This window comes from Mycobacterium sp. 852013-50091_SCH5140682, from assembly GCF_001665685.1.
Classification (GTDB): Bacteria; Actinomycetota; Actinomycetes; order Mycobacteriales; family Mycobacteriaceae; genus Mycobacterium.
This window is the reverse complement of the sequence record NZ_LZTB01000117.1, coordinates 1-89,408: the sequence shown is the minus strand read 5'-3', so window position 1 is coordinate 89,408 and position 89,408 is coordinate 1. Positions and strand designations below refer to the sequence as shown.

At 66.6% G+C, this 89,408-nt stretch carries 74 protein-coding genes and 1 pseudogene; 29 read left to right on the top strand and 46 right to left on the bottom strand.

Annotated elements, in window-relative coordinates:
- Positions 1-138 precede the first annotated feature (138 nt).
- From A5784_RS39720 to A5784_RS37895, 3 genes are all read left to right on the top strand, one after another.
- Positions 139-339, top strand: a complete 201-nt coding sequence (locus A5784_RS39720; protein WP_197514915.1) for a hypothetical protein — start codon at positions 139-141, stop codon at positions 337-339.
- Positions 336-674, top strand: coding sequence for a YbaB/EbfC family nucleoid-associated protein (locus tag A5784_RS29605; RefSeq protein ID WP_064948427.1), 339 nt, complete (start codon positions 336-338; stop codon positions 672-674). Before A5784_RS39720 ends, A5784_RS29605 begins: the two co-directional genes overlap by 4 nt.
- A 73-nt stretch (positions 675-747) precedes the next feature.
- Positions 748-1,737, top strand: a complete 990-nt coding sequence (locus tag A5784_RS37895) for a sensor domain-containing protein (RefSeq protein WP_082945150.1) — start codon at positions 748-750, stop codon at positions 1,735-1,737.
- An 89-nt stretch (positions 1,738-1,826) separates the two neighbouring features.
- Here A5784_RS37895 and A5784_RS29595 read toward each other — a convergent pair whose 3' ends face one another.
- The 16 genes from A5784_RS29595 to A5784_RS29520 all read right to left on the bottom strand — a co-directional run bounded on the left by A5784_RS29595 (position 1,827) and on the right by A5784_RS29520 (position 20,116).
- A complete protein-coding gene (locus A5784_RS29595) occupies positions 1,827-2,462 on the bottom strand; it encodes an LppA family lipoprotein (RefSeq protein ID WP_064948425.1) in 636 nt (211 codons plus the stop codon).
- Positions 2,456-3,982 (bottom strand): alpha/beta hydrolase, encoded by a 1,527-nt coding sequence (locus A5784_RS29590; protein WP_064948435.1) that lies wholly within the window; start codon positions 3,980-3,982, stop codon positions 2,456-2,458. The genes A5784_RS29595 and A5784_RS29590 overlap by 7 nt, the downstream gene beginning before the upstream one ends.
- Before the next feature lie 161 nt (positions 3,983-4,143).
- Positions 4,144-5,676 carry a type VII secretion integral membrane protein EccD gene (eccD, locus tag A5784_RS29585; protein WP_064948424.1) on the bottom strand — a complete coding sequence of 511 codons (1,533 nt, stop codon included), beginning with the start codon at positions 5,674-5,676 and terminating at the stop codon, positions 4,144-4,146.
- The gene (locus A5784_RS29580) at positions 5,673-7,097 is read right to left on the bottom strand and encodes a MinD/ParA family ATP-binding protein (protein ID WP_064948423.1); all 1,425 of its coding nucleotides are present in this window, start codon (positions 7,095-7,097) and stop codon (positions 5,673-5,675) included. Before A5784_RS29580 ends, eccD begins: the two co-directional genes overlap by 4 nt.
- 124 nt (positions 7,098-7,221) lie before the next feature.
- Positions 7,222-7,509: a WXG100 family type VII secretion target gene (locus A5784_RS29575; protein WP_029368901.1), complete on the bottom strand. Its 288-nt coding sequence runs from the start codon at positions 7,507-7,509 to the stop codon at positions 7,222-7,224.
- Between the two features lie 32 nt (positions 7,510-7,541).
- Entirely contained in the window at positions 7,542-7,841 is a 300-nt protein-coding gene (locus A5784_RS29570) for a WXG100 family type VII secretion target (protein ID WP_029368902.1), read from the bottom strand.
- 89 nt (positions 7,842-7,930) lie between these two features.
- Positions 7,931-9,220, bottom strand: coding sequence for a PPE family protein (locus A5784_RS29565; protein WP_064948422.1), 1,290 nt, complete (start codon positions 9,218-9,220; stop codon positions 7,931-7,933).
- 82 nt (positions 9,221-9,302) lie between these two features.
- Positions 9,303-9,596 (bottom strand): PE domain-containing protein, encoded by a 294-nt coding sequence (locus A5784_RS29560; RefSeq protein WP_064948421.1) that lies wholly within the window; start codon positions 9,594-9,596, stop codon positions 9,303-9,305.
- A gap of 147 nt (positions 9,597-9,743) precedes the next feature.
- Positions 9,744-11,525, bottom strand: a complete 1,782-nt coding sequence (eccCb, locus tag A5784_RS29555; RefSeq protein ID WP_064948420.1) for a type VII secretion protein EccCb — start codon at positions 11,523-11,525, stop codon at positions 9,744-9,746.
- Positions 11,526-11,592: 67 nt separating this feature from the next.
- The gene (gene eccCa, locus A5784_RS29550) at positions 11,593-13,833 is read right to left on the bottom strand and encodes a type VII secretion protein EccCa (protein ID WP_064948419.1); all 2,241 of its coding nucleotides are present in this window, start codon (positions 13,831-13,833) and stop codon (positions 11,593-11,595) included.
- A complete protein-coding gene (gene eccB / locus A5784_RS29545; protein WP_064948418.1) occupies positions 13,830-15,272 on the bottom strand; it encodes a type VII secretion protein EccB in 1,443 nt (480 codons plus the stop codon). The genes eccCa and eccB overlap by 4 nt, the downstream gene beginning before the upstream one ends.
- Before the next feature lie 13 nt (positions 15,273-15,285).
- Positions 15,286-17,010 (bottom strand): type VII secretion AAA-ATPase EccA, encoded by a 1,725-nt coding sequence (gene eccA / locus A5784_RS29540; protein ID WP_064948417.1) that lies wholly within the window; start codon positions 17,008-17,010, stop codon positions 15,286-15,288.
- Complete coding sequence (locus A5784_RS29535; protein WP_064948416.1) at positions 17,003-17,539, bottom strand: hypothetical protein; 537 nt, start codon at positions 17,537-17,539, stop codon at positions 17,003-17,005. The genes eccA and A5784_RS29535 overlap by 8 nt, the downstream gene beginning before the upstream one ends.
- Positions 17,540-17,553: 14 nt before the next feature.
- Positions 17,554-18,402 (bottom strand): ESX secretion-associated protein EspG, encoded by an 849-nt coding sequence (locus tag A5784_RS29530; RefSeq protein ID WP_064948415.1) that lies wholly within the window; start codon positions 18,400-18,402, stop codon positions 17,554-17,556.
- Positions 18,399-18,740 (bottom strand): ESX-1 secretion-associated protein, encoded by a 342-nt coding sequence (locus A5784_RS29525; protein WP_064948414.1) that lies wholly within the window; start codon positions 18,738-18,740, stop codon positions 18,399-18,401. Before A5784_RS29525 ends, A5784_RS29530 begins: the two co-directional genes overlap by 4 nt.
- A 29-nt stretch (positions 18,741-18,769) precedes the next feature.
- A complete protein-coding gene (locus A5784_RS29520; protein ID WP_064948413.1) occupies positions 18,770-20,116 on the bottom strand; it encodes an EspA/EspE family type VII secretion system effector in 1,347 nt (448 codons plus the stop codon).
- A 253-nt stretch (positions 20,117-20,369) separates the two neighbouring features.
- Between A5784_RS29520 and A5784_RS29515 the strand changes: the two genes are divergently transcribed.
- Positions 20,370-21,899 (top strand): MinD/ParA family ATP-binding protein, encoded by a 1,530-nt coding sequence (locus tag A5784_RS29515; RefSeq protein ID WP_064948412.1) that lies wholly within the window; start codon positions 20,370-20,372, stop codon positions 21,897-21,899.
- A 9-nt stretch (positions 21,900-21,908) separates the two neighbouring features.
- On the opposite strand, the gene A5784_RS29510 is transcribed toward A5784_RS29515, so the two are convergent.
- Entirely contained in the window at positions 21,909-22,694 is a 786-nt protein-coding gene (locus tag A5784_RS29510) for a helix-turn-helix domain-containing protein (protein ID WP_064948411.1), read from the bottom strand.
- Between the two features lie 384 nt (positions 22,695-23,078).
- Between A5784_RS29510 and A5784_RS29505 the strand changes: the two genes are divergently transcribed.
- A complete protein-coding gene (locus A5784_RS29505) occupies positions 23,079-23,372 on the top strand; it encodes a WhiB family transcriptional regulator (protein ID WP_029368917.1) in 294 nt (97 codons plus the stop codon).
- 201 nt (positions 23,373-23,573) lie between these two features.
- Here the strand turns inward: A5784_RS29505 and A5784_RS29500 are convergent, their stop codons facing one another.
- On the bottom strand, positions 23,574-23,831 hold the full coding sequence (locus A5784_RS29500; protein WP_502687548.1) for a DivIVA domain-containing protein: 258 nt from the start codon (positions 23,829-23,831) through the stop codon (positions 23,574-23,576).
- Between the two features lie 53 nt (positions 23,832-23,884).
- Here A5784_RS29500 and A5784_RS29495 point away from each other — a divergent pair, with 53 nt between their 5' ends.
- Positions 23,885-24,850 (top strand): pirin family protein, encoded by a 966-nt coding sequence (locus A5784_RS29495; RefSeq protein ID WP_064948434.1) that lies wholly within the window; start codon positions 23,885-23,887, stop codon positions 24,848-24,850.
- Here the strand turns inward: A5784_RS29495 and A5784_RS29490 are convergent.
- From A5784_RS29490 to A5784_RS29425, 13 genes are all read right to left on the bottom strand, one after another.
- On the bottom strand, positions 24,847-25,362 hold the full coding sequence (locus A5784_RS29490) for a pyridoxamine 5'-phosphate oxidase family protein (RefSeq protein ID WP_064948409.1): 516 nt from the start codon (positions 25,360-25,362) through the stop codon (positions 24,847-24,849). The genes A5784_RS29495 and A5784_RS29490 overlap by 4 nt on opposite strands.
- Before the next feature lie 76 nt (positions 25,363-25,438).
- A complete protein-coding gene (locus A5784_RS29485; RefSeq protein ID WP_064948408.1) occupies positions 25,439-26,329 on the bottom strand; it encodes a sensor domain-containing protein in 891 nt (296 codons plus the stop codon).
- Position 26,330: 1 nt separating this feature from the next.
- A complete protein-coding gene (locus A5784_RS29480; RefSeq protein ID WP_064948407.1) occupies positions 26,331-27,347 on the bottom strand; it encodes a sensor domain-containing protein in 1,017 nt (338 codons plus the stop codon).
- Positions 27,344-28,231, bottom strand: a complete 888-nt coding sequence (locus A5784_RS37890) for a sensor domain-containing protein (protein WP_082945149.1) — start codon at positions 28,229-28,231, stop codon at positions 27,344-27,346. Before A5784_RS37890 ends, A5784_RS29480 begins: the two co-directional genes overlap by 4 nt.
- 2 nt (positions 28,232-28,233) lie before the next feature.
- On the bottom strand, positions 28,234-29,391 hold the full coding sequence (locus A5784_RS29465; protein ID WP_064948404.1) for a hypothetical protein: 1,158 nt from the start codon (positions 29,389-29,391) through the stop codon (positions 28,234-28,236).
- Positions 29,388-30,317, bottom strand: coding sequence for a hypothetical protein (locus A5784_RS29460; RefSeq protein ID WP_064948403.1), 930 nt, complete (start codon positions 30,315-30,317; stop codon positions 29,388-29,390). Before A5784_RS29460 ends, A5784_RS29465 begins: the two co-directional genes overlap by 4 nt.
- Positions 30,317-32,803: a GAP1-N2 domain-containing protein gene (locus tag A5784_RS29455; RefSeq protein ID WP_064948402.1), complete on the bottom strand. Its 2,487-nt coding sequence runs from the start codon at positions 32,801-32,803 to the stop codon at positions 30,317-30,319. The genes A5784_RS29460 and A5784_RS29455 overlap by 1 nt, the downstream gene beginning before the upstream one ends.
- The gene (locus A5784_RS29450; protein WP_064948401.1) at positions 32,800-34,950 is read right to left on the bottom strand and encodes a SaeA-related protein; all 2,151 of its coding nucleotides are present in this window, start codon (positions 34,948-34,950) and stop codon (positions 32,800-32,802) included. The genes A5784_RS29455 and A5784_RS29450 overlap by 4 nt, the downstream gene beginning before the upstream one ends.
- A 1-nt stretch (position 34,951) precedes the next feature.
- On the bottom strand, positions 34,952-37,591 hold the full coding sequence (locus A5784_RS29445; protein WP_064948400.1) for an ABC transporter permease: 2,640 nt from the start codon (positions 37,589-37,591) through the stop codon (positions 34,952-34,954).
- A gap of 2 nt (positions 37,592-37,593) precedes the next feature.
- Positions 37,594-41,145: a tubulin-like doman-containing protein gene (locus A5784_RS29440; protein ID WP_064948399.1), complete on the bottom strand. Its 3,552-nt coding sequence runs from the start codon at positions 41,143-41,145 to the stop codon at positions 37,594-37,596.
- Positions 41,145-44,177, bottom strand: coding sequence for a vWA domain-containing protein (locus A5784_RS29435; protein ID WP_197514914.1), 3,033 nt, complete (start codon positions 44,175-44,177; stop codon positions 41,145-41,147). Before A5784_RS29435 ends, A5784_RS29440 begins: the two co-directional genes overlap by 1 nt.
- 63 nt (positions 44,178-44,240) lie before the next feature.
- Positions 44,241-44,807 (bottom strand): COX15/CtaA family protein, encoded by a 567-nt coding sequence (locus A5784_RS29430; protein WP_064948398.1) that lies wholly within the window; start codon positions 44,805-44,807, stop codon positions 44,241-44,243.
- A gap of 207 nt (positions 44,808-45,014) precedes the next feature.
- Complete coding sequence (locus A5784_RS29425) at positions 45,015-45,785, bottom strand: DUF4190 domain-containing protein (RefSeq protein WP_156750847.1); 771 nt, start codon at positions 45,783-45,785, stop codon at positions 45,015-45,017.
- A gap of 310 nt (positions 45,786-46,095) precedes the next feature.
- Here A5784_RS29425 and ygiD point away from each other — a divergent pair, with 310 nt between their 5' ends.
- From ygiD to A5784_RS29410, 3 genes are read left to right on the top strand one after another with little or no spacing between them, the layout of a single operon-like run.
- Entirely contained in the window at positions 46,096-46,860 is a 765-nt protein-coding gene (gene ygiD / locus A5784_RS29420) for a 4,5-DOPA-extradiol-dioxygenase (RefSeq protein ID WP_064948397.1), read from the top strand.
- Between the two features lie 36 nt (positions 46,861-46,896).
- Complete coding sequence (locus A5784_RS29415; RefSeq protein ID WP_064948396.1) at positions 46,897-47,313, top strand: EVE domain-containing protein; 417 nt, start codon at positions 46,897-46,899, stop codon at positions 47,311-47,313.
- A gap of 22 nt (positions 47,314-47,335) precedes the next feature.
- Positions 47,336-47,977 carry a class I SAM-dependent methyltransferase gene (locus A5784_RS29410; protein ID WP_064948395.1) on the top strand — a complete coding sequence of 214 codons (642 nt, stop codon included), beginning with the start codon at positions 47,336-47,338 and terminating at the stop codon, positions 47,975-47,977.
- A 307-nt stretch (positions 47,978-48,284) separates the two neighbouring features.
- On the opposite strand, the gene A5784_RS29405 is transcribed toward A5784_RS29410, so the two are convergent.
- The 6 genes from A5784_RS29405 to A5784_RS29380 form a co-directional block, all read right to left on the bottom strand.
- Entirely contained in the window at positions 48,285-49,583 is a 1,299-nt protein-coding gene (locus A5784_RS29405; RefSeq protein WP_064948394.1) for an HNH endonuclease signature motif containing protein, read from the bottom strand.
- Positions 49,584-49,718: 135 nt separating this feature from the next.
- Positions 49,719-53,099 (bottom strand): ATP-binding protein, encoded by a 3,381-nt coding sequence (locus A5784_RS29400; protein WP_064948432.1) that lies wholly within the window; start codon positions 53,097-53,099, stop codon positions 49,719-49,721.
- Positions 53,083-53,754 (bottom strand): DUF4194 domain-containing protein, encoded by a 672-nt coding sequence (locus tag A5784_RS29395; RefSeq protein ID WP_064948393.1) that lies wholly within the window; start codon positions 53,752-53,754, stop codon positions 53,083-53,085. The genes A5784_RS29400 and A5784_RS29395 overlap by 17 nt, the downstream gene beginning before the upstream one ends.
- 48 nt (positions 53,755-53,802) lie before the next feature.
- Positions 53,803-55,260: a DUF3375 domain-containing protein gene (locus A5784_RS29390; protein WP_064948392.1), complete on the bottom strand. Its 1,458-nt coding sequence runs from the start codon at positions 55,258-55,260 to the stop codon at positions 53,803-53,805.
- Positions 55,261-55,369: 109 nt separating this feature from the next.
- Positions 55,370-57,607, bottom strand: coding sequence for an NADP-dependent isocitrate dehydrogenase (locus tag A5784_RS29385; protein ID WP_064948391.1), 2,238 nt, complete (start codon positions 57,605-57,607; stop codon positions 55,370-55,372).
- 150 nt (positions 57,608-57,757) lie between these two features.
- Complete coding sequence (locus tag A5784_RS29380) at positions 57,758-58,213, bottom strand: MarR family winged helix-turn-helix transcriptional regulator (RefSeq protein WP_064948390.1); 456 nt, start codon at positions 58,211-58,213, stop codon at positions 57,758-57,760.
- Positions 58,214-58,305: 92 nt separating this feature from the next.
- Here A5784_RS29380 and A5784_RS29375 point away from each other — a divergent pair, with 92 nt between their 5' ends.
- Together A5784_RS29375 and A5784_RS29370 are read left to right on the top strand one after the other, a co-directional pair.
- Positions 58,306-59,532, top strand: a complete 1,227-nt coding sequence (locus tag A5784_RS29375; RefSeq protein WP_064948389.1) for an FAD-dependent oxidoreductase — start codon at positions 58,306-58,308, stop codon at positions 59,530-59,532.
- On the top strand, positions 59,529-60,275 hold the full coding sequence (locus tag A5784_RS29370) for an alpha/beta fold hydrolase (RefSeq protein ID WP_064948388.1): 747 nt from the start codon (positions 59,529-59,531) through the stop codon (positions 60,273-60,275). Before A5784_RS29375 ends, A5784_RS29370 begins: the two co-directional genes overlap by 4 nt.
- Here the strand turns inward: A5784_RS29370 and A5784_RS38885 are convergent.
- From A5784_RS38885 to A5784_RS29355, 3 genes are all read right to left on the bottom strand, one after another.
- On the bottom strand, positions 60,272-60,661 hold the full coding sequence (locus tag A5784_RS38885) for a hypothetical protein (protein ID WP_064948387.1): 390 nt from the start codon (positions 60,659-60,661) through the stop codon (positions 60,272-60,274). The two genes, A5784_RS29370 and A5784_RS38885, sit on opposite strands and share 4 nt — an antisense overlap.
- A 110-nt stretch (positions 60,662-60,771) precedes the next feature.
- Positions 60,772-62,169, bottom strand: coding sequence for a purine-cytosine permease family protein (locus A5784_RS29360; protein ID WP_064948386.1), 1,398 nt, complete (start codon positions 62,167-62,169; stop codon positions 60,772-60,774).
- A gap of 1 nt (position 62,170) precedes the next feature.
- Positions 62,171-63,337, bottom strand: coding sequence for a serine hydrolase domain-containing protein (locus tag A5784_RS29355; RefSeq protein ID WP_064948385.1), 1,167 nt, complete (start codon positions 63,335-63,337; stop codon positions 62,171-62,173).
- Between the two features lie 85 nt (positions 63,338-63,422).
- On the opposite strand from A5784_RS29355, the gene A5784_RS29350 reads away from it, so the two are divergent.
- The 4 genes from A5784_RS29350 to A5784_RS29335 are packed head-to-tail and all read left to right on the top strand — an operon-like array spanning position 63,423 to position 66,711.
- Positions 63,423-64,331 carry a LysR family transcriptional regulator gene (locus tag A5784_RS29350; protein ID WP_064948384.1) on the top strand — a complete coding sequence of 303 codons (909 nt, stop codon included), beginning with the start codon at positions 63,423-63,425 and terminating at the stop codon, positions 64,329-64,331.
- A 33-nt stretch (positions 64,332-64,364) separates the two neighbouring features.
- Positions 64,365-64,706, top strand: coding sequence for an ArsR/SmtB family transcription factor (locus tag A5784_RS29345; RefSeq protein ID WP_064948431.1), 342 nt, complete (start codon positions 64,365-64,367; stop codon positions 64,704-64,706).
- A gap of 3 nt (positions 64,707-64,709) precedes the next feature.
- Positions 64,710-65,195, top strand: coding sequence for an SRPBCC family protein (locus A5784_RS29340; RefSeq protein ID WP_064948383.1), 486 nt, complete (start codon positions 64,710-64,712; stop codon positions 65,193-65,195).
- A 46-nt stretch (positions 65,196-65,241) separates the two neighbouring features.
- Positions 65,242-66,711, top strand: coding sequence for an amidase (locus tag A5784_RS29335; RefSeq protein WP_064948382.1), 1,470 nt, complete (start codon positions 65,242-65,244; stop codon positions 66,709-66,711).
- A gap of 2 nt (positions 66,712-66,713) precedes the next feature.
- Here the strand turns inward: A5784_RS29335 and A5784_RS29330 are convergent, their stop codons facing one another.
- From A5784_RS29330 to A5784_RS29315, 4 genes are all read right to left on the bottom strand, one after another.
- Positions 66,714-68,078 (bottom strand): aldehyde dehydrogenase family protein, encoded by a 1,365-nt coding sequence (locus A5784_RS29330; protein ID WP_064948430.1) that lies wholly within the window; start codon positions 68,076-68,078, stop codon positions 66,714-66,716.
- Between the two features lie 38 nt (positions 68,079-68,116).
- A complete protein-coding gene (locus A5784_RS29325; protein ID WP_064948381.1) occupies positions 68,117-69,208 on the bottom strand; it encodes a phenazine antibiotic biosynthesis protein in 1,092 nt (363 codons plus the stop codon).
- A gap of 62 nt (positions 69,209-69,270) precedes the next feature.
- Positions 69,271-70,323, bottom strand: a complete 1,053-nt coding sequence (locus A5784_RS29320) for a polyprenyl synthetase family protein (protein ID WP_064948380.1) — start codon at positions 70,321-70,323, stop codon at positions 69,271-69,273.
- Positions 70,320-71,006, bottom strand: coding sequence for a hypothetical protein (locus tag A5784_RS29315; RefSeq protein WP_064948379.1), 687 nt, complete (start codon positions 71,004-71,006; stop codon positions 70,320-70,322). Before A5784_RS29315 ends, A5784_RS29320 begins: the two co-directional genes overlap by 4 nt.
- Positions 71,007-71,085: 79 nt before the next feature.
- On the opposite strand from A5784_RS29315, the gene A5784_RS29310 reads away from it, so the two are divergent.
- Genes A5784_RS29310 through A5784_RS29290 form a run of 5 tightly spaced genes read left to right on the top strand, consistent with a single transcriptional unit; the run spans position 71,086 to position 78,449 of the window.
- A complete protein-coding gene (locus tag A5784_RS29310) occupies positions 71,086-72,225 on the top strand; it encodes a hypothetical protein (protein ID WP_064948378.1) in 1,140 nt (379 codons plus the stop codon).
- 8 nt (positions 72,226-72,233) lie between these two features.
- Positions 72,234-72,491: a hypothetical protein gene (locus A5784_RS29305; RefSeq protein WP_064948377.1), complete on the top strand. Its 258-nt coding sequence runs from the start codon at positions 72,234-72,236 to the stop codon at positions 72,489-72,491.
- Entirely contained in the window at positions 72,491-73,225 is a 735-nt protein-coding gene (locus tag A5784_RS38570; protein WP_064948376.1) for a hypothetical protein, read from the top strand. The genes A5784_RS29305 and A5784_RS38570 overlap by 1 nt, the downstream gene beginning before the upstream one ends.
- The gene (locus A5784_RS29295) at positions 73,222-76,425 is read left to right on the top strand and encodes an ATP-binding protein (RefSeq protein ID WP_064948375.1); all 3,204 of its coding nucleotides are present in this window, start codon (positions 73,222-73,224) and stop codon (positions 76,423-76,425) included. Before A5784_RS38570 ends, A5784_RS29295 begins: the two co-directional genes overlap by 4 nt.
- The gene (locus A5784_RS29290) at positions 76,422-78,449 is read left to right on the top strand and encodes an FAD-dependent oxidoreductase (RefSeq protein ID WP_064948429.1); all 2,028 of its coding nucleotides are present in this window, start codon (positions 76,422-76,424) and stop codon (positions 78,447-78,449) included. Before A5784_RS29295 ends, A5784_RS29290 begins: the two co-directional genes overlap by 4 nt.
- A gap of 161 nt (positions 78,450-78,610) precedes the next feature.
- Here A5784_RS29290 and A5784_RS29285 read toward each other — a convergent pair whose 3' ends face one another.
- The gene (locus tag A5784_RS29285) at positions 78,611-80,161 is read right to left on the bottom strand and encodes an acyl-CoA carboxylase subunit beta (RefSeq protein ID WP_064948374.1); all 1,551 of its coding nucleotides are present in this window, start codon (positions 80,159-80,161) and stop codon (positions 78,611-78,613) included.
- Positions 80,162-80,270: 109 nt separating this feature from the next.
- Between A5784_RS29285 and A5784_RS29280 the strand changes: the two genes are divergently transcribed.
- The 3 genes from A5784_RS29280 (at position 80,271) to A5784_RS29270 (ending at position 83,010) form a co-directional block, all read left to right on the top strand.
- Positions 80,271-80,939: a MerR family transcriptional regulator gene (locus tag A5784_RS29280; protein WP_064948373.1), complete on the top strand. Its 669-nt coding sequence runs from the start codon at positions 80,271-80,273 to the stop codon at positions 80,937-80,939.
- Between the two features lie 338 nt (positions 80,940-81,277).
- Positions 81,278-82,402 (top strand): hypothetical protein, encoded by a 1,125-nt coding sequence (locus A5784_RS29275; protein ID WP_064948372.1) that lies wholly within the window; start codon positions 81,278-81,280, stop codon positions 82,400-82,402.
- Complete coding sequence (locus A5784_RS29270; RefSeq protein WP_064948371.1) at positions 82,399-83,010, top strand: hypothetical protein; 612 nt, start codon at positions 82,399-82,401, stop codon at positions 83,008-83,010. The genes A5784_RS29275 and A5784_RS29270 overlap by 4 nt, the downstream gene beginning before the upstream one ends.
- Positions 83,011-83,193: 183 nt before the next feature.
- Here A5784_RS29270 and A5784_RS29265 read toward each other — a convergent pair whose 3' ends face one another.
- Positions 83,194-84,099: a hypothetical protein gene (locus A5784_RS29265; RefSeq protein ID WP_156750846.1), complete on the bottom strand. Its 906-nt coding sequence runs from the start codon at positions 84,097-84,099 to the stop codon at positions 83,194-83,196.
- Between the two features lie 267 nt (positions 84,100-84,366).
- On the opposite strand from A5784_RS29265, the gene A5784_RS39715 reads away from it, so the two are divergent.
- From A5784_RS39715 to A5784_RS38560, 6 genes and pseudogenes are all read left to right on the top strand, one after another.
- Positions 84,367-85,284: a sensor domain-containing protein gene (locus tag A5784_RS39715; protein WP_082945145.1), complete on the top strand. Its 918-nt coding sequence runs from the start codon at positions 84,367-84,369 to the stop codon at positions 85,282-85,284.
- 262 nt (positions 85,285-85,546) lie between these two features.
- A complete protein-coding gene (locus A5784_RS29255; protein WP_156750845.1) occupies positions 85,547-85,873 on the top strand; it encodes a type VII secretion target in 327 nt (108 codons plus the stop codon).
- Positions 85,873-87,057, top strand: a complete 1,185-nt coding sequence (locus A5784_RS29250; RefSeq protein WP_064948367.1) for a hypothetical protein — start codon at positions 85,873-85,875, stop codon at positions 87,055-87,057. The genes A5784_RS29255 and A5784_RS29250 overlap by 1 nt, the downstream gene beginning before the upstream one ends.
- Positions 87,058-87,186: 129 nt before the next feature.
- The gene (locus A5784_RS29245; RefSeq protein WP_064948366.1) at positions 87,187-88,371 is read left to right on the top strand and encodes a hypothetical protein; all 1,185 of its coding nucleotides are present in this window, start codon (positions 87,187-87,189) and stop codon (positions 88,369-88,371) included.
- A 284-nt stretch (positions 88,372-88,655) separates the two neighbouring features.
- Positions 88,656-88,814: pseudogene (locus tag A5784_RS39890) on the top strand (helix-turn-helix domain-containing protein); the annotation flags it as partial.
- A 28-nt stretch (positions 88,815-88,842) separates the two neighbouring features.
- A partial coding sequence (locus A5784_RS38560) for an integrase core domain-containing protein (RefSeq protein WP_232006287.1) occupies positions 88,843-89,408 on the top strand: 566 nt, incomplete at its 3' end.

The window sequence follows — 89,408 nt, the reverse complement described above, 5'->3', positions numbered from 1 at the left end:
GGAGGGGCGGGTGGCGGAGGCGGGGGCATGCCCAAAGTTCCTCTCGGACCCTCCATGGGAGCAGATTCGTTAGGGCAGACTCCCACCGGCGCGCGGGGAGCGAATGCTGCTGTACCTGTCGGCATGGCGGGAGGCGGCATGGGCGGTGGAATGGGCGGCGGCGGCATGGGCGGCGGCATGGGCCACGGCGCCGGCCAGCAGGGCAAGGAAAAGCGTCGTGATCCGAAGTTGTCTCCAGATGAGGACCTATACAAGGAAGATCGCGCGTGGACGGAACCGGTGATCGGCCGTCAGATTCCGCAACGACGCCGCAAGGAAAACGTGAAGGAGCCGTCATGACCGATGGAATGCACCCCCAGGTTGCCGCAGTCCTGCAGAAGGCCCAACAACTGCAGGCACTGATGGACGATCAACTACACAAGATGAATACCGAAACCTTCACGGCAGCTGACGAAACCAACACTGTCGAGGTGACGCTGAACGGTCACCATCATCTGAAGTCGGTGTTCATCGAGGACGGCTTGCTTCGGCTGGGTGCCCAAACAGTCGAACAGCGGCTCAATGAGGCGCTGCAGAAGGCGACCGCCAAAGCGTCGGCATCGATCACTGCCGACCGGGAGCGACTCGACGAGATGGTGGCGGGCCTGACCGAAGAGGGCCCGCCCCAGCAGTGACCATCCGCATGGCCGACTATCCGTAGGCATTGGGCCACAACCGGACTACATCAGGCGTGCCAGAAGGAGATGCATGACTCTCGGCGGCGGCCACTCGCCGAATCCGTTCGATGTACATCCGTTCGGCGCGGGGCCGCCACCACCGCCCCCTCCCCCGGAGCGACGCGGCAACACCCTGGCCACCCTGTCAGTTATCTTCGCGGTCGTCTTCGCCCCGGTGGGAGCTCTGCTGGGTCACCTGGCGCTGTCTGAGATCCGGCGCCGGCCGCAGCAGGGCCGTGACCGGGCGGTTGTCGGCGTGACGTTGTCGTACTGCGCTATTGCAATCATGGTTGTCGCCGTCGTGGTGTGGTCGCTACTCCCCAGCGGTACGGACACATCGCTGCACACGACGCCATACGCAATGCAGAGCCGAGCCTCGACGACGGTTTCGACTCAGGTACCCCACTCGTCGAGCACCACTCCGACAACACTGCCGACGCCTTTACCAGGAACCTGGCTACTCGACGGTCCAGAACTCACTGGCGTACTGCATGTCCCGTTCTACCCCAACGTCCAATCTCAAACGCAGGGTCCGCTATCGAAAATGCTCGACCGCGCATCGATTGTGGATGCACCGGAGTGCCTCGCCGCCAACACCATCGCGGCCCTAAACATCTACGCACCCAGCGGGGGCACCGAATTCGCCCAACAGGCATGGGCTCCTCCCGTCAGCGCTACCGGTTGGCTGGTCGAAGAAGCCGTGATCGTCTACCCCTCCGAAGAGCTGGCAAAGGCCCAGTTGGCCGCCATGACACAGCAGTGGAAAGACTGCGTGGGACGAACCATGACCTTCCCCTCCAACGGGGAGAACTACACCCTCAAAGACATGCAGGCGACCGACTCCACCCTCGAGGGGCTTGTCGCAGGGCCGTCTCCGTCCACTCCCAATCGCCACACGGTTTCCGTCAGAGACAGATACATCGTCGATGTACGAGTTGTCCGGTACGCAAGCAACAACGACGATCCCGGAAGCGGTGCTTCTGATGTGGCCGACGCGATTTTCATGAAGATCGGCGTATGACAGCAGCCGTCGCCGAATTCCACGAAAATGCCGTTAACGCAAGAGAATCACTGCGTTTTCGTTGAACTCGCAGCGGCAGGGCACACCACTCACGGCGTGGGGACGATCGGCGGTTCGGGGGGCAACTGACCGGCGGGCAGATCCACCACCCGCTGCATCAGGAAGCAGTCCCCGGTGATTTCGAGTGTGGCGTACTTGATCTGGCCCAGCTTGAACTCGTACCCGTTGCCCGTCACCGCGTAGTCGCGCTTGGTCTGCTCGTTGAAAAGAGATGATTGGTCGGTCGCGCCGTAGGTGGCGGCTTCTTGCCGGACGATGTCGTGGGCCGTCACGAATTCCTCTGTGCTGAAGGTTCTTCCGAACACCACGGGATCGGCCATCGGGCGGCGGGCGATGTCGCCGGTGAGCTTCTCGCACGGCAACCCCTGCCGCTTGGCATCGAGCCCGTGCGGATCGTCCTCGAACTTCCAGGTCTGCCCGGGAACGGCCGCGACGATGCGTGCGGCGATCACCGCCGCCGTGTCAGTGATGCGTTGGCGGGCCGTTTCGAAGGAGCCCTTGGGCCGGAGACTGTCGATGAGCTGGATCGCGTCGTCACCTTTCACGGTCTTCGACTCGTAGGGATTCTCGGTCACCTGGCAACCACCCATCAGCGTTGAGGCACAAAGCAATACGAACACCGCCGAGAGACGGCGCCAGGACGCAACTTGCCGTGAATTCACCATGACAGGGGCGTCTCCTTCACTGCGAGGTCCGGGCGGTTGAGCAGAATCGCAGCGAGGTTGTAGCCGGTCATCCGTTGTTCGGCGTCGCGCCCATAATCAGAATGCCCCGAGGCGCCGGTCTTCGATTCGTAGCCGGGGATCGGCGTGTCACCGGCTGAGGTTTCCAAGTGCTGGAACCGGAACCGCAGGTGGCCATCCTCGTTGATGATGTCGTTGGGATCCGACCCCCACCCGTGGAATGGCGCCAATGCTCCGATCGGATTGATCGGATCGTCGGGCGCGGCCATGACGAAGAAGTTGTTGTCGTTCATGCCGAGTTGTGCGGGTGTCGTGGCTTCGAAGCCCGGTGAGCCGTACAGCACCGCGTTGTCGACATAGGCGCTGGCACCCTCCTTGAGCGCGATACCCGACGTGAGCGAGCCGTACGAGTGCCCGAACAGCGCCGTGGTGTGGCCGGGGTTCTTCGAGGCCACATCGATGTCGTGCAGGAAGGACGTGAGCTTCGGTGCCCCCGCCTGAGCCAGGTCATCGCTGAGCATGCCGGAGTCACCGAGATTCGGCGGCGGTTGATATCCGTCCCACGCCACGGTGGCGATGTTCTGACTGTCGCCGACCTGCCGCGCGATATCGATGGCCTCGTTGCGCAATTGGGCTGCCTCACCGGTCATCCCGGCGATGGTGCCGCGGGTCGTCCCGGACACCCCGGGAACCGTCACCGACACGTGGTCGGCGGTGAACGGATCGCCGACAGAAGTGGCCGCGGGAATCATCTGCGACGGGTCGGCCGGCTTCTCCACATACACCAGGTGCGATCCGGGAACCTTCAGGGCGTCTTGGATCGCCGCGATGTCGGCCAGCCGATCGCGCTTGACCTGCCCGTCGGGAAGGCGCTGATACTCGTCGAGCATCTCCTGCAGCAGCTTGCGATTCGCCTGGTCGATCTGGTTGATGTCACCGGACGACATGTCCGTCTTGGTCGGCTGCCCGTCCTTGCCATCGTTCTTGAATTCGTGGATGTCACGATCTTTTTCGGCGCCGGGCCCAAACTTCTGGCGGGTCAGCGCCTCATATTCGCCCTTGAGTCCCTGGATCCGCCTGCCGATTTCGGTCATGTCGGCGGTGGATTTCTGGATGATCTCGCTGATATCGCCGGTGCCCTTGCTGACGATGGTCATCAACGCCTGCCGGCCTGCTTCGTTGTTGGGCACCGATGATGCGGCGCTGGCCACCCAGTCCCGACTCACATCGAGATTCTGCCGACCCGCGGTGACGACGGCCGCGGCGTTCCTCACCTCGGTGGCCATCCGCTTGTCCAGATCTGCGAGCTTGCCGTAAACCGCGGCATGCTCCTTGTTCGCGGCGGCATAGGCGTCCGCAGCAGTGCCCTGCCAACGGGAATCCGGTGCTGCTGCTTCGACGTTGGCCTTCATCTGCCGTAACCGGGAACTGCCGTCGAACCGTGAGCCGTCATCGGGCGTGCCCTGGCCGAACGTCTCCCGCGCCTGCGACCAGGTCTCCATGTAGGTATCGAGCAGCCCCACGGACCACCTCCAGGAACTCAACAGTTGACTGTCAGTATCCCAGCGGCGTAGCCACCCCTGACGCACGAATTCTCAAAGGGCCGACAACTAGGTGATCCTGGGCGGCGCACTGCTGCCCCGCCCAGGATCGGTGACAAGTCTTAGTGCAGACGCAGATTTCGCAGCAGGTCGTACACGCCGGCGATCCATAGCAGCAGCGGAATCACTGCGGCGATCGCGGCACCGTCGGTCAATTCGAGAATGCGCTTGGTAACCGGGGAAACCCTGCGCACACCGTCGGTGGCACCGACAGTGATCAGCGCGACGACACCCACGACGGTGTAGATCGCCAGCACCATCCAGGCGCTGTCGGGGAACCACAGGCACAGCCGGACCATCACGCCCGTCGGGACGATCACTGCGGCAGCCAGAAGCGCCCAGGAGCACCATCTTTCGGCGTAGAGCCGGGACCGGAAGCCACAGACCACCGAGACCAGGCCGGCCACGATCAGGCTGTGGATGAAGAAATGGCCCTGCACCACAACCGCGATGGCGCCGACGGACAGCACCAGGGCACCCGCGGACAGAAAACCGATCAGCAGCTGGCGGGTCAGCAGGCTGCGTTCCTGCAGCCGCGCAGCCGATTCCGGCACAGAAGCGATGATTGCCTGCCAGGTCGAGGTCTCCTCCTCAGCCGCGTCAGGACCCGCGACCGGGTCGAGCAACTCGTCGTTGGAGACCACCTCGCCGGGAGCGGGGATGGGCGGCAGGGCAATCCGGGCTACGGCGACGGTCAGTTTCGCCGAGTTGGTGACGACGATGAGGCCGAACGCAATGGCTCCGGCGGGCACCCAGGCGTGCGACCCGTAGCCGTAGGCGACGGCAGCGCCGATGATGGCGACCGCCAACACCGCCATGAACGACGCGACCTCGGCCCGACCTCGCGGGCCGCCGCGGGTCGCCAACGTCAGCAGCAACACGACAACCCCGGCGCCGGCGATCTGGGGAGCTCCCAACCCGTTGACACCGTTGGGTAGCGGCACTGCCAACGCGGCGGCCCCTGCCAGGGCAGGTGCCGCACCGAGCAACAGACTTTCGGCAAGGTCGATGTTGTCGTAGTTGGTCTGTGCGAACACACTTCCGCCCAGTAGCCCCAGGCCGAAGATGGCCAGCGCCACGGGCCACCACCAACCGTGGCTGGTCTCGCTCCACGTCACAAGGGACATCACGGTGATGGCCAGCGCGACCACCGGGATCGCAATCCCGATGAAGCGGTGCAACGACTCCCGGGTGAACACCGGCGACTCGTCGAGAACGGCGATCGCATCGATCACGTCCTCGACCAACGGCCGGTACCGCTCGGTTCGGCTGACCGACACCAGTGTTAGTAGCGATCCGTCGACCACACCGGAATCGTCAAGGGATTCTTCGGCTTTCAGCGGGGGCGCTCCCGGGCGTGCGAACGCCCACGAGCCCTGTGCGGTGAAATCGAATCCGGCCAGCACATCCTTGGGGGTGTCCTCGAGCAGATCGGCCAGGACACTGACGGTTTCGTCGATGTAGGTCTCGATCGGCGCCGCCGCGGGCAGCACCAGATCGGTCAGTCGCTTACCGGTGAGGACGGTGACCCGTGTGGTCGCCGGGCGGCCCGGCGTCACACTGGACGTGTCTGAGGCGGCGGCGGTGGCGGTCAACGGCGTTCGAGCCTGTCGAAGTCATCGGAGAGAGCTGCGGCCAGCTCGGTGATCCGCCGTTGGTAGGTATCGCCGAGCAGGTCCAGTTGAATTTCGGTGCCCTGGGCGATGTGCTTGTCCCACGGCAGCACGATCACTCGGCCCGGCGGCACGTGCCGCTCGAATTGCTGGACCAGGTCCTCGACGTCGACGTTCGGCTTGCCCGGGGTGACATGGTTGATCACCACGCAGGAGCGGCCGAGCAGGTCTTGATAACCGTTCTGGCGCAACCAGTCCATGGTGATGGCAGCCTGCCGGGCGCCGTCGATGGAGGCACTGGCGACGATCACCATGCCCGACACCGTGGAAAGCACGCCCCGCGACGACTTCTGGAACAGGCCGGCACCGCAGTCCGCGAGAACCAGGTTGTAGTAGCGCGACACGATCGACGTCGCACCCTTCCAGTCCTCATCGTTGAACTCGCGGGTGGCACCGCTGTACTCCTCCGAGGACAGCACCTCCAGGTTGGACGAGTTCATGCTGGTGTAGGCGCGAATGTCGTTGTAGCGCGACAACTCTTGATCGGAAAGCAGGTCGGACACAGTAGCTGCGGACTGCCTGCCGGCCCGGTCGGCGAGGTTGCCACCATCGGGGTCGGCGTCGATGGCCAGAATGCGGTCTCCGCGGATCTTCGCCATCGCGGACCCGAGCGCAACCGTCACGGCGGTCTTGCCGACGCCGCCCTTGAGGCCGAAAATGCCGATCTGGTAGGAATCACGCGCATTGCGGCGGATCCGGGTGTGCAGATCCAGCTCATACACCTCGTCGGGCGACAGCCCGAGATTGATGCGGGTCATGAGGTAGAGCCAGTGCCGCCAGCCCCGCTGCGACGGCATCTTCACCCCGGTCTTCACACCGACATGCGACAACGCGTCGATGGCGCGGTGATTGCCCATGGTCGCCGCGGAAGTCTGGACCGGTTGGGCCGGAACCGGAATCGCTTGTCCGGCACGCCATGCGCCACTGATCTCGGGATCGAATTCGGGGAACTGTGAGGGCGCCGGACCGGGTGCGACGCGGGCAGGCGGGCCGGGCAGCGTGCGCGGCTGCTCATGCCTGGCTCCCATGGGCATCTGCTGCTGCGGGGCGCGCAACATCGAGTTCTGCGGCCACTGCGGTGCGGCCGGAGGGGGCGGCATCTGCGGCATGGGCGGCGGCGGCTCAACGTGCCGCTGCGGCGGGGCCGACTGCGCCTGGGTCTGCGGTGGCGTCACCGGCATGGGCGTCGACGGCGCATCGCCTGATCCGGTGTCCCCAGTCGGCATCGGCGGCGGTGTCGCCGTGGCCTTCAGAATGGCATCTCGGTCCACGGTGATCGTGGCATCGTCAACCGGTTTGCCCGGATCTGACGAGTGAAAGAGCCGGTCATAGTCGGCCGACATGGGGTCCCCTCAGAATAGTGAAAATAAAGATATTCAGGTGTCTACACCCAGGCGCACGCAGTGGGCGGGTGAGGCTTGGCCTAGTCGGCTAGCCTACCCGCCCACAAGCGTGCATATGGTCGTGCTAGGCGAACATGCCAGTGACGCCGGCCTCGGTCTGCGCCATGGTCGAGCTGGCCTCGCTGATGGTGTGCGCGAGGTTCTGCAGCGCGGTGTTCAGCTCGTTGGAGGTGTTGTCCCAACGGGTCTGAACGGCCTGGTAGGCCTCCGAACCCGAGCCGCCCCACACCGAGGCGAGCGCGGCGAGCGAGCCCTTGCCCTCGTCGAGCAGACCGTGGGTGGTGCTGACAGCGCCCTGGATCTCGCCGACTCCGCCTTCGATACCGGCGAAATTCCAAACCTGTTCCGTCATGTCTGATTCTCCGTTTCTCTGTTGTCTCTAGGTCAGATGTTCATCGCCGAGGACAGCGAGGAGGCCTGGTCGTCGTCGGTCGAGCTGTACTGGGTGCCCGACTGGTGGATGTTCTGCGAGATGTCGTTCAGCTCCTGGACCTGCTTGGCAGCGGCCTCGTGGAACCGGGCGAGAGCAGCCTGGGCTGCGGTGCCGGCCTGACCGACCATCTGGCTGGCCAGCGTGCTTCCGGTGGACTCGACCTGCGCGATGACGCTCTGCAGCTCACCGGAGATACGCTCGAAATTGCCGGCCTCCTTGGCGAGGACGGCAACGTCTGTATTCATTGCCATGTTGGATACCCCTTATTTTCCTTTTGTCCTCACCATGGGTATGGCGAGTCTTCCGACCCCGTGGCCGGGAAGTCTTGTGGTGCAACCACTTACCAGTCGTCGTCGTCGTCTTCCGACTGGTCGTAGGTCAGCGGCGTCGCAGCGGTCAGGCCCTGCTTGGTCGACTCGCCTTCCTTTTTCTCCTTGGCCGCACCGGTCATGGGACCGGCACCGCCCCCTCCTACCGGAGCCAGGCCGCCCGTCGCGTTCGACGAGGCACCTGACGCGGCCGGGATCTTGACGTCCTCGGTCGTACCGAGCAGACCGGACAACAGCGACGTGCGCGGCGTGGTCCCGCCCAGGCCCGGCAGCGATGCCGCCCGGACCAGCCCAGCCCCCGAACTGGGGCCCGATCCCCCTGCCAACGGATGGTTCGAGAACGGCATGGCGTTCATCAGCCCCATCTGAATGCCCTTGTCCTGCCCACCACCCATACTGCTGAACTGGCTGACCATCTGGGTCACCTGTTGCAGCGGCTGGGTCAAGGTCTGCATCGGACTCTGGATCATCTGCGCGAACTGCTGCGGGATCTGGGCGGCCTGCGATCCCATCTGCATGGCCATCTGCATCCCTTGCTGAAGGCCCTGCTGCGCCGGTTGCTGACTCTGCTGAGTCTGCTGACCCGAATTCTGTGCATTCTGCGCGGCGCCCACCGCGCGTTGCTCCCCCTGATTGATTTGTGCTGCCGTGCGGCCGGTGATCAATCCGACCGACTCAATCATCGCAGTTGCGCCGGCCTGTTCGATCACCAAATTTCGGAGGGCGCCCTCGGCGGCCCGGGGGGCCGTCGACGCCAACGCCGCGGCCGCGGTCGTCTCACCCACGCCGGGCATGACGATGGGCGTCATGGGCGTGATCGGCTCGAACAGCAGGTTCACGGCCGTCTCGGCCTGGTAGGCATCCATGGCACCGGCCGCCTGATTCCACATCCGGACGACGTAGTCCGTCTCGTTGGCGGCGATGGCTCCGGTATTGACCCCGAAGAAGTTCGTCGCATTGAGAACCGCATTGGTGATGTGGTTTTCCTCGATCTCCGGAATAGGCGGAGTCGTGGCCAGCGCCACCGAATATGCACTGGCCTGAGCCGAGGCTTGCAAAGCCCGCTTCTGCGCTTGCAGCGCGGTGGTGCGCAACCACATCACCATGGGCATGGTTGCCGCGACCGCACGTTCGCTGGCCGCCCCGCTCCATACCGAGGTGAGGTTAGCCAGCGCCGCTGCCAATTCGTCAGCTTGGGTCTCCAGCAGCACGGCCATGGCTTCCCAGCCGGCCGCGGCCTGAAGCATCGGCGCCGGGCCGGCACCGACCATCAAACGGCCCGTGTTCACCTCGGGAGGCATGCCGTGCCACGTCGGTGGCGCAGGCGGTACCAGGACCATTGCTGGCTGAACCTATCTGTTGGAGAAGAATGCTGACCGAGAGTTAGAGCGTGCTCGCCTGCGCAGAGTCGACCGCGTTGTAGATGCCCGAGGCCTCCGTGTACGCAGCGCCGGCCCGAGTCAGCTCTTCCTGGGCGAAAGTGTTCTGCGTCAGAGCTTCGACGCCCTCGCTCGCGAAAGACATCGCGGCCAGGGCGGACACCTCGTCAGCGCCGGCAGGCACCAGCGCGGTCACTGCGGCGGTGGCGGTGGTGCCACCGGCGAGACCACGTGCGGCATTTGCGATAACCTGCGCAGCAATGGCTTCCGCGCCCGGGTTGTGCATCATCGGTTGCATTTGCTGTTCTCCTTTATTCGAGACGAATAGTAAGGACGTGCACCCACGAACAGCCCGGCTGCAATTTGCCAGTCCGCTAAGGAACCTGTCCCCCGATCCCTTTGCTGGCGGGCTGCCGCCAGCGTTGCTGAGTGCGTTGAATAAATACTAACCGCCCTGTAGGGGTGGTGCGAACACTTCTTCTTCGGGGGGATCGATGTAGGCCGCCTGAATGACTTCCTTGGCATCCGGAGACACCATAAACGCCTGGCCAGGGGGCCTTTTCTTGACCGTGATCTCCCGCGACGGGAAGTCGTTCTTCTCACCCGAGAGGAACAACGTCGGCGAACCCGCGCCGTACGCGGCACCGACGAACTTGTCCATCGTGGCCTTGTGCGCCTGGCTCATCTGGCACGTCACCACGAGGTGCAGGCCGATGTCGGCGGCCGCAGGCAGCAGCGGCGACAACGGCATCATCGGCGACATCATGCCCGAGGCCGCGACGATCATGTGCCAGTCGTCGACCAGCAATACGATGTCCGGACCGCTCCACCACGACCGCGCCCGCAGCTGTGCCGTCGTCAGATCCGGCGGCGGCAGGCGCTTCTGCAGGTTCGTTGCCAGCGCCTTGATGGACTCCTCCAGTGACGCGTTGTTGCGGTTGATGGCGCCAGCGGCGAGCAGATGACTCTGCGGCACCGCGTCGAGCAGCCCGGAGCGGTAGTCGGCCAGCATGAACCGCACCTGCTGCGGGCTGTTGCGGGCGCAGATCGCCCGTGAAACCGCCTGCGCGATGGTCGTCTTGCCCGACTTGGGCGCGCCGAAGATCAACAGGTGCGGTGTCACGTTCATCTGGTTGTAGGCGACCGTGAGGTCCGATTCCCGCACGCCGACCGGCACTGTCCAACGGGTCCGGTAATCCGAATCCGGGCCGGGCGGGTTCGGATCGAGCTGATGCAGGTAGATCCGCTCGGGCAGCACACGTACCTGCGGTGCCTGCTCGGTGTAGAGCTCGGACACGTGCTGCACGGCCGCCGAGATCGCCGCGACTATGCCGTCGGCGCTGTGCACACCGTCGAGCCGCGGCACCCCGATCATCAGATGGTGTTTCTCCACCGAGACCGCCCGGCCCGGCCGGTTGGCCGGGATCTCCCGGGTGATCCGGTCGATCTGCGTCTCGTTCACGTCACCGAGGCGGAACTCGATCTTGGTGCCGAGGTAGTCGCGGACCCGGGATTTCAGTTCGGTCCACCGCGGCGTCGAGATGATGACGTGTACCCCGAACGCCAGGCCCTGGCCGGCGAGATCCTGGACCACCGGCTCCAGATCGGGGAACTCGGCGACGAATGCCGGCCACCCGTCGATGACCAGGAACACGTCGCCGAACGGGTCCTGATACGCCGCATGCTCGGGGTCTTGCCGCATCTCGCGGTATGCCGCGATCGAGCCGACGCGGTACTGCTTGAACATCTGCTCGCGGGCTCGCAGCACGGCCTTGACCTCGGCGACGACGCGATTGACCCGGTCCGGTTCGGCGCGGGTGGCCACACCACCCACGTGCGGCAGGTCTTCGAGATACATCAGACCGCCACCGCCGAGGTCGATGCAGTAGAACTGCACCTGCCGCGGCGAATGAGTGGCACCGGCCGAGAGCATCAGGGTCTGCAGGAATGTCGACTTGCCGGTCTGCGGCGCACCTCCGATCGCGATGTTGCCGCCCGCCGCCGAGACGTCGACGCCCCACACCTCCTGCCGGTGCCTGCGCGGCTCGTCCATGATGCCCAGCGCGAAGCGCAGCGGCTGGCGCTGGTAGTCGCGCTCGATCAACTCGTTGACCGGGGTCGGGTCGGACAGGGGCGGCAGCCACATCTTGTAGGCGCGCGCCTCACCGGTCGCCAGCTGCCCGAGGACCACCTCGCGCAGCGCCTTGGGTTCGGCCTCTGTGCTCATCCGCGATCCACCCCCGTCTTGTCGCTGGGACTCATGCGCGATCCGCCTCCGGCTAATCGCTGCGCGCTCATCGCGTGGCTCCCGCCGCATCCAGGATCGGTGCCGTCGTGAACTGACGGATCCGAATCTCGGTCTGCCGCTTGGCACGCGGCTTGTCCTCGCCGTCGCCGCCGTTCTTGCTGGCCGGCACATAGTTGGCGCCGGTGTAGAGGCTGCGGAACTTCACCGGATCCTCCATACCGACCCGCAGGAAGCCGACACCGCTCTCCTTGTTGGTGATGAACTGCGCCTCTGGGGTACCGATCACCGCCTTGGATTCCGCAGAGCTGGTGGTACGCAACGCAATTCGATACGTCAGGTTGGGTTCGAGCTTGTCGATGCGGACACCGCCGGTGTTCAGCGACTGCGTCGCCAGCAGCAGATGCACGCGCAACGACCGGCCGACGCGGCAGATCCGGTCGAACAGCGCGATGAAGTCGGGGTGGTTCTGCAGCAGCTCGGCGAACTCGTCGACCACCACGAACAGCGTCGGCAACGGCGCCAGGTCCGCGCCGCGCTCGCGGTGCTTCTCGTACTCGGCGACACCGGACAGCGCACCGGCCGCACCCACCTGGATACCGGCCTGCCGCAGGATCGACTGGCGCCGGTCGAGCTCGCCGGTGAGCACCTCACCCATCCGGCTGACCAGCTCGGCTTCCTCTTCCATGTTGGTGACCACCGCCGCGGTGTGCGGCAGCTTCTCCATGCCGAGGAAGGTGGAACCACCCTTGAAGTCGGTGAGCAGCAAGTTGATCTGATCCGGATGGTGGGTGGCCACCAACGACAGGATCAGCGTGCGCAGGAACTCCGACTTACCCGAGCCGGTCGTGCCGATCAGCATGCCGTGCGGGCCCGCCCCGAACTCGGCGCCTTCCTTTATGTCCAGGCTCATGATCTCGCCGGACTTCAACTCGTGGCCGAACGGGATCTTGAGCCGGTCTCGATCGGTGTCGGCGAACATCCGCCAGCGGGCCGGGGTGACCTCCTCCACCGACTGCGCACCCACCAGGTGGTGCCACTCGTTGGAGACCTTCTTCTGCACCCGGACGTTCTTGTCGATGATCGTTCCGGTGATCGACCAGCCGGCCAGCTTGCGGGCAATCCGGTTGGCCTGCCTCGGGGTCATCCGATCGGTGACCCTGACCACCTCGCGGTAGATCTGATTGGGCAGCTTGTCCTCGGTCATGCCGTCCGGCGCCACCCGCAGCCGGTACGCCGAACCACGGTGATTGCCCAGGGTGAGCACGGTGACGCCGGCCCGCCCGTCGACCGGGAACCCGGCCTTGCCACCCGTGAGGTCGACGACGATGACATACGGCCCGCCCGGCGCCGCGTCAGGCGTGTGCGGCCCACGCGCCGTCAGATCGGCCAGCCCGTCGGGCCGGGTGAACACCATCCGGGTGGAACCCGCGGCGTCGGTGTCGGTCTGGTGCTGCACATGCGGCAACCACTTGAGCCAGGACCACTTGGGATCCTCGGGATCGTCGGTGAGCACGCGGATCTGCAGCAGGTCCGGTGGATGGAACACCGCGAGGTGGCAGATCATCGCGGTCAGCAGCTCGGCCGCCCCGGCCTCGTCGCCGCCGACAGCGATGGTCGGAAATGCGCGCAGCTGAACGAGTTTGGGGCAATCATGGACGAGGCCGTGGGTGCGCAGGAATTTGGTCACCCACATGTGGCTGACGGGTTCCAGATGCGGCGCGGGAGCGGCCTGCCCGCCGGCCATCTCCCCGCTGGTGTTCGGCTTGAGCAACCGGTCGACCGCGACCTCCGCACCGATGCCCACGCGGACGGCGGTGAAGAAGTCGGGGTTGCCGTTGGTCTGCCGGGACCACTGCCTGCTGGTGCCGATGATCGACAACAGATCTTCCGGATGCGGGGCGTGGTAGCTGAAGAACGCCACCTGAGCCGACGCCGACGATGTCACGCGGGTCCGCAGGCCTGCCAGATACCGCAGATACTCCTTGCGGTCGGCGTTGACCTCGGGGACCTTCTTGCCGCCCGACCCGCCGCCGGCCATCATGCCGAACGCACCCATGATCATCATCAGCGGCATCATCAGCATGTACGGCGACAGCTGCCGGAAGCCGGTGAAGGCCATGATCGCGATCATGCCGATCATGCAGCCGCCCATCACCCACGGCATCGCCTTCTGGAAACCCGAAGGCGGGATCTCGATGCCGAGATCGTCAGGGGGAGCGACGTTGATCTCGCCCGGTGTCAGACGCGGACCACGCTTGATGGTCGGGGTGAATTTCCGTGTCGTCATGAGCCTGTCTTGTCCTCCACCTTGCGGGGCTTGGGATCGGAGGGCAGCGTGTCGTGCTCCAACAGTGCCGCGTCCTTCGACAGCACCGGCCCCTCCACCAGCAGGCTCACCACCGGCCAGGGCGCGTTGCCCGGCGCCCCCAGACCGAGGTTCTTGGCGGCGTCGGCGTTGGCCACCCCGTACCGAACCCCTTGCGGATCGATGTAGAAGAGACCCTCGCCGACCTTCGGGTCGGGGGATTGCAGCCGGACGAACTGCCCGCCTTCGATATAGACCGTGGCGTCGCCTTCGATCTGCTTGACGCCCGTGCCCCTCACCGCCGACGAGATGGGCAGATGCCGCCCTGCGATCACCGTGGTCTTGGCGGACTGATCACCCGGTTCGCGCTGCCAGGCCCAGCACAGCACCGGGTCGTCCTGACGTAGCAGGATGGTCATGGGCTTGGCCGGCAGCGGCGAAACATACACCTGCTCAGGGATTTTCGCGACGACGCTGGACTCGACCGTCGGCGGCGTGATCAGACCGTAGGAGTTGGTCGCGCGCAACGCCGCGGCGGTCGTCTCGTTGACGCGCGCGACTCCGTCGGTGAGCACGACATACTGCTGGTTGCCGGATTCCGTCGCGGTCTGGAACACCGAACCGATCACCAGATTCTCCGGCAGCCCAACGGTATTCGGCGCACCGGCGGCCACGATTTGCGGCAGCTGCCACGGCCCCATGTTGGGCAGTGCGTTGAACAGGCCTTCGGAGATCGGCGTGGCCTTGGCGGTGACCGGGATACCGACCGCGGAGGTCACCGCCCGGTCGGACAGATCGATGGCGTGCCTGCCGACATCGTTGACCAGCCAGTTGGCGCCCTTGAACGTCACGAGCATGCCCTGGCTGGGGCCGAGTGGCCCGACAGACATGTCGGTCACCAACGACCGGATGAGGACCGACGTTTCCACTTCCGGCGCAGCGCTGTCCGGCTTGGTCACGGTGTCGCACAGCGACCACGTGGAAGCCGGAACACCCGTGGGAGTGGCGTACGGCGCGCCCGGAATGCCGATCGGCTGCCCCTTCGGCATCCGGTTCAGCTCTTCCGACTTGACCACCGTGGGCTCGTCGCCGTGTCCCAGTGCCAGCCGCGCTGAGGTGAGGTTGTACACCGGACGCAGCAGATCCGAGCCGGGCAGCATCACATAGAGCTGGTTGGTGGTGCGGTCCACCACCAAGGTGTCACTGCCGCGCTTGCCGAGCGGCTTGAAGTACGCCAGTGCGACTGCGCCCAGGCAGACCATCACGGCGATGACGATGCCCGTCGACACCGCGCGGCTGTAGAACTGCAGCGGGTCGTCGAACATCCGGGTATCCCGGCGCACGATCGCGTGCTCGACCCGGCGCAGCAGAAAGCGCCAGCCGCTGACCTGGATCTTTGTTGTGAGTCGGAACCCTGCCATCGCCTGTTCTCGCCTACTCGCCGACGTTCAGTCGGCTGTGCACCGACGCGATCGCCGATGCCATGTCTTCGCCGTTGATCTCGCTGAGCTGATCCACGCCCAGGCTGTCGAGGTCCAGCGTGCGGGCCAGCCGCATGTCGCGGTTCTGTTCGCCCGCCTCCACCAGCTGGCGTGCGTAGCGCCCGTTGCCCGCGATGTCCAAGGCAGGCTTACCGTTGAGCCTGCGCTGGCTCAACAGCGAGGCCGCCTCGTACACCCGCTTGGCCGCGGTGTCGTCGAGCTGTGAATCATTGGCTTTGGCAATGACTTTCGAGATCTCGACGATGTCTTCAGGTGCGTAGGAGTCGAATTCGATGCGGGTCGCGAAACGCGAGCGCAGACCGTCGTTGGCCTCCAAGAGCCGGTCGATGTCATTGCTGTAGCCCGCGATGATGACCACCAGCCGGTCGCGGTCGTTCTCCATGCGGGCCAGCAGCGTGTCCAACGCCTCGGTGCCGAACGGATCGGCACGCCCGTCACGCTCCTGCACCAGCGTGTACGCCTCGTCGATGAACAGCACGCCGCCGAGCGCCCGGTCGATGGTCTTGGCCGTCTTGACCGCCGACTGCCCCTCGTACTCGGCGACGAAATCCTTACGGGACGTCTCGATCAGCTTCGGCTCGGCGATCACGCCCAGGCCGGCGAGGATATTCGCCACCACGCGCGCGATGGTCGTCTTGCCGGTACCCGGGGGGCCGGCGAAGATCATGTGCTTGGAGGCCTGGGCGACCTTCATGCCCCGCGCCGCGCGGATCCTGGCCATCTGGGTGGCGGCCCGGTAAGCCTCGATCTGTTCCTTGACCCGGCTCAACCCGATCTGCCGGTCGAGTTCGGCTTGCGCCTCCGCGAGCAGCTTCTCGCGGCCGGAGGTATCGGCCACAACGCTGTTCGGATCCCAGGGATCCTTGCGCGACGCAATGGCCTCAGCGGTGGTGGTCTTCAGCCGGTAGGTCGGATCATTAAGCGCAGCAGTGACTTTCGGTTCCGGGAAGTTGGCCTGCAGCCACTCCAACAGCACCCGGGCCGACTCCTCGTTGCCCTCGTTGCGACGAGCCATCGCCAGATACCAGGCGATGGCGGGGCCGCACGCGTCGCCGACGGGCGTGTCGTGCGCCTCGGTGAGCCTGCGGTCGGCCTCGGTGAACAACCCGAGGTTGGCGGCCGCGACACCGTGGGCGACGCCCGCCGCCGCGGCGAGGAACTTGTCCGGCCACCCGCTGGCACCGCGGACCTCGTCGATGACGTCGGTCCAGCGCTGCGCGGCGCCATAGATGACGGCCTTGACCCACGCGACCAAATGCTCCGAACCTGCCGACGGGGCGCTCTCGAGCGCCTCCATGGCGTCGGCGTAGTTGCCCTGGGACGCCTCCTGCACCGCGAAGCCCATGGTGATGGCCAACGGCGAGTTGATCGGGTAGCTGATATCCCTGCTGAACATGCCGCCGATCGGAATCCGCGCGTTGAGGCTGTTCATCGAGATCTCGGCGGCACCGGCGAGCTGTCCGAAGTTCGACCGCGAATACCACGCCCGGAACAGCGTCACCCGATCCATATCACCGCACCGGATGCGCCCGACCCAGGCGTCGCACGCCGATTCGTCGTAGTTGGTGATCTCGGTGAACACCTCGAGGGCCCGGGCCGGGGAACTGGCCAGCATGCCCACGGCGCTCCCGAACATGCCTGCGAGATGGTCAGCCATTTTCTCCTCCGTAGCGGGTTGCGAAGATCTGGGCCCGGGCCGCATCGGACTGTTCGGGCGTCGGCAGGTTGAGATCACGGGTCAGGAAATCGCGCGTCGCGAAATCGTCGTGCCCCTGCTCGCGCATTCCTTCGAGCATGAACGAGTACTGGGCCGAGCGGGCGTCCTGCGTCGCCAGCTCGGCGATCACGAGAATCTCGTCGATGAGGTCGGATTCGGTCATGTTGACGGCCTTGGGCGACAGGTCGATCTGCTGCACGCGGCCATCCATGTACGCGGTGACCGTCACGGTCCCCGGTGGGTTGGTGACGCTGAAGATCGGCACGTCGGGTTCGTCGCTCTCGACGTCGATGGCATCGAGCGCGGAGAATCCAGGCTCGACGTCGTCGGGCGTCGGCGAGGTGCCGACATGTACGTCGATATCCGAATCGTCGTCGGCTTGTTGGTCCGGGTACGCAAAGTCGATCGCCGAAAGGATGTCCTGATCGTCGTCTTCGTAGTCCCGGTCGTATGGCGGAGACTCACCCACCGTGGCGGCCTTTCTCAGTGAAGATAGGAACTGTCCGAATCGGTCTTGTCGAACCAGCCACCAGAGGGCAGGAACTCCATCAGCCCGTCGAGGGCACGCTGCAGGTTGTCCTGCGTACCGGACAGGAAGCTGCCGTACAGCTCACCGTTGACCTTGCGCGGGATCGAGACGATGCGGCCCGGGGCAGAATCCAAAACGCCTGCGGCGACATCTGATTGGGCAGTCGTGCCGCCGGGGAGGCGTTCACTGCCGACGATCTCGACCCAGCTCTCGGGCTCGGAGATGATGCTCGCGTAGGCCCGCGCCGAGTTGGGCGGGATGCCGTAGCCGATGAGATCGTCGGCGGTGCGGCATTTGGCGAGCTGGTCGGCGACGCCGGTGAGCGGTTCGACGTTGGCGGGATTACCGGTGCCGAGCACCGTCATCACCATGCCGGCCATCCCCACCTGCGGTGCCACCCGCTGCAACACCAGCATCTCGTTGTCCCGCGCGCATACGACATGTCGAGCCCCCTTACGACACACCACGAACCGGATCATCTTCCCACCCAGGTTGCGGCGCCACCAGCGCCCTTCCAGAGTGCGATCCGCTCTGCTGAGAGTGTCGAGCATGGCAGCGACTTCAGGGTGCGGGTTACCGAAAACGTCCAGTACGCCCTGCGCGGTCAGGTCCCGCTCAACCTGCTCCCAGACAATCTGGCGCAGATCCACTTGCGGGATGTTGAGCCGGATACCGAGGGATGGCGGGAAATCCGTCAGACCCAATTTGTCGGCGATCACCAGCATGCCGTCGATGGTCACCTCGACCGCGACGACGTCGTCGTAAGGAGGCGCGTCCGGATCAGCCCCGTGCACGGACGTCATCGGGTTTGCTCCGCCGGCTGTCCGAACTTGTCGGTGTGCGTTTGCAGGGCCGCGGCCCCGTCTTCATCGGTGTGGTCGTAACGCCGCGCTGCGGCGGTCAGCTTTTCACTCAGGCTCTCGGACAGCGTCGCCATGCTCAGGCCCGCGGTACGGCGAGCGTTCTGTGCAGCCTCGACCGCACCGGCCGTGGACGACGAAATCGGCCCATGTGTCCAGCGCAGCGAGCTGTCGACGCCGGTCACGGCCGCCGTTGCGGTGGCCAATTCGCCCGCGGCGTGACCTTGCCTCATGGACAGTTCGCGTAGATGTTCGGTTGCGACGCGCAAATCCTCCGACATGATTTCCCCTCGATCCCTTTCCTAGATTCTTACGTCCCCGTCACGGCCGTAGATCCAGGAGTAGCGCCATCCAATCTAACCGCAGCCGGAACACTTAGCTGAGCCTGTTCCAAATCAACTTCCGCCCGGGCCGGTGCACGGCCGGCGCCGCCACTGAATTCGCCCGCCCCGAGGTCCGGCGGCAGTGTCTTGGCGGCACCTTTGTCGGTCGGACCCGCACTGGTGACGCCTGCGCCGACGTCGGGTGAACCGGGATTCCCGCCCTTTTCGGCCGCCGGAGCAACAGCGCTGCCGCTGTCCTTCGCGTCTTTCGCGGACTTGTCGTCCTTCGCGTCCTTCGCGGACTTCTCGTCCTTGCCGGACTTCTCGTCCTTGCCGCTATCGGCGACGTCGACCTTCTCGGCCTGGTTGTCCAGCGTCGCCGAATACGGCTGCGCCTGCCCGACCCCTTGCGTGACGCCCTGGACGGTTTGCGTGGCGGCCTGCACCGCTGCCTGCAGCGCCTGCGACGCCGCCTGGGTGATGCCGCCGAGAATGCCGCCGAGCGGCCCGAGTATCGAGCCGACCATGGTGCCCGCCATCACCGCCCCCATGTCACCGCCTCCCGCGGCCGTCGGGCGCGCCGGGCCCGACGCCGACGAGGCAGCGGGTTGGGGTGGTGCAGGGGCCGGTTGGGATGCCTCCCCGGGTGTCGCGGCGGCCTCCGGGGCCGGTTTGGCGGATTGGCGGCCGCGAGGCACTGGCGGGGCCGGTGTGCTGCCTTCGATATCGCGCTCGTCGCCCTCGGGCTTGGTGTCGCGCGCGATATCGGCATATTTGGCGACGGCGCCGTGCAGTTCGGCGGCGTTGGCATCGACGTTTTGCTGCATGGTGAGCAGTTGCTCGGTCGAGGCTCCGACGGCCCGGGCCACCACTGCGATCTCCGTTGCGGTCTGCGCAGCCTTGCCGACATATGGAATGTTGCCGATGGCCGTGGTGACCTGACTCATGTCAGCCAGCCAGTCCGATTGCCCGTCCAGGTTTCCGCGGGTGGTCCAGATCTGCTCCGATTCGCGAGCCAGCACCGTCGCGACGGTGTGATCGGCCTCGATCATCGCGGCGGTACGGCTGAGCTGCTCGTTGTTGCGGGCCGCATAGGCGCTCGAACCGCTGCTGTGCCACGAGTCGTCGGGAAATGCCGACTTCAGCGTGGCGCCCGCCTTGCCGAGTTGCTCGGCTCCCGTGCCGAACATGCTGCCGTTGTCCGGCGGGCCGGTACCGGTCGTGGTCTTCATGCCTTCTATGACGTTGCGTCCGGCATCGAGGATGCCCTCGCCGGGCCCGCGACCCTCGATCGATTCCTTACCGGTTTTGGCGATATCGCCTGGCACTCCCATACGCAGATCCCCCTCGACGCGACAGACGTTACCAGCGCGCCATAGGCCGTCTGAGCACCAAATTTCTGCCCAAATCCGTTGCCGTCCGGCGACTTAACCTGCGCATATGGAATTGACGTCAGGGTCGGCGTCATATGGGCGGCCGACGCCTGGTAGCCGGTGCTGCCACCGGCGGCTGCGGCGAGGCGGTGACGTAGTCGATACTGAGGGCGGTCGAGATAGCCGTCGCGTGACAACCCGAGGAGATTCAGTCGTGACCGACCCCGACGACACCCTGCGTAGAGAGCTCGGCTGGACGGGTGGGGAGGACACCGATTTCGAACCCGACACCGGGCCGACGCGCCGCCCGCGGCGGGCCCCGGAGCCGCCTGCACCGTCACTGCCCGGCCGGCCTCCGGTCGACTACGTCCCGCCGAAGTCACCCGCCTCGAACGACGACGACTCGCGGGCCGGGCATCACGAGGCCTCCGACCCGCCGCAGACTCCTCCAGAGGAGCAACCCCGCACCAGCTTCCGCGAGCCCCCCGCACCACAGCAGCCGCCTCAGCAACCGGCGCAACAACATTCCAAACAACCCACGCATCCACCGCATGACGGACGCCCCGCTCCATCGGCGCCCTCGCGGCCCGACGGCAGCCAATGGGAACAGCAGCCCAGCTGGCCCGTCCATCAGCAACGGCCTCAGTCACCACCGCAGCCCACTCACTCCACCCCGCCTCCGCCACCCACCCCTCAGCCCCATCAACCCTTCGGGCCGCAGCCCGGGTCACCGTGGCCACCCGAGGGCGGATTCGCACCCGAGGGCCACCCCCAGGCCGCTCCGCCGAGCGCGCCGGGCTCGTACGCCGACCGGATCAGGGTCAACGATCTGGTACCGCCCCGCCGTGAACCCCCGGCAGGGGGTTGGCGGCTGCTGGTCTACAAGGCCTCTTTCGGTTTGATCAACCCCGGACCGTCTGCCGACGATCTACGCCGGGCCGAGCTGGAAGCCAAGATCAAGGGAGTGCTGCGCGGCCACTACAAGGTCGGCGTCATGGGCAAGGGCGGCGTCGGTAAGACCACCGTCTCTGCCAGCATCGGATCGGTGTTCGCCGAACTGCGCCAAGACGATCGCGTCGTCGCCATCGACGCCGACACCGCTTTCGGCAAGTTGGGCAGCCGCGTCGACCCGCGCGCCCAGGGCTCGTACTGGGAACTGGCCTCCGACAAGCACCTGGAAACCTTCGCCGATGTGCGCAGCCGGGTCGGCAACAACGCCGCAGGTCTTTTCGTCCTGGCCGGCGAGGGCACCCCGGCCCGCCGCCGTGTCCTCGACGCCGCGATCTATCGCGAAGCGACCACCCGGCTCGACCGGCACTTCTCCATCTCGATCGTGGATTGCAGCTCGACGATGGACTCGCCCGTGACCCAGGAGGTACTGCGAGACCTGGACGCCCTCATCGTGGTGTCGTCGCCGTGGGTCGATGGCGCCGCCGCGGCAGGCCAGACGCTCGACTGGCTGGCCAACCGCGGCATGACGAGCCTGCTGCAGCGCACGGTTGTCGTTCTCAACGATTCCGACGGCCACGCTGACAAGCGGACCCGGTCCATCCTGGCCGGGCAGTTCGCGGGACAGGGCCAGGCCGTCGTGGAGGTGCCGTTCGACGGGAATCTGCGGCCGGGCGGCGTGATCGAAGGCACGCGGGTGATGACGCCCGCCGCACGCCGCAAGTTCCTGGAGATCGCTGCGGCGCTGGCCGACCACTTCCCGTCATCGGACGACCGGCACCGGGAGCGGTACTGACCGACGGGGTCAGGCCATTGCGTTGATCAGCGCCTCGATGGCGTGCACGGCGGCGGCATCCACCGGGTATTCGGCCTCGGTACGGCTGATCGCGTCCTCGGGCACGCCCGCTGCCTGCGCCATCTCCCCCATGGTGAGGTTGGCGCGTCGCCGCGCGGCGTAGAGCCGCTGTCCGAGCGTCGCGCCCGGCGCCGCCGCGGCTCGCATGGTGAGCTCGTCGATCTGATGCCGGACTGCACTGAGCGCCTTGATCAACGCGGGCGTCACCTGGCTGATCCGGGCGGCCCGTGATGCCACTGCCTCGAGCTGGCGCAGGTCGGCGAGGATCGCCGTGACGCGGGGGGTGAAATCGGGATCGCTGACCGGCGGCATGGCGTCCATGGTCGAGCCGAGTGTGTTGGCCGCGGTGAGCACCGCCTGGGCGATCAGCGGCACCTCGGCATTCGCCGGGGCGAATACGGGGGCACTGGGTGCCACCTCGGGCTCGGCAGGCAGAGTCGCGGCGGGCGGGGGCGGCAGCACGGGTTCGGCCGGGACCGAGCCGCCCTGACGCAGCCGTGCGATGGTGCCCGGCGGCCAGCGCAAGACCTCTTCGAGTTTGAGCCGGGTACGTTCGCGGGGCCAGCTGCGGCCCTTCTCGAAGGCGATCAGCGCACCGGCATTGATGACACCGTCGGCAGCGAGACTGCGCTGGCTGATGTCGAGTTCGCGGCGGCGCGCAGCGGCAGCCGCTCCGGCGCGGATCAAGCCGACGTCGAACTCGCCGGTCGCGAGATCGAACTCCGCATCGGTCATCTCCGGATGGTTCCTTAGCTGAATGAGCTGGAGCGCTTGGCGGCCCGTGATGGCTGCGTGGACCCATCGATTCTAACCCCATACCGCAGCACCGCTACGACTTGGGTTTCGGGATTTTTCCCTAACCGCACCAGTGCTACGGCTTGGCCGGAAGGGTAGCCGTACCCATGCTACGGAGCCGGCATCGGCCGCTTCATTTGCCATCGGTGCTGTTCATGCAGGTAATGACAACTAGGTAGTTTTACGCTTGCGGGCGAACCAAAACCGTTTCGTAGCGCCGCAACGGTTTAAATTTCTCCAAACTGTTGCACTGCTACGGTTCTTGCTATAGCGTTCCTCTCAACGCGGGACACCCGCATAGTCCTTACGAGGGGAGCAGCACAAATGACCGCATTGATGGCCAACGGAATCCCGCTCGGCGTCTGCACCGCCAACCCGGAGCGCTGGACCTCAACGCCCGACGACCAGGCAAAGGTCATCTGCCGGGAGTGCCCGCGCCGCTGGCTGTGCGCACGCGAGGCCTGCGAACTGCCGCGCGCCGAAGGGCTCTGGGCCGGGATCATGGTTCCCGAAGGTGGCCGCGGCCGCACATTCGCACTCAAGCAACTGCGTTCGCTCGCCGAGCGCAACGGCTACCCGGTCCGCAAGACCAAGCTGATCTTCCCGGAAGCCGCCTGATCCACCTGCCCTCTCGCTGCCGAGTTCGAGGGGACGGCGGCGGGAGGGCAGCAGTTCCACGCGGGGGAGGAATAGGGGCCCGGGGCGTGCTGTTGATGCATGCGACGGTGCCGGGCATTGCCCCGGGCCCCACACCACAACTGTCGCTTCGAGCGACCACTCGCCGCGAGGCGCAGTGACGGCACCGTCCCCCAACTTCTTTCAGCGCTCGAGCGTGGCGACTACCGCATCGAGCAGCCGGTCGACCTCGTCCTCGTTGTATCCCCGTTGGAACAGCGGAGGCTTCGGGAACGCGACGTTGCGCACATCTGCGGCGCTCAGGTGGCCGCGACCCTCGAGCCGGCGAGCGACGAGTTGCAGGAAGTCATCGACGGACTTGCGGTCGTAACCCCGTTTACCCACCGGCGGTTTCGTCAACGCGACATTGCGAACATCGTCAGCGGTCAGCGGCCGGGTCATGCCGGACATGCTAACCACGCATGCCGCACAGTGGATCGCACTACGGTGGCACCATGAGCAACACCGACGTCCTACCGACCGAAGTCACCTGCACGGCTTCGGCATTCACCGGCGTCCTGCACGCACGTGAGGTGCCGCTCGGCGGACCGCGGGCCCTGCTGGTGCGGCGGACCCTGCCGCAACGCGACCGGTCGCTGATCGGCGCATGGTGCTTCGCCGATCACTACGGTCCCCACGATGTCCGCGGCGGTACGGGCATGGACGTCCCGCCCCATCCGCACACCGGATTGCAGACCGTGAGTTGGCTCTTCCAGGGCGAGATCGAACATCGCGACAGCGCCGGCGTGCACGCGATGGTCCGCCCCGGCGAGCTCAACCTCATGACGGCCGGGGCGGGCATCTGCCACTCCGAAGTATCCACCTCTGCCACGACCATCCTGCACGGCGTGCAGCTGTGGGTCGCTCTTCCCGACGCCGACCGCGACGCCGACCGCGATTTCGCGCACTACGCACCGCAGGCCCGCAACGTAGGCGGAGCGACATTACGAGTCTTCCTCGGCGAGTTGGCCGATTCACGGTCGCCGGTACACACCTTCACCCCGCTGCTCGGCGCCCAACTCGACCTCGACCCCGGCGCCACCGTGACCCTGCAGGTCGATCCGACCTTCGAACACGGCGTTCTGCTCGACGAAGGCGACGTCGAGGTGGCCGGAACGCCGCTGGCGGTCGCCGATCTCGCATACCAGAGCCCCGGCCATCGCGAACTTCACCTGGTCAACCGCGGAGCAGGCCCAGCTCGTCTGATCATCCTCGGCGGCATCCCGTTTCCCGAGGAACTCGTGATGTGGTGGAACTTCGTCGGGCGCAGCCATGACGACATCGCCGCCTACCGCGAACAGTGGCAGGCCAATGACGCCCGCTTCGGCGACGTCGAGGGGTATGTCGGCCACATCGCCCGGCTGCCCGCGCCGCCGCTGCCCAACGCCAAGCTCAAGCCGCGGCCGCGCCCGACGGCCTAGCCGGTCGCGGCGTCGCCCAGGTACTGCGCAGTGCTGCCGCTCACCGGCATGTCAGGCAATCCCAGCTTGCGGTGATCCCAGCTCCGCAGCCGGCCGGGCACCACGCGCACCGCGATGCGGTTGTTCATCATCTGATCGACGAACGGCCGCATCTCCTCGGTGTAGGGACCCGTGTAGCGCTCCCATACGCTGATGCCCACGCGCAGTATGGTTTCCGGGTCGTCGACGATTTCCGCACGGCCGTCGATGGACACCCCGCGCAGGGTGCCGTAGGTGAGCCCATCTTCGATCATCACGGTGACCGTGGGGTCGCGGCGCAGGTTGACCGCCTTCTGTGACTTGGCCTTGGTCTCGAACCAGATCTCGCCGTCCAGCACCGCGTACCACATCGCGACGAGGTGCGGCCTGCCGTCGGCCTGCAGCGTCGCCATGGTCGCCGTCCGGCTGCGCTCGATGAATTCCGCGATCTCGTCGTCGGCCATGACGATCTTCGCGCGTTCGTTCTTACCCACGCACCAGCACCTCTCTGCTCATCGGATGGGATTCAGCTTCCTACAGCCCGATCGACCTATGGCACAGGGGTCTTGCCTACGCCGGTATCCGCGACAGAATCTCCAAAGCAATCGATTCCGCGCTCTCACCGAGATCGGCGCCCATCAGCGCCAGGTCGACGACGACGTTCGCCTTGGCCACGACCACGCGCGTGCTGACGAACAGCGCCGAATTGGCCATCGTGGCACTTACCAGCACGATCGACGGGTTCCGGTTGCCGTGCGTGACCGGCCCCACCGTGTAGTGCGAGGTGGGAGTGCCGTCGGTGAAGGCGACGGTCACCGGACCTGCGCACCCACGCCACTTCGCTTCGATATCGGAGACGAGTCGGCTTGCCACCGAGGGGTTTTCGTAGAGCACCACCCGCTGCTCGAGGCCACCGAGGCCGACCTTCTTCATGTCCCCGACGAGGTCGACCTGCCGGGCCGCGGTCGCGATGACATCGCTGGGAACAAACACCTCGGTGCCACCGCCGAACAACGCGGAGACGCACTGCGGCGGGGTGACGGTGATGCCTTCCGATCCGTTGAGTGCCGTGCTGTCGGTCGTCTTGTAGTCGTTGGCGGCGTTCGCCAATCGCTTGACGTCGTCGAGGGACAGCAGAAAGCCGGCCAACTGTGACGGGCTCACGGGTTCCGGCACGCTCAAGGTCGGGGTGGTGCTCGTCGCTGTCGTCGTCGCGGCAGGCCCGGGTGCCGGAGCACTGCGCTTGCCGGGTACGACGAGCCAGATCACCAGGGCTGCAACGGAGATCACCACAACGGCGGCCATCGCCACGAGGATGACGCCGCGCCGTTTGGCGCGCGGCGGCTGTGGGGCGGGCGCCGGGATGACCGGCGGTCCACCGTACGGGGGCTGCTGGCCGGCGGGATAGCTGCCGAACGGCGCCCCGCCGAACGGGTCGTCTGGTCCGCCCGGGTATGTCACGTCAGCCCGGAATCTTGGCGAGGACGTTGTTGACGGCCCTGATGTTCTGGTCGGTCAGATCCGCTCCGACCATCTGCACGTCGACCAGGACATTGGACTTGGCACCGATGGCCCGATAGATGCCGGTGGTCGAACCTATGTTGGTGTTGTGCACTCCCGTTACGGCGCCGCTGTTTTCGGGTGCGCCGAGGATGAACTTGGACCACTTGCCGTCCTGGACGATAGTCCATGTCAGCGTCTTACCGGCGCACTGCTGCAGCAGCGCGATGTAGTTGGTCAGCGTCTTCTGCGCGGCGGCTGCGTCGTCGAACACAGCCACTCCGATGCCGGCCTGGGTGTTGCCGTGGGGCCCAGAGGCATTCACCGACAGCACCGAGCGGTAACCGCTGTCTTTATACGGCTCCGGGGTGAACGAATTCATCGACACCACACATTCGGGCGGGTCGAAGGTCTGCACAGACGATGAGACCACCCCCACCTCGTCGCCGTTGCCTGCATCGGTCAGGTCCGGGTTGTTCATGAGTTGGCGCATCTCGGCCAGGCTCGGCAGCAATCCGGCCATGTCCGCGGGTGCGACCGGAGGCGGTGGTGGCGGAGGCGGCGGGGGCAGGCTCGTCGACGTGCTCGCCTGGACGGACGTCGTCGTAGTGGTCTGGGCGACAACGATTTTCGAATCGGAAGCCGAGGGTTTCACCGTGATCCACACGACGAGGCCAACCACGGCCGCCACGATGAAGGTGTACGACAGCGCCACCCCGATGAGGGCACGGTCGTGGCCGCGCTGCCCGGTGCGCTTGACCTGCGACAAACCGAGATGGCCGAGCACCGCGCCGATCGGGGCGAACACGAATGCGAAAACCACCGAGAGCGTCGCGAACGTGTTGACCTCGCCGGAGGGTGACGGTGGTTGCGGCGCCGCCGGTATGACCGGCGGACCGCTGTAGGGCGGTGGCGGTGTCGGCGGCAGCTGGCCGAACGGCATGCCGCCGAACGGGTCATCGGGAGGCGGGTAGGTCATGTCAGACTGCCGATCCGCGCGAGGATTTCGGCGGTGATGGTCTGTGCGCCGTTGCCGAAGTTTCCGCCGAACACCGCCACATCGACCAGGACGTTGTTCTTGGCGGCGATGACCCGGACGTTGCGGAAGTTCGGGACGCCCGGGGTGTCGGTCACGATACTGCTCAACACCACGATGGACGGATCCTGTGGTGAGCGGGTCAGCGGGTCCACCTGGTACTTGATCCAGTTCTTGCCATAGTTCAGAGTCTCGGTCAGCAGGCCGACGCACCCACGCCACAGATTCTCGATATTCGCGGCCTGCTTGGTTGCCGCAGATGCGTTCGGGTACAACACCACTCGTTCTTCGACCCCGCCCAACTCGGTCGTGGTCAACGGGTCAGGCAGCACGACCGACCGTGAGTACGTCGCCGTGGCACCACTGTTGACGAATATTTCGCCTGCGCCGGTGAACAACGCCGAGCGGCAGTTGTCAGGCTGTGTCACAACCCCTTCGGAGGCGTTGAACTGCTGCTTCTCGGTCACGGCATAGGCGGTGCTCGTCGCGTCCGTCGCGCGCTTGACCTCGTCCATGCTGAGCAGCAACCCGGGCAGTTGGGCCGAATTCACCAGCGCAGGCGCCGCCGTCGTGGTCGGCGTCGACGGAGCCGTCGAGGTCGGACCGGCCGCCGGGGTGCTCGACGAATCGGGAATCACGGCCCAGATCACCAGCGCGGCAACGGCTATGGTGGCGACCCCGCCGAAAGCCGCCAGCATCACAACTGACTTGGATCTGCGCGGCGGTCGCGGCGGCGGCAGCTGAGACGGTGCGGAGATGATCGGCGGACCATCCGGTGACTGACCGAACGGCGCCCCGCCGAACGGATCCCCCCAACCCTGCGTCACTCCTACAGCACCCCGAAACTCGACGTCACCCACCGCACCGGATCAGCGCACCGGAACGGCGCGATGCCCCGCGAGTGCAGCCGGTTGCCGCTGGGCGGCTGCCCCAACGCGGATACGACGAAATAGCGGTTCTGCAAACGCATTCCGTTCGAAGGGTTCTCGACCGCGGCGACGATCGAGCCCGCATTCAGCCGGGTCAGCAGGCTGCGCACCTCTTCGTGCATCAGTTGACCGCCGACCTCGTCGTACTGCTGACTGTCGGAGGTGTCCCGCAGGTAGGCCGCGCCCGCGTTGGACATGATCAGGCTCCACTCGGAACCCTCGACCTCCCGCAGCACGCGCAGCGCGTCGAACTTCGACAGGATCACCGCAAGTTTGGGCTGCCCCGGCGCGACCGCCATCGTCACGTTGTTGAGCACTGATCGCGGATCGCCGCCACTGAACAGCTGAGCGGGCAGCAGATCCTGCAGCTGATCGCGAATCGCCTTGACCCGCAACGGGTCGAACATGAAGAACACCGCGTCGGCGTTCGCGAAGAACCGGAACGGCGGTGTGTGCAGATCACCGGACTCCATGTCCTCGCCCGCGACATCGCGCAGCACCAGGAACCGCCGCACGCCGTGCCAGATGCCGATCGAGAACATCAGAGGTTCACGCTGCGTGGAGGCCTGGGTGTGCACGGTCGGGGTCGGCGGGATCAGACCGCGCTGCACGTACAGCGGCGTCTCGTAGTTGGTCGCATAGGCCTGCGCGGTCGCCCGGGTGACCGGTTCCATCGACACACCGAGCCGTTCACACAGCAGCTCAAGCTGTTTCACCAACACACCGATGTAGAGGCTCTTGCCGGTGGCACGCGCCCCGGCCATGGCGATGCAGATGGCGTGCCCCTGCCGCCAGCCCTCGGGCAACACGTAGTGGCAGACCGGGCAGATCTCGACCGCCGGGCCCTGCAACGCTCGGCTGGCCTCCGCGGTCGGTGGCGGCGGTCCGTTGTACCCCGGCGTGCGGGTCCAGGTGTAGAGCGGGCCGCAGTCGGCGGGCGCGCCCAGGTACGCCGTCGCGACGTCGTCGCGGTAGCGCGTACCGCCGGCCTGAGCGGACAGTGTCCACAGATGCTGGTTCGGGTTGAGCGCCGAAAAACAACGCGGGCATTTGCTCATGGGGCCAGGGCCTTCACCAGCGACGCCGTGATCCGGTCCAGCACAGGCGGATGCGCCAGCAGCTCGGCGGTTGCCTCGTTACCCGGCCGCGGTGCGGGCAGGCGCGCCCCGGCAGCGTCGAGCCTGCGATCGTTGGACAGCGCGATCACCGGAAACCGTTGCCGCACCGCGCTTGTCGGATAATCCGCGCAGACCACCACGCGGGACCGCCCTGGGGCCAGACGCGACCAGCGGGCGCCCGCCGACCAGCGGGGCGTCGCTCGTCGGACCGCCTCCGCCAGCTCCGCACTGCCCGACGCGGTTACCGGGACCACGTCCGCGCCCACCAGGACCGCCGAAACGTTGCGCACACCCACCGCATCGGCCACACCGACCACGATCTCGGTGGCCGCCACCACGCTGCCGTCGGCGAACCAGCTGCGCATCGACGCTGAGGTGTCGAACGCGATCAGCACCGCACCGTCGGACTCGCCCGGCCCGCGGCCGGTGATCTTGCGCGCCGAGGTTCGCGCGGCGGTGGCCAGGGGACTCAGCTGCGTATCGGCGACCGCGCTGACCGAGATGTCGATCTGGGTGCCGTCGGGGGTCAGCTTGGCGAACGTCAGCCCGGTGTCACCGCTGACGTCGATCGGGTCGAACATCACTTGGACCGGATCGACGTCACCGGGATTGTCGTGGGCGATCGCCAGGTGGATGACGGTCCCGCTGCCGAACCGGTCGGTGCCCACCGGGCGCACCGACACCATGACCGGGCCGGTGAGGCTGGGCAGCAACGCCTGATGCGCGCTCGAGCGCACCACCGGCTGATCGGGTCCGCCGTGCACCTCGAGGGCGGCGCCGCCGACGGCGCCGGTGATGGACACCGACAGCGCCTGGCTGGGTATCTGCACCCGCTGGTTGCGTGCGTTCACCACATAGATCGGCATCAGCGACTCCCCCGCAATCTGGCCGCCAGCGACGGTTGTGCGTCATTGCGCCGGGCCAGCAGCCTGCCCACCATCTTCCGGTACCGCCGCACCGTGGGATCCGAGGCATCCCCGGACAGCTGTGTCATCAACATCGTGACCGCGTCGACGTCGCTCTCCTCACCGGGCATGCCTGCCGCCACGCGTTCGGCCAGTTGCCCCATCAATTGATCGATCACGTCCAGTTGCTGCTGGGCATCTTCGGCCGACGCGACGCGCAGCAGTGTCACCGCAAGCACGGCCTGCGGCGCCACCTCGTAGCCGTCGACCAGCGGCATCACCCGCGCGATGGCCTCGCCGCCGAGACCGGCATCGGCGGCCAGGACCGTGCAGGCCTGCGGGTAGGGCTGGCCGGCGATGACGCCCAGTAGGGCGAACGTCAGCATGCGTACAGCGAAGTCGTGGTGCACACCGCTCGGCTCGGTATTGCTCAGGACCTGATCCCAGAACGGCAGGTATGCGCTCTGGTGGGTCTCCACGTACCGCTGGTGCATCCACATCTGCGGCTCGATGTACCGCACCGCCGCGCACGCCACGGCCGTGCTGTCGCCGTTGCCGTCGATCACCCGGCCTGCCAGCTCGGTCAGCGCGGGCGAATCCGGCGCGCCTACCAGCGTGCGCACAGTGCCGGACCCGGTGATCGGGTCGGCACCCAACGCCAGCAGGAGGTCGGCCGGATCCCACACCGAGTCCGCGACGGCCTGTTCGAAATGCGGGGACGCGGTCGCCTTCAGCCACCACAGCTGTGCCCCGGAATCACCCGGCTCGACAGACCCGCGCCTGCCCGCCCGGATACCGCGCAGCGCAGCGCGGATCCAGGTCTGGTCCCACGGGCTGGCATGCGCCAGCTCGTCGGCGCCGGGCAGGGGCGTCGCATCGGCCAGCCAATCGAGCAGGCTGTCACTGATCGCGGTGCCCTCGACGTCACCGCCGGCCCGCAGCAAAGCAGCGCCGATCGCCAACCTGCCGTCCGCGTCGACGCGCTGGCGCATCTTGGGACCGCGCACCGGATCGTCGAGATGCGGCACCACATCGTCCAGCAGCGCCGGGGCGAGGCGATCGTCGGCGACCCCTGCCCGCAGCAGCAGCTCGATCACCCGCAGCTCCCGTTCAGGGCCTTGGTCCCGTGCCGCGGCCAGCCCCGGGCCGATCGCCGACTGTACCTGCGAAGGCGTTGGTTTCCCGTGAAACAATCTGGGCCCCAACGGGATAGGGCCGAGTTGCCCGAGCCAGGTGTCATCGGTGATGGCCCGGCTCAGATACGTCGCATCGGCGAAATCGGCTGCGGGCCCATCCGGCAGTTCCTGCACGGCGCGCCAGGCGTCGGCAGTGCTGGTACCTACCACAGCCGACAGCACGCCGGCGATGGTCTGGGCGGCCTGCGAGCCGGCCGGGACGTCCGGAGGCGAGTGGGCAGCGATCACCTCGTGCGCCTCTTCGACGGCGTCAGCGAACTCCGGGCGGCCTGCCACCACCATCGCAGTCGGCCACGCGGGGTGCAGACCCTCGTCGTGGACCTGCTCGGCGACGCGGTCGATGTCGTCGAGCAACCGGCGCGCCGAATGTGGTTCCAGGAGCACCACCTGGGCCATGGCCGACCAGTGCGTGGCCTCGATGGTGTGCCCGCGTGCGGTCCGGTGCGGATCGCCGTCGAGCTCGCCCATCGATACCGCTTCGGACTCGCTGATCACGACGACGCCTGCGGGCACGGCATCCAGATCACCGATCGGCACGGCCGTCAGCAGCTGGCCGCTGTGCAGTGCCAACATGACCTGATCGGCCCGGTCGAGCGTGGAAAAGCTCAGGGTGGCCGCGGTTCCGGGCGACATCAGAAAGCTCACCAGCCCGATCCACTGCGCGGCCGATTCGACCGACTCCGCGCCGAGCACCACCGGCGCTCCCCCGTCGAGCGCCCCGGCCACGGCATCGAGCAGCGCGAACAGCGTCGCCAGCCGCCATGTGCTGGTGTCCAGCGCGAAGGCCACCACGCTGTCCTTGGTCACCACCGTGCCCGGCTCGGGTGGGCTGTCGGGGATGGTCGCTCTGCTCACCGCCGCCGCGCCGTACGGGCGCGCCCACTGCGGCGACCGCCACCACTGGATGGGCCGGCGGCGCGGTGCTGACAGCGGCGTGCGGTCCAGCACGACGTGGGCGAACACATTGCCGGGCCTGCCGGTGCTGTCCGATCCCGCGGGCACGGTGTGCCAGTACCCCGTACCGGTGTCGACCCTGCCGTAGGCCAGCCGCCGCGGTCCCTGGTCGAGCTGTTCGGGTGTCGGGTAATCGGGCAGCGGCTGCACCGGGCGGAACACCGTGCGGACCCCGGCGATCAGCTGCTGGGTTTCTTCCGGCGTCAGGTCACCGGTGGTCTGCTTGACCTGCCATCCGCCTGCCGAACCGACAGCATCGAACGACGTGTAGGCCAACTGGCCATAGCGTGAGGTCATTGCGCCATCGCAGTCAGCCGCAGACTGTCCACCGGCGGATCGAGCAGGGCGATCACCCGTAGCCGCTCGGCCGACGGGGTGTTGACGAACAACCGGATCCAGCCCTGCAAGCCGCGCACGTTGGCTGCCCACAGCTCGCCGGTTCCCGACGTGGTCAGCTGCGACCAGCGCAGTTCCTTCGACGGGCGATCGGCGAACTGCCCCTGCGCATCCAGCGGGGCCACGTCGACGGCTTGACCGTCGTGGACGCTGAGCGGTATCCGCTGTGGATTGTTGACCAGCACGAACGCGGGTGAACCGGGAAGATCGTGCTCGGAGCGCATGGCGATGGTCGCGGTCGTCGGGAACCCCTGCGGGTCCCGGCCGATGCGCACCGCGTACTGCAGCCGCAGCAACCCGTGGTACTCGACGCTGGCGATCGCACCGGTCACCCGGCGGCCACCCGAGAACGCCACCGGGGCCAGGTGCAGCGAGCAACCACCGACCGGGAGCTGCCCGGTGAGCTGCATCCCGCCGTACTTCTCGTATTCCTCCAGCGAGATCTCGAACGACTTGCCGGTCAGCCCGCCCCGCGGGTCGTAGCCCTTCGGGGCCAGATACAGCACCACACCGGCCGCGCCGTCGGGCCAGTCGAAGGTCAGCACCTGCTTGTTGCAGTACTCGGCGAGTTCGATGTCGCGGATGGCGCCGGTCCGCACCGATGACAGCGTGCGGCCCACCAAGGCCCGGCCGGCCAGGATGGTCACCGGGGTGAGGTAGGCGCGGCTCCAGTCGGACGGCCAGGACACCCCGGCCATCAGCGCGCGGGGTCTGCCGTCGGGCCCGGTCTGGGTGACCACCGGCTGGGTGAGCCGCAGCTCCGGCGTCAGCCCGACCTGCTCGAGGGCGCCCTCGGGCAGCTCGGCCGATTCCGCGCCGGCATTCGGCCCGTCCTGGGTGCGGTAGATGACGATGCGTCCACCCGCCGGTGGAGTCCAGGTCAGGTCGAAGGACGAGCCGTCCACCCCGGTCGCCACCGCAAGGTCGGTGACCGGGGCCAGCACGGCGGAGATCTCGATGTCGGTCTCGACGGCTTCCGACAGCCGCAGCACCCCGTCGACGTTGGCCGCGCAGCGGGCGCGGTACTGGTAGCGCTCACCGCGAACGGGCTCGGAGTCGACGAAGCCGTTGAGGTTGTCGCTGCCCGCGAGGATGCGGTACTGCGGACCGTCGCGCCCGGCCTCGGCGGCCGGTACGCGGTAGACGTAAACCGAGCTGACCCCAGCAGGCACGGTCCACTGGCCGATGACCCGGCCGGCATCCTCCCGGATCGCGAAGTCGGTGATCGGGCTGACCAGCACCCCGGCGGCGTAGAGCATCGGCTGCGCGGTCAGGGCCTCAGCGCGCGTGGCCCCGACGTTGATCCAGACCTGGTAGTGCCGGACCGCCGCGGCGGGTGGGCGGGTGTCGGCCGCGGACGTCGTATCGGTGGCGGCCACCAGATCGGCGCGGTCCGGTGAGTACGGCGGGTTGTCCTCGGAGCTCACCAACCGGTAGAGCACGACGCCGTCGGTGCCCTGCAGCGGCGGCCAGCTGATCTCCATGGCACCACCGGCGGCGCTGCGACGCAACGCGATGTTCTGCCGGGGCGGCTGCTGCTGACCGAATGTGAACGGGGTGAAATCGGCTGCAGTGAGCGGTGTTTCAGCCGCCGGGGGTTCGGCCTGCGCTGACACCGGCTCGGCCGGTGGGGCCGGTTCGGTGGGGGCGGCCGGCGCCGAGGGCGGCGGCAGCGTTCCCGAGGCCCCGGCCGGTGGCAGGGTTCCCGACGCCCCAGGCGGCGGCAGCGCCGCACCAGTCGACGCATCGGTGGTGCGGTGTCTGCCCGTGATCGACGTCTGCTCAGTGGACGACGTGTCCAGTTCGGAGAGCACCCTGGCCATTTCGTCGGCGTGCTCGGCGACGGAGCCGGGCAGCATCGCGCGGATCTGTTCGACGTCCGTGCGGCCGGACCTCAACACGAGACGAAGATGGGCCTCTTTGAAGCTGCGGGCCGCCACAGCGCCGGAATCGATGAGCTGCTGGCGCCAGGCCAGCAGGGGTGCGAGCCGAGGATCGGCGTCGTCGGGATCCTCCCGGTGAAAGGGATCGGGGCTGGAATCCTGCATGTCAGAACACCATGTCCTCCCCTGGCGGCGCATCGGATTCGGTGCGTCGAACCATCATCGTGGGCTCGTCCTCGCCACCTGGCGCGACGGGCACCGGCATTTCGAACAAAGCAAAATCGTACGGCGGCAAACCGTCGCTGGCCTGAACAACGACTGCCCGGTAGCCCAGCCCGGCCCGGATCACCACCGCGTCGTCGACGGCAACGCCGGAGCGGCCTGCCGTCACGGCCGCATTGGTGAACAGGGACGCGTCGAACGGAGCGGCCCGTCCCGCGCGGTGGTCGGTGAATCCGGCGCCGAACTGCTGCGCGGGCACTTCCCGGTTCAGCGTCGGGACCGCGACCGTGCCGGTCAGCGCGTCGGCGAGGCCACCCGGTTGCCCACCGGCCTCGTCGGCGAACATCTGCTCCACGCGGGCCCACAAGGCGTCGGCGCCGGTGGGCCGCACCCGGCCCTGCAGCACTGCCGCCGACCACTGGTCCAGCCCCGATCCCGACCCGACGCCGGGGAGCTTGAACAGGGCCGCGGGCTCCTCACGAAGCCTGCCCGCGGCCTCGCCGAGCATGTCCTCCCACGGCTTGGTCAGCCAACCCAGCGCGTAGAGCCGACGCTGGATGCCGTGGGCGGCGTTGTCGGCCTGGTCGGCGCTGGGCGTGGCGACGCCGATCTGGGTGGACCGCGGCAGCCCGTCGACGAGTTGGCCGACGGCCGCACGGGCCGGCGGAGCCACGCCGAACGGGGCACGCAGCACCGCGCCCAGCGTGCGGCACCACGCCAGCAGCTGACCGTAGGCGGAGGTCAGCCGGCTCAGATCCTGCACGGCGTTGCGCAGGTTCGCATGCATGGTCTCCAGCTGATTGAGCTGCGATCTTCGCAGGTTCATCTCGGCGAACAGGTCGCGTTGGCTGAGCATGAACAACCCGAGCGAGACCACGATGTACAGCACGATCAGCGATGCCCCGGTGATCAGGGCGAACTTCCAGCTCGACCACCCGATGGCGGCGACCCCGATCAACGCCAGCAGCACCACGAACAATGCCGCGGTGAACGTCTTGAGGATGGTGCCGACCGCCTGCTGACGCTGCCGCAGCTGCTCGTCGACCGCGTTGCGGTCACCCATCGACTGGATCTGTGACACCAGGCCGGCCACCTCGCCGCGGGCCCGCTGCATGAAGTCGGCCAAGATGGTGCCGACCTGCCAGGCGTAGCTCTTCGCCGCCGCGGCCTGCCAGCGGTCGAGCTCGGTCCCGGTGTTGCGGGCCTCCACCCCGGCAGCCGGGTCGGAATAGGCGTGCTGCAGGCGCTCGCGCACGTTGGCCGCGCCGAGCACGTCGGCGCCCTCGATGGCGGTGACGCCGATGACCGCGGCCAGCGAGGTGGGAATGCCGCGGAATTCGTCAGCCGCGCTCGGCACGACGTCGGCGGCGTTGAACACCACGCCGACCGCCGATCCCACGGCGATCGGGTCAAGGCCTGCGGCTCGGCGACCGCCGTCTGCCAGGGTCAGTGCGCCGTTGACAAAGTCCGTCCACAGCGCACTGAGGTCCTGCTGGACCAGGTGTGCGCCTTGGCCGCTCAGCGCGGTCTGCAGGGTTTCCGCACTGCGGCCCAGGTCTTGCCAGTCGGCCTTGGCGGTGTCGGCGACGACGGCGAACGCCGAGTCGGTGCGGCCGAACACGGTGCCCTGCACCGTCGTCGCCACCACCGAGGTGACCGACCCCATCACCGCCGACAGCCACGCCGACGGGGCACTGCGCAGCGCGGCGCCCATGAATTTGAAGAACATCTTCAGCGCGGCCCAGATGCCGATCGCCTGGGTCGGCGCGGCGTCCGCGGCCAGCCGGGGGCCACGCAGGACGTCGCGGTGTTTGGTCCACAACGCCCGCGCCATCGACTGCGCGGCCGTCGGAACGTCTTCGACATACACCACGGGCACCTGCCCACCGCGGGGTAGCGGCAGCCGCCCCGTCGGGTCGAACAGCTGCGTGCGCAGCGTGCTCTCCACGGCGGTGGTGTCGAGCCTGCGGTAGAACGCCCGCACCGCGCGCACGGTCTGACCGGGCAGGATCTCCATGGTGTCGAACGGGCTGTCGTCGACCCCGGCCCACAGGCCGGCGATGCCCGCCACGACCGGCGCGGTCTGTTGGGCGATGTCGAGCGGGTCGGTCAATCTGCCCCACGGCACCGCACCGAGGCCCGGCGCGGCCGAATCCTCCGGGGCGATCAGCAGGTTGTGCCAGCCTTCGAGCACCAGCGCCAGATCCGGCGCCGTCGGCACGGAATGTCCTGGCGTCAGCAGCAGCCGCAGCAGGCTGATGCGCGCGCCCATCGAGGTGCTCCGCACGATCTGCTCGACGGCCTGCTCGGCGGCCAGCGGCGCCCGCTCGGCAGCAGGTGCCTCGATGGGGACCAGCACCGCAACCCGGATCCGGTCGTAGCGCTCACCGGTCAGCAACTGTTGCAGCACAACAGGTTCGGCGTGGCCGTCGCGGATCAGGGTGGCCGGTGTGGAGGCTCCGCCGACATCGCCGGCGTCGACCCACGCGAACGGGCTCAACAGGCCCACCGCCGAGTAGTCGGCCAGCACGGCGAGCACCTCTTCGCATGCGCGAGGCGGTGCCAGCAGGACGGTCAGCGACATCGTCAGAACGTCCCGCCGTCGGGGATGACCACCGAACTGCCCGCGTCGTCCAAAAATGCTGCGGCACCGGCCTGCTCGCCGCGCGCGAGCGCGTCGGCCTCCCGGTTGACCAGCTTGATCAGCGCATCGGTGGCCCAGTACACGTCCGGGGCGACGTCACGGAAGATCGGCGTCTTGGACGCCTTCGACCGGGTCGTGATTGTCGTGAACGCACCTTCCGGGGTGGCTCCCGGCGTGTCTGCCGGCAGGTACTGCGCGGCGACGTCGCGGACACTGCTCAGCCAGGTCTCCGCAGCGGCACGGCGCTCCTCGGGAGTCTGGGCCGCCGCAATCGGGCCGACCCGGGACGTGACGCCCTGCCCGGACGACCCCGACCGCAGGAACTCGCGCAGCAGCCCTGCCGCGGACAGCTCGACGATGCCGCTGGCCGGGTCTTGGCTGTGCGAGTCGTACAGCTCACGCAGCGCGCCGTAGGGCCGCAGTGACCGCATCACCGGCGGCTCGTGCGACGTCGCGATGGCCAGCAGGATGCCCTCCAGCACCGCGGGCAACCAGTCGTAGGACGCAGTGAACGCCGACGGCGGGGTGAGCAGCGGGTTGGGGAAGGCGAGCCACTGGTTGTCGGCGCCGTCGTAGATGCGGACCGGGTCGTTGTACGGCGAGGCGGGGATCTGGATGCGGCCCAGGATCTGACCGAGGAACCAGCCCGCGGTCATGGTGCGCCGCTCGTCGTCGGTCATCGGCAGCGACGCCGACAGCGGCCGCGAGCGCCGGTACCGCCAGAACTGGCCGCGGCCCGGGCCAGCGGTCTGGGCCCACTGCTGCGCGGCAGGCTTGAGCACCGAGTCGAACGCCAACGGCGAGTAGTTCGGGTACGACCCGAAGATGTCGATGCGGGTGACGCTGTCCTCGTCGGACAACGAACGGCCGTAGTTGTCCTTGGTGGCCTGGTCGATACGCGGGTTGGCGCGCAGTACTTCGGCCAGTGCGTCGGCCACCGGCTGCCCGGCGAACGGCACCTCGGAGAACTTGTACCGGTACTCGACCTGTTGGCCGGGGTGCACCCGTTGCAGCGCCTGATCGTTGACGCTGGCCAGCGGGCGGGCCAGGGAGAGGGCCTCGTTGAACTTGGTCGCGATGTCGCGGCGACGCGTGCTGATCTCGGATTCCGCTGCGCCGACACCCTGCACGTAGTCGCGCAGCGACACCCGGCAGAACTCCTCGAACGCCTCGCCCGGCCGGCCCACGTAGAGCCGCGCGCGAGCCAGCAGTTCGGCAGGCCGGGTGTGAATGTCGAACTGCGCCATGGCCGGAACGCGCGGCCGCCCGGTCTCTGGGTCGGTGCCCAGCGCCCGGGTCACCCATGTCGAGGTGACCTCGGTGAGCCCGCCGGGTGCGGAGACGCCGCCGGTGGTCTGCCACTGGCCCAGGATCACCCGGGTGCTGGCGTCGTCGACGGCGGTGCGCAGCGGGATCATCGCGTGCGCGCCCGCCACAGCCTTGGGCAGATCGGTCTCATAGCGCTGCTTGAAGGCCGACGAACTGATCAGCAGCACCTCGTTGTTGGCCTCGGCGAAGCGGGCGGGCACCAACTCGTCGGAGTCGGCGGGCCAGGCCACGTACTGGTCGGTGGACAGCCGGGCCAGGCCGATGTCCGACGGCGGTTCGGCGCGCGCCTTCTCCAGCAGGATCATCGCTTCACCGAGCGAATCCCGCAGCGGGGCAAGCAGTTCAGCGCCCATCACCCGCATCACATCGGCGATCCGGGCGGCCGCGTCGGCGTAGAGCTGGCGGCGCACCGAGGACCGGAAGCCGTCGAGCGCCATCGCCAGCACCTGGTCGGCGTTGGTCATCACGCCGCGCAGCGAGCGCAGCGCGGCGTCGACCTGCGGAGGAACCGCGACGATGTCGGGCGGGCCCATCGCGCCCAGTTGCGCGACGCCCGGCGCCAGCACGTCGTCGATGTGCCTGCGCAACCGGTCGACGAGTTCGCGGGCGTACGGCAGACCGAGGGTCGCCGCGGCCGCGCCGACCACCTGCTCGAGGTGCTCGGCGAATTCGCGGTGCCAGCTGTAGGCCATCGCATAACCGATCTCGGCGCAGGTGCGGGCCAGATCGGCGCGCCGGTTGAGCACCGCCTGGCGGAAGATCGGCACCCACTGCTCGGCGGACATGCCCTGCGGATTGGGCAGGAAGCCCCGCAATTGCCGTTCGATCAGATTGTTGACCGCGCCCGCCACGGCCTCGGGCGCGAACGCTCCGGTGGCGATCCAGTTGCCCAGGATGCCGACGCGCGTCTGCTCGTCGCCTGTCTGATCCGGGATGCGCAGTTCACCGCAGTGCGTCTGCCACTGACTGCTGAGCAGCGTGTCCAACTGCTCGTTGCTCGACGCGGGGTTGCCGTGCTGGATGTGCCCGAACAGCAGCTTGTCGGCCGCACTGCGAGCCAACCGCTGCGCGGCGTACTCGGCGTACCGGTCGCGGCCCATGCTCAGGCTGGAGAAACCATAAGTGCCCCAAGGCAATACATCCCACGACGAGATGCCCCAGCCCAGGACGTCCCGGTCGCCGACCGGCGATGCGGTGTTACCGAGGTCGTAGGAGACGAACTGATCGCTGGCCTTGCCGCTCATCATCAACCCGGCCAGGCCACGCGCCAGACCGCGGTAGACGGCGTTCTGCGAACCGTCACCGAACAGCGTGCGGTCCGCACCGATGTAGCGGCCGACCGGGAACACGCGCGCGAACGGGATGGGTTCGCCGTCGCCGTGATGCTGGCCCAGGGCCCGCATGATCCGCACGTCGTGCTCGCGGGCGGCGCCGGCTTGGCTGGCGACGATCTCGCCGAGCATGGCCAGGGCATTGGCACGCACGCCGGTGCGGGCGCTCTCGGGCAGCGAATCGAAGATGTCGGGCGTCACCATGAACACACCCATGAGCTTGGGATCGAGCCCGGTGACCAGGGTCAGCAGCCGGCACACGTCCAGGGCCATCGACGCGCCAGCGCCGCCGGCCATCGACGACACCACCAGCACCAGCGGCGGCTCGTTCGGGTCGAACCGGCCCATGCCCGGCACGCTCGCGTTGGCCATCTCCGAGATGGTCTCGACCCGGAACAGCGTGTCCCAGGCCGACTGCAGCCGCGCGTGGATCTCGCTGGCCTTGCTCAGCGTGATCATCCGGCCGATCGCGCGGTACTGCCCGGCGCCCGCCGAGATCGGGTTGGTGACCTCCTGCGGGTTGCGCGGCGCCCAGGTGGCGATGGTGTCGAGCGCACCGCCCGCGGCGAGCCGCTGCGAGAGCGCCCCGTCGAGGATCGCGTAGCTGCTGCCCTGCGGACCGCAGCCGATGTAGCTGCCACCCTGGGTCGGCACGTTCGCCAGCCCCTCAGGCCCGGACTCCGCCGCGCTCGGGACGTCGATGTGCACGAATTGCCAACCGGCCAACAGCTTTTCGATGCCGGCGGCATGCAGTTCGGAACGCAGCTGGTCCATCATGAACGCCAACGTGGCGCCACCCGAACCACCGCATCCGACTACCAGGAATCGACGCATCAGGCTCCTCCACCAAAGGGGTCGAACGGATCAGAGTCATACCGCTGAGGCGGCGCCGGGGGCGGGCCGCCCCGCCGGTCATCGGGCGGCGGCTGCTGTTGCTGCGGCGGCTGCTGTTGAGGCGGCTGTTGCGGCTGCTGCGGTTGCTGCGGCTGCTGCGGCTGCTGCGGCGGATACCCGCCCGGCTGATAGGTGATGGGCGCCTGCTGGGTCACCTCATACGGGTCCGGCGGAGGCGGGTTGGCACCCGGCCGGTAGTCCACCGGGGCGTGCTGAGTCACCTCATGCGGGTCGGGACGCGGGGCCGACGGGGCGGGCCTCGCGGCGCTGCCACCGAACGGATCGGACGGGTTCGACGAGCCGAACGGATCCGCACCTTGCGGAGACTGAGCGTGGGAGCCGACCGGGGCCATCGGCGCCGGACCGCCACCACCACCGAACGGGTCATAACCCGTCGGAGCGCCTCCCCCGGCACCCTCGCCGAACGGTGAGCCGCCCTGGCCCTGATCGTCATACGGCGAGGCCTGCCCGGCCTGCACCGCGCGCAGGCGCAGACCGTTGAGCAGCTCGGGCAGCCGGCGGGCCACCTCTTCGAAGATCTTCTCCCTGGCCGCGGTGTCGGTGTTACCGCTGACCAGCAGCAGCACCTCGGCCTGCGATGAGGGTCCGCGCGGATCATGCAAGACCACCCAGGTGTTGTGCACGGCCAACGGCAGGACCGCATGCAGCCCGGTGCCGTCGGTGCCCGGCAGTTCGGAACTGACGCTCAGCAGGTTGCCTGCGTCGACCACGACGCGGCCCGCGCCAAACGGGCTGCGGCCCATCACGGCGTTGAGCGTGACACCCAGCACCGACAGCCTCCGGACGCCGTCGGTCAGCCCGGTCACCGGCTGCACCAGGTCGGTCTCCGCCATGGCGAACGGTTCCCCGTTGCGCAGGGTCATGTCCTGGTTGACCTCGACGGGGATGCGCTCGGCCAGCAGCGGGGTGTTGGGAATCTTGGTCACCCACCACTTGGACAGATACAGCAGGCCCAGCGGGATGCCCGGGCCCAGCAGCAGCGCCGCGATGAGCACCAGCACGAAATTGGTGGTGTTCAGCGGCTTGATCAGCGATGCCACGAACGGCACGTCGACGGTCTGCCCGTCATCGGGGTGGTCGAGCGCCGCGACGTGTACGGGCACCGTGCCGTTGAGGCCGCCGTGCCCGTCGTGCTCGGTGCGCAGGGTGACCTGCAACTGCCCGGTCTGGCCTTCCTCGACCTTGAGGCAATTGCCCGACGAGTTCGACGGCGAGGTGACCGTCGCGGTGCCGATGTCGTCTGGGCTGGCCGTGGTCTTGATGGCTTCGCCGTCGGCGATCCACGCACAGCCCGGGCCGGTGATGGCCAGTTGTGCCGTCACGCCCTTGGCCGCCTGCACGGTGCCGAAATCGATCCGCTCACCCGGCGTGGGCAGCCCCAGCTTCGGCAAGATCTGCACGGTCTCGGTCTTGTCCTGCGGTGAGAGTTTGGTGCCGGGAGCGATCTGCACGCCCGCCGGGTCGACGGCCGGCGCCGTCGTGACGACCAGCGACATCTTGAGCGTCGCGCGGCCCGGGTTGATCTTCGACAGGTCGGCCTTGACCGGCTTGCCGATGTCCTCCTTGGCCGCAGCGTCCAGCAGCGAGATGGGTTCCTTGCCGTCGGGCACGAGCTGGACCGTCATCTCCGCGGTGCCGGCCAGGCTGTCGGTCGGCACCGGCTTGCCCTTGGCGTCGACCAGCCCGAAAGTCAGGTTGTCGACGGTCGCGCCGCTGCGCCACTGGACCTTGTCGGCGTTGAGCAGCGCCGGGAAGATGTCGGTGCTGATGTGAATGTTGACCTTCGACACCGCGTCGGCATGCTCGCCGGTGGTGTCGACGTAGACGATGGCCCACTGGCCCGCCCATTCGCCGCTGCCCGCGTTGTTGATCGCGATGGACTGCGCCGTTTCGGACTGCCATTCGTAGCTGACCGGCGTGCCACCGACCTCGACGTTGACCTTGCCGTCCTTCTTGGGCAGCTCGACGGTCTGGCCCGATGGCGACACGAGGTACGGGACGACGCCCGTCACATCGCCCGAGCCGAGGATGTTCACCGACTTGATCGACTTGTCCAGCACGAAGTTGTGCCGCGCCTCCGGGCACACCTGCAGCTGGCAGACCGGGCCCTGGGTGTTGATGCCGGGATCCGGGGTCAGCGAATCGAAGGCGAACAGCATGTCGTCGATGTTGGACACCGGATAGAAGTCGCCGGGCACGGGATCGGTGATGTTGCCGCACTTCATCCCGTTGAGGCCCTTGCCGGTCGCGATCGCGCTCATGACGTCGAAGTCGGCGGGGGTTTCCTTGGCGCCCAGACCGACGGCCAGTGTCACGATCTCAGCCGAACGGATCTGGTCGGCCAACCCACCCGCACGGCAGATGGAGTCGATCGACTTCTGTTTGGCCTGGTCCACGCCGGCCTGTGTGCTCAGGTCCACGCCCTCGGCGTACGGCTTGGTCACCTGGCGGGGCGTGAAGTCGATCTGGCCGTCGGAGAACCACGCGATGGCCTGGCAGCGCTGCCCGCCATCCGGGCCCTGCCCGCGCGCGGCCAACGCCTGCCGCGCTCCGTCGAGCGCCTGCCAGTAATCGGTGTCAAGACCGTTGTTCTTCGACTTGATCTCGTTCAGCTGCTGGGCCGTCGCGTCGGCGGTCGCGGCGGTGAGCTCACTCCAATCGTGTTCCGGCTTATAGGTGTCGGAGAACCCGGCCGCGGCCACGTCAAGCTTTGCGTCGACTCGGTCGGCGTAGCGGCCAAGGGTTTGCAACAGGTAGCGGGCCGCGTCCACGCGGGCGCCGTCGGGGTCTGTCTGCTGCAGGCTGCCCGACTCGTCGAACAGCAGCAGCAGGTCGCCGGTCTTCTGGGCGGCCAGGCACGCGCCGAATCGCTTCGCACCGCCCGACGGCGTTTCCGCCGACGCCACCGGCGCCCAGCCCATCAACACGACCGCCGCGGCCAGTACGGCCACGACGGCGATTCTTATGCTCCTCGCGTCCGCGGCCACGAACCTGATGATCCCCCGAGCCATCCCCTATAACCTGCCTGCCCACAGGGCGATCTGCCAGGCGCCGACGGCGATGCCGATGAGGCACACCGCCAAGACCACCCAGTACAACGTCGTCGTCCAGCCGGGCGCCGAATAGACGAATTCGGTCCTTCTGCGGGTGTCCACCCGGGTGTAGAACGCCAGCGCCCCGATCGCGACGGGCCCGGCCAACAACCACCCGGCTACCGCGGTCGGCCAGCCGAGGCCGAGGACCGCGCCGAGGACGCCGACGATGACGCCGAGCAACGCCAGCCCGAGCGCCACCGCGAACCAGACCAGCGGCGGGCCTGCGGTCTGCAGGGTTGCTCCCGGCGTCACGGCGGCGGACTGGCCGAACGCGTCGGCGGCTCCGTAGTTACCCGGATCCGGCGCGGAACCGAACGCGTCCTGAGGCTGCGTGTGCTGGGCACGCGGTTGCCCCGGAGGTTGCCCCGCCCACGGGTCGAAACCGCCGGACTGCGGCGCCGGCGGCGCACCGGCCGGTGCGCCGGGCTGGCTCTGCCGCTTCGGTGGTCCGAAGTCGCTGAAATCGAACGGGTTCGGATTGCTCATGACCGCCCCAATCCTCCCGTCTGCGATCCGGTCATCCAGGCGTTGGCGACCGCGCGAATGCGTCGGCAGCAGCCCGCTGTGGTTGCTGTGAACACCGGTCGGGCGGCATTGCACGACTCTATCGGAGACATCTCGGCCCAGGCCCCCGTCAGCTAACTTCTGCCCGGGTTGTCACAGCGGTCCGTTCGCATACGCGCGGAACCCATGTCAGCCGCGATAAGGCGAGATGCAGGCGAAGATCGTCTCGTCGGCATCTGCGATGAACTGGTCTGTGCACACGTTTGTCGGTGCCACCTTGTCGACGCGATAGACCCCCGGGATCGCCAGGCATGCCGACCGCACCATCGTGACCGCCTTGGCATCCGGGCTGTTCGGAGACGCCCCATGCTCCTCTACCTGAATACAGTCCCCGGCCCGCAGATCGGTGACGTGGACCTGCTGAGGCTGCGGCGGTGGCGGCGGCGCAGGCACGGTGGTGCGCGTCGTCGACTTCTTGGTGGTGGTCTTCGACGTGCTGGTCTTCGACGTCGTCGTCGTGGTGGTCGTGGTCGAGGACGACGAATCGTTCTTGTTCAGCACCAGGAACACGACGAGCGCGATGATCGCCACGAAGATCATCAGATAAGAAACCGTCAGCCCGATCAGGGCGCGTTCACGGCCCCTCTCACCGGTCTTCTTGATCTGTGACAGCGCCAGGTGCCCCAAAACCGCCCCGATGGGCGCAAAGACGACGCCGAAGACGATCGACAGGGTTGCCAGCGCGTTGGTCTGACCCGACTGCGGGCCGGGCGGCGGCCCGTATCCCGGCGGCCCCGGCGGATAGCCCGGAGGCGGGCCCTGCGGCGGAAACCCTGGCGGACCTCCCGGTGCGCCCGGAAATCCCGGTGGACCTGCTGGAGGAAAGCCTCCACCTTGTCCGGCGAACGGATCGTTGCCGAACGGACCTGTCGGGCCACCCCCGTACCCGCCGTATGTCATTTATCAGTCCCGCCGTCGACTACGCGTGATTCTGCGTCAAATTCCACCACCATTGCACACGGAATACCCGTCAATGTTGGTGCGGAGACTCGATCGTAATCGGCCCGCGTTTGCCATGCGTACCGCTGCGTGTTGGGCTGCGCCACTACCGCCTCCAGCCTCCTTCGGTGTTCCACGTGCAACGGCCGCCTTGAGCCTAACCCGGCCGGAACCCCTCTCCCGGCACCAAATGGGTTGCCGGGCTGGTCGGCTACGACACGTGGGGCGGCTGAGCCGGCACCAGCGTTAGCCTGGTCCGATGGGGCCTGTGATGCCAGCAGCGTTCATCGGGCACGGCAGCCCGATGAACGCCATCGAATCCAACCGGTACACCGCCGCCTGGCGGGAATTCGGCCGCTCGGTGCCCCGGCCACGGGCCATCCTGGTGGTCAGCGCGCACTGGTACATCAATGCCACGGCGGTCACTGCGATGCCGAGACCACGCACCATCCACGACTTCTACGGATTCCCGCGTGAGCTGTTCGACGTGCAGTACCCGGCGCCCGGCCTGCCGGAACTGGCCGAGGAGATCAGCGACACCGTTCATCCCACCTGGGTGGGCGCCGACGTCGACAGCTGGGGTATCGACCACGGGACCTGGTCGGTGCTGGTGCACGCCTTCCCCGACGCCTCGATCCCGGTGGTGCAGTTGGCCATCAACGCCAACGAACCCGCCGACTACCACCTGCAACTCGGGGCCAAGCTCGCCGCGCTGCGTGACCGCGGCGTGCTGGTGCTGGCCAGCGGCAACATCGTGCACAACCTGGCCGGGATGGACGCTGCGCGTCCCGACGACGGATACGACTGGGCGCAGCGATTCGACGACGCCGCGCGCGAGCAGGTGCTCGACTCCCCCGCCGACATCCTCACCCTCGACGCCCACCGCGACTATCCGCTGGCCGTACCCACCCCGGACCACTTCATCCCGTTCCTGTACTTCGCCGGACTTGCTTCCGCGGCAACCACTTCCGCGGAGGTGCTGATCAGCGGCTACACCTTCGGGTCGCTGTCGATGACGGCATACACACTGCGCTGAGGCCGAACTGTCGGTGGCCCGCCGTAGCGTGCCGTCATGACCTACTGGATCAACACGGTCAGCCGGGACCACGTCGCGCGCGGGGTGGCCGGCGGCTTCACCCAGGCCAACCACGGCAAGCCGCACATGCTGCGCAAGATGGCGCGCGGCGACTGGATCGTCTTCTACTCACCGAGGACCACCTTCCCCGACGGGCCACCGCTGCAGGCGTTCACCGCGATCGGCCAGGTCAGCGACGACGAGCCGTATCAAGCCGAGGTGGCCCCGGACTTGCGGCCGTGGCGCCGGGCGATGGATTTCCTGGCCTGCGAGGAAGCCCCGATCCGGCCGCTGATCGACGATCTCGACTTCGTGGAAGACAAGAAACGCTGGGGGTACCGGTTCCGGTTCGGCGTTTTCGAGATCGATGAGCATGATTTCGAGGTCATTCGTTCGGCCATGAGCCCACCCTGACCGCGCGCCTACACTCGGACCGGTGACAACCACGCAACGCCGCGGATTCAACGACACCGTCACCCGGTTCTGGAGCTTCGCCGCTCCGGCCTACGACCAGCGGTGCGTGCAGCGTTGGGTCTACCGGCCCGCTCAGGACGAGGTCATCGCCCAGCTGCGGCAGCATGGTTCGACCCAGATCGCCGATATCGCGTGCGGCACCGGCATCCTGGCTGACCGCATCCAGCGTGAGTTGCGGCCCGACGAGGTGTACGGCATCGACATGTCCGAGGGCATGCTGGCCCAGGCCCGCAAGCGGTCCGACCGGGTGCGGTGGATGTCGGCTCCCGCCGAGGAGTTGCCGTTTGAGGACGGTTTCCTCGATGCCGTGGTGACCACGTCGGCGTTCCACTTCTTCGACCAGCCCGCCGCGCTGGCCGAGTTCCACCGCGTCCTCGCCCCGGGAGGCATCGTCGCGGTCACGACCATCAGTCCACGCCAACCGATTCCGGTGCTGCAGGCGCTGTCCGCGGCGGTGTGGAGCCCAGCGCACAACCCGTCCGAGTCGGAATTGCTGGCGCTGTTCGCCGGCGCCGGGTTCACCGTTGCCAACCAGCACCGGGTCCGCCGGCCGTTCTGGACGCCGATCTCCGATCTGATCACCGTCGGGGTCAAACCGGCGTAGTGCCTGGCGCCCAATTTCGGAGTGCCTGGGCAAGAGTGGGTTTCGGTACAGGCAGGCGAATTCCGCTGAGGCTGGTTGCACGCACAACGCGGAATCGAACGCTGGCGTTCGCGCACCGGAGATGGTTCAGCTGCGACGGCGGAGCGCCACGCGCTCGCGTTATGGGCGTGCACGATCGTCATCACGTGCTATTGGCGTGCACCGGGATCCGTCTTTGGTTCGAAAATCCTAGATCGCCCGGCCCGCCCATAAGCGAATTCGCCTGGTGGCCAGCGTTATCCGGCCCGGCACGCTGCCGGGCTTGCGCCTAGTTGGGCGATGGTGGTGGCTCGGGTTGGAAGGGGGTGTACCACCACCAGTCGGCGCGTTCGCCGGTCGGTCCGCGATAGGGCGGGACATTCGGTGGCGGTGTGGTCGGTGGCCGCGCCAACGAACCGCCATGTAATTCTCGGCCGGTGGCGTCGGTGACCCTGAGCCGTTCGGCGGGACCGGTGATGGTGATGCCCCCACGGTGATGCAACCGATGATGAAAAGCGCAGAGCAGCACGAGGTTGCACAGTTCGGTGGGTCCGCCATCCTCCCAGTGGGCGATGTGGTGAGCGTGCAATCCGCGGGTGGCTCCGCAGCCGGGCACCGCGCAGCACCGATCGCGATACTCCAAGGCGCGGCGCAGCCGGCGGTTGACGGTGCGGGCGCGACGCCCCGCCCCGATCGGTTGTCCGTGGCGTTCGAACCACACCTCACACGTCGCATCACATGTCAGGTAACGCCGCTCATCCTCAGACAGCACCGGGCCCAGATGCAGGGCAGCAACGGGTTTCTCGCCATCGCGGTCGAGATCAACATGCACCACGACGGTGGTGTGTTGCCCGTGCGGGCGGGCCGCCACATCAGCATCCCACCCCGCCTCGACCAGACTCATGAAGGCATCCACGGTGGTCGGGAAGGGTGGTGCCTGCTCCGAGACGTGGTCGGCATTCTCGTGGTCACGTTTCCATGCCGCGATCAGCGCCTCCTGATGCGAGCGCATCCCGGCATCGAGTTTCGCCGCCTCCAACCGCGGCAGGGTGATCTGATACGTCGTGCAATCGTCATGCTCGACTTTGGTGAACGAGCGTTTGGGCTCCGGCACCACCGGCTCGGCTTCCGCTTCCGGGTCGGGGTCGGCCGGCGGTTCGGGTTTGGGTTCCAGTTTCACCGCGGTGCGCAGCTGGGCCACGGTCGCCACCGCGGCCAACTCCGCGTAGTGCGCATCGGAACCGTCGGCGGCGCGCTCAGCGATCACCCCCACCTGATCGAGCGACAACCGGCCCTCCCGCAGGCCCTCCACGCAGAGCGGGAAGTCCTCGGCTCGCCGCGCCACCGCCACCACCGTCTCGGCATTGTTGGGGGTGATCCCAGTCTTCCAGGCCACCAACGAGGTGATCGACCGGGCCCCGGTGGCGCCCCACAACCCGTCGCGCTCCAGTTCGGCGACGATGTCGACCATGCGCCCGTCGATCGCATTGCGCTGCCCGGCCAACTCCGACAACTCTTCGAACAACACCTCCACCCGCTGCGCAGGGCTGACCCCATCATCAGCGAAAGATGTTGGCTGCGAGGACATACCACCATTATGGCGGAGACCACCGACAAGTTTCGGGGCTCACCGCACACTATCGAACGCCGACTACACCGCGACGACAGCTTCGCCGAGCACCACAGAAACTGACGCCGCAACTCGACGACCGCAGCGCAAATATCAGACCGGCTCGGGCACCTTCAGATCCCGCCGCAGGGCGCTGAAATCGCTGATGGTCTTGGTGACGACGGTCGCGACGGGGCGGGCGTTGCGACCGGTCGCCTCGGTCTTGGACACCATCACCACGCCGTCGATGTAGGGCTGGATGGTGGTGGCGTTCTGCACGGTCGCCACGATCACCAGCTGGAAACCGAACTTGCGGAACGCTTCCAGCGCCTGAGAGGCGAACTGCGGATCAGACTTCGAAAACGCCTCGTCCAGCATCAACTGCGCGAAAACCGGGGTGTTGTCCCCGCTTTCGGGGCTGGCCAGGTTGAAGCTCAGCGCGCCTGCCAGGCAGAACGCCATCAGCTTCTCCTGCTCGCCGCCGGAGTTGTCGCCCGCGTTGCTGTGCGTGCGGATCAACTCGTCACTGCGCACATCCCACTCCGCGCAGTCGAACGCGAACCGGTTGCGCACGTCGAGCGCGTCGCGCGTCCAGGCGCGGTCCTCAGGTGTGTTGCTGGCCAAGCGGTTTCGCAGCCGCAGGATGTCCGCGTACTGATCGAGGATGGCCTTCTTGTCGCCGAGGCCCACCTCTGCGATGCGCCGCGAAATGGCCTTGACGATGTCGGTCAGCTCCGAGACCGCGGCCAGGCTGCGCGGGGTGGCCCGCAGCGTCAGCCTTGTGCCGCGGTTGAATTCGACGGCACCCAGCCCGGTGTTCACCCTGGCTATCTGGTCGCTGATCCGGCGGGTCTCCTGTTCGGCCACCCGGTGCAGGGTCAGGATCGCGTCGGGGGCCTGCTCGGTGATGAGCCGCATCATCCGCTCGTAGGCGTCGGGCAGCTCGCGTTCATCGATGTGGCGGCACACCGCGACGTAATCGTGCACCCGTTCGTCGAAGTCATCCGAGTCGTTCGGAATCGCGTCGGGGAACGAGGTGTCGAACGTGGCGATGATGCGGGCCAGTTCGTCGTATGAACGCCTGCGGCTTTCGGTCAGCTGGTCGCGTTCGCGCCGGATCGCGGTGAACAACGCGTCGCGGTGCGGCTCGGGATTGAGCAGCTCCAGCTCCACGGGGATCTCCGCGGCGTAGCGGTGCAGCAGTTCACTGATGGGTTCGGACACCGCGGCGGGCGCGAGCCGCTCCTGCAGTTCCAGCAGCCGGGTGCGACGCCTGTCCAGTTCATCGCGACGTGTCTGGATCACGCCGCGTCGGGTCATCAGGGTCTGGATGTTGCTCCAGATCTCCTCGGCCCGTGCGCTGAGGGCCTCGATGTCGGGATTGTCGGCCAGCAACAGCTCGTACTGCTCACGGAGGCGGTCGGCATGCCCGTCGGCGGTCTCGGTGTCGATCTGGCTCCACTGCGGATACTGCTCGTAGATCGCCTTGCAGGCCGCGGCCTGATCACGCCACTGCTGCCGTTGGCGGGCAATCTCATCCGCTGCGTGCCGCGCCTGCTGGAAGGCGTCCTCTGCTTCGGTCAGCTCGGCCGTCAACGCGTCCAACTTGGCCGCGATATCGCCCTGGTAGATGTATTCCGACGGTTTGATCGGCCGACGGTCGTCCTTGATGGCCAACCGATCGGAATCCTTGTACAGCCCGGAATCGGTGACTGCGCGGCGGAACCGGGAGAACACATCGGGGGTGTCGACGCAGATGTGGTCACCGGCGGCGGCGATCACGTCGGCTGCCTCGGCCGCACACGGATGCGCCGGGTCGACGACAAACAGCTTGCCCGCCAACGTGTTCGGTTCTGCCACGCGACCGGTGGAGGTCACTCGGACGTGATGCAGCGCCAGGCGGCCGCGCATGTTGGTCTCGTTGACGAAGCGCAGCACCTTGGCGTAGTGCTGATCGGGCACCAGCAGCCGCAGGCCGACAGGCCGCAGCACTTTCTCCACGGCCAGCCGCCAGCGGGCCTCCTCGGGGCGCAGGTCGAGCAGCTCGGCGACGTACGGCAGCTCCGCGGGGTCGATACCGACTGCACTGCAGATGTTTTCGCGCATGGCGACCGCCGACTCGGGCAGGGCCGAACCCACGTGCTCGACGCGCTTGAGCTCCTTGGCGGCGTTGTCGCGGACGATGCGGGCCGACTTCTGGGCGTACTCGGCATCGGTCGACGCGTCGCGGCCCCATTCCAGCTTGCCGAGCATCTCGGTGGCCTGCCGGGTGAGTTCCTCACGCAGATTCCAGAACTCGTCGGCGGACTCGGGCGGCTCGATGCCCTGCGCGCCCACCAGATCCTCGTAGGCCGCGCGCCGGCGCGAGACCTCTTCGGCCTGCGCTTCGGCCGCGGCCACCTGCGCCTGCAGCGGGCCGACGTTGGTGCTGGCGCCGTTGATCTGCGCGTTGAGCGAATCCCCTTCAGCCTTGGCCAGATTGAGCTGCCTGGTCAGATCGGCGTGCTCGTTGTCGAGCTGGGTTACCTCGGCGTCCAGGGTTTCGATCTGGGCCGGGCACTGCTTGAGCCGCACATGGTCGGTGTAGGCCCGCACCAACGGCTGGTCCACCAGATCGATGATGCCCAGGTCGGAGGATTCCGAGGTGTAGCGGATCTGGATGGCTTCGATGTCGCCGAGGATCTTGCGCTTGCGCTGCGCGACGGCCAGCAGCTCGCGGGCCTCCACCAGCGGGTCGATCTGTTTGAGCGCCTCCGGCAGCCGGGCCAGGCTGTCGGGCTCGTCGAGCATGAACTCGCGCACGAACTGTTCAAGCCCGCCAACGCTTTTCAGCGACTTGGCCTTGCCCAGCAGCTGCTGCGCGGCTTCGGACGCGCGGATGCCGATAGCCGCGTAGAGCTGGGCCAGGTACTGCGATTCCACCTTGGTGGTGAACTTCCAGCCGCTATTTATCCCGTCGCTTCGCTCGCCCCGGTCACCTTTGAACACGCCCGTATCGAAACGCCCCGCAGCCCAACGGTTGCAGACTTCTTCGATGTCGAGGTCACCGTCGCCCAGGACATATCGGCTCGACGAGTCAGAGCGGGATTCCCCGGTGAGCCACTTGAGCACGAGGCCGGTGATGGTGCGCCCGGTGTTGCTGCGGTATGTCACGCCGACTGCAGACCAGGTGGTCCCCTCACCCCGCAGGTACATCACCTGACTGGCTCCGCCGTCGCTGCGCTGTCCCCACGCGCCGCGGACATATTTGTCGACGGTGCGCCTGCCTGCGCTGGACCCGGCCGCGGTGTTGTCACCCGAGGCGTTGAAATTGCGTCGGTTGAACGGCAGGAAGCCCAGCGAAATGGCGTCCAGCAGTGAGGATTTGCCGCTTCCGGAGGCACCCGCGATCAGCGAGCCGCCTGCGCTGAACGGGATCGAGTGGTAGCCGTCGAACACGCCCCAGTTGATGATCTGCAGTCGGGACAGGTGGAACTGTTCAGTCGCGGACGGCATCGTCGCCACCCCCATTCAGCAGAGCCTCGAACTGCTGCTGCAGTTCGGTGATCACCGACGCCGTCATGATCGCGCTGATGACGGGGCTGACGGTGTAGCTGTCCTCGTCATCGCGGGTCTTGCGCAGGATGTCCAGGCCCGCGAGCCGGGCGATGGCCGCGTCGATGCGCGCGGTGAACGTGACGGTGTCGCGGTCGGTGTCGTTGAGCACTCCGGAGAACAGGCCGTGGATCTCATCGCGGGTGATCAGGAAGCTCTGGTCGCCACCGGCACGCATCATCTGCGCGAGGTGCAGGGCGAGGATCGAATCGTAGGTGCCGAGCGGTTCGCGGCGTAACAGCTTGATGCCCTTGGCGGATTCGTAGCGGGCCTGCTCGATGAAGGCGATGCCGATGTCGTCGACGATGCGCAGCTGCAGGTCGAGTTCGGACAACCGCACAGCGAGGTCGGAGCGGTACTCCTTGACCCAGCTGTAGACGTCGGTGTCGGATTCGCTGCTGATGTAGCGCCGCGTCAACAGGTGCTGCAGGGCCCAGCAGGCCCGGTCGGGCATCGCGCTGACGTCACCGTCGAAGCGCGGCCGACGCTGTTGCGGGGCCCGACCGTTGCGGTCGACCTCCGGAAGTGACGCGAAATCGATGGGCGCGTCGGTCATTTCGGCTCCTCGCGCAGGCGCTCGTCGGTCATTTCGGCTCCCCGTCGGTCACGATGCTGACCCCATAATCGGTTCGGTGAACACGAGGTGCGGTACCTCCATCTCGCGATCCCTGCCGTCCAGGGATTGGAATCTGACCGTGGTGGATGCCGGGGCGGTCGCCGCGTCGCCGGCCGTTCGAGGCTGCTTGAGCGCCCACGACCACAACACGATGACGTGGCCGAGGTACGCCGAGTCGAGCATTCCCACCGCTTCCGGCAGCGACACCGGGGCCTGCCGCAGCGCGGTGTTGATCATCTCCGACATGGCGGGTGCGTCCACCTGCGTGGTCAGAGCCGCGAACGTGGACAGGTCCACCTCGCCGTCGGCGATCTGCGCGGGCTTCGGCGCGGACAGGTCGTTGATCCGGAAGCTCAGTGCGCCGATCGAGCTGATGGTGTGCCGGGCCAGCGGCACATCGAGGTCGAGGCGTGAATCGGTCAGCGACACCTTCAGCAGCGCGCGGGCGGCGCCGATGGCGTCGTTGAGCTGACGCGCCACACCGCGGCTCTGCTCGAGCGTGCCGAATGCGGTGAACCGCTTGACCCGCTGGGCGCAGCGCTGCTGGATGCGTTCCACCTCGTCGATTTGATGCCCGACCAGCTCGAAGAAGCTCGCCATCACCTTGCGCAGCGCCGGGTCGAGCTCGGGCAGCGTGGCCGCGACGGTGGCGATGTCGGCCTCGAACTCGGCGCGCTGCTGCGGATCGTTGATCATCCGCAGGAACGCGCGATGCGAGTCCCGGCCTGCCGAATCCCAGGCCTCCTGGTAGTCGGCGTACATCTGGCGCTGGCGGTCGCGGTAATCGGCGTTGCTGTCGATCGGATCGTCGAGCGCGGCGGTGGCCTGCTCGATCATGCTGCCGTAGAGACCGATGTCGGTGATCAGCCGTTCCATCTGCATCGCGATGGCGCGCGCCTCGTCGTACATCGCGGTGACATCGGGGTCCGGCCGTAAACCGGCGTCGAGCTCATCGAGCTCGGCGTGCAGCGCCGCGATCTCGGCCTCGATGCCGGCCCGGATCCGGTCGGGGTCGTTGCCGACCCGCACCGCCACCTGCTTGAGCCGCGACGCGATGCCGTTGATGGACCCACCGGTCGCGATGGTGTCGTTACGGCGTACTCCCCGCACGAAATCCAGCGCCCGGCGCGCGTCCTGGGTCAGGTAGCAGACGTTGCGCTCGTGACCGGTACGCGTGTCGGCCACCCGGTGCAGCCAGCCCTGGCTGGCCCAGCTCTTGATGAGGGCCAGCCCGGACTGCTCGGAGTCGCCGAGCTCGGCGAGGTCACGCTCGAGCCGTACCACCAGATCGGTCTCGGCCACGGTGCCACCCGACAGGTGGCGTTCCATCAGCGTTGCGTACACGCCGAGGTTCAGAGTGGCCAACAGCCGGACTGCGCGCGAGCCCTGAACTTCACGGTTGAGTTCGAGTAACTCGGCGGCCGACAGCACCGCGTTGTCCTCCACCTGATTTCCCCCATGTCGTTCGCCAGACGGTCCAAGATAGGCCACGGCACCGACATCGGGTGAAATCGGGTTGGGCTCGCGCAGGTCAGGCCTGTGCCGCCGCGAGGCCCTACTCGGCGGCCGCCGCCAGGGTCGAGTTGAACGTCTCGCTCGGCCGCATCACCGCACTGGTCTTGTCCGGGTCTGCGGAGTAGTAGCCACCGATGTCGACCGGCTTGCCCTGCACCGCGGCGAGCTCGGAGACGATGGTGTCCTCGTTCTCGGCCAGTGCCTTGGCCAGCGGTGCGAAGTGCTTGGCCAGCTCCGGATCGTCGGTCTGGGCCGCGAGCTCCTCCGCCCAGTACATCGCCAGGTAGAACTGGCTGCCGCGGTTGTCGAGCTCACCGGTCTTGCGTGACGGGCCTTTGTTGTTGTCCAGCAGCTTGCCGGTCGCGGAGTCGAGTGTCTTCGCGAGGATCGCGGCCTTCTTGTTGCCGGACTTGTTGCTCAGGTCCTCCAGGCTGGCGCCCAGCGCCAGGAACTCGCCGAGCGAATCCCAGCGCAGGTGGTTCTCCTCGACCAGCTGATGCACGTGCTTGGGCGCCGAGCCGCCGGCTCCGGTCTCGTAGAGTCCGCCACCGGCCATCAGCGGCACGATGGAGAGCATCTTGGCGCTGGTGCCCAGCTCCAAGATCGGGAACAGGTCGGTGAGGTAGTCACGCAGGATGTTGCCGGTCGCCGCGATGGTGTCCTGACCCCGCATCGCCCGCTCGATGGTGTGCCGCATCGCGCGTTCCTGCGACATGATCTGGATGTCGAGGCCCTCGGTGTCGTGGTCCTTGAGGTACAGGTTGACCTTCTTGCGCAGCTCGGCCTCGTGCGGGCGCTCCTGATCCAGCCAGAACACCACCGGCATGCCGGAGATCCGGGCCCGGTTGACGGCGAGCTTGACCCAATCCTGGATCGGCGCGTCCTTGACGATCGGCATGCGCCAGATGTCGCCTGTCTCGACGTTCTGGCTCAGCAGCACCTCGCCGGTCTCGTTGTCGACGATGTTGGCGACGCCGTCCGCGGGAACCTCGAACGTCTTGTCGTGGCTGCCGTACTCCTCGGCCTGCTGTGCCATCAGACCCACGTTGGGGACGGTGCCCATCGTCGTCGGATCGAACTGGCCGTGGGTCTTACAGAAGTTGATCATCTCCTGGTAGATCCGGGAGAACGTCGACTCCGGGTTGACCGCCTTGGTGTCCTTGGTGCGGCCGTCGGCGCCGTACATCTTGCCGCCGAGCCGGATCATCGCAGGCATCGAGGCGTCGACGATGACGTCGCTGGGCGAGTGGAAGTTCGAGATGCCCTTGGCCGAATCGACCATGGCCAGCTCGGGCCGGTGCTCGTGGCAGGCGTGCAGGTCGCGGATGATCTCTTCGTGCAGTGACGCGGGCAACGACTCGATCTTGGCGTAGAGATCGGACAGGCCGTTGTTGACGTTGACGCCCAGCTCGTCGAAGAGCTTCTGATGCTTTTCGAAGGCTTCCTTGTAGAAGATCTTGACCGCGTGGCCGAACACGATCGGGTGGCTGACCTTCATCATGGTGGCCTTGACGTGCAGCGAGAACATCACGCCCGTCTTGTAGGCGTCTTCCATCTGCTCTTCGTAGAATTCGCGCAGTGCCTTGACGCTCATGAACATGCTGTCGATGACGTCGCCTGCGTCGAGTTTCACCTCGGGCTTGAGCACGATGGTCTCGCCGTCGGTGGTCACCAGCTCCATGCGTACGTTGTGGGCCTTGTCGAGCGTCATCGACTTCTCGCCGTGGTAGAAGTCGCCGTGTTTCATGGTGGCCACGTGAGTGCGCGACGCCTGCGACCATTTGCCCATGCTGTGCGGGTGCTTGCGGGCGTACTCCTTGACCGCCTTGGGCGCGCGGCGGTCCGAGTTGCCTTCACGCAACACCGGGTTGACTGCGCTGCCGAGGACCTTGGCGTAGCGGTCCTTGATGGCCTTCTCGTCGTCGGTCTTCGCGTCGCCGGGATAGTCCGGGACGGCGTAGCCCTTCTCCTGCAGCTCCTTGATGGCGGCCACCAGCTGCGGTACCGAGGCGCTGATGTTGGGCAGCTTGATGATGTTGGTGTCCGGAAGCTGCGTGAGCCGGCCGAGCTCGGCCAGGTTGTCCGGGACGCGCTGGTCCTCGGTCAGGTAGTCACCGAACTCGGCCAGGATGCGGGCCGCCACCGAGATGTCGCTGGTCTCGACATTGATGCCGGCCGGGTCGGTGAAAGCACGGATGACGGGCAGAAACGCGTACGTCGCGAGCAGCGGCGCCTCGTCGGTGAGCGTGTAGATGATGGTCGGCTTGTCGGAGCTCATTTCTTTAGCATCTCCTGGCGTCACGATGTCACGGCGGCTATCAGTATTGCGTCGGATACGACACTACGTGCGGCTATGCGCGAGCTGTTCATGTGCCCAGCGGTCCCAGTTAACGCGTGGCGGGGCGGGCGGTAGCCGGTGGCTCAACCCTCACGTGCGTAGCTGCCGCAGCCGCTCGATGTGCCGATCCTGCAGATCGGCGGTACGGGCGAGGAACTGGGTGATCAGCTGGAGTTGGTCGACGGTGTAATCGCGCAGCAGTTTGGCGCCGTCGGCGATCAGTGGGTCGATGAGTTCGTACGCGCGCCGGGTCGCCGCATCCGTGGCAGTGACGATCACCTTGCGCCGATCGCCCGGATGGGCCGTTCGCGTGACGTAGTCCAGTTTCTCCAACCGGTCGAGCAGCGTCGTCACGCTGCCGGTGGTCAGGCCCAGCCGGTCGGCCAGCATCCGCGGCGTCGCCTCGCTCTCCTCCCGGATCAGGATCTCCAGGCAGCGCAGGTCGGTCTCGTTGATACCGAGCACCCGCGCGCTTTCGCGGTCGAAGTCATCGACGGCGGCCTGATAACGCGCGATCGCATTCGCCAGTGCCTCTTCCGCTTCCATTCGTCTTGACAATCAAGTAACTCGACTTCCATACTATTTTTCGCTTGACTATCAAGATACTTCATGGTCATGGTCGCGGAAGGGATTTCGACATGACACGCGCACTGGTGATCGGCGCCGGCGTCGCAGGCCCAGTCCTGGCGATCGCCCTGCAGCGCATCGGTATCGAGGCGCTGCTGTTCGAACGGCGACCGTCGCTCGAGCACCGCGGCGGATCGTGGTTGACGTTTCAGGCCAACGGCATGGACGCGCTGCGTGCGCTGGGTATCGCCGAACCGGTCGAAGCGCTCGGATTCGAGCTGGAGACCATCAGCTTCGTCAACGGGAAAGGCCGCCGCCTCGGCCGCATGCCGCTCGCGAGCCCCCGTGCCGACGGCCAGCTTTCGCAGATGATGCGGCGCGACGAGCTCTACCGCACGCTGACCCACGTCGCCGCCGAACACGGCGTAGGGATCGCGACCGGTAAGGAACTCGTCGACGCACGCGTGACGCCCCGCGGAGTCGAGGCTCTCTTCGCCGACGGCGACCACGCCACCGGGGACCTGTTGATCGGTTGCGACGGCATCCACTCCCGGGTGCGCACCCTCATCGACCCTGCGGCGGTACCCCCACGCTATGTGCCGGTGCTCAACATCGGCGGTCACATCCCCGGCTTCACCGTCGACGTGCCGCCCCGAGAATTCCGCATGCAGTTCGGCACCCGCTGCTTCTTCGCATGGATGGCCGCGCCCGATGGCGGCACGGTGTGGTTCGCCAACCCGCCGATGGCCCGCGAACCCGCGGACGGTGTTCTCTCCGGGCTGCCGGACAGCCAGTGGCGCACCTGGTTACACGAGCTGATGGACGGTGACGTCGGCCCTGCACCCCGCATCATCGATGCTGCTCCAGGGCCTCTTTTCGGGTGGGCTACCTACGACATGCCCGTCGTGAAGCACTGGTCCAACGAACGGATGATCGTGATCGGCGATGCTGCCCACGCAACCGCGCCGTCGGCCGGGCAGGGGGCCGCCATGTCGCTCGAAGACGCCGTCATCCTCGCCAAATGCCTGCGCGATACCCGCGAGATCGGCGAGGCCTTTGCCCTCTTCGAATCGGCTCGGCGCACCCGCGTCGAACGGATCGTCAAATACGGGGCCCGGTCGGCGAACTCCAAGGCCGCAGGCCCCGTTGCACGCAGGGTCCGCGACGCGTTTCTGCCTGTGGTCTTCAGACGAATGGAACGCGACGGCGGACGCTCGATGGCGTGGCTTCAGGGCCATCACATCGATTTCGCCGAACCGATGAGATCTCCGGCCGCGGCCGCGAGGATGACGCTATGACGGTGGTTCTCGTGCACGGCAATCCGGAGTCCGACGCGCTCTGGGATCCGCTCGTGGCAGCGCTCGGGCGCGACGACGTCATCCGGTTGTCTCCTCCGGGGTTCGGCGCGCCGCTGCCCGACGGGTTCACGGCGACGTATCTGGAGTACCGCGACTGGCTCGAGGCGCAACTGGAGGGTATCGACGGCCCGGTCGATCTCGTGGGCCACGACTGGGGCGGCGGCCATGTCCTCAATGTCGTGATGCACCGGCCGGAGCTGGTGCGCAGTTGGGCCAGCGACGTCGTCGGACTGTTCGACCCCGAGTACGTCTGGCACGACCTGGCCCAGGTGTGGCAGACCCCTGGCGACGGTGAGCAGGCCGTGGACGCCATGCTCGGCGGCACGGTCGAGGACCGCGCGGCCCAGATGGCCGCGCTGGGCATACCCATCGACATCGCGACGCAGATCGCCGCGGCTCAGGGGCCGGACATGGGCAAGGCGATCCTGGCGCTGTACCGCTCGGCGCGCCAACCGGCGATGGCCGAGGCAGGCCGGGCACTGGAGAAGGCTCAAGCGCGGCCGGGCCTGTCGCTGCTGGCGACCGACGACCCCTACATCGGCTCCGACGCGGTGCGGCGGCGAGCGGCCGAGCGGGCCGGCGCCGAGACCGCGGTTCTCGAGGGCCTGGGGCACTGGTGGATGGTGCAGGACCCGGCGCCCGGCGCAGCCGCCCTCAGCGGATTCTGGGAGTCACTCGGCTAGCGGCCGGGTGTGACCGTCGGCGCGATGTACTGATACCACCACTCGGCGTACGCCTGCGCCTGCTGGGCATCCTGACGGAGTTTGCGTCGGGCAGTCATGTTGTGGCCCAACGCAATCCAGTTCATGATCAGAATCGACAGGAAGCTCCACCAGCCCAGCAGCAGATTCTGCGTCAAGGCGCTGCGCAGCGCCGCGTCGCACTGGGCGTAGGTGCCCGTGACGTGTCGGGTCTGGTTGAACCAGAACACGAGTGCACCGATGTGTGTCATGGCTGAGACCTGGAAGATCGGCTCGGCCGGCGGAGGCGGGTACTGCGGCGGACCCGGCGGCGCCGGATAGCCGGGCTGCTGCGGCGGATAGCCGGGCGGCTGACCGGGTTGTGACATGGGCGGACCTCCCTGAAAAGGAGCGCGGAGCGGGCTCTTGTCGAGAAGTCTAAGAGCGCCGCGACAGGTGCAGGCGCACCAGTTTCGGCGAACCGTGCGCCTGCACCGGACTACGCCTCGACAAGCGTCTCCACGGTTGCGGGCATCCTCTGCGCTGTCAGGCGGGTGTAGGCCAGATAGAGGACGGTGGCCACCACGAGCCCGACGATCCATGAGATGTCGGCTCCACCGAGATGCCCGACGATCGGGCCCACATACAGGCTGCTGTTGATGAAGGGGATCTCGGCGCCGATCGCCACCAGGTAGATCACCAGCGCCGGCCAGTTGACCAAACCGTATTCGCCGCGGGCCTTGAACAGTTCCCCGACGTTGTAATGACCGCGTCGCACAAGGTAGAAGTCCGTGAGGTTGATCGCCGTCCACGGTACGAGCAGATACAGCAGGAACAGGGTGATGTTCTGGACCGTCTCCAGGATGTGCCCACTGGCCAGCAACGTGGCGGCGGTGGCGATCGCGCCGGTGGCCACGATGAAGACCGTGCGTACCAATGCGGTCGACGAACCGTGGCCCTTGACCGAGATCGCGCTGACCGCAGTCAGATACATCCCGTAGGCCCCGTACGCCCCGGCCGGCACAGCACCGATCACGATGGCGAGCAGGATCACCGAACTCAAGCCCGGCACCTGGTTGCTGAGCATTCCGACCGCGTCTTCGCCGACGGCCTCGGCACTGATCGTGGCGGCCATCGCACCGAGGATCATCACCCACGACGCACCGACGGCCGAGCCGAGGTATGTCCACATGAATGTCGTCCGCGAGGGGGTGTCCTCCGGCAGATACCGCGAGTAGTCCGACACATACGGCGCCCAGGTCAGCTGCCAGGAGACGAAAAGCGAGACGGCCAGCAGCACGGTGCCGAACGTCGGTACCGGACCGGCGGGCAGTGTCGCCGGCAGATGATCCGTCAGCGCGAATGTCAGCACCGCGAACAGCACGACCGACACCACACTGACAACACGCGAGGACAGGTGCAGGAGCTTGTAGCCGACGATCGCGATGACCGACGGGACCGCGATCTGGATGACGATCGACCACGTGAGGGAGATATGTGCCCAGTTCGCGAGGGCCTGCCCCGTGATGACGCCACCCTCGATCTGAAACCCCATGTACATCAGCAGCACGAAGACCACCGGCAGCAATGCGCCGAGAAAGCCGAACTGGGCGCGGCTCTGGATCATCTGCGGGACGCCGAGTCGCGGTCCCTGAATCGAGTGATAGGCCATGAAGAGCCCGCCGACCAGATTCCCGACCAGGATCGCCCCGACCGCCCACGGCAGATCGAGCCCGATCGTCACCGCAAGTACCCCGTTGACGAATCCGGTGATCTGAACGTTGCTCGAGAACCAGATGGTGAACAGGTGCCACGGTTTGCCATGGCGCTCGTCGAGTGGGATGTAGTCGATCGAGCGCTGCTCCAGCGCATCGCCGGACGCCGAACCGTGTTCCATGTCAGATCTCCTGCGTTGTTCTGGTTGCGGCTCGGGCGATGGCGGCCAATGCATGCACCGACTCGGGGGTTTCGGCGACCGGAGAATCCTCGGCGGAGAACTTCGCGATGACCACGTCAGCCGACGGATCCAGCCAGAGGTATTGGCCGAAAATTCCTACCCCGTAAAAGCTTTCGTGTGCATCGCCCGGGACCCACCATTGGTTCTTGTACGTGCCGGTATTGGTCGCGTCCGATTCTGATGTGGTGGGGAACCTGCCACCACTGCGGGTTTCGGCGATCCAGCGGGCCGGAATGACGGGCACACCGTCGCGTAGCCCGTCATCGAGGATCAGCCGCCCGAACCGAGCCAGATCTCGCAGGCGCATTCCCATGCCCGCGCAGGCATAAGGTGTGCCGTGGTCATCGACGGTGACGAACGCGTCGGCCTCCGCGCCGATCCGGGACCAGATCTGCTCCGCCATCAGCTCCCGGTATCCACGACCAGCTGCCCGTTCCAGCACCCATGCCAATACATCCGTTGTGCCCGAACAATATTGGAATCCTGCGCCGTGATTTCCGCCACCACGCAACGCGGCCAGAAAGGCGCGGGTGCCCACCACGTCTCCCGGCAGCCGTGGCCGCCAACCGGCAGCCCTGTCGCCCGCGTGCACCGCGGCGGTCGGCGCCAGGTAGGACATGTCGTAGTCCGGCGCAGCCGTCATGTCCAGCAGCTGCTGCACGGTCGCGGCGCCGAACGAGGACCCGTCCAGCTCGGGAACGTAATACCGAACCTGCGCCGCGAGATCGACGTCGCCGGCCGCGACCAGCACTCCGGCAAGCATGCCGCAGAATGACTTTGAGATCGACATGACGATGTGCGTAGTGTCCGCGGAGAAGTCCCCGAAGTAGCGTTCGAAGACGATCTCCTGCCCATTGAGCACGATGACCCCGTCGGTGTGGCTGCGACGCAGATACTCGTCGCCGCTGATCTCGCCGCCCTCTGCCGCCTCGACGGTGACCGTGTCCCAGTCGAGAGGATTTGCGGCAGCGCGCAACTCGCGAACGTTCGGTTCCCCTCGTGCGATCGGGGCACAGCGGACAAGCTGCTCTACCCGGTGCAGCCCCTGACGGTGGCGCGGCGGGCTGAGCCAGTCAGCGAAGGTTGGGGTGGGTTCAACGCGATTCATGCGACTGATCGTTGATCTGCGCCGATGATTCGTCAAAGACCTAATATGCGGTAATAATCATGCCTTTGTCTTATTCTTGCGGGTTGTGGAGCTGCGACACCTGCGGTACTTCCTGGCCGTCTCCGAGTACGGGACCGTCACCGCCGCGGCCGCGCGACTACACGTGGCGCAACCGGCGATCTCCCGGCAACTTCAGCGGCTCGAGCACGATCTCGGAGTGAGTCTCTTTGTCCGCCAAGGCCCCCGCCTCATCCTGACCGACGCCGGCCGGCACATGCTCGACATCGCCGCTGACATCGTGGCGCGCGCCGAGGGCGCGAAGATGGCCGCTCAGCAGATCGCCCAGGGCCATCTGGCCCGGGTGTCGGTGGTCGCCGCAACGACGACGATCGAGTATGTGCTGGCGCCGTTCACCGCGACGTTGGGCGCCGACGACCCGTTCATCTCGGTGGTCGAAGTGCCATCCGACGCCGTGCACGACGCGGTATTCGGCGGTCACGATCTGGGACTGGCCGCCACGGCACCGCCCGCAAGCCGACTCGCGTGGACCCGCCTGACCAGCGTGCCGCTACGGGCCTATGTCGCAGGCGAACACGCATGGGCGCGCCGGCCGACGATTACCCTCGGCGAACTCTGCGGTGCCCCGCTTCTGCTCCCGACCCGGGCCGACCCCACTCGACTCGTCTTCGACGAAGCGATCACCCGGGCCGCACTCCAGTATCGCCGCTACGAAGAAGTCGAGTCGCCGCCGCTGCGGCAAGCCCTGGCCGCCGCCGATCGCGGCGTGGCCGTGGTCACCGACCTGGAACGCTTCGGCGCCCGGCCGTTGCTCATCGTCGACGACGTCGGGGATCCGGTGTTGTTGACGATCCACGCGTGCTGGAATCCGGCGCATTACGCGGCCCGGTCCTTGGCCACGTTCGCAGAGCAGTTGAAGCACTTCTCCGACACCGTGGTTCGAGAAGCCGCGGAACGGATCGGCCCGAGGTCTTGACAACGTACAACCATTTGGTTGTATGTTGTGGTGGTGACCGAGAGCGATGAGGACCGGGCCGACGCCCTGTTCCACGCGCTGTCCGATCGCACGCGGCGCGACATCATGCGTCGGGTGCTGGCCGGGGAGCACTCGGTTTCCACGCTCGCGGCGAAGTACGACATGAGCTTCGCCGCGGTGCAGAAACACGTCGCCGTGCTGGAAAAAGCCGGCCTGCTCACCAAGCGGCGCAGTGGCCGCGAGCAGCTGGCCAACGGCGATGTGGCAGCGGTGCGGTCGGTGGCGTCCATGCTCACCGAGCTCGAACAGGTGTGGCGTGGCCGCATCGCCCGCATCGATGAACTGCTCTCATCCGACCCGATCCAGGAGGACTGAACCATGCCCGTGACCGACGTCAAACACGACCTCGACAACCTGACCCTGACCATCACGGCCGACTTCGCAGCACCGGTGCAGCGCGTCTGGCAGGTCTATGCCGACCCGCGTCAGCTCGAAAAGGTCTGGGGCCCACCGACATACCCGGCCACCGTGGTGGACCACGACCTGACCCCCGGCGGCCGCATGACGTACTACATGACCGGCCCGGAGGGCGACAAGCACGCCGGATACTGGGAGGTCACCGCCGTGGACGAGCCGAAGAGCTTCTCCTTCATCGACGGATTCGCCGACCTGGACTTCAACCCGAACCCCGACATGCCGGTGTCGACCAACGTCTACACCTTCTCCGAACATGACGGCGGCACCCGCGCGGTCTATGTGGGCACCTTCGCCTCCGCAGAGGCGCTTCAGCAGGTGCTCGACATGGGTGTGGTCGAAGGCGCGACGCTGGCGATCAATCAGATCGACGAGCTACTCGCTTCCTGACAGTGGAACGTCACCACGCTAGGCCGGTGCGGTATACGTTCGTACCGTGGACTTCGACGAGTACCGAGCGCATGACGCCACTGGCCTGGCGAAACTGGTTGCAGATAACCAGGTTTCAGCGTCCGAGTTACTCGACGTGGCCCGCGAACGGGCCGCTGCGGTCAACCCGCGGATCAATGCGATCGTGCGCGATGTCCCAGCATCCCCGCCGGAAGATCTCAGCGGGCCGTTCGCCGGCGTCCCGTTCCTGATCAAGGACCTCGGTCAGGACTACGCGGGGATACCGACCTCGGCCGGGTCGCGTGCGCTGATGTCGCGGCCCGCTGCCGAGCACGCCACTGTCGTGCAGCGCTGGATCGACGCGGGCCTGGTCATCTTCGGCAAGACCAACACACCCGAGTTCGGCGCGAAAGGGATCACCGAGCCGGTCGCGTGGGGTCCGGCGCGCAACCCGTGGGATATGACGCGGACGCCCGGTGGTTCGTCGGGCGGGTCGGCGGCGGCTGTCGCCGCTGGGATCGTGCCCTGCGCGGGAGCCAATGACGGCGGCGGATCGATCCGGATCCCGGCGGCATCCTGTGGACTTGTCGGCCTCAAACCCGGCCGGGGTCTGGTGCCGTCGGGACCCGAAAGCGCGGAGTCCATGCACGGTGCGGCCGTGCAGGGGGTCGTCAGCCGCACGGTGCGAGACACCGCGGCGATGCTCGACATCCTCAGCGGCGGTGAACCGTGGGGACCGTACTCCCCTGCCGTACCCACGGAGTCGTTCGCCTCATGCGTTGGAGCGGACCCCGGGGAGCTGCGGATCGGGGTGCGGGTACCGAGCGCGATCAATCCGGCGCCGCACCCCGAGGCGGCCGCGGCGGTGGCGGCGACTATCGGTGCGCTCACCGAGCTCGGCCACCATGTCGAGGAGCTCCCACAAGCCCCCTTCGACGACGCCGCGCTGGCCCGAGACTTCCTGCTCACCTGGTTCGTCTACGCCGCTTGGGAACTCGCCGAGGCCAAGCGGCTCACGGGGGCGGGCGACGACTTGTTCGAACGCGACACCTTGATCATGGCCGCTCTGGGCCGGGCCACCAGCAGCGTCGACTACGTGGATGCCGTGCAGCGACGCCATGAGCACACGCGCCGACTCAGCACCTTCTTCGAGTCCTACGACCTGCTGCTGACGCCGACGTTGGCGGCGCCGCCGCCGAGGATCGGTGAGTTCGACCTGCCCGCGGTGGTGCAACACGCCGCAGATGCTCTGATCAAGACCCGCACCGCAAGTCTGTTGCGCTACACCAAGATTGTCGACGACATGGTGGACAAGAACCTCGGCTGGGTGCCGTACACCCAATTGGCGAACATCACCGGCAGGCCCGCGATCTCGTTACCGCTGCACTGGACCGCTGATGGTTTACCGCTCGGCGTCCAGTTCGTCGCGCCGCTGGCCGGCGAATCACTATTGCTCAAGCTGGCGTCCCAGCTCGAGCAGCAGCTGCCGTGGACGGATCGGGTCGCCCCGCTCTGATGTCAGTCGCGGATCATGCCCTTGGTCCGCATCAAGAAGTCGGCGAGGAAGCCATCGTGCGGAATGCCCGCAGCGGTGTGCGACGTGAGATGGTTGCCTGCATAGACGTTGGCCACGGTCGGCTCGGCCAGCAGCGCATCGATCAGGCCGTCGTCGGTGGTGACCGCGTTGACGACCAGGGACTGCCGCAGCGGAGCCATGCCGTCGCCGCGGCACCATGGTGCGATCCACACACTGGGGAACGCCAGCTCGGTGTTGAGCATGTCGACGTCCGGGCGCTCGAGCAGGTGCACCGCGGGACGCAGGGCGGCCGAGCCGTCGCCCAGATCCGCGACCACCTGATCGGCACCCAGAAGTGGTTCTGCACCATGGGATTTGGCGGCGAGATATTCGGCGATGCGACGCGCCGAGGTCAGCCGTTGGGTCGGCAGGATCGCCCGTTCGTCGGATGCCGGCAGCGGCTCGATCGTCGCGAGCCGCGCGGCTATCGCCTCGGCGAGCGCGCGAGGATCCCCCTCGTACAGCACGGCGGTGGCATTGGTGCACGCCATCCCGCCCTGCCCGCTGATCGACTCGACGATCACGTCGAGGTATGCACGCCAATCCATTTCGGCGGTGATGAGGATCTTGGTGCGGCCCGGGCCATTCGTCAGCACGGTCGGGTCGCGCGTGTACTTGTCGACGACGTCCTGCCCGCCATACACGACAGCCAGATCGGCCGCGTCGACGATCTCGGCCGCACCGGCGTGGTCGGTGGGCAGGTAAACGGCATCTTCGGGCCGAAAACCAGCCTGCCGCAAGGCATTGATCAGGCGATGTCCGGTGAAGGGCTCGCGCCGCGATGGGCGAACGGCCGCGTGGAAGCCGAGCGCCAGGGCCTGCGTCCACGATCCGTGCACGCCCGGACTGTTTCCCGACGCGTGTACGGCCAGCACGTCTCCGCGCCGCGCCCACACCGCGGTTCCCGACCGGCTGCGCTCGTCGCGCCAGTCGAGGACGGCGCCGACCGGGCGGGCCGGCGTCACCGCATCCACGGCGCCTCGCACAGCTTCGGCGACACCGCGGGCGCTAGTGCGCGCGACCGTGACCGGCAGCCCCGCCACCCGACTCACCATCGCGACGTACTCGTCGAAATCGAGGCCGCCGATCACCGCCGTCTCGAAAATGTCGGCGGCGTCGGCCAACGCGCTCTCCCGCCGAGCCATCGGCAACGGCGCCGCCTGACGCTGCGCCCGCACGGTGCGGCTGACGTACAGCGGCGGCACGATGCTCAACTCGGCCACCATGGCGCCTGTCATGTCGGTGATCACCTCGCGGTTGCGCGTACGATACTCACCGCTCGGGCCCAGAGCGTCGAGGTAAAGCACTGGGCTGCTTGCCTTTTCGAGGTTGTCCGACGCCACGTTCAATAGACGCCCTCGATGGCGGGCTCGCCTTCGAACGTGGCGACGGGTGCGACCTCGCTGACCGAATCACCGATCTGGCCCGCCGGCCCGGGCATTCGGATGGCGGTGTCGCGTTCGAGATTGTTCGGAATGAACGTGCCCTTGCTGATGTGGTTCATCACCACCTGACCGCGCCGGCCGTACGGCACCCGCTCCCCCGTGTCGGGATCGATGACCCAGAACACGACGTACGGGGTGCGCGGGTCGAAGACGAACGCATCCCCGTCGACCCGCGTCGTGGCCTGCGACAGGATCATCGTGCTGCCGAAGGCCATGGCGAAAGCCGTCTCCGGGAAGATGTCGCGGAGCAGGTCGAGGGTGTCCAGGTCGACATGCGCGCCGCTGAGGAGCACAAAGCGGATCTTCCTGTTGACCAGATCCACCAACGCGTCGTCGCGGGCGATCGCCTCGAGCAGCGGTGGGCTGGTGTGCAGGTTCGCCACATTCTGGGTCTGCAGGATGAAGACAGCCTGCTCCAGGAGGTGTCCGACATACGCTGAGGCCTCCCCCGCGGCGCCCCGCGCGATGATCTTCTTCACCCATCGCGGGTCCATGTCGACGGGGAAGAACACCGAACCCAGCCGCTCGCTCACCGCCCGCGAGAAGTGGCCTACCCCGTGCGGCCCGCCGGGCATCAGGAACAGCAGACCCGAGCCGGCCACGAACCCACCCGTAGTGAAGTCCTCGATCTGCCATCGGGTGACCTGCTCGACCCAATCAGGTAGTTGTGCGGTGCGTTTGGGTGCACCGGTGGTGCCGCCCGACTCGAACACCTTGGGCACCGGCGGCGGCGAGCCATAGCCGCGCGGGATGAGGTCCTCGATCGGCGCGTTTCGCAGTTCGTTGACGAGATTCGGGAACAACCGCAGGTCGTCGAACCCACGCACGTCGGTCAAAGGGTCGAAGTGCAGGCTCTGCGCAGTGCGCAGCCAGAACGGCGAGCCGGTGTCGGCCCCGAAGTGCCAGGCGATCGCGGCGCGCAGATAGGCCTCGGGATCGGGTGGTGGCTCAGGGCGGGGGACATCCAACAGCGAGAAATCAATCTCGGCCATACCGCAATCCTGGCGCAGGGACTGCGCAGGCGCAGCCGATCGGGTGGCGAGTCAGTGAACTCTCAGCGCCACCTGGCCCAGACATACGGCACGAGGGCACGTAGGAAGTCCAGGTCGGGCCCCGGTTGAGCATCGGCGAACGCCTGCTCGAAGTACTCCTCGGCCACCAGCAGGATGCCTTCGGCGAATTCGGTGGTGAACGCGATGCTGCCGTAGTGGTCCATCATGGCGCGCACGGTGCGGACCATCTCGGGCGAGCGTTGCGGGCGCGACAGACTCAAGAACTGCCGCACCAAGGTCTTGTCGGCGTCGTCGGCCACGCTGAGCAGGTGAACCAGCGGCAAGGTGCGCTTGCCCTCGTAGAGATCGCCGAGGATCTCCTTGCCGTACGTCTCCTCATCCCCGACGAGGTTGAGCAGGTCGTCGCGAATCTGGAACGCCGCTCCGAAGTGAAAGCCGAAGCGCACCAGCGGACCCAGCTCGACGGTGCCCCCGCTGCCCACGATCGCCCCGACCCGCAGCGGATGAATCGTGGTGTACCAGCAGGTTTTGTGCATGATGAGGTTCAGGTAGTCCTCGGGGACCAGGTTGTCGACGGAGTCCAGCCGCCAGCCCACTTCGGTCGCTTGACCTTCCAATGTGCGCATGGCCATCGTGTCGAACTCGGCCCAGATCAGGTCGGCCAGGTCGCGGTCCAGGCGTCGCACGGCCTTTCGCAGTACCTGCCCGGCCACCACGGCCAGGCCGTCGCCGGCGTTGAGCGCTGCCGCGACGCCGTAGGCCGCCGACAACGTCGGCCTGCCCCGGCGCATCTCGCTGCCGTCGGCGATATCGTCGTGCACCAGGAAAGCGTTGTGCAGCAATTCGATTGCCACCGCCAGGCCGAGCAGATCATCGGCGTCGGCGCCGAACGCACGCCCAGCCGAGATGCACAGCGCGGGCCGCAGCGCCTTGCCGGGGCGCGCCGGATACTCCCGCATCGGCGTGTAAAGCCACTGTGCGGGTTCACCTTCGGGTAAGGCATCGAGCATCGACCGCCGCACCAGTTTGCCCACACGGCGCAGTCGGTCCTCGACAACGGCTATCAACTCGTCGCGGTCGGTCGCGCTGCTCATGGCGCGCTGGGGGTCACTGTCAGCGCTATCGGCAGCCAGACATCAGGATGTCCGTCGGCAAGCAGCGTTCCGCGGTAGCACCCGGCCGTGGCGCCGTCGGGTACGTCGATTTCCATCGTCACCCCGCGGCTGCAGCGCGCGACCATCGGCACGGTTGCCGGGGTGAAGCGCACGCCGGCCGCGGGTATCGCCGACCCGTCGTGCGCCAGCAGATCGCTGCACCGCAGCACCACGCTACCGAGGTCATCGGTTCCGCCGTTGTGCAGCCACACTTCGGTGCACACGGATCCGGCCTCGGCCGCCTCGAGCAGAAGCTGGCCCTTGGCACGTGAATTCACCAAGTCGAGCGTCGCGGTGTCCGATGGCGCGGCGGCCGCCGAGCGCAGCGATCCGACTACTTGGCCGAGCATCTTCTGCCATGCCGCGAGGACCTGGTCTACGTCGGGCAGCGCGGGTTGCTCGCGTGATTGCGTTGCCTCCGTATGTGTTTCGGTGCTGTCGGCAGCCGGCGGCGGGGCGGTGGGCCTGCTCATCCGGACGAACCGGTCGACGATGCTGGACGCTGCGCGAAAGCCTCGGGCTTGTATCTCACCGAGCGCGCGTATGTTGACCGCCGGGTCGAATGCCGCCGCCCAGGGGATGTCGGACAGGGTGCCCTCGCCCTGCGGCCCGCCGTTGCTCATGTGGTCGTTCCCTCGTGATTCGGCCAAATTGACACCTGTTACGCGTATGCTAAGTCCGCATTCGACCGGAGGGCCGCTGATGTCGAAACTTCAATCGCAGCTTGCCCTCTTCGGAGCTATCGACCAAGAAGTTGTCAACGCAAAGAAACGCCTGCGCGCCGGAGCCACCGGACGGGACGCCGATACCGACTCGGCCGTCATCGACATGGTCGGACGGTTCCTCCCCGGTTCGGCAGGGTTCGGCCAGTCCGGCTGGTACCAGGAGCTGCAAGTTCTCGTCCAGACCCAGGCCACCCATTCGTCTGACAGCGAGGGGTTCACCTTCCCCGACCTGCGCACCGCCATCGACGACCTCGCGGAACAACACGACGACGAGGAGACCGACGACCGCGACCCGGTCCTGGCCAGGGCCACCTACGCAGCCGTCGTCCTCGACAAGATCTACCGCCTCATCGGGCCAACCGACGGTATCTCGCCGCTGACCGTCCTGGACCGCACGTTGGCCGGTTGGACGGATCAACCGATCGGCGACCTCACGTTCCAACTGGAATCACAGATCGACGAGATCAACAGCCGTGACGACTGGGTCATGCGCGCCGAGATGTTCGTCGGCAGCCCGTTCGCGCGGGCGTCGAAGCCCTGTTTCGGCGCGCTCCGCAAGGTGGACGGAAAATACTGCGCGTACATCACCACCGACGACACCGCCGACGATCTCACCGTGGCTGACGTCGCCAAGATCGTCGACCCCATCAACTGGCACAACTGCTGCAGCTTCTTCTGCGAGATGCAAAACCAGAACCCTCAGTTCAGCGACGGCTGGAGCAGGCTCGTCGAACGGATCAGCGGCGAGTGCAACAAGTACTACCTCGACACAGCCCTGATCTTCTGGAAACAGCAGCTGCCCGACGGTTCCCTCTACATCAACTACGACCTGGACAGCGACCGCAAGCACGACAGCATGTACGTCGAGGTCGACAGCGGGTACATCTGGGTTTCCCCGTTGCAGCCCAACGGTGTTCGGATCCGCACCTCGAAGTTGGAACGCGTCAACGGGTTGAGCCCCACCGCGACCGCCGCGCTGGCCTGCCTGATGGGCTGGGGCACCGTCGCGTCGGAGATGCTCGGCGGGACGGCGCGCACACACATGCAGAACCCCAACCAGCCGCCGGCGATGCTGCCGTTGCTGCTGTCCCCCGACAACTCCTCCGCCTACCAATAGGAGGCCACATGAACCCGGAAAAGGCCAAGCTGCCACCTAATTTCGCCGACACCGTCAACGACACGGCGATGCTCACCAAGGACGCCATCGACCGCGCCGCCGGTGTCCTGGGCGACGCCGTCAAACGGTGGATGGATGGGCTGGCCCGCTCAGATGTCGATGCCGTCACCCGCAACGTCGGAACCCAGCTCAACGAGTTCTGGCTGAAGGTGTACGACACCGCCGAGGACAACGTGACTCCGCCGCCTGCCGGAGGCGGTGTGTGATGGACGATCCGAACGATATCGCCGCGGCCTTCGCAGCCACCGCCGACGACATCGTCGAGCAAGCGCGCGCGGAGGCGGTTGGCGCATTCAGCAAGATCAACGATCCCGCTCCGAACGCACCGGCGTACACCGCCGGGGACGCCCTCAAGACCATGGGCGCCCTGGCCAAGATCGCGCTCACCGGCAGCATCGAGATGGCCCAGACGGCGCTGGACGTCCGCCCCAACAACGGGGTGCTGATCCTGGCGGACTACGTCAGCACCGTGCTGAATCAAGGTGTGCAGCAGGCCGCAGACGTCGCCAAGGACGCAGCCACGCTGATCGACCAGAACAAGTACGACAAGGACCAGTGGGTGGAGTCGGCGATCAAGCTGACCACCATCGCGTATCTGCGCGGTTCGGAGATCTTCCAGACGGTGGCCGCCGGGCCGGCTCAATTCGCCGACCCCGTCGTCAAAGAAACCTTCACGCTGGCACCCGGCGACGTCGACGCCACCAAGGACCGCACGCTGACGTTGACCACGCTGCAGCTCGGCGGACCGACCACCACCAAACCGGTCGCCGGTTACCGCGTCAGTTTCGAGCCCACCAACGCCGTGCTTCCCGCCGGGACCGATCAGTTCACGCTCGTCGTGAACGGCGCCAACCTGGCCAGTGGCCTCTACGTCGGCAAGGTGGAGCTGACGGGCGGGTCCGGCGCCGACGTCACGGTGGACGTGGCAATCAACCTGTGAGCCAAGACGACCCGACCGGCGTTGACGAGTTGCTCGACCGCGCCCTAAAAGCCGCCGCCGAAGGAGACCGCGCGACCGCGCAGCTACTCGCCGGGCAGGTCCTGGCCGTGGACCGCGACAACGCCGACGCCGAGCACCTGCTGACCGCGCCCGAGGGTTCCGGCGAAATCCGCCGTCTGACAATCGCTTTCGTCGACCTCGTCGACTCGACAGAACTGTCGACGCGGATCGAACCCGAAACCTACCGGGCGCTGGTGGGCCGCTACCGCGACGACGTGCTACGCATCGTGAGGGCCTACGGAGGGCACGTCGGTTCGACGAAGGGCGACGGGTTGCTGGCGCTGTTCGGCCACCCCGACGCTCACGAGGACGACGTGGTGCGCGCGGTGCAGGCCGGCCTCGACATCACCCGCGAGGTGGCGGCACTCAGCGCGCGGGTCCGCCGCCGGCTTGGCTTCGACATCTCCGTGCGGGTGGGTGTCCACCGCGGCGTCGTCTACCTCGACCGGGACCAGGACGACGTCTACGGGCTGGCGGCCAACCTCGCCGCGCGGATCAACAGCATCGCCGCGCCGGGCACCGTCGCGGTGTCCGACACGATCGAACCGCTGATCGCCGACCGATTCGAGCTGACGCCGAATCCACCACAGCACGTGAAGGGCGTAGCCGACCAGGTCAACTCCTATCGCGTCGACGCCGAACGCGAGGTGGCCCACCCGACCACGGGACCGCTCGTCGGTCGCGGCACCGAAACCGAGTTCCTGCAACGCAGCTGGCAGGCCGCGCGGTACGGCACCTTGGCCACGCCCGCCGTGGCGCTGATCGGCGACGCCGGAATCGGCAAGAGCCGGCTCGCGTGGTCGGCGGTGGCGCTGGCCGAGCAGTCCGACGCGGCGGTCCTGCAGCTGCACGGTTCGCCGTTTCACACCGATGTCGGACTGCGGCCGATTCGCCGTCTACTGGAACGGCGCTGCGGCATCGGCACCGGATCCGATGCCGCACAGCGCTTGTCGCTGCTCACCGACGAGATCACCGCGCATGGCCTTGACCCCGTGACGATGGTGCCACTGCTCGCGCCGATCCTGGGGATCGAGCCCACCGCCGGATATCAGCCGGTGACCTCGGAGGGTCGGCGGCTCTTCGAACAGATCGAGAACGCGGTCCGGCGGTACCTGCTCGCCTGCCTGCGCGGCGATGAGCCGGCGCTGCTGTTGGCCGAGGATCTGCACTGGTTCGACGAGGACACCGCCGAGGTCGTGGCGTCGCTGGTGCGCGAAGACCTCGGTGGCCGCGTCCTGATCGTCATGACCAGCCGCCACCCGGTGACTGCCGATCCGTCGCGCACACAGAGCTTCGAGCTGCGGCCACTCTCCGGCGACGAGGCCGACGAACTCATCGTCGCGCTGTTCCCCGCCGCGAGCGACGAGGACCGCGCGGCGGTACGACGCCGCTGCGACGGCGTACCGCTCTACATCGAAGAAGTGGTCGCCAAACTGCGGGCCCAGCCGGGTGATCGGTTCAGCTCGGCGGGTGTACCCGACACGCTGTACGAGGCGTTGTTCGCGCGGCTTCAGTCCAGCACGGATGCGCTCCCGGTAGTCGAAGCCGCGGCCATCATCGGCAGCCGCGTCGAGCGCGCGGTGCTGGCCTCGGTCGTCGACCTCGATGCGGCCGCGTTGGACTCCGTCATCGCCGAACTGCGCGACGCCCGGGTGCTCGAGGAGTTGGGCCCCGACAGCTGGCGCTTCCGCCACGAACTGCTCCGCGAGTTGGCCGCCGAAATATCGCCGCCCAGCTCACAACGCCGCCTGCACAGCCGCATCGCCGACACGCTCATCTCCACGGCGGCCGTCGGCAACCCGGACTGGCCGCTGATCGCCCGGCATTACGAACGTGCGGAGCGCTTCGCCGAGGCCGCGGGCAGCTATTCGCAGGCCGCGGCCAATGCCCGGCAGCGTGGCGCGCTGCGAGAAGCGCTGACCTACCTGACCTACGCCGTCTCCGCTGCCGAGCGGTCAGCGCCGGGACCCGACCATGACCGCCTCGAGATCGGTTTGCGGCTGGGCCGGGCCCTGCTCGCCCAAGCCGCCGAGGGGGTGTTCAGCGCCAACGCCGCCGCGGACTTCGAACGGTGTCTCGCGTTGTGCAGCAGCGACTTACAGGATGACGACCTGCTGTCGACGGTGATGTCGCTGTACCCGTACTACACGATGAAGGCCGACATCGCGCGTGCGCAGCGACTCGTGGAATCCATCCGCGGCAGCCTGACCGGTCCACGTGAAGCGTTCCTGCCGGTCAACGACTTCGCGTTCGGCATGCTCGCCTGGTACCGCGGCGAATTCGATGCGGCGCGCACCCAAATGGAACTGGCTGCCGCGGCGTTGACGCCCGCGGGCACCCGCGCGCTGGACGCGCTGCTGTTCATGCCCAACGACCCTGCCGCAGGCCTGTACACCCATCTGGCGTTGACCCGATGCTTCGACGGCGACCTTGCCGGGGTGGAGGCCGAACTGAGCCGGGCCGAAAACCGTTGTGCTGAACTGCCGTTCCCCAAGGGTGCGTTCAGCCTGGCGTACACCCGCCAGATCGAGGTGTTGATCCGCATCGAAGCCGGTGATCTGCAGCGAGCAGCCACGGTCGCTGTCGATCTCGCGACCATCGGTGAAGCCCACGGCTTCGATTCCTGGGCGTTGGTCGGTCAGGCGCAGTTCGCCACGGTCGGTGCACTCAGCGCGCTGGCCACCTATGACGGTGACCCCGCGGTGTTGGCACCGCACATCGAGATGCTGACCTCGTTCGTGGAAGGCTGGCGGGCCGTGGGCGTCATCGCGCTGATCACGTTCTACGACGCGATTCTGGCGCGGTTGCTGGTGGCGGCGGGTGAGCCCGATCGCGCCCGCTCCCGTCTGCAGACCGGGCTTGCTCTCGCCGCCTCCACCGGCATGCAGTTCTACGATGCGGAGCTGCTGCGCCTCGGTGCGTCGACCAGCGCCGACCCCGAGCAGCGTCGTCGCGATCTGGAATCAGCCATCGACACCGCACGCTCCCAAGACGCCCGGATCTTCGAATTACGTGCTGCCCTGGACTATTTCGCGCTGGACCCGGCCGCGGCCCGGGACCTGCTCACCACGGCGCTGGGTCACTTCCCCGCCGATAATGCGTGGCCGGACGTGACGCGCGCGCGGACGATGCTCGGGTGAGGCGGCCGGGAGGCAAGATCGCCATCCTGGGCGGCGGCGTCGCGGGGCTCAGTGCTGCCTGGCGGTTGAGTGAGCCGGGCTGGCAGAACCGGTTCGACTCGATCACGGTGTATCAGCGCGGCTGGCGGCTGGGCGGCAAAGGGGCGTCCAGCCGTGGCGTGCACGGCCGCATCGAGGAACACGGCCTGCACGTGTGGCTGGGCTCCTACGAGAACGCTTTCGGGTTGCTGCGCGAGTGCTACGCCGAACTCGACAGGGATGCAACCGATCCCACCGCGCCGATCCGCACGTGGCGTGATGCGCTGATTCCGGCAGACAATCCGGCGCTGGCCGAGGAGTGGGGCGGCGGCTGGCAGCTGTGGTTCGGCACCCATCCGGTGACTCCAGGGCTGCCCGGCGACCCGCAGGGCGCCGGACGGGAGGTCAGCGCCGCCGCCTTCGTCACCCAGGCACTGCAATTGGCCATGGCGTTCGTCGAGTCTTTGCGCGAAGCCGGGCCCGGCGCGCTGGTGCTCTCCCCCTCGTCGCAGCGTCCTGGGGCGTCGTCTTTGGGCCTGGCGAACGTGGTGGCCCGAGCCCTGACGGCGGCCACATTGGCAGTGGCCGACCGCGACCTGCGTCCGGATTCGGCTGTCGCCGTGCTCAGTCCAGCGCTCGAGGCGATCGGCGATTCGATCGACCGGGAGAACCGCTTGGACCATCGGCGGCTGTGGGTGCTGCTGTCGTTGGTCACGGCAGTGGTGCGCGGGATCCTCGCCGATCACCTGATCACCCATCCGAACGGGTTCCGCGCGATCAACGACGAGGAGTTCGGCGATTGGGTGGTGCGCCACGGCGGACATCCCGACGCGCTGCGCTCACCTCTGGTGCGCGGCTTGTACGACTTGGTGTTCGGCTATCGCGACGCCGATCCCGACCAGCCGGCCGTTGCGGCGGGGGTGATGACGTTCCTGCTCGGCCAGGTTCTCTTCGGCTACAAGGGATCTCTCTTCTGGAAGATGACAGCCGGGATGGGCGACGTCGTCATCGCCCCGCTGTATCAAGCCCTGCGGCGGCGCGGCGTGGTGTTCGAGTTCTTCCACCGCCTCGACGCGCTGCACCTCGATGCGCGCCGCCAGCATGTGGAGGCGATCACGATGGGCCGCCAAGTCGCCCTCGCCGACGGTGTGGAGCACTATGACCCGCTGATCACCGTCCGCGGCCTACCGGTGTTCCCGGCAGAGCCGCGCGCCGAGCAACTCATCGGTGCAGGCCGCCACGACCTCGAGTCCCACTTCGGGACTCGCGACGACGCCGAGAAACGGGTGCTGCGCCGCGGCGTCGACTTCGACCACGCTGTGCTCGCGGTATCGCTGGGCATGGTGCCGACGGTGGCCGACGAGCTGCTCCGCGACCGCGTCGAGTGGCGTGAGATGACCGCTCATGTCCGCACCGTCGCCACCCAAGGGATGCAGCTGTGGCTGCGGCCCGACGAGAAGACGCTGGGCTGGGAGCGTCCCGGCGCCACGGTGACCGCCTACCGGCGTCCCTTCGAGACGTTCGCTTCGATGTCGCACACCCTGTGGGCCGAGGACTGGCCCGCCGCCGACCGGCCCCGCTCGGTCGCGTACTTCTGCGGCAGCCTTCCTGCGCCATGGCCGTGTGGTGACTCTTCGTGCGACCCAGACTCTTTGGTGAAGCAGGCTCACTCCGATGCCACCGACTTCGTCGACCGCCACCTCGGCGTCTACTTCCCCCACGCGGTACACGACGGTCGGTTTGCGCGGGATCTGGTCGCGGCCCAGCACCTCAGCGTGAACATCGATCCGTCAGACCGCTACGTGCAGTCGGTGACGGGCTCGGACAAATACCGGCTGCGCCCCGACGAAAGCGGCTACGACAATCTCGTATTGGCCGGCGACTGGACCGACACCGGCATCAACGCGGGATGCATCGAGGCCGCGGTCGTTTCGGGACTGCAAGCGGCCAATGCGGTCGCCGGGCGCGGGCGCTATCACCGTGTCCGGGGGTACTACATGCCGTGAGGGGACGCCTAATTTTCTAATGGCTCAGCACTAGTTTGGGCGGGATTTTCATCCTGTGCGCAGCGATCTGAATTCTGTTCGCCACAGGATTATCGCCCGGGACGTACCAGGCGTCGCGAAGGCGAATAGTGTCATGGGTTTTGCTCGCGCAGTCGTAAAGACTAGATCGGGGTTAGTCCGGTCTTGCGGAGCGTGCGGCCGTAATTCTGTTTGTTGCGCAACAGCTTTAGCGACTTTCTGAGCAGTAGGCGGGTTTCGTGTGGCTGGATCACGGCGTCGATGTAGCCACGTTCGGCGGCGATCCAGGGTGTTGCAATGTTGGCTTTGTAGCCGGCGATGAAGTCGGCCTTGATCTTCTGCACTTCGGGAGCTGTGGGGTCCGGGAACCGCTTGACCAGTAGATGCGCGGCACCATCAGCGCCGATGACGGCTATTTGTGCGGTGGGCCACGCGTAGTTGAGGTCGGCGGCGAGCTGCTTTGAGCCCATCACGGCGTGCGCGCCGCCGTAGGACTTGCGGATGGTCACGGTCACTTTCGGGACATCCGCTTCACCCACCGCGAAGAGGAATCGTCCGCCGCGTTTGATGATGCCGTTCTTTTCTTGCTCGGCGCCGGGTAAGAATCCGGGTGTGTCGACGACGAACACCAGGGGTGTGTTGAGGGCGTGGCAGAACCGGATGAACCTCGCTGCCTTATCGGATGCCTCGTTGTCGATGGCCCCCGACATATGCATTGGCTGGTTGGCGATCACGCCGACTGGGTGCCCGTCAACACGGGCATAACCAGTGATGATGGCGAGCCCAGCCTGGGCGCCAACTTCCAGAAAGTCGCCGTCATCGAAGATGCGGATCAAGATTTCGTGCATGTCGTACGCCGTGTTGTCGGCGTCGGGAACGATGGTGTCCAGTTCCAGGTCGTGGGGGGTGATGTCGGGTTCCAGCCCTGGGTTCACCGTCGGTGCCTCGTCAAAGCAGTTGGAGGGCAGAAAGGCCAAGAAGTCTCGGACGTACTGAAACGCCGCTGCCTCGGACTCCACGACCTGGTGAATGTTTCCGTAGTGCGCTTGGGCGTCGGCGCCGCCGAGTTCGTCGAAGGTGATGACTTCGCCGGTGATGTCTTTGATGATGTCGGGACCGGTCACAAACATGTAGCCCTGGTCGCGAACCGCGACGATGAGGTCGGTCTGGATGGGTGAATACACCGCTCCACCTGCGCATTTTCCCACGATCAGGGAGATCTGCGGGACCAAGCCGGACAGCATCTCGTGGCGGTAACCTAGCTCGGCGTACCACGCCAACGAGGTCGCCGCGTCTTGGATACGGGCACCGCCGGAGTCGTTGATGCCAATGATCGGGCACGCGGAGTGGGCGCACCACTCCATGAGTTTGGCGACCTTGCGGCCGAACATTTCTCCGACGCTGCCGCCAAAGACGGTCTGGTCATGCGAGAACACACCCACGGGTCGCCCGTTGACGGTGCCGTAGCCCGTGACAACGCCATCGCTGTACAGGGCGTCGGGATCGCCTGGCGTGCGGACCAGGGCGCCGATCTCCAAGAAACTGCCGGGGTCGAGCAGTGCTAGGACTCGGGACCGTGCGCTCGGAATACCCTTGGCGTCTCGCTTGGCTGCAGCCTGCACGCCGCCGGGCTCCTGCGCCGTGTCCAGCCGCACGCGCAATTCCGCGAGCTTCCGATCGGTAGTGCCCGTCATATCGTCCTCCCGCCGCTGTGGCAGCCCTAAGCTAGATAGTGGCGATATCCACTGGAGGATAGTGCAGCTATCCACTAGCTGCTGTCAACCCGCCGATGGAAGGGGTCGAGTGCGCATCTCTGAGCTAGCCGAGCGGTCCGGCGCAACCGTGGCGACCATCAAGTACTACTTGCGGGAGGGCCTTCTACCATCCGGAAGCAAGGTGGGCGAGAGGCGCGCGGAATATGGCGACCGACATGTGGCGCGACTGCGACTGTTGCGTGTGCTGCGCGATGTCGGCGACATACCGGTATCTGACCTCAAACAAGTCGTGGATGCGATTGACAACGAGTCGCTTTCGACGCATGAAATGAACGGAGCCGCCTATGACGCACTGGCGCGCACATCGGGCGCGGTGGACGCAGAAATGCGGATGCTCGCCGCACAAGTAGTGCAGGAAGCCGGCTGGACACACGTCCGCCCTGAATCGCCCGCGCTCGACCATCTTGCTGGTCTGCTCGGGGCGATCGTCGATCTAGGTGCGATGTTCGACATGAACCACGCGGCAACATATTTAGGACTCGTCGACGCCCTCGCCGCATATGAGGTCAGTCGGTTGGATGCAGCCGAGCGCGTTGAGGACCGCGACGCAGCTGTGCAGCAAATGGTGATCGGCCAGGTCGTGTTCGGCCAGCTGCTACTGAGCCTGCGCCGGATCGCGCACGAACACCACAGCGCCCTCAGATACCTCGACAAACCTCCGGTAGACACACAGACCGCGAGACTCGCAGAGCCGTGACCGCAGAGAACGACGTCATCCACCTGCCACCGGCGTGGCCGTGGGCCCAACCTAGGCAACCCGGTCTTCGGCGCCACCCGGGTTGAACGCGAACCCCGGCCCGACGTGGGGTCCCGGGTTGCCGTCGGTCGCCGCCCACAGCAGCTACTGGGACCTAGGCAACCCAGCCCGCAGAACAGGGCGACATCATCGCCGGGAAAGCCCCCGGAACACCTCGCTCCCCCATTCGACTGAACTTGTTCTTGTGAGCTGGCGATTCGGGTAGTGGGTTACTCACGACACCGCGGCGTTCGGGGCTGATCGTTACAGATGTGCGACCGCCTGGTTTCAGAAACGCCGTGACGATGCGGACCGCGGCGGTGCTGACCGTACTGGCGGTGCCGGCGGCGATGCTGTGTGGCAACCTGCCCACAGCTTTCGGCATTCCGGGAGACTTTTCGACGACGCCGTCACCGAGCACGAGTGACCCGCCCACCGCCACCACGTCAGGGGAAGTCCGACAAGCTCGGACCGTATCGGTTGACCTAACCCTCGACGCCGACCACGGCAAGCCAGGGCTCACAGTAAAGGCGACCGCCAGTTTGATGGCGCAGTGCGCATCCGCTCGGACCGGCACACTGTCGATATCATGGGACAGCGGTCAGAGCCTGATCCCCGTGGACATCGCCACCGCCGACCCGGCCAACGGCAGCATTGCGTTCACGTTCACGGTGCCGGCCACCGCAAATGCGGGTCCCCACACCGTCTCAGCGATCTGCGGGCCACCGAATAACCTGACATCGAAGACATACAACACGTTCGCGTACAGCGGCTCGGCCGCCTTCACCGTCGATCCGGTTGAAAAGCCCTCCCTCACAGCAAGTCCTGACCAAGGCCCGCCCGGAGGCCCAGTGACAGCCTCCGGAGCCGGGTTCGTCTGCGGCACTGACCTCACGCTGCAGTGGGACGGGAAGGTCCTGGCCGACCACCTGCCCGACGCCTTCACCGCGCACTTTTCCGTTCCCACGGACGCATCCGTCGGCAGCGATCACAGCATTACCGCGTCCTGCCGCGATGACCCCGACAGCGCAGTCTCCCAACCGTTTACCGTCACACCCGCTGCGCTGTCCACGCCGGTCACGCCGGGCGTGAGTCAAGTAGTGACAGGCGAGACCGCCTTCTCGCAGCCGACGCGGTCTGGGTCGAGCAACGTGGCCACCGACCGCCACTCGCCTCCACCGTGGCTGCTCACGTTGATCGCCGTAATCGTCGCCGCGGCGCTGACGGGCGCGCGCTACTTCTACCGGCGCTCACGCGGCCGACCCACGCACGCCGGACCTCACGCCAGAGCCGTCACGCATTTCGACACAGCCCCGACAGTCACGGTGCGCGAAACCCCAGCCCCCGGCGAGGTCGCACACTGCATCGGACTTGTGCCCCATCAGGATCCCGGTAGCCAGACCTTCGTAGAGGTTTCTTCATGACGACAACCGACCTGATCGACAGGACTACCCTCCGCGACGTCATCTTCGATCGAGTACCCGGCGAACCGGTTGATGCCCTTGCCAAGTCGCTACAAGGTCACGGCGCACTCGCAGCGACCGTCCCTGGATTCACCAGCTTCCCAATACCCCTCCGCAATACGGTGGTACGCGCCATAGCCAGTGGCGTGAGCGAGCTGCTCGGACTCAACCTAGGCGATCTTGCCCTCGCCGGATGGAACCGGTACGCACGCCTCAGGGAGGCTGCCCTGCGCACCGTCGAAGCCCCGACCAGAACCGAGTTCATCGAAATGGTGAAGCACCAGATCAAGTCGAGCCACCACCCCAGCGTCGAGTTGTTCATCGACGGCAGGTCCGTAACCACCATCCCGATCGGCCTTAACATCGTCTTCGAGATGAAGGCAGTAGTGGCCGTGGTGCAGAAGGGCGAACTGACGGCCATCGAATCCGGAACATGCACTGTCACAGCGATATTGGACCTCGCTGGCGCGGTCATAGCCAACAAGAAACGCCAGTTCGACCTGTCGGGCGCGATCCGACTACGTCGAGGCGTGCCGCTGTTGAGCAGACAGGCGGGCCCGGGCGCGTAATTCCTGCGATCCTCAATGCGGAGACTCTCCCGGTTGCAGGAGAACTGAATGCCAGTGAGCCCTTGCCGAGACAGACAAGGAGTCCGCGGGTAACGATGATCGCGAGCGTGGCACGGCATCACTCCGTCAGATCGTTCAATGACGGCTTCTAATGGGCGTACTGGGCTCTTCGAGACGTTCTTCCTACGCTGCACAGCCGCCGTCTCGAAGGATGGAGTGCAACTGGGTCAGCGGTATGTGTGGTTGCCACTGGCCGGCGTGCGCGGGACCGGAGCGAGCTGCAGGCATGACCAGCACGAGGTCCGGTCCGTCAAGGTACCAGGCGCGGTAGTCGTCAGCGTAATTGTACTTCTGTCCCGGTTCGTCTTGGGTGATGTTGATGTCTTGTCCGACAGTCGCTTCCACGTAGGGACGGGCCAGCGGGGGCAGCGCGGCGAGTGGGTCGATACCGTCGCAGAACAGGTCGGTGAGCGTCAACAGCTTGTTGTTCTGGAGGTCGAAGGTGAAGGTGGTGATTTCGTCGTTTGGGTGTGCGCCTCCGAGGTCCCAGACATTGGTGAAGACAATGGATCTGGCGTCGGGCGTATGTTCGAAGGACCGATACGTCAGCTCGGCGCGTCCGTTTCTGATGAGGTCATCGTCTGGGTGACCAAATCTCGTAAAGAACTCTCGCAGAAAGTCTTTCAATGGTGGTCCTGCGGTCGGGTTGTCCAGAAGGTCGTCAGGGTACTTGGCTGACAGCGTGATGTCGACGTGCTTGGCGTTTGTGGCTGTGCGAGTGCAGACATCGCGTGTCTGATCCCAGGAGCCTGCGTTGTCTTCGCAGACGGTGAGCGACGCTGACCCTGGGGATGGGCTTCCGGGCGCCTGTTGTGTCGAACACCCCATGGCCATCAGTAGGCCGGCGATAAGCAGCACTAGCGTGCGGAGAGCTACGCTGCGCACCGGGCTATTGCTCAGTTGTTGTGGCCGGAGGCGTCCACCAGAGCATTGCCATGAGCATTGAACTGCCGCATCGTGGGCATGATTGACGTCGTCCCTCCCGGACGCGGCCAACACATGGAGTTCGACGCACAGCGATTCCGACATGAACGTCCTCCCCCGCGTGTGCTGTCAGCGTAAGCCCGCGACTGCGACGCACTGATCACAATTTCTCCAGCAGAGAACCGAAAAGGCCGCACCGACTTCAGCCTCTCATCACCACGTAGACAACGGAAGTGGAGGTAAGCCACCGGAACGCACAAGAGACACGCACAGTATCTCCCGGCCACATGACCGTTCCCGCACAATCGGGACCTACTCTTGCGAATCCCCGCACGTGGTCGGTGGACCCCTGATCTTCCACCCATCCAATAAATGCATAGGCGCATGCGGTTCAAGCGAACCGCCATTTTGTTTGAGCCACATATAGACTTCGGCCTACCAGCCATCCCTACCAGTGACGGGATTCGCGCGGCCTTATCCGGCGTGCGGGCTAGGTTAGGGGTTGTGGGGGGTTTTGGTATCGGCACAGTGGGTCGGTCGCCGCGTATCGGGGTTGCAGCCCTGGGCTTGATACTGTCGGCATGTTCGAGCACCGTCGGCGGTAATGCCGCTGCGTACCAACCCAGCCAGCAAACCGGCGATCGTGTCCAGTCCATCAGGCAAGTGCTGCCCGAGTCTGGTGAACTGTCGGTGGCCGTGGGCGCCCCTATGCAGAGCGAATCTGAGGCCTCAGTCGGTGGGATCGGCTCGTTGCCAAACGGATTGGGAGATGCCTCCCCCATCGAATGCCTCGGTGTTCACTCACCCCGCATGCGTCGCACCTATCAGGATGCTCCGGTAACGGGGGCCGTTGACGGAGAGTGGGAAACCGGCTCGGGGTCAGTCGCGCTCCCCGATCCGGACATCCGTATCACCGTCGGGGTGATCGAACTGGATTCAGCCGCAAGTTCGCATTCCTGGTATTCCAAGTTCGCCTCGCAATGGCAGCAATGTGATGGAAAGACAATGACGATGGCAAGTGCCATTGCCGGTTCACACGAGCAGAATGTTGCTGAGGTCACCAATGTCGCTGACTCTGATGGTGTTATCAGTGCTGCTGTTCTTGTGAGGGCCGGGGTCGCAGACACACGAAGACCGTTGGTAAAGCAACGAGCCCTCACCGCAGCGTCCCGATTCATCGTCGATGTCGAGGTTGTCCAAATCGACAGCAACAGTGCGGATCGCGTGACGGATGACCAAGCAGTCGCGGTAGCTCGCTTGACCGCGAATCGCATTGTCTCCACAGGCTGATCCGCCACCGACACTGTCGATACGGCAACGATCGCTGCGGTGCCCACCAATACCGACGCGTGCGCTCCCGGCAAGGACCGCTGCACCACAACTCACCTACGACCCACGACGTGAGAGAGACCGGTCACCGATCACCTGGACTAGACGAGGCACTCAGAAGTGCTGTGCGTGGACGGCCAGGGCAAGGGGAGAAATTGGTGTCGGGCACGCGCCACCTGGCGGGTCAGGCTTTGCCGAGGTGTCCAGAGGGGGAGTCGTCAGCATGGCTGATGAGTTGAGGTTTGACCCGAGCGAGTTGCGTATGGCCAGTGACCATCTTGGTGTGGCCGCTGCCGATCATGCCGCCGAGACCGCCCGTCATCGCGACGAATTCGCTGATGGAGTAGCCCGGTGGCGTGGCGGAGCCTCCGTATCAGCACTGCAAGCAGTGGCCGAACAGTGGGAAGCGCGGCACGCTCACCGCCAGCAGCAGGTCAACGCTCTTGAGCGGCACATTTCGGAGGCAGCGCAACGCTACACCTCCACCGATGCCGGAGCGGCGGGGTCGATCTCCGCAGTTCCGGGTATCGGCAACGCCGTTGACCTGTAATGAGTGACCTCACCACCGACGATGTTCGGCACTGGGATGTTTCGGTCATCCGACAGCTGTTCCAGGCAGCTCAAGGAGTGGGAGCCGCTGACCATCAACTCGGCGAGTCACTGGACAGCACCGGCAAGCGCACCAATTGGAACGGTCAGGCCGGCGAGGCATTCCGCGACGAAATCGGAAAACAGCGCAAGGACCTTGACCGCGACGGGCACGAATCAAATGGAGTGGCGGCAGCGCTGCAACGCGCCGAGAAAGACGTCGAATACTGCCGCAACAGGCTGCTCGACATCGACGACCGCGCCCGCGAATACGGGTGGACAGTTACCTCGGATTGGCGCATCGACGACAGCCACGACACCCAACGAAAACACGACCCGCAACTGTTGCAGAACGACCTCAACCAACTCAAGGCCCGTGCCCACGCTGCTGATCACGAGCTAGCAACCGCCATCCGCGCCGCAGTCGGCGATGTACTGGTCGACGACCAAGGACATGAGACCGGCACCCCGCCTCCGGGCCAGCCGGCGCCGGCCGGAAAGCTCACCCCTGAGGAGCAGGCGCAGGTGGGCCAGTGGTCGCAGTACTCCCTCGACCATGGCGGCGGCGATTGCTCACGGTGGGCCATCGCAAGCACCTTGGCGAACAAGTTCGGCGTACGGGACGGGCCGAACGGCAAGGAGATCAATCTTCCCGCCGACGTTCAGACCAAGATGATGGGCGGTATGCCGCTGCACTTTCCGCCGACCAAGGCCGAGATCGACAAGATCGCCACCAAGCAAGGCGTTACTCCTGTACCGGGCGTCGAGAACGACGGGTTGCCCGGCGGCCCTGACGTGATGACCAGCCAGCTCAACGGATTCGGATTGAAATCCGCATATCACACTGCTGCCAGTCGCGACCAGATCCCTGGCCTCGTGGACCAAATGACGTCAGACCTTAGAGCCGGCCATTCCGCCATTGTCAACGGCGCACCGCAACCGGGCGGCGGACACTTTCTTTCGGTCACCGGAATCACCACCGGTCCCAACGGCGAGACGCTGTATCTCGTCAACGATTCCAATCGCGCAGCGGACGGCAGCCTGAACAGCGGAACACTCCCTCGTCCATGCACCCGACAACAACTGACGGCATTCCTAGAGAACAGGGCGTCAGCCGGACCGCCCGGTTACAGCACCGTCGAATAGCTTTCGGGTGCTTGTGAGCGGGTCCGATGCGCTTCCTCCGCTCGTTACAACCTCGCTATCCTGGCTGTGAATTGCCGAAATCCACGACCACCATTGCCACTTGGGCACATCCGCTAGACGGGAAACCAGATGTTGCGAGCCATTGTGTGCACGTCGGTGCTTGTGGCGATCGGCGTACCGATCACAGCGTGCGACTCTCAGGCTCTCACCTCCCAGACACCCTCGTCGACCGACACGTCGGTTGGAGTTGCACAGCCTGACCAGGCCGGCGTCTTTTTTCCCGCAGCAGTAGATACTTACGGGCTGACCCCGCCTCAACTCGACCGCGATCACCTCGCCGAACTGCACGCTCTTCGGCAGATCGACCCGTGTGGCTTTGTCGACCAAAAAACACTGGCCGCCAGCGGCCATCCAGATTTCAGCTACACCTATACGGCCGCCCCGTCGATTGAATCCAGCGGGAACTCCCCGATCGCGCCCCTGGGCGGCGAAGGCTGCACCGTCACCTTCCCATCGGCCAAAACTGGTCTTGCGCTTCAGGTATTACCAGGAGAGCCACGTTGGAACGACGCACAGTTCAGCCCAGATCCAGATCATCCCGGCGTCATGAGGCAGGCGGGCTCCGCGTGCACGTTTCGCGTCACGCTTCCCCTTACCAGCCTGGCTGGCGCACCCCGGTCAATGCGCAACCCTGCGGTCGAACTAACCCCGGTGAACATTGCCGACAACACGCCGAACACCGAGGACACCTCGGCCTGCCCCGCTATTGAAGCGGTCTCTGAAGCTATCGCCGCTCGTGCCGAGCACGCGGGTGTCCCCCTGCATTCTGCACAGACCTCTCCTCTCACGCGGTTTCTGTCCGGCGATCCGTGTGCGGCTGCGGTGGACCTACCGACGGCGGGTTTCGTGTGGAAGGAGCCCAACCCCAGCGCTCAGTGGCCGACAACATGGCGGCACCCTCGGGTGTGCAACCTCCAGTTGGAACAGACTGTCGGCGGACCGGCGACCGCAGTGGTCAAATACGGCCTCGTCAACTGGTCGGAGAACATTCTCAAAATGCCATGGGGAGAAGACCCACAGCGCGACCAACAAGACGGTGTCGAGTTGTATACCTTCAGCTCGTACCTCGCCCCAGGATGTCTGGTTATCGGCAAGGCCAACGTTGGTGCCGACCCGGTGCAGATCGGAGCCGGCGCACCCGGTCTCGTTCCCGCCACTCCCGTAGTCACTGTGCGACTAAACGGTCCCATCGGCGGGAGTTGTGCCAATACGGCCAAACAGGTAGCACTGAACGCGCTCAAACGCGTGATCTAGGAAGCAAAACCGATCAGCCCGCCGGACGGCAGGGAGAAAGGGTCTCTAGGTGCCCTGCGGTCGATCACGCAGTCTGACTCTTCGGTGTTCATACCGTGCTGGGCGCTCGACGTAGCGACGTGTTGGCCGACGAAGTACACAGGCGAGGCGATGGTGCGCAAATGCCGACTAGGCGGTCGGCCCGGGGTGTGTGATTTCACGACATAGGTGACACATGAGTCGGGACATGGGTTACACCTGGAACAACGGCAGATGAGTCGCGTCATAGGTGACAGTCATCGGTCATGTCGAAAGCCCGTGTGGTGGTGTTGGAAGTCGTCTCGGGCCACCTGTCGGTCAGTGCCGCCGCCCGCGCCTACGGGATGTCCCACCGACATATTCACCGACTCCTCAAGCGCTACCGAGACGGCGGTACCGAGGCAGTCGAACCCCGATCGCGGCGCCCCGCCAGCAACCCCCGAGCAGTCCCCGATGAGGTCATCGCCACGATCCGTGCTGCTGCGCGAGAAACTCACCGCCGACGGCCTCGACGCCGGGCCGGTGACCCTGCAATCGCACCTACGACAGCAACAGCTACCGGTGACCTCGACCTCCACCATCCGGCGCATCCTGCACCACCACGCCCTGATGACCCCGCAGCCGCATAAACGCCCCAAACGATCGCTCCGGCGCTTCGCCACCTTGATCGACACCCACGCGTCCACCCTGACCGACAACGGCGCGGTCTACACCGCACGATTCACCCACGGCCACAACGACTTCGAACGACTCATCGCACACCTGGGGATCACCCAGAAAAACGGGCACCCCGGACATCCCCAAACCCAGGGCAAGATCGAACGCTTCCACCAAACCGTCAAACGCTGGCTGGCCCGACGCCCGCTACCGGCCACCCTGGCCGACCTGCAACACCTACTCGACGGATTCACCGTCATCTACAACACCGAACGCACCCACCGCGCCCTACCACTTGCCACGACCCCCGCCCAGGCCTACACCTGTCTCTTATACACATCTGACGCTGCCGACGATCGCAT

Coding starts and splice junctions, on each gene's coding strand:
- A5784_RS39720 (WP_197514915.1), top strand. CDS start 139: ATGGGCGGTGGAATGGGCGGCGGCGGCATGGGCGGCGGCATGGGCCAC.
- A5784_RS29605 (WP_064948427.1), top strand. CDS start 336: ATGACCGATGGAATGCACCCCCAGGTTGCCGCAGTCCTGCAGAAGGCC.
- A5784_RS37895 (WP_082945150.1), top strand. CDS start 748: ATGACTCTCGGCGGCGGCCACTCGCCGAATCCGTTCGATGTACATCCG.
- A5784_RS29595 (WP_064948425.1), bottom strand. CDS start 2,462: ATGGTGAATTCACGGCAAGTTGCGTCCTGGCGCCGTCTCTCGGCGGTG.
- A5784_RS29590 (WP_064948435.1), bottom strand. CDS start 3,982: ATGGAGACCTGGTCGCAGGCGCGGGAGACGTTCGGCCAGGGCACGCCC.
- A5784_RS29580 (WP_064948423.1), bottom strand. CDS start 7,097: ATGTCGGCCGACTATGACCGGCTCTTTCACTCGTCAGATCCGGGCAAA.
- A5784_RS29575 (WP_029368901.1), bottom strand. CDS start 7,509: ATGACGGAACAGGTTTGGAATTTCGCCGGTATCGAAGGCGGAGTCGGC.
- A5784_RS29570 (WP_029368902.1), bottom strand. CDS start 7,841: ATGGCAATGAATACAGACGTTGCCGTCCTCGCCAAGGAGGCCGGCAAT.
- A5784_RS29565 (WP_064948422.1), bottom strand. CDS start 9,220: ATGCCTCCCGAGGTGAACACGGGCCGTTTGATGGTCGGTGCCGGCCCG.
- A5784_RS29560 (WP_064948421.1), bottom strand. CDS start 9,596: ATGCAACCGATGATGCACAACCCGGGCGCGGAAGCCATTGCTGCGCAG.
- eccCb (WP_064948420.1), bottom strand. CDS start 11,525: ATGAGCACAGAGGCCGAACCCAAGGCGCTGCGCGAGGTGGTCCTCGGG.
- eccCa (WP_064948419.1), bottom strand. CDS start 13,833: ATGACGACACGGAAATTCACCCCGACCATCAAGCGTGGTCCGCGTCTG.
- eccB (WP_064948418.1), bottom strand. CDS start 15,272: ATGGCAGGGTTCCGACTCACAACAAAGATCCAGGTCAGCGGCTGGCGC.
- eccA (WP_064948417.1), bottom strand. CDS start 17,010: ATGGCTGACCATCTCGCAGGCATGTTCGGGAGCGCCGTGGGCATGCTG.
- A5784_RS29530 (WP_064948415.1), bottom strand. CDS start 18,402: ATGACGTCCGTGCACGGGGCTGATCCGGACGCGCCTCCTTACGACGAC.
- A5784_RS29525 (WP_064948414.1), bottom strand. CDS start 18,740: ATGTCGGAGGATTTGCGCGTCGCAACCGAACATCTACGCGAACTGTCC.
- A5784_RS29520 (WP_064948413.1), bottom strand. CDS start 20,116: ATGGGAGTGCCAGGCGATATCGCCAAAACCGGTAAGGAATCGATCGAG.
- A5784_RS29510 (WP_064948411.1), bottom strand. CDS start 22,694: ATGACCGATGCGGAGTTCGATCTCGCGACCGGCGAGTTCGACGTCGGC.
- A5784_RS29505 (WP_029368917.1), top strand. CDS start 23,079: ATGACCGCATTGATGGCCAACGGAATCCCGCTCGGCGTCTGCACCGCC.
- A5784_RS29500 (WP_502687548.1), bottom strand. CDS start 23,831: ATGACCCGGCCGCTGACCGCTGACGATGTTCGCAATGTCGCGTTGACG.
- A5784_RS29495 (WP_064948434.1), top strand. CDS start 23,885: ATGAGCAACACCGACGTCCTACCGACCGAAGTCACCTGCACGGCTTCG.
- A5784_RS29480 (WP_064948407.1), bottom strand. CDS start 27,347: ATGACCTACCCGCCTCCCGATGACCCGTTCGGCGGCATGCCGTTCGGC.
- A5784_RS29465 (WP_064948404.1), bottom strand. CDS start 29,391: ATGAGCAAATGCCCGCGTTGTTTTTCGGCGCTCAACCCGAACCAGCAT.
- A5784_RS29460 (WP_064948403.1), bottom strand. CDS start 30,317: ATGCCGATCTATGTGGTGAACGCACGCAACCAGCGGGTGCAGATACCC.
- A5784_RS29455 (WP_064948402.1), bottom strand. CDS start 32,803: ATGACCTCACGCTATGGCCAGTTGGCCTACACGTCGTTCGATGCTGTC.
- A5784_RS29450 (WP_064948401.1), bottom strand. CDS start 34,950: ATGCAGGATTCCAGCCCCGATCCCTTTCACCGGGAGGATCCCGACGAC.
- A5784_RS29445 (WP_064948400.1), bottom strand. CDS start 37,591: ATGTCGCTGACCGTCCTGCTGGCACCGCCTCGCGCATGCGAAGAGGTG.
- A5784_RS29440 (WP_064948399.1), bottom strand. CDS start 41,145: ATGCGTCGATTCCTGGTAGTCGGATGCGGTGGTTCGGGTGGCGCCACG.
- A5784_RS29430 (WP_064948398.1), bottom strand. CDS start 44,807: ATGAGCAATCCGAACCCGTTCGATTTCAGCGACTTCGGACCACCGAAG.
- A5784_RS29425 (WP_156750847.1), bottom strand. CDS start 45,785: ATGACATACGGCGGGTACGGGGGTGGCCCGACAGGTCCGTTCGGCAAC.
- ygiD (WP_064948397.1), top strand. CDS start 46,096: ATGCCAGCAGCGTTCATCGGGCACGGCAGCCCGATGAACGCCATCGAA.
- A5784_RS29415 (WP_064948396.1), top strand. CDS start 46,897: ATGACCTACTGGATCAACACGGTCAGCCGGGACCACGTCGCGCGCGGG.
- A5784_RS29405 (WP_064948394.1), bottom strand. CDS start 49,583: ATGTCCTCGCAGCCAACATCTTTCGCTGATGATGGGGTCAGCCCTGCG.
- A5784_RS29400 (WP_064948432.1), bottom strand. CDS start 53,099: ATGCCGTCCGCGACTGAACAGTTCCACCTGTCCCGACTGCAGATCATC.
- A5784_RS29395 (WP_064948393.1), bottom strand. CDS start 53,754: ATGACCGACGCGCCCATCGATTTCGCGTCACTTCCGGAGGTCGACCGC.
- A5784_RS29385 (WP_064948391.1), bottom strand. CDS start 57,607: ATGAGCTCCGACAAGCCGACCATCATCTACACGCTCACCGACGAGGCG.
- A5784_RS29380 (WP_064948390.1), bottom strand. CDS start 58,213: ATGGAAGCGGAAGAGGCACTGGCGAATGCGATCGCGCGTTATCAGGCC.
- A5784_RS29375 (WP_064948389.1), top strand. CDS start 58,306: ATGACACGCGCACTGGTGATCGGCGCCGGCGTCGCAGGCCCAGTCCTG.
- A5784_RS29370 (WP_064948388.1), top strand. CDS start 59,529: ATGACGGTGGTTCTCGTGCACGGCAATCCGGAGTCCGACGCGCTCTGG.
- A5784_RS38885 (WP_064948387.1), bottom strand. CDS start 60,661: ATGTCACAACCCGGTCAGCCGCCCGGCTATCCGCCGCAGCAGCCCGGC.
- A5784_RS29360 (WP_064948386.1), bottom strand. CDS start 62,169: ATGGAACACGGTTCGGCGTCCGGCGATGCGCTGGAGCAGCGCTCGATC.
- A5784_RS29355 (WP_064948385.1), bottom strand. CDS start 63,337: ATGAATCGCGTTGAACCCACCCCAACCTTCGCTGACTGGCTCAGCCCG.
- A5784_RS29340 (WP_064948383.1), top strand. CDS start 64,710: ATGCCCGTGACCGACGTCAAACACGACCTCGACAACCTGACCCTGACC.
- A5784_RS29325 (WP_064948381.1), bottom strand. CDS start 69,208: ATGGCCGAGATTGATTTCTCGCTGTTGGATGTCCCCCGCCCTGAGCCA.
- A5784_RS29320 (WP_064948380.1), bottom strand. CDS start 70,323: ATGAGCAGCGCGACCGACCGCGACGAGTTGATAGCCGTTGTCGAGGAC.
- A5784_RS29315 (WP_064948379.1), bottom strand. CDS start 71,006: ATGAGCAACGGCGGGCCGCAGGGCGAGGGCACCCTGTCCGACATCCCC.
- A5784_RS29310 (WP_064948378.1), top strand. CDS start 71,086: ATGTCGAAACTTCAATCGCAGCTTGCCCTCTTCGGAGCTATCGACCAA.
- A5784_RS29305 (WP_064948377.1), top strand. CDS start 72,234: ATGAACCCGGAAAAGGCCAAGCTGCCACCTAATTTCGCCGACACCGTC.
- A5784_RS38570 (WP_064948376.1), top strand. CDS start 72,491: ATGGACGATCCGAACGATATCGCCGCGGCCTTCGCAGCCACCGCCGAC.
- A5784_RS29285 (WP_064948374.1), bottom strand. CDS start 80,161: ATGACGGGCACTACCGATCGGAAGCTCGCGGAATTGCGCGTGCGGCTG.
- A5784_RS29270 (WP_064948371.1), top strand. CDS start 82,399: ATGACGACAACCGACCTGATCGACAGGACTACCCTCCGCGACGTCATC.
- A5784_RS29265 (WP_156750846.1), bottom strand. CDS start 84,099: ATGTCGGAATCGCTGTGCGTCGAACTCCATGTGTTGGCCGCGTCCGGG.
- A5784_RS39715 (WP_082945145.1), top strand. CDS start 84,367: ATGCATAGGCGCATGCGGTTCAAGCGAACCGCCATTTTGTTTGAGCCA.
- A5784_RS29255 (WP_156750845.1), top strand. CDS start 85,547: ATGGCTGATGAGTTGAGGTTTGACCCGAGCGAGTTGCGTATGGCCAGT.
- A5784_RS29250 (WP_064948367.1), top strand. CDS start 85,873: ATGAGTGACCTCACCACCGACGATGTTCGGCACTGGGATGTTTCGGTC.
- A5784_RS29245 (WP_064948366.1), top strand. CDS start 87,187: ATGTTGCGAGCCATTGTGTGCACGTCGGTGCTTGTGGCGATCGGCGTA.